We start from the raw sequence: 93,637 nt of genomic DNA, 5'->3' as shown, positions 1-93,637 counted from the left end.
ACCACCAAGACGCCAGATACATCAGCCAACACCAACGCATGTCACCACACGCAGCGCCAACCACGCATCCCCGCCCAGATAGCAATCATAACCATCTGCACAACAGATTTAATTGTGAAACAACTTGGCCGGACTTGCGCCCGGCCAACCGAACCACTTAGGTTTCCCTGTGTGGTGGGCGGGCTTCCTACCGGGTCACCCCGGAGCCGTCAAGCGGCTTCTTTCTCAGCCCGCCGCCGGGGTCGCCCCCGTTCGTCGTGGGGCGGGTTCTATGGGGACCGGCCGGACCTGTAAACCCCCACCGCATGTGACAGAGACATGGCAGCCATGAAAGGCCGGACCCATCGCGAAACGGGCCCGGTTTTCCGCCGTTTCAGGCCGTTTCGGGCTCCAGGGTCTTCACCTCGAGCCCATCCAGCCCCTCGGTCACCTCCAGGGAATCCCCAGCCTTCACAGCGCCTTCCAGCAGCATCCCGGCCAGGCGGTCCTGCAGGTTCCGCTGGATCACCCGCTTGAGCGGCCGCGCCCCATAGACCGGGTCATAGCCCGCCTCGGCCAGCCAATCCCGCGCCGCCTCGTCCAGCGTGAGCGTGATCTTCCGGTCCTCCAGCAGTTCCCGCAGGCGGCCGAGCTGGATCTCGACGATCCGGCCCATGTCTTCCCGGGCCAGGCGCCGGAACAGCACCACCTCGTCCAGCCGGTTCAGGAATTCCGGGCGAAACCGCTCGCGCACCGCCCGCATCACGGCCGGCCGCGCCTGTTCCACCTCCGCCCCGTCCGGCAGTTCCGAAATGGCCTGGGAGCCGAGGTTGCTGGTCAGCACGATCATGCAGTTGCGGAAATCCACGGTCCGGCCCTGCCCGTCCGTCAGGCGGCCATCGTCCAGCACCTGCAGCAGGATGTTGAACACATCCTCATGCGCCTTCTCGACCTCGTCGAAGAGGATGACCTGGTAGGGCCGGCGCCGCACCGCCTCGGTCAGCGTGCCGCCCTCCTCGTACCCGACATAGCCCGGAGGGGCGCCGATCAGCCGCGCTACGGCGTGCTTCTCCATGAACTCGCTCATGTCGATTCGCGTCATGGCGCGGTCATCGTCGAAGAGGAAGGACGCGGTCGCCTTCACCAACTCCGTCTTGCCCACGCCGGTCGGTCCCAGGAACAGGAAGCTGCCAATCGGCCGATTCGGGTCCTGCAACCCGGCCCGCGCCCGGCGCACCGCCTTGGCGACGGCCTCCAGCGCCTCCTCCTGCCCCACGACCCGGCGGCGCAGCTCGTCTTCCATGCGCAGCAGCTTGGCGCGCTCGCCCTCCAGCATCTTCTCGACCGGGATGCCGGTCCAGCGGCTGACGACCTGCGCGATGCCCTCCTCGGTCACCGCCTCATTCACCAGCCGCGCGCCGCCGCCGCCGGCTTCGGCGATCTGCTTCTCCAGCGTCGGGATGGTCCCGTAGCGCAGCTCGGCGGCCTTGTTCAGGTCGCCGCGGCGTTCGGCCAGCTCCTGCTCGGTGCGGGCCTGGTCCAGCTGCTCCTTGAGCTTCTGGCTCTCGACCACGGCGCCCTTCTCGGCCTCCCAGGTCGCGGTCATGGCGGCACTCTTCTCGGCCAGCTCCGAGAGCTCCGCCTCGAGCTTCACCAGCCGCTCCTTCGAGGCGGCGTCCTCCTCGCGCTTCAGCGCCTCGCGCTCGATCTTGAGCTGCAGCAGGCGGCGGTCGAGCTCGTCCAGCTCCTCCGGCTTGCTGTCCACCTGCATGCGCAGGCGCGACGCCGCCTCATCCACCAGGTCGATCGCCTTGTCGGGCAGGAAGCGGTCGGTGATGTAGCGGTTGCTCAGCGTGGCCGCCGCCACCAGCGCGCCATCGGTGATGCGCACGCCGTGATGCAGCTCATACTTCTCGCGGATGCCGCGCAGGATGCTGACCGTATCGGCCACGCTCGGTTCGCCCACCATCACAGGCTGGAAGCGCCGTGCGAGCGCCGCGTCCTTCTCGATGTGCTTGCGGTATTCGTCGAGCGTCGTGGCGCCGATGCAGTGCAGCTCGCCGCGCGCCAGCGCCGGCTTCAGCAGATTGGACGCATCCATCGCGCCATCCGCCTTGCCCGCGCCGATCAGCGTGTGCAGCTCGTCGATGAAGAGGATGACCTGGCCGGCCGCTTCCTCCACTTCCTTCAGCAGGCCCTTCAGCCGCTCCTCGAACTCGCCGCGATACTTGGCGCCGGCGACCATGGCGCCGAGGTCCACGGACATCACGCGCTTGTCCTTCAGCGCCTCGGGCACGTCGCCCTTGGCGATGCGCAGCGCGAGACCCTCGACGATCGCGGTCTTGCCCACGCCGGGCTCGCCGATCAGCACCGGGTTGTTCTTGGTGCGACGCGCCAGCACCTGGATGGCGCGGCGGATCTCCTCGTCGCGCCCGATCACGGGGTCGAGCTTGCCAGTGCGCGCGGCCTCGGTCAGGTCGCGGGCGTATTTCTTCAGCGCGTCGAAACTGTCCTCGGCGGCCGGCGCATCCACCTTGCGGCCCTTGCGCAGGCGCGTGATGGCTTCCTCCAGCGCATCGGGCGTGATGCGCCCGGCCTTGAGCGCGCGGGAGGCCGCGCTGTCGGCCATGGCGAGGCCGAGCAGCATGCGGTCCTGCGCCACATAGGCGTCACCCGCCTTGCTCGCCGCCTGCTGCGCAGCGTCGAGCGCGCGCACCAGCTCGGCCGTCAGCTGCGGCGCCTGGCCGGCGCCCGCGCCCTGCACGGCTGGGATTTTCCGCAGCTCGGCCTCGATGGCGCCGCGCACGGCGTTGGCGTCGCCGCCGGCGGCGGCGATCAGGCCGGTGGCAGCCCCCTGCTCGTCATCGAGCAACGCCTTGAGCAGATGCCCGGGCGTGAGCTGCTGGTGGTATTCGCGAATCGCGATGGTCTGGGCGGCCTGGATGAATCCCCGGGCGCGCTCGGTGAACTTTTCGATATCCATATGGTCCCTCCTTGAGGCGACAGATGCAGCGGCGCCCCCGATCGGGCAGCACCGCCTTGCCCATATTGTGGGAACGCGCGAGCCTGGGATTCAAGGCCAATCGGGAGCTGAGCCATGCGCGTCGAACACATCTACCGCTACCCGGTGAAGGGCTTCTCCGCCGAGGCGCTGGAGGAGGTGACCCTCACCCCCGGCGAATGCCTGCCGCATGATCGGCGCTTCGCCTTGGCCCAAGCCGATTCCGGCTTCGACACGGCCGCCCCCGTCTGGATGCGCAAGACCAATTTCGCCTGCCTCATGGCCAATGCGCGCTTGGCAAAACTCCACACGGCCTATGACCCGCATACCGGCGAGTGGGTGATCCGCCCCACTGGGGGCGAGCCCTTCATCGCCAATATCCACACCGAGGCCGGCCGCGCCGCCGCCGAGGCGTGGATGACGCGCTTCATGGCCGAGGAGGCGCGCGGGCCGCTGCGCTTCGTCGAGGCGCCGGGCTACAACTTCACCGACATTCCGCAGAAATCGGTCTCCATCATCTCGCTGGCCAGCCTGCATGCGCTGGAACGCGCGGCGGGCATGCGGCTCGACCCGATCCGCTTCCGGGCGAACATCTATGTCTCGGGCGGGAAGGAATGGGGCGATTTCGACCTGATGGGCCAGGAGATCCAGCTCGGCCAGGCGAAGCTGCGCGTCTGGAAGCGCATCGTCCGCTGCCCGGCGACGGAGGTGAACCCCGACACGGCCGAGCGGGACGCGAAGCCACCGCGCGTGCTGCGCGAGAATTTCGGCCATGCCGATCTGGGCGTGCAGGCGGAAGTGCTGGAGGGCGGGCGCGTCGCCGTGGGAGACTCGCTGGAGGCGTTCGCGCCCACCTGAATCTTGAGGAAGGAGAACGAAGAATGAGAACCTCATCCCTGGCCGTGATCGGCCTGTCCCTTGCCCTGCTGGCCGGCTGCGCGGCCGAGCCGCCGGGCGCCAGCCTGCCCGCCGGCTCGCCTGGTTCACCGCTCGATGCGGCGGGCCGCGCCATGGGGCCCTTCCGCGGCCCCGCCTTCGAGGTCCGGCCGGATGTCTCCATCACGAGCTGCCTCGTCGTCTATCACACGGGCGCGGATTTCCCCTTCTCGCTGCAGACGCCTGGCGCGCTGGTGGCGATGGGGGGCCAGTGCCCCTCCACCTTCTGGCAGGCGACGGCGGCGAGCGCCGAGGATCTCGGCCTGCGCGGTCGTGTGCAGATCGCGGGCATCGGCACCTGCCTGCTGCCGCAGGGCCCCTCGCGCATGGGTGCCGCGCCGGGCTGCTACTGAGCCGGGCCTGATCGTCCTGGGCGGCATCGCCCGGGACGGGCATCAGGCGCGGAACAAGCCGGCCGGGCCGGGGCGCCTCAGCTCTCCGGCCCGTCCAGGATCCATTGCAGGGGCGCCACGGCGAGTGCCGCGACCAGGCGCAGCGTGGGCAGTTGCGCCGCCGAATAATGGCCCGCGCCATGCAGCAGGTTGAGCGCGCCCAGCGTGTGCCCGTTCCACCGGATGGGCACGTTCACGCAGGATTCGCAGCCGAGCGAGAGGATCAGCTCATGGTCGGCGAAGGCGCGAATGATGTCCTCCCTGTCGTGACAGAACCGCACCTCGCCCGCCTCCACCACGCGGCGGTAATAATCGCTGCCGCGCTGCACCGGCTTGTAGCCGCCCACCGGGTATTCCACCGGCCGGCTGGAATGATAGCGCCGGTTCTGGGTGCGCGATTCGTCCAGCACCAGCACGGTGAAGAGGCGGTGGCCCACCAGGCTCGCCAGCGCCGCCTCCATGGCGGCGAGGCCGACGCCGGGCTGGCCGGGGGCCGCGAGGGCCTGGGCAAGATCCTCCAGCGTCATGGCGCCGACCGATCGCGATGCATGCCGAACCTCCCTCGCCCGTTGCCGGGAGCATGGGCTCAGCCTGCCGAAAAGGAAACCGGGCAAAAGAAACGGGCCGGTTGGTTGTCCAACCGGCCCGTGGCCCGCGAGGGACCAGTCTGGCTTCGGCTTGCCGGGAAATAGCCTCCACCTGATGCCGCTAGCGAAGGCCCTCGCGGGTCGCATGGCGGCAAGGGGAGAGTGCGCCCGATTTTCCTGCCGAGAGGTGGTAGGATGATGAACTCCACGCAATTGCGAGTTGAGAACTCGGAAACGTGGACACTCTGAATGTCATTTTTATCTGACAGTTGATGTCGCCGAAATCGCAACGAATCCGCGCTTTGGCAGGCGTAGCCTGGAATGCGGAAACCGGCCCGGCGATGCGGAGGCGTGCCGCGCGGAGCGGGTGCCGCGCAGAATCTGACATGCTCCGGAAAAAAATATTTTAGTGCGTGACGCGCTTCCAGGTCAGGACCAGGACGTCCCGGCTGGAGGGGAGCCCGGGGTCCATCGGCTCGACGGGCGTCACGCCATGCATCACCCGCCGGTCGTCCAGCACGGCGAGGTCGAGCAGCCCCTCGAGGGTGAAGCGCGCATGCTCGGCACCGGCGTCATCGGTCACCAGCGTCTCGCCACCCTGCAGGTTGGTACGCGCCAGCATCGCGATGAGAACCACATCCACGCCGTCATGATGCACCCCCTCCGGCGTCGGCAGCCCTGGGGCGCCGGCAACCGCCTCGACCCGGAACTGGTGCATCTCGACGAACCAGGGCGTACCCGGGTGGAGGCCGTCCGCCACGGAGCGGCCCAGACCGAGCAGCCCGGTGCAGACCGGGTTCAGGGCCACCGCATCCTCGACCGGCGCGAACCAGCGATCCACGCCCCCGTTGAGCTTGTTGTGGACAGAGGCCTGGAAATGCGGCCGGTGCAGGCCCCGGCGATGTCCCGCCTCGCCCGGCAGGGCCAGGAAATTGGCCAGGCGCCGGCGCCGATAGCGCCCGCCATCGGCCATGAAGCCGTCCATCTCGAGCCGCTGCCAACTCTCCGTGAAACTGTGCAGTGCCGGCCCGGGCGCGCCCAGCAGGGCCTGCGTCGCCTCCGGCCGCAGCCGGGCGAAACCGCGGGCCTGGACCTCGGCGAGCACGTTCACGACGCGTCCCCGATGGGTGGGGCGTCGGCCACCCCGGCCAGCACCTCAGCCACGTGGCGCACCCGGATGGTGCTGCCTTCGCGCTTCAGGCGCCCGGCCATGTTGAGCAGGCATCCGAGATCGCCCGCGAGCAGCGTATCCGCGCCGGTCGCGGTGATGTTGGCCACCTTGTCGCTCACCATGCGGGTCGAGATCTCGGGGTACTTGACGCAGAAGGTGCCGCCGAAGCCGCAGCAGATCTCGGAATCCGCCATCTCCGTGAGGCCCAAGCCCTGCACGCTCTCGAGCAGGCGGCGCGGCTGTGCCTTGACCCCCAGCTCACGGAGCCCTGAGCAGGAATCGTGATAGGTCACTGTGCCGTCATAGGTGGCCTCGACATGCCGCACCTTCAGCACATCGGTCAGGAAGGAGGTGAGCTCGTGCGTCTTGGCGGCCAGCGCCTCGGCCTGGCCACGCGCCTCCGGGTCATGCTCGGCGAAGAGGCCCGGATAATGATGGCTGATCATGCCGGCGCAGGAGCCGGAGGGCGCGACGACATAATCATAGGGCAGGAAGGCGGCGATCACCTGGCGGGCGATCTCCTGCGCGCTGGCCCGGTCACCCGAATTGAAGGCGGGCTGGCCGCAGCAGGTCTGGGCCAGCGGCACCACAACCTCGCAGCCCGCATCCTCCAGCAGCTTGATGGCGGCAAAGCCGACGGAGGGCCGGTAGAGATCCACCAGGCAGGTGACGAAGAGGGCGATGCGGGGCTTGGACATGCGAAGGAGCCTAGCGGCCTTCGCCGCGCCCGGAAATCACCCGGGCGCGGCGCAGCCATGCAGTCAGGGGATCAGCCGCTGCGCGTGGCGGTCAGCTTCCAGGTCGGGTCCTTGGCGGTCAGGTCGCGCTGGAAGGTCCAGATATCAATCACTTCCGTGATGGCGTCCGAACCGGCCACGATCTCGCCGCCGCGGGCCGTTGTCATATTCACCTGATCGGAGACGAACCGGACCGTCACATCGGCGACCGTGCCGCGCAGTTCCGCACCCTCCAGCGCCATTTCATGCATCGAGCGGATTTCGGTGCGCTGGGTCTCCCCCGCGGCCTCGCGGCCGGCGACAGCCTGCTCGAAGCCGGAATAGGTCTCGTCGGAAAGGAGGGCGCGCAGCGTCTGCCGGTCGCCCTGGGCGAAGGCGGTGACGATCATGCGGAAGGCGCCCTCGGCCCCATCGAGGAAACCATTGGGCGAAAAGCTCGGGTCCATCGCCACGATCTGCGTCAGAACGGTTCCGGCCGGGCTTTGCGGGCTGGGCAGGTTGCGCCGCGCACCGCTGCCGCGGGCGGGCATCACCTGATCGGCCATGCCCTCGATCCGCGCGGCCCGCGCATCGGGGATGCCCTCGGGCTGGGGCGGCCGCTCGAAGCCTTGCCGCTTGCCCAGCACGCTGCGCAGGCGCAGGACCAGGAAGGCCGCGACCATGGCGAAGAGAATCAGATCAATCGGGAAACCGCCCTGCATTGGGACCTCCAGTGGCCCTTCTACTTAGTGATGGCATGGACCAGCCGCAACGGTGCCGTCACGGATTCCAGGCCGGAACATGCCGCTTGCCGCCGTCCGGGCCGCCCGCTACCCAGCATCACATGATCTTCCTGCGCCATGGTCAATCCGAGTTCAACCTGCATTTCACGGCCACCCGCCGGGACCCGGGCATCATCGACCCGAAGCTGACGCCGCTCGGCCATCAGCAGGCGGCCCGCGCGGCAGCGGCGCTGGCGGCGCGCGACATCCGGCGGATCATCGTCTCGCCCTATACCCGCGCGCTGGAAACCGCCGCCCCGGTGGCCCAGGCGCTCGGCCTGCCGCTCACCGTCACGCCCACGGTGCGGGAGCGCTACGCCTTCACCTGCGATGTGGGCTCGCCCATCAGCCAGCTCCGCGCCGCCTGGCCGGAGGTGGGCTTCCATGCCATCGAGGAGATCTGGTGGCCCGCCATCGAGGAGCCGGCGGAGCAGGTGGAGGCCCGCGCCCGTCTCTTCCGCGCCGAGATGGCGGCGCTGGACGACTGGGCCCATACGCTGGTCGTCTCGCATTGGGGCTTCATCCTCGCCTTCACGGGCAAATCCGTGATGAATGGCGACATGATCGAGGCCAACCCGACAGAGGCCCACCCGGAACAGGTGGTCTGGAAGCATCATTAGTTCATGCCCTCAGCGCCGGGCCATGCACTTTGGTGGGCGGCGCCGGCCGCCTTGCGGCCGGATGAACCGTAGGGTCTCGCCTCCCTCCTGAGCCCTTCCCTTCGGTCGCGAATGCGGCGAGGCTTCGGGCAATCATAAAGGAGGACCGCCCATGACCATCACCCGCCGCACCAGCCTCGCCCTGCCCGGCGCGCTCCTGGCCGCTCCGGCCGTCGTGTCGTCCGCCGGGGCCCAGGCCGATTGGCGGCCCGGCCAGCAGATGCGGATTGTCGTCCCAGCAGCCCCGGCCGGCACCACGGACATCATGGCCCGCATGCTCTCGCCCCATCTCCAGGCGCGCTTCGGAACGCCCGTCGTGGTGGAGAACCGCTCGGGCGGCGGCGGCACCATCGGCACGCTGGAGGTGCTGCGCGCCCCGGCCGATGGGCTCACCCTGCTCTCCGGCAATATCGGACCGCAATCCATCGCCTATTCGCTGTTCCGCAACCTGCAATACCGGCCGGAGCAGCTGCAGCCCGTCGGCAACATGATCCGCGGCCCCAACGTGCTGCTGCTGCACCCGAGCATCCCGGCGACCACCGTTCCGGAGTTCGTGGCGCATCTGAAGCGCAACCCGGGCCGCCTCGCCTATGGCTCCTCCGGCGTCGGCCAGTCGCCGCATCTCTCGGGCGTCTGGTTCAACCAGCTCACCGGCACGGAGGCGACGCATGTGCCCTTCCGCGGCGCCGGCCCGCTGATGATCGACCTGATCGCCGGCAATGTGCAGTTCAGCTTCGACAACCTCACCACCTCGGTGCAGCAGATCCGCGCGGGCCAGGTGCGCGCGCTCGCCGTCACCAGCGCCGACCGCAGCGCCCAGATGCCGGAACTGCCCGCCCTGCGGGAGACGATGCCGGAGCTGGCGAATTACGACGTCAGCACCTGGTTCGGCATGTTCGCCGCCGCCGGCATCCCGCCCGCCGCGCTGCGCACGCTGAACGCCGAGATCAACGCGCTGCTGAACACCGAGGAGACGCGCGCGCGCTTCGCCCAGATGGGCGGCGTGGCCATGCCAGGCAGCCCGGAGGATTTCGCGCGCTTCGTCCAGGCCGAGATCGTGAAGTGGCGCGGCGTCATCCAGCGTGAGGGGTTGCAGATCGATGTCTCCTGAATTCCGGCATGACTGAGCTGATCGTCACTGGCGGCACCGTCATCACGCTCGATGACGCGCGCCGCGTCATTCCCGACGGCGCGGTGGCGCTGCGGGGCGGGCGGATCATGGGCGTGGGCACGGCGGCCGAGATCGCGGCCCGCTTCCCCAAGCCCGCCCGCGTCCTGGACGCCAAGGGCAAGGCGGTGCTGCCGGGCCTGATCGACACCCACGCCCATGCCGGCCACGGCCTGGTGAAGACCATGGGCAATGGCGGGCCGGAATGGAGCGAGGCCTGCCGCGTCATCTACAGCAGCGCCTCGCCCGCCGCCTTCTGGTACGCCGAGGCACGCCTCGCGGGGCTGGAGCGCCTGAAGGCGGGTGTGACCACCGGCGTCTCCGTGCTGGGCGGCGGTGACTGCATCATGCGCCTCGACACGCCCGCCGCCGGCGAGGCCCGGGCGCGCGCCATCGCCGAGATCGGCATCCGTGACATCATGGCCGTCGGCCCCCGCCGCCCGCCCTTCCCGCATGACTTCGTGATGGAGGATGGCAGCACCCGCGCCATCCGCTTCGAGGACATGCTGGAGACCATGGGCCTGCTCTTCGAGCGCGTGCATGACCGCGGCCGCATGCGCCTGTGCACCTTCATGCCCGTCTACCGGGAGGCCACGCATGACGCGGCGAAGGTCGCGGAGATCAAGGCCCAGGGGCGTGCCGTGCGGGAGCTCGGCGCCCGCTTCAAGGCGCGCTTCCACCAGGATGGCCACCGCACCAACAGCATCGTGATGGCCGATGAGATGTTCGGCCTGCTGGGGCCGGACGCCTTCCTCTCCCACTGCACCGACCTGAGTGACGAGGACATCGCGACACTCGTGAAGACGGGCGCGCATGTGATCCACAACCCGACGGCCATCGCCGCCGTGCGCGGCTTCTGCCCCGTCGTGAAGCTGCTCGATGCGGGCGTGAACGTGGCGGTGGCGAGCGACGGCACCGCACCCGACCGCAGCGGCGACATGTTCCGCCACGCCTTCGAGGCGATGCGCTACGCCCAGCGCGCCGCGCGCGACGACAGCCTGATCCCGCCCGGCCGCGCGCTGGAGATGATCACGGTGGATGCCGCCGCGGCACTCGGCATGGAACGCGAGATCGGCAGCCTGGAAGAGGGCAAGCGCGCCGATCTCATCACCGTGGACCTCACCGCGCCGCACATGGTGCCGGCCAACATGCCGGTCTGGCGCGTCGTCTGCTACGCGACCGCCGCCGATGTACGCGATGTGGTGGTGGGCGGCGAGTTGCTGATGGAAGGCCGGCGCGTGGCGCATCTGGACGAGGCGGAAATCGTGGCGGCGGCCGAGGCCGAGACGGCGCAGATGCTGCGGCGCTCCGGCCTTTCGCATCTCGTGGCCGAGGACCCGGGCTGGCGGCGCACGCGGCGTTAGCTAAGCTGCCTCGCCGGACGAGGATCACCGCTTGCCGCTCTGGGTCGCCATCACCGTCACCGCCGCGCTGTTCCAGACCTGGCGCACCGCCCTGCAGCAGCGCCTGCGCGGCCAATTGTCGCTGAACGGCGCGGCCGTCGTGCGCTACCTCTATGGCGTGCCCTTCGGGCTTGTGATTCTCGGCGCCTATTGGCTGATCTTCGGCGGCGGCTTCGGCACGCCGACACCCTATTTCCTGCTGCTCTGCGCCCTGGCCGGCATCACGCAGATCTTCGGCACCAACCTGCTCATCGCCTCCTTCGGGCCGCGCGGATTCGCCGTCGGCACCGCCTATTCGAAGACCGAGGCAGTGCAGGCCTCCATCATCGCCGTCATCATCCTGGGCGAGGTGCTGCCCGTGCTCTCCTGGCTCGGCATCGCCGTCAGCGTCACGGGGGTGATGTATCTCTCGCTCGCGGGGCGCGGCATGCGGCCGGGCGATCTCTGGCGGGCGACGCTGCAGCCGGCGGCGCTCTGCGGCATCGGCGCGGGCTTCTGCTTCGCCTTCACCTCCATCTGCGTGCGCAAGGCGAACATGGAGCTGCCGGGCACGGACCCGCTGCTCAAGGCGCTGTTCTCCGTCGTCGTCACGAACATGATGCAGACCGTGATGCAGGGCGGCTGGCTGCTGCTGCGCGAACCCGCCCAGGTGATGGCCGTGTTCCGCAGCTGGCGGGACAGCGCCAAGGTCGGCGCGCTTTCGGCGGCCGGCTCCTGCTGCTGGTTCATGGGCTTCGCCCTGGCGCCCGTCGCGCTGGTGCGTGCGGTGGGCCAGGTGGAGATCCTCTTCACCCTGCTCTTCAGCCGCTTCTTCCTGGGCGAGCGGCTGAAGACGAAGGATGTGACCGGCGCGCTCATGGTGGTCGCCGGCGTGGTGCTGGTGCTGGCGGGCAGCGTATCGCTCAGCTGAAGAGCTTGAGCACCGCGGCCTTGTCCACGGCTTCCAGCGTGGCCGGCGTCCAGGCGGGCTTGCCGTCCTTGTCCACCAGCACGCTGCGCACGCCCTCGCGGAAATCCGGATGGTCATGCACCACGGTGCGGGTCAGCTTCAGCTCCTCATCCAGGCACTGGCGGAGATTCATCCCCGCGCCGCGCTTCAGCAATTCGAGCGAGACGCTGAGGCTGGTGGGCGACATGCGGCGGAGGATCTTCACCTGCGCCTCGGCCCATTCGCCGCCCGCCTTCTCCAGCACGGCGATGATGCCGAGCACGCTGTCCTGCGCGAAGGCCTCGTCAATCAGCGCGCGATGCGGCGCGAAGCTCGCCGCCGGCAGGGGGGCGGCGAAGCGCTCGATCACGCCGGCATCGCCGGTCTCGACCAGCGCGGCGCGCAGCGCGGGGAAGTTCTCACGCAGGACATAGTGGGTGGCGAGGCCCGCATGCACGCAATCGGCCCCCGAAAGCCGCGCGCCGGTCAGCGCCAGCCAGGTGCCGAGCTTGCCCGGCAGCCGGGGCAGGATGTGGCTGGTGCCCACATCGGGGAAGAGCGCGATGGCCGTCTCGGGCATGGCCAGCAGCGCATGCTCGCTCACCACGCGCGGGCCGTTGTGGATGGCGAGGCCGATGCCACCGCCCATGCAGACGCCATCAATGAGCGAGACCCAGGGCTTGGGGAACAGCGCGATGCCCTCGTTCACCGCATATTCCTCGGTGAAGAAGGCCTCGACCGGCGCGCGGTCGCCCGCGATCGCGGCCTCGCGCACGGCGCGGACATCGCCACCCGCGCAGAAGGCGCGCCCGCCCGCGCCCTCGAGCAGGACGAGCTTGACGGCGGCGTCATCCTTCCATTGCGCGATGGCGGCGGCGAAATCCCGGATCATGCCGATGTCCAGCGCGTTCAGCGCCTTGGGGCGGTTCATCAGGATGGTGCCGGCATGGCCCTCGCGGTTCAGGATCAGGCTCGCTTCGCTCATGGTGCTTCCTCAATCTGCTTCCTGCGGCGGTAGCGCGCGGGGTGGCACCTGTCCACCCTCGAAAACCTTGCGGAATGGCCGCCATGCCATCAGGTTGGGCGGGCTTCACCCCAAGGAGGAAAACCCCATGGCCTTCATCCATCGCCGCGGCCTGCTGCTCGGCGCCGCCGCGCTTGGCGCCTTCGCGATCACCGGCCGCGCCCAGGCCCAGGCGCCCGCGGCGGCACCGGCGCCCGCGCCGACCGGCCCCTTCACCCTGGCCCCCCTGCCCTATGCCTTCGATGCGAACGAGGCCGCGATCGACGCCCGCACCATGGAATTGCACTGGCGCTTCCACCATGGCGCGCAGGTGGCGAACCTGAACCGTGCGCTGGTGGGGCAGGACGCCTTCGCCGCCATGCAGCTCGATGAGCTGCTGATGAACCTCTCGCGGGTGCCGGAAGCGGTGCGCGGCGCCATCCGCAACAATGGCGGCGGCCATGCCAACCACACCATGTTCTGGGAGATCATGGGTGGCCGCGGCGGCGAGCCGACGGGCGACCTGCTCGCCGCGATCAACCGTGACCTGGGCGGCATGACGGAGTTCCGCAACCGCTTCAACGCCGCCAGCATGGGCGTCTTCGGCTCGGGCTGGGCCTTCGTGACGGTGACGCCCTCGGGCACGCTCGCCATCGCCACCCGGCCGAACCAGGACAACCCGCTGATGGATGGCCAGCGCGTGCTGATGGGCAATGACGTGTGGGAGCACGCCTATTATCTGCGCTACCAGAACCGCCGCAACGAGTATGTCTCGAACTGGTGGAACATCCTGAACTGGGACAAGATCGCGGCGCGCTATGGGGCCGCGATGGCCGGCACGCTCCGGGTCTGAGAATCACAAGGGGGGCCGCGGCCCCCCTTGCTGCAAGCGCGGCGGGAAGGGCCGTTCAGCCCCTCTTCGCCTTGAAGGCCGTGAAGTGCGGCGCTTCCTTCACGATGCGGTTTTCCATCTTGATCAGCATGCCGCCCTCGGCCGCCGCCTTCAGATAGGCGCCCCAGGCCGGGTCGGCGGCCATCGCCGCGCGGCGCTGCTCGCGGTCGCCCTGGTCCTTGTAGCCCCAGAGATGGACGACGGTGTTCAGCTCGCCTTCCACGGTGGTGTACCAGCCCAGGCAGTTCTCCAGGTATTTGAGCTGGAGCGGCCAGGCCTTCTCCTCATAGAGCTTCACGAAATCCGCCATGCGGTTCGGCAGGCAGGTGTAGATGCGCAGGTCAACGATCATCGGGATTTCCTCCAGAACAACCCCGACATGATCCGCGAAATCCACAAGGGGGCATAGCACCCCCGAAGCAAGAAGGGCGGACCGCCCCCGCGATCCGCCCCCCGTGGCCCTCCGGTGGCTTCGCCACCGGAGGATGAACCCCACTCACAGGCTCAGCGCCAATCCGGCCCCCCCGGAAAAACGCGCAGCGTTTCTTTGGGGATCATTGAATATCCACCGGCACGAGGTCCTGGAACCAGGATTGCGCGCTGGTGAAGCCCCGCACCCGGCGATGCATGGCGCGCGGATTCAGGTCATGCACGATGTAGAGCCAGGGCGGATTGTCCACGAGGCGCGCATGCGCCCGGGCATAGGCCGCGTTGAACTCGCTCTCATTCGTCGCGCGCTCGAGCGCGGCGAAGGCCGTCTCGAACTCCGGGTCATTGAACTGCGGCCAGTTGAAGCCGTTGGGCGGCGTGAAGGCCTGCAGGAAGTAGCGCGCGGCCACGCTCGGGTCGCTGGATGGCGAGGAGGGATTGAGCGCCAGCGAACCGGCCAGCACCGGCGCGCCCGGCGGGCTGCGCGTGGCCTGCAGCAGCGTGTTCCACTCCGTCACCTCGAAGGTGACGTTCACGCCGCAGGCCTGGCGGAGGTTCTGCTGCAGGAACTCGTTCATCGGCAGCGGCAGCATCTGGCCCGAGCCCGAGGTGCTGATCATCACCTTGAAGCTCAGCGGGCGCTGCGCGTTGAAGCCGGCTTCGGCCAGCAGCGCGCGGCCGCGGGCGGGGTCGAAGGTGTAGCGGTTCTGCGGCGTGCCGAAATTCGGGTCATTGGGCTTGAGCCAGCCCACGCTCGGCTCCGCCGTGCCGTTCAAGAGCTGCACCAGCCCCGCCCGGTCCACGCAGTAGTTCAGGCCCTGGCGCACGCGCACATCGCGGAAGGGCGTCTCGCCACCCATCTGGAAGAACCAGGGCCAGACATGCGGGTAGCTGCCCGTGGTGATGTTGAAGCCCGCCTGCCGCAGCGAGGGGATGGCATCGGGCGGCGGCACCTCGATCCAGTCCACCTGCCCGGAGCGCAGCGCGGCGAGGCGCGTCGTCGCCTCCGGCATGGGCAGCAGCAGCACGCGGTCCAGCCGCGGGATGCGCGTGCGGTCCCAGTATTGCTCGTTCTTGGACAGCTCGGCCGAGGTGCGCGGTACGAAGCGGCTGAGGCGGAAGGGCCCGGTGCCGGCCGGCGGCAGGGCCGCAACCCGCGCCCAGTCGCGCCCGCCATCCTCGAAGCTCTTCGGCGAGGTGAAGAGGATATAGACCGCCATATAGGGGAAGTAGGAGGCGACGCGGTTGGTGCGGAAGGCGATCGTCCGCTCATCCACCTTGCGGTAGCTCTCCATGATCGGGATGCGGGCACGGGTGATGGCGGAGCCCTGCGCCTCGAATTGCGGCGACTGGTTGTTGAAGTAGCGCTCGAGGTTCCAGATCACCGCATCCGCATTGAACGGCGTGCCGTCATGGAAGCGGACGCCCTCGCGCAGGGTGAAGAGCCAGGTCTGCGGGTCGTTCGGGTCCTGGCGCCAGGATTCCGCAAGGCCAGGGCGCAGCCCGGCGGGGCGGTCGGCGCTGGAGAGATCCCAGAGCACCAGGCCTTCGAAGACCGGATAGCCGAGGAAGCGCATCCCCTCGAAGCCGTTGTTCGGCATGCCGGTGGTGGTCGGCACATCGGCCGCCGTCATGGCGATGCGCAGCGTCCTCTGCGGCGTCTGCTGGGCGATGGCGGGAAGCGCCATGAGGGTCGCGGCCATGCCGAGCCCCATCACCTTCCAAGTTGCGGCCTTGAGCGTGAACCTCATGATGCCCCTCCGGGATTTTTGGTCGCGGCATACGACCAGCGGCGATTGCCCACAGCAAGGGCTTCGGACAGCCGTTTCGCTCCCGGGAGGCGGGCATCTGAGTAGAAAAGCGGCAAATTGCCCGGGATCGCGAAAATGCGGCCCTGCCCAGGCCATGGCAGCCGGGCGCTTTCCCCTGGCACCCGTCTTGCATCGCGAGCGCGCCACCGCAGGAGCACGCCATGCCGAAGCATCTGACCCCGGCCCAGGTCGAGCAGTTCCGCAGCCAGGGCTATGCCTTCCCCTTCACCGCGATCGAGCCCTCGCAGGCTTTCGAATATCGCCGCCGCATCGAGGCCTATGAGGCGAGCGTCGGGCACGACGCCAACCGCACGCTCAAGATCAAGGGCCACCTGCCCTTTCCCTGGCTCGTGGATCTCGGCCGCAACCCGCGCATCCTGGACGCGGTGGAGGATGTGATCGGCCCCAATATCCTGCTCTTCGGCGCCAGCATCTTCGCCAAGGATGGCGGCGATCCGCGCTATGTCTCCTGGCATCAGGATTCCGCCTATTTCGGCCTCTCCCCGCATGAGGAGGTGACGGCCTGGGTCGCGCTGACCGAGGCGAGCGAGGCGCATGGCTGCCTGCGCGTGGTGCCCGGCAGCCACCTCCAACCCGACCTCAAGCATGTCGAGACCTTCGCGGCCGACAACATGCTGGCCAAGGGGCAGGAAATTCAGGGCATCGACGAAAGCCTCGCCGTCTCCATGCCGCTCGCGGCCGGGCAGTTCTCGCTGCATCACGAGCGCACGGCGCATTCCTCCCTGCCCAACCGCGCGGGGGATCGCCGCATCGGCTTCGCCTTCTTCTACATCCCGACGCATGTGCGCTCGACCATCGGCCGCCGCCCCGCGACGCTGGTGCGGGGCGTGGACACCTACGGCCATTGGGACACCGACAACCTGCCGGCGCGCGACCTCGATCCTGCCAGCATGGCGCAGCTCGCCGCGGCCTGGGGCGAGTACAAGGATGGCGACATCCTCCAGGCCGCCGACATGGAGCCCGTGGAATGATGCAGACCCCCCGCCGCACCCTGCTGGCCGCCATGGGCGGCAGCCTCGCCGCCCCCGCCGTGCTGGCGCAGACGCTGACGCCGATCCGCCTGACCCTGCCCTGGCTGGCGCAGGGTGCCACCGCCTATGCCTATGTGGCGCGCGAGATGGGCAGCTTCCGCAACCGCGGCATCGAGGCGAGCGTGACCCGCGGCTTCGGCTCCAACGCCGCCGCCCAGGCCATCGCGCAGAACCAGTTCGAATTCGGCCTGGTGGGGGCGAGCTCCGTCATCCTGAACGCGGCGCGCGGCCTGCCCCTGGTGGGGCTGGCCACCGTGAACTACGACATGACCATGGGCATCCTGCTGCGGCAGGATTCGCCGATCCGCTCGCCGAAGGACCTGGAAGGCCGGCGCCTCGCCATCGTGCCGGCCGGCGTGGATGCGCCCTTCATCCCGGCCTATCTGCGCCTCGCCGGCGTGGATGCCTCGCGCATCACCATGCAGCAGGTGGACAACCGCGTCTTCGAGCGCACCATCATCGACCGCCAGGTGGATGCGGGCTCGGGCATCGGCTCCTCCTCCATCCCGGTCATGATGGCGCAGAACGCGCCGCACCGGCTGATGCTCTTCTCCGCCGTCGGGCTGCAATTCTACGCGAACGTGATCACCACGCGCCCCGAGATCCTCCAGCGCAGCCCCGATCTCTGCGAGCGCGTGGTGGATGCCCTGCTGGAGGCCGCCGCCTTCCAGCTGCGCGAGCCCGACCGCGCGCTGGACATGCTGATCCGCCAGGTGCCCGAGATCGGCATCACGGCCGGCGGGCGCGACAATGCGCGGCTCAGCCAGGGCATCATGCAATCCACGATGCTGCAGCCCGAGGCGATGGAGAACGGCCTGGGCTGGACCGACTTCGCCCGCTGGTCCCGCATGACCGACCTCGTGATGGAGTTCGGCGGCGCCGAGGGCGGGCGGCGGCCGGAGACGGAGACGCTCATCAGCAACCGCTTCGCCGGCAAGGTGAAGCTGAGCGCCGCCGAATGGGCGGAGGTGCGGAGCAAGATCGCCCCCTTCGCCGCGCTGCTGGGCTGAGGCCTCACCCCTCCAGCGCGTAATCCTTGAACTGGCGCTTCAGCTCCGCCTTCCAGAGCTTGCCGGTGGCGGTCATCGGCAGCGTGTCCACGAATTCCACACGGTCCGGCATCCACCACTTGGCGATCTTGCCCTCCAGCACGGCCAGGATGCTCTCGGCCGTCGGGTTGGTCCCGGGCTTCCGCACCACCAGGAGCAGCGGCCGCTCATCCCATTTCGGATGGCGCACGCCGATGGCCGCCGCCAGCGCGACATCGGGGTGTGCCAGCGCCATGTTCTCCAGCGTGATGGAGCTGATCCATTCGCCGCCGGATTTGATGACGTCCTTCGCGCGGTCCACGATCTCGATGGCGCCGAGCGCATCCTCCGTCACCACATCGCCGGTCGAGAACCAGCCGTCGTCGCTGAAGGCCGGGTCATCCGGATGGTTGAAGTAGCTGGCGGCGACCCAGTGGCCCTGCACCTCCAGCTCGCCGAAGGCCACCTCGTCCCGCGCGATGGGCTTCCCCGCGCTGTCGAGGATGCGGAAATCCACGCCGAAGGGCGGGCGGCCCTGCTTGCGGCTATAGGCCAGCCAGCGATCCTCGTCCCATTCCGCCGTCTCGGCCTTGCGGGAGTTCAGCGCACCGAGCGGGCTCAGCTCCGTCATGCCCCAGGCATGCAGGATGGGAACGCCATATTCGCGCAGGAAACCTGTGGTGATGGGGACCGGCAGCGCCGTCCCGCCCACCACCAGCCGCGGCGGGGCGGTGAATCTGCGCGAAGGGTCAGCCCGCAGCCAGGCCAGCAGCATGGTCCAGATGGTGGGCACGCCGGCCGAGAAGGTGACCCGCTCCTCCTCGAAGAGCTTGAACAGGCTGGCCGGGTCGAGCTTGGGCCCCGGCAGCACCAGCGAGGCGCCCACCATGGCCGAGGCATAGGGGATGGACCAGGCGTTGACGTGGAACATCGGCACCACCGGCATCGCCACATCCCGCGCGCCGAGCGCGAAGACATCGGGCTGGATGGCGGACATGGCGTGCAGCACGGTGGAGCGGTGCGAATAGAGCACGCCCTTGGGCATGCCGGTCGTGCCCGAGGTGTAGCAGAGCGAGGAGGCAGCGCGTTCCTCCAGCTCCGGCCAGGCATGGTCGCCATCCTCGGCGGCGATCAGCGCGGCCTGGTCCAGCACCGGCACGGGCAGGTCAGGCTTGGGCGCCGGGCCCATCAGCACCACGGCGCGCAGCGAGGGCGGCAGGCGATCGGCCACCGCGGTCAGCGCGGGCAGGACGGAGGGGTCCACGAAGACCACCACATCCCCGGCATCGGCCAGGATATAGGCGATCTGGTCGGCGAAGAGGCGCGGGTTCACCGTGTGCAGCACGGCCCCCATGCCGGAGACGGCGTAATACACCTCCAGATGCGCGCGGGAATTCCAGCTCATGGTCGCGACCCGGTCGCCCGGCTTCACGCCGAGCCGGGTGAGCGCCTGGGCCAGGCGCTTCGCCCCGTGCTCCACCTCCGGCCATGTCCCGCGCGTCACCGCGCCCTCCGGATCCACCGAGACGATCTTCGCCCCCGCATGGTGCCGCGCCGCATGGCGCAGGATCGAGGAGACGAGGAGCGGGTGCTCCTGCATCAGGCCGAGCATGGTGGTCCTCCCTGGTCGTTCTTTGGAAGGCATCCTGGCGCAGGCAGGGCCGCGCCGTCCATGCCCGCAGGGCGCGCTACCAGCCCAGGCGGCGCGGATCGCCGGCCGGCGGCGGCGCGAAGGGGCGCGGGTTGTTCGAGGGCGGCAGGTCGAAGCGGCGCGGATCGTTCGGCGTCAGCTCGCGATCGAGGACGATCTGCCCGCTCGTGGTCTGATAACCGCGCTGGAAACTCGGCGGGCCGAAGGGCATGTCCGGCACGCCGGAGGAACCGGGCGAGGTGTCCACATTGGCGCAGGCGCCCAGCAGGAGCATCAGGCCGATCGGGAGAAGGCGCATCGTCGTCACTCCGGTCGAATATTGGCGCCGCGGATGAGGTCGCCCCACATGGTCGTCTCCCGCGCCAGGAGATCGCGCACCGATGCCGCATCGCCGGTCACGATGTCCACCCCCTGCTCCGCCATGCGGGAGCGAAGCGCGGGATCATCCGTCGCGGCGCGCAAGGCCGCCCCCAGCCGCTCCAGCACCGGCGCCGGCGTGCCGGCGGGCGCGAAGAGCGCCTGCCAGAACACCGCCTCGAAGCCCGGCACGGCATCGGCCACGGGCGGCAGGTCCGGCACCAGCGCATTGCGCTCGCGCGACGAAATGGCAAGGCCGCGCGTGCTGCCCTCACGCATCGTGGGCAGCGCCTCCAGCAGGGCCTGGAACATCGCCTGGATCCGGCCGGCGCGCAGCTCGATCAGCGCGGGCGCGCCACCGCGGAAGGGCACATGCACCACATCAATGCCGGTGCGCGCCACCAGCAGCGCCTGCGCCAGATGGTTCACCGCGCCCGTGCCGCTCGAACCGAAATTCACGCGGCCAGGATTGGCGCGGCAATAGGCGATGAACTCCTCCGTCGTGCGTGCGGGCACGGCGGGGTTCACATGCAGCGCGAAGGCGGTGCGGAACACCATGCCCACGGGCACCAGCTCGCGCATCGGTTCGCGGGGCGTGAGGTTGGGCTGCAGCGCCGGATTGATGGCGAGCGTGGAGGTGCCCATCAGCAGCGTGTAACCATCGGGCCGCGCCTGCGCGACATGCGTGTTGGCCACCGCCGTCGCCGCCCCCACGCGGTTCTCGATCACCACCGGTACGCCGAGCTCGCGCGCCATGCGCTCGGCGACCGCGCGGCTGGTCACATCCGTCACGCCGCCCGGCGCATAGCCCGAGGCGACGGCCAGGGCGCGGCTGGGGAAGGCCTCCTGCGCCTGGGCCGGCAGGGCCAGAAGGGCGGGCGTGGCCAGCAGGGCGCGGCGTGATGACATGGTGTCCTCCGTTTTCTTCTCGTTCAGTCCGGCGTCACATTCGCTTCGCCGAAGCGTCATGTGGCCGCAACATACACCCACTATGCCGCGCCCCGGCAGATGGGATGCGGGCATGCTTGAGATCGAGGGTCTGACACGGCGCTTCGGCAGTGTGAAGGCGGTGGATGGCGTGAGCCTGACCGTCCCAGCGGGCCAGATGGTCGGCGTGATCGGCCGCTCGGGCGCCGGCAAATCCACGCTGCTGCGCCTGATCAACCGCCTGGCCGAGCCCTCCGAGGGCCGCATCCGCTTCGACGGGCGCGACGTGACGGCGCTGAGCGGCCGTGCGCTGCGCGACTGGCGCACCGAATGCGCCATGATCTTCCAGCAATTCAATCTGGTGCAGCGCCTCGATGTGCTGACCAATGTGCTGATCGGCCGCCTCAACCATCGCCATGGCGTGCTGGCGCGGCTGGGTTCCCTCTTCTGCCAGTTCTCGCCCGCCGAGCGCGCCATGGCGCTGGCCGCGCTCGAGCGCTTCGACCTGCTCTCCACCGCGCTGCAACGCGCCGACACGCTCTCGGGCGGGCAGCAGCAGCGCGTCGCCATCTGTCGCGCCCTGATGCAGGAGCCGCGGCTGATCCTGGCCGATGAGCCGATCGCGAGCCTCGACCCGCGCAACGCCCGCACCGTGATGGATGCCCTGGCCGAAGTGAACCGGCGCGATGGGCTGACCGTCATGGTGAATCTGCATCACCTCGACACCGCCCGCGAATACTGCACCCGCGTCATCGCCATGCAGCAGGGCCGCGTCGTCTTCGATGGCGCGCCCGCGGAACTGAATGCCGCGCGCATCACTCAGATCTACGGCATCACCGAGGCCGAGTTCCAGGCCGAGGCGGCTGCCGCCGTGAATGCCACGCCTGCCCACGGCTTCGGGCCGCAGGTGGCGCTGGCCTGACCCCCTCCGAAGGAGTGACGAGACCGATGATCAACCGCCGCTACCTCGGCGCCCTGGCGCTCGGCGCTGGCCTGGCGCCGCAACTCGCCCCCGCACAGCGCGCCGCACCGGCCACCATGGCGCCGGAAGCCGCGGCCGGCCAGCGCATGCGCCGCACGCTGGATGCCGATGTCACCATGCCCGAGCCCGGCCGCCGCGCCTGGGCCGCGCAGGTGCCGCAGATCCGCATCGGCCTGCTGGGCGGCGAGAACGAGGCCGACCGCATGGGCCGCTTCGGCGCCTACCAGGCCCTGCTGCAGGAGACGTTCCAGCTCCCCGTCCGGCTCTTCGCCGCCAGTGACTATGCCGGCGTCCTGCAGGCCTTCTCGGCGGGCCAGATCGAGTTCGCGAGCATGGGCCCCTCCGTCTATGCCGGCACCTGGATCGACACCAATGGCGGTGTCGAGCCCGTGCTCGTGGCCGAGGAGCGCGACGGTTCCATCAGCTACATCGCCGTGATGGTGACGCGCGCCGATAGCGGCATCACCAATCTCGAGCAGATGCGCGGGCGCACGCTGGCCTGGGCGGATGCCAATTCCACCTCGGGCTATCTGGTGCCGCGCTTCGCGCTGCGCCGGCAGGGCATCGGCGTCGAGAGCGGGCAGTATTTCTCCCGCACCGGCTTCGGCGGCGGGCATGAGCAGGCGGTCGTCGCCGTGCTGCAGCGGCAGTTCGACGCCGCGGTCACCTGGGCCTCGGGCCAGGGCGATGTGAACGAGGGCTTCAGCCGCGGCAATCTGCGCGCGATGGTGGACAAGGGCATGCTGAACATGCGCGATCTGCGCATCATCTGGCAGAGCGAGCCCATCATCAACGGCCCGATCACCATGCGCACCAACCTGCCGCGCGCCTTCCGCGACGACATCGTGAACTTCCACCTGGCGCTGCCGAAGACGCACCCGACGATCTACCAGCAGATCGAGCGCGGCGGCGGCACCGGCTATCGCGAAGTGACGCATGCGCAGTTCCAGTTCCTGGTGGATATGCGCCGGGAAGAGGCGGCGGAGCGCCGGCGGAGGAGCTGAATTCCGCCCTCAAGCGCCGGGCGCGCGCTCCGCGCGCTCGGCTTCGCGCCGCCGGGCGGTGCGCTTGCGATGCGGCCCGTCGGGGCGCGCCGGCCGCTGTGCGGCCGGATTCTCGAAAGGAGAGCATGATGGTCACTGTGGCTCTGGCGCGTCGCGGCCTGCTTGCCGGTGGGGCGCTGCTCCCCCTCGCCGCGCAGGCGGAGCCCGCTGGCGAATGGCGCCCGCGCCGCACCGCCGATGGCGGCCACACCATGCCGGAGCCCGGCCGCCGCGCCTGGGCCGAGCAGGTGCCCGCCATCCGCGTCGGCCTGATGGGCGGCGAGAACGAGGCCGATCGCCTTGGCCGCTTCGACGGCCTGCGCCGGCTGCTGGAGGAGACCTTCCGAATCCCCGTCCGTCTCATGCCGGCCAGCGACTACGCGGGTGTGATGCAGGCGCTCTCGGCGAAGCAGATCGAGTTCGCCGCGCTCGGCCCTTCCATCTACGCCGCCGCCTGGATCGACACGCAGGGCGGCGTCGAGCCCATCCTCACCATCGAGCAGATCGACGGCTCCACCAGCTATGTCTCCGTCATGCTGGTCCGCGCCGATAGCGGCATCACGAATCTCGAACAGATGCGCGGGCGCAGCCTGGCCTGGGCCGATCCTAATTCCGCCTCGGGCTACCTGATTCCGCGCTTCGAGCTGCGCCGCGCGGGCGTGGGCGTGGAACCCGGCCAGTTCTTCGGCCGCACCGGCTTCGGCGGCGGGCATGAGCAGGCGGTGGTCGCCATGCTGCAGCGGCAATATGACGCGGCGATGACCTGGGCCTCCGGCGTCGGCGACATCCGCGAAGGCTTCAGCCGCGGCAATACGCGCGCCATGGTCGAGAAGGGCATGCTGCGCATGTCCGATGTGCGGATCATCTGGCAGTCCCGCCCCATCCAGAACGGGCCGATCACCATGCGCACCGACGTGCCGGCGGAATTCCGCGAGGACATCATCCGCTTCTACCTCGCTCTGCCCCAGGCCCATCCCGCCATCTTCGAGCAGATCGGCCGCGGCACCGGTGCGGGCTTCCGCGAAGCGCGCCACGCCGATTACGAGGTCTTCGTCGAAATGCGGCGCGAGGAAGCCGCCGCCCGGCGGAGGCGCTCCTGATGAGTTCGCCCGCCATCGCGGCGCAGGAGGCCGCGTTCCTGGATCTGCGCCGCCAGCGCCGCCGCACCACGCTGCTGGGCCTGCTGGTTCTGGCCGCCTGCCTGCTGCTCGCCGCCTGGACCAGCGAATTCCATCCCGCCACGCTCGCCGCCGGCCTGCCGCGCATCGGCGAGTATTTCGCGCGCATCGCGCCCGCCCTCGAATGGAACAAGCTCTTCGCCGATGTGGAGACCGAGGGCAGCCTCGCCTTCTGGTTCTACCGGCTCGACGCCTGGGCCATCCTGCTCTTCGAGACGGCGCAGATGGCGGCACTCGCCACGCTCGCCGGCGCCGTTGTGGCGCTGCTGCTGGCCTTCCCGGCGGCGAAGAACACCGGCGCACCTGCCTGGGCCTACCAGGCCTCCCGCCGCTTCCTGGAGGCGACGCGCACCGTGCCCGAAATCGTCTTCGCGCTGATCTTCGTCTGGGCCTTCGGCGTCGGCGCTCTGGCCGGCATCCTCGCCATCGCGCTGCACACGGCGGGCGCGCTCGGCAAGCTCTTCGCCGATGCGATGGAGAATGTGGAGATGCGCCCCTGGGATGGCGTCCGCGCCTCAGGCGGCACCTGGAGCGAGGCCTGCCGCTTCGCCGTGCTGCCCGCGGCCCTGCCTGACCTGCTCAGCTACGCGATGCTGCGCTTCGAAATCAACCTGCGCTCCGCCAGCGTCATCGGCTTCGTCGGCGCGGGCGGCATCGGCGAGGAGCTCTACAAGGTGATCTCCTTCAACTACTATGAGGAGATCAGCGCCATCCTGCTCCTCATCATCCTTTCCGTGATGGTGATCGACATGCTCTCCGAACGCCTCCGCCGCCGCGTCATCGAGGCCGTGGCATGAGCGCGCTTCGCATGGCGCCCGCCGAGATCGCCGCCTGGCAGGCCCGCGTGCCGCGCGCCTTCGGCCCCTCGTCGCGCGGGCGCGCGCTGCGCGTCCTGGGCGGCGTCGCCTTCCTCGCCTGGCTCATCGGCACCCTCTGGTGGTTCGACGTCTCGCCGCGCCGGATGTGGAACGGGCTGGAGGGCCTCCTCGTCATCACCCGGCTGATGATCCCGCCCTCCCCCGGCGAGCAATGGGTGGAAATCCTGCAAGGCCTGGCCGAAAGCCTCGCCATGGCCTTCCTCGGCACCTTCATCGCGGCGCTCATCGCCGTTCCGCTCGGCTTCCTCGGCGCCAACAACGTGGTGACGAACACATTGTTCCGCTTCTCGCTGCGCCGGGTCTTCGACGGCTTCCGTGGCGTGGACCAGCTGATCTGGGCGCTGGCCTATGTGCGCGCGGTGGGGCTCGGCCCGCTCGCCGGCGTGCTGGCGATCGCGACGGCGGATATCGCGGTGCTGGCCAAGCTTTACGCCGAGGCGATCGAGAATGCGGAGAAGAAGCAAGCCGAGGGCATCGCGGCCGCCGGTGGCTCGCCCACGCTCATCATGCGCTTCGGCATCCTGCCGCAGGTGGCGCCCATCATGCTGGGCCACGCGCTCTATTTCTTCGAGAGCAACACGCGTTCGGCCACCATCCTCGGCGTGGTGGGCGCGGGCGGCATCGGGTTGCAGATCGCGGAGCGCATCCGGGTCCGGCACTGGGACGAGGTGGCCTTCATCATCATCCTGATGGTGCTGATGGTGGCCGCGATCGACTGGCTCTCGGGCAAGCTGCGCCGGCGGCTGATCGGCGCGCGCTGAGCCCGGCTGGAGTGGCGCTGCATCGCGTGGCATAAACGCGCCGCGCGGGCGTGCCGGAATGGTAGACGGAAGGGTCTTAAAAACCCTCGGCCGCAAGGCCGTGCGGGTTCGAGCCCCGCCGCCCGCAAACCCCTACTCCAGGACCCAGCCCGGCCGTAGCGTGATCTCGGCGCGGGTGCAGATGTTGATGTTCCGCGCCTCCTCCGCATTGCCGTTGTCGAAGACGATGCGCAGATCCGCCTCACAGGCGCTGTCGGTGGCGATCTCCCGCCGCTCGCCGCGCGCGAGCGGCCGGTCACCCAGCTGGTTCTCGCCCCAGTCGCTCTCCTGCACCGAGGAGAGATAGACCTCGCGCACCGGCCGGCCATGGGCGTGCACCAGCGCCACCTGGCGGCCCGGCGCGAAGGCGATGGTCTGGCCGTTGCAGATGTCCACATCGCTGCGCTCCTCCGCCTGGTTGTCGGCGAAGACGGCGCGCAGCCTCACGCGGCAGGCCGGATTGCGGATGCGCAGGAGGAAGCTCTGCCCCGGATTGAGCACGGTGGCGCCCAGGCGATCCCCGCCCCAGCTATCCCCCGTCGTCGCATAAAGCTCACGCAGGACGCGGCGGGTGCGGTTGGCGATGGTCACCTCGCGCAGCGGAATGGAAGGATCGCCGAAGACGATGCGCGGCGTGGCGCAGAGGTCCACCTGCTGCCGCGTCTCGGCCTGGGCACCGCGGAAGACGGCGCGCGCCTCGAAGCGGCATTCCGTCTCGCCACGCAGGCGCAGGTTGAAGCTGTCGCTGCCCGGCACGGTCGCCGCCCCCAGCCGGTCGGGCCCCACCACGCCGGGGCGCGCGAGGAAGAGCTGCATCAGCTCCACATCCGTATTGTTCACCACCTCGACGGCGCGGGTGTTGCGGTCATCCACCACCAGTTCGCGCGTGGCACAGACCTCGACGCCGCTGCGCGCCTCGGCGCTGCCATCCTCGAAGACGGCGCGCATCTCCACCTGGCAGGGGCCACGGCCCAGCCGGAGCGCGAAGGTGGCGCCCGGCCGCACCACATCGGCGCCCAGCCGATCCGGCCCCGTCTCACGCGAGGGACCGTTCCAGAGATAGAGCTCGCGCAGCACGCTCTCCGAGTTGTTGCGCAGCAGGATGTTCCTGTCCTGCGCCGCCGGCGCCTGCGGCGTGGTCGGCTTGCCGGACGGCTGTGCCAGGGCGGGAGAGCAGGCCAGCACGAAGACCAGCAGCATGCGCGGCATCGGGATCCTCATCGTGCAATGACCCGGGCGGTCAGGGGGGGGCCGGGTTCGAGTACAAGTTCGCCGGCGCCGCAGATCTGGACGAGCCGGATTCTCTGCTCGCTGCCATCGGCGAAGACGGCGCGCAGCGAGAGGCCGCACTGCCCCATGCCCAGCGCCAGTTCACGCGCGCCGCCGGCGGGCAGCGCCGCGCCGCCGAGCCGTTCCTCGCCTTCCGCCGCGAAGCCCTGGTTCCAGAGGAAAAACTGCCGGATCGGCAGTCCTGTCGCGTTCCGCAACGTGACCGTGCCGAGATCCTGGAAGGGGGGCGTGAGCGGCGCCGGGGCGGTGGGTTGCGCGGCGGCCGGAAGGGCCAGGAGCGGAAAGATGAGAACGGCCGGGAGCTTCATGGACAGGGCCTTCATGGCGGCGGCAGCAGGATGACGCGCGCGCCGGCGCGCCGATCCACGCCCTGGCGCTCGCGCTCGGTCGTGAAGCCGCGGGTGCGCGCCTCGGCACGGACGCGATCGCGCTCCACGCCCAGTTGCGCCAGCTCCAGCGCCACGGCCCGGGCGCGCCGGGCGGCCAGGCGGCTTGCCGTCTGCGCGCCCCCCTCGGGCGAGGCGGCGAAGCCCAGAACGCAGATGTTGCGGTCCAGCATCTGCTTCGCCTCCTCCGCCAGCGGCGTGAGGCGGCTGATGGCCTCGGGCGTCACGCGGTCCGCGCCACGGGCGAATTCGATGGAAACGGCGCCGTCCTGCAGCTGTTCGGCCCCGACGCAGGAGAAGTCGCGCAGCTGCGCCAGGGCGGGCGAGGCGGAGAGCAGCAGGAGGACCGCGAGGGCATGGATCATGTGGCGGCCAGCAGCCCGGCTTCGCGCAGGCGCGCCAGCAGTGCGGCAGCATCCGCCGCCGGGTGCGCGCGTTTCAGCTCGGCCTCGGTGATATCGGGCCGCGCCAGCAGCCACTGCGCAGCCTCGGCCTCGGCGGGATTGAGCGGCACCGTGCCAGTCGCGGTCTTCAGCACCCATTCGGCGCCGCGCCGCACCGGCTTCGCGCCGCCGGGGATGACCCGGAAGGCACCGCCCTCGGCCGCTTCCTCGCCCTCGGCCGCGGCCGGTGCCGCCATGCCGCGCCAGGCGAGGAGGTCATTGCCGCCGCGCTGGAAGCGGTAATCGGCGACATACTGCTCCAGCACAGCCATCACCTTGGGGTCCTTGGCGAGTTCGGCCACGCGCGCGCCCAATTGCCCCGCGCGCTGCGTCAACGCGAACTTCGCCGCGGCACTGCCATCCTGGCGCGGCAAGGGCTGGCGGAAGACGGTCTCGTAGAGCACGCGCTCGAGCAGGATGTTCATCACATCCATCCCGTTCGGCGCATGCGCGCCATAGGCGACGTGCACACTGGCCGGCGCTTCGGCCAGCGCATCGTGATACCAGCCGCGCGGGAGATAGAGCAGGTCGCCCGGCTTCATCAGGATCTTGGCGCGCAGCTTGCCCTTGTGCTGCTCGTGATGCGCCTGGTCCTGGCTGCGCCAGAGCGGGTGGCTGATCGGCCAATCCGCGCGGCCTTCCCAGATGTTCCAGGTCTTCTCGCCCTCGACCTGGACGGCCCAGACGTCATGCGTGTCGTAATGGGCGGGAAAGGCCTTGTGGCTCTGCCAGGAGATGTAGACATTGGCCTGCGCCTTGCCCAAGCCCGCGCTCTCGATCGCGTGGCTGACGGAAGCGAGGCCGGGCGTCAGGCTGTCCACATCGTTCATCACGATGCTCGCGCCCTTCTGCACCCATTCGCGCACGCGCGCCGTGACCGGCTGCATGAGTTGCGCATTGCTGTCGCGACCCGTGGCGCGGGTGCAATATTCCTCGGCCGCAATGGGCTTGCCGTCGAGCACGAGCTGCAGCGAGTGGCTGGACCAGGCATGCGTCATGTCCAGCAGCCGGTTGATCTGCCGCCAGGAGAAGACGGCGGCGAACTTCGCCGGGTCCCCCTTCAGGTGAAGGGGTAACCTGTCATGATATTCGGCGAAGAACCGCTCGACCGGCATGGGCGCGAGCAATTGGGCGAGCGTCATTGTCATGGGGCGAATCCTAGCCCAGCCGGCCCTCGCATGCCACGCCCCCGGATGCGGCGCCTGCACGCCATGCTTGCGCGGGGGGGGCGGAAAGCCGGAAGCTGGCCCCAAAGGAAGGACGCCATGCCAGAAGCCCCGATGAGCGAGATGCCCGACCCCGTGCGGGAGGAGGTGCTGCGCGCCGCCCGCGAGGGGCTTTCCCCCGCCGCCGCCGCCCTGCTGCCCGCGCTGCACGCCGCCATGCCCACGGCCGAGCTCGCCGCCCGCCCGCCCGAGGCCCTGCGCGACGCCGCGGCCTCGCTGGCGGCCCTGGCGGCGCAGCGCGCGCCGGGCGAGGTGAAGCTGCGGCTCACACCGCCCGCCTCCGGCCGCGGCGCGCATGGCGTGGCCGAGATCATCGTGGGCGACATGCCCTTCCTGGTGGATTCCGTCCTGGCGGCATTGACGCGCGAGGGCCGGGTGGTGCGGGAATTCCTGCATCCGGTGATGGCGGTGACGCGGGATGCGACGGGCGGCCTCGTCACCCTCGGCGCGGGGGAGGCGCGCGAGAGCATGATGCGCGTCACCATCGGCGCCAGCGCCGGGCATCTTCTGCCGGGCACCGCGCCGCATGGCTGGCCGGCGGTGGAGGCGGCGCTGGCCCGCGCGCTGCATGATGTGGGCGTGGCGGTCCGGGATTTCCCGGCAATGCTCGCGCTGCTGCAGCAGGCCGATGCCGAGATGGGCGCGGAGGAGGAAGCGCGCGAATTCCTCGGCTGGCTGCGTGAGGACAATTTCGTCCTGCTCGGCCATCGCCACCTGGTGGTGGCGCATGGCGAGGTGCGCGTGCTGGAGGCCGAGAATCTCGGCCTGCTGGCGGATCCCTCGGTGCCTGTCTTCGACGCCCTGGCCGCACTGCCCGCCCTGCCGGAGACGCTCCGTGTCGCCTTCGCCGCGCCGCCGCCGGTCACCGTCGCCAAGGCGAACATGCGCAGCACGGTGCACCGGCCTCAGCATGCGGATGTGATCGCCACGCGCATCCTGGACGCGACAGGCCAGGTGGTGGGGGTACGCCTCTTCCTCGGCCTCTTCGCCGCCGCCGCCTACAACCGCAACCCGCGTTCCATCCCGCTGCTGCGCGGCAAGGTGGAGCGGATCCTCGCTGCCGCCGGCGTCTCGCCCTACAGCCATGACGGGCGCGCTTTGCGCAACATCCTCGACACCTGGCCGCGCGACGAGCTGTTCCAGGCGAGCGAGGCGGATATCCTGGCCGGCGCGCGCATCGCGCTCGACCTCTCGATCCGCCCGCGCTCGGCGCTGTTCTTCCGTCCCGATCCCTTCGGCCGCTTCGTCTCCGTCATCGCCTGGCTGCCGCGCGAGGGCTTCGACACAAGGCTGCGCTCGCGCGTGGGCGAGATGCTCGCCCGCGCGCATGGCGGGCGGCTCTCCGCCTTCTACATCGCGCTCGGCGACGCACCGCTCGCCCGCGTGCACTACATCATCGGCACCGATCCCGGCACGGCGCTGAGCCCGGATCACGCGGCGCTGGAAGCCGCCGTGGCCCAGGCCGCGCGCAGCTTCGGCGAACGCCTGGCCGAGGCGCTGACCGCCGAGCGCGGCGAGCTTGAAGCGGGAGAGGTGCTGGCCCTTTGGCGCGACGCCTTCCCACCCGCCTACCGCGAGACGGAGACCGTCGCGCAAGGCATCGCGGACATCCAGCTCGCGGGCGATGTCGCCATCACGGGCCGGGCGCGCGCCACGGTCTCGCGCCCGCGCGGCGCAGGACCGCGCGAAGTCGTGATCCGACTGGCCAGTCCTGATGCACCGCTGCCCCTTGCCGAGGCGCTGCCACTGTTCGAGGCCCTCGATATGCGCGCGATCGAGGAGGTTCCCCATCGCCTCGCTCCCGCTCAGGGCCGGCAGGTGGTGCTGCATGTCTATCGCCTGGAGGCACGCGCCGACGTCCCGGAGGAGCGGCTCGACATCCTCACCGGCGCGCTGCACGCACTGCTCTCGGGCGCCGTGGAGGCGGATGGCTTCAACCGCCTCGTCCTGCGCGCGGATATCGAATGGAAGGAATGCTGGCTGCTGCGCGCCATGTATCGCTGGCTCAAGCAGGTCGGTTTTCCCTTCGCGCAGGCCAGCGTGGAGGATGCGCTGGCGGCGAACCCCGAGGCCGCGCGCCTGCTCATCGCGCTGTTCAACGCCCGCTTCGACCCCGAGGCGCAGAATCGCGACGAGGCGGCCCTCGACGCCGCCTGGCGTGCCATGCTGGACGCGGTGGAGAACCCCGACGAGGACCGCATCCTGGCCCGGCTGCGCGTGGTGCTGGACGCGATGCTGCGGACGAATTTCTTCCAGGCCAAGGACTATGTCGCCTTCAAGCTCGACAGCGCCGCGGCGGGGGAGATGCCTTTGCCGCGCCCCTGGCGGGAGATCTTCGTCCACAGCGCAAGCATGGAAGGCTGCCACCTGCGCGCCGGCCCGGTCGCGCGGGGCGGCATCCGCTGGTCCGACCGGCGGGAGGATTTCCGCACCGAGATCCTGGGGTTGATGAAGGCGCAGCGCCTGAAGAACGTCGTCATCGTGCCGACCGGCGCCAAGGGCGGCTTCGTGCTGAAGGGCCATGTGCCGAGCGACCGTGAAGGCTTCCAGGCCACCGGCATCGCCGCCTATCGCACGCTGGTGCGCGGCATGCTGGACCTGACCGACAACCTGCACGGCATCGAGGTTGTGACACCCCCCGGCATCCACCGCCGCGACGGTGACGACCCCTATATCGTGGCCGCCGCCGACAAGGGCACCGCCACCTTCAGCGACATCGCCAACGGGCTTTCCGCCGAATACGGCTTCTGGCTGGGCGATGCCTTCGCCTCGGGCGGCTCGGCCGGCTATGATCACAAGGCGATGGGCATCACCGCGCGCGGCGCCTGGGTGATGATCGAACGGCACTTCGTGGAGACGCTCGGCCGCTCCATCCACGACGCGCCCTTCACCGTGGCCGGTGTCGGCGACATGTCGGGCGACGTGTTCGGCAATGGCCTGCTCATCTCGAAGCAGGCGAAGCTGGTGGCGGCCTTCGATCATCGGCACATCTTCCTCGACCCTGACCCCGATCCGGCGCGCAGCCATGCGGAGCGCGCGCGCCTGTTCGCGCTGCCGCGTTCCTCCTGGGCGGATTACGATGCCACGCTGATCTCGGCGGGCGGTGGGGTCTTCGCGCGCAACCTGAAGACGATCGCGCTGAGTGCCGAGGTGCGCGCGCTGCTCGGGATCAGCGCCGAACGCGCCGAACCGGCCGCGGTGCTCCAGGCCATCCTGAAGCTCGACACCGACCTGCTCTACTTTGGCGGGATCGGCACCTATGTGAAGGCCAGCACCGAGAGTCAGGCCGAGGCGGGCGACCGCGCGAATGACGCCATCCGCGTGGATGGCCGCGACATCCGCGCCCGGGTGGTGGGCGAGGGCGCCAATCTCGGCGTGACCCAGGCGGGCCGCATCGAGATCGCGCGCGCCGGCGCCCGCATCAACACCGATGCGCTCGACAATTCCGCGGGCGTCAGCACCTCCGACCATGAGGTGAACATCAAGATCCTGCTGGCCGATGCGGAAGGCGCGGGCGTCATGACGCGCCGCCAGCGCGACGAGTTGCTGGAGAGCATGACGGATGAGGTCGCGGCCCTCGTGCTGCGCGACAACCACCTGCAATCCGTCGCCGTCACGCTGGAGACGCGCACAGGGGTGGCAGCGCTTCCCGCCCAGGCGGCCCTGATGACGCGGCTCGAGGCGGAGGGCCTGCTGGATCGCGCCCAGGCCGGCCTGCCCGATGCCGCGACCATGGCGGCCCGCGCCAAGTCCGGCGACGCGCTGACGCGGCCCGAGATCGTGGCGCTGCTGCCCTTCGCCAAGCTCTGGCTGGGCGAGGTGATCCACGCCTCGTCCCTGCCGGATGAGGCGGTCTTCGCGCCGCTGCTCACCGCCTATTTCCCGAGCGCGCTGCGGGCCCCGGGCTTCGCCGCCTTCATGGGGCGGCACCGCCTGCGGCGGGATCTGGTGGCCACCGCGCTCGCCAATATGGTGGTGAACCGGCTGGGCTGCGCGGGCCTCGCGCGCCTCGTCGCCGCCGCCGAGCCGGCCGATGTGGTGGCGGCCACCTGGCTCGCCTCCGAGCTCTTTGGGCTGGAGGCGCGCTTCGAGGCTGCCGAGGAAGCGCCCCCCAACCCGCGCCTCGCCGCGCAATCCGTGCTGCGCGAATTGCTGGAGGCGGCGGCGGTGGAGTTGCTGCCCGCCATCCGCGCCGGGCTCGAGCCTGCGACCGCCAGCCTCGCCATCGGCATCACCGCGCTGAGCGAAGCCGCGATGGCCGAGGCAACGGAGGATGGCGCGCTGCCCGGCACGCTCGGCCGCTTCATCGCCGCGGCGCCGCGTCTCGCCGCAGCGCCGGCCATCGTGCGGCTGGCGGCTGAAAGCGGTGCCGATCCCGCCGCCGCCGCCCGCGCCTGGAGCGAGGTCGGCGCCGCCTGCCAGCTCGATGCGCTGGCCGAAGCCGCGCGGCGCATGACCGCCCCCGGCGCCTATGGCGACCGTGCGCGGGCCGCGCTGCTGGCCGATCTGCGCGACACGCAGTTCCGCCTCGCCGCTCAACGGCTCGGCGGGGCCAGCGCCGAACTGCCCGAGGCGCTGCGCCCTCTGCTGGCCGAAGCCGCGCGGCAGGGTGACCTGGCCGCCGTCACCGTCGCGGTGCGGGCCCTGGCGGGCGCGGCGTGACGCGCCGCGAATGGGCCTGGGCGAGCTATGACTGGGCCAACAGCGCCTTCCCGACGGTGGTCTCCACCTTCGTCATCGCGGCCTATTTCACCCGGGGCATCGCGCCCGACCCGGTGACCGGCCAGGTCATGTGGGGCTGGATGCAGGCGCTGGTCGGCCTCGCCATCGGCCTGCTCTCGCCGCTGCTCGGCGCCATCGCCGATGCCGGCGGGCGGCGGCGGCTGATGCTGCTGCTTTGTACGCTGCTGACGGCCTTCTTCACCGCCGGCATCTGGTTCGCGAAGCCCGAGCCGGGCTACGCCGCCTGGGCGCTGCTCTGCGTGGCGCTGGGCACGCTCTGCTTCGAACTCGGCACCGTTTTCTACAACGCCATGCTGCCCGATGCGACGACGCGCGAGCGGCTGGGCCGCGTCTCGGGCATTGGCTGGGCGCTGGGCTATGCGGGCGGCCTCGCCTGCCTCGTGCTCTGCCTCGCCTTGCTCGTGCAGCCCAACCCCTCGCCCTTCGGGCTGGACCGCGAGGCGGCGGAGCATGTGCGCGCGACCGCGCTGCTGGTCGCGGCCTGGCTGCTGCTCTTCGCCTGGCCGGTGCTCGTCTTCCTGCCTTCGACGCGGGGCCCGCGCACGCCGCTGCGCCAGGCGGCGACGGAAGGGATCGCGGACCTTCTGCGCCTGCTGCGCGGACTGCCGCGGCAAAAACTGATCGGCCGCTTCCTGCTGGCGCGCCTCTTCTACACGGATGGGCTGAACGTGCTCTTCGCCTTTGGCGCCATCTACGCGGCGGGCGTCTTCGGCATGGGGTTCGAGGAGATCCTGCTCTTCGGCATCGCGCTGAATGTGACGGGCGGCATCGGCGCCGCTCTGGGCGGCTGGGTGGAGGAACGCCTCGGCGCGCGCGCCACCATCCTCACGGCGCTGATGGCGCTGATGGCGATCGGCGGTGCGATGCTGCTGGTGGAGAGCAAGGCGGCCTTCTGGGTGCTGGGCGTGCTGCTGGGCCTTTTCTTCGGCCCGGCCCAGGCGGCGAGCCGCAGCCTGATGGCGCAGGTGGCGCCCCCGGGCGAGATCGCGGCCTATTTCGGCCTGTTTGCCCTCTCCGGCCGCGCGACAGGATTTCTCGGGCCCGCCGCGCTGGCGCTGGTGACGGATGTCACGAACAGCCAGCGCGCGGGGATGGGCGTCGTGCTGCTGCTGCTGGGCACGGGCGCCGCCATCCTCGCCACACTGCCGCGGGCGCGCTGACCCTCAGAGATGCTTCTTGAAGAAGGCCAGCGTCCGCTCCTGCGCCAGTTCCGCATCCTTGGGCACGTAGCTGCCCCGCTCCTCGCAGCCGAAGCCATGGCCGGCGCCTTGATAGACGAAGACCTCCACCTCCGGCCGCGCCGCCTGGATGGCGGAAACATCCGCGAGCGGGATGGAGCCATCCACCTCGCCGAAATGCAGCTGCACCGGGCAGCGCGGCGTCTCATCCTTGGCCGCCGCGATGCCGCCGCCATACCAGCCGACCGCGGCCTTGAAGGCCGAGCTGCGCACCGCGCCATGCCAGGAGACGGTTCCGCCCCAGCAATAGCCGACGATGCCGCGCGGCAGCCCGGCCGGCAGCGCGCCGGCGGCGGCCAGGATGTCCAGCAGCGTCAGGTGCTCGTCGATCTTGCCGCGCAGGGTGCGGCCGCGCGTCACGTCCTCGGCCGTATAGCCCAGCTCCACGCCGCGTTCCGTGCGGTCGAACAGCGCGGGGCAGATCACGGCATAGCCGGCGGCGGCGAAGCTGTCGGCCACGCGGCGCATGTGGCGGTTCACGCCGAAGATCTCCTGGACGATGACGAGGCCGGCCTTCGCATCGGCGGGCCCGGCGCGATAGGCGGCCAGGCTGTGGCCATCGGCGGCGGTGAGCGTGATCTGCATGGACGAATCTCCTCGGCCCGGTGTTAGCTTCCCAGCATGGGCGAGGTCGTGAATCTTCGGAAGTGGCGCAAGGCGCGGGAGAAGGCGGAGGCGGAAGCCCAGGCCGCCGCCAACCGCGCCGCCTTCGGCCGCAGCAAGGCCGAGAAGAAGCGCGACGCGGCCGAAGCCGCCCAGCGCGACGCCCTGCTCGAGGGCAGCCGGATGGACAGTCCCGACAAGCCCTGACCCATGGGAGGCTGATTCACGCCTTTGGTGACCCCACCAAAGGCGATCAGACTCGAGAGCCATTTCACCGCAAGCAAAGACGGTGAAACGGCTCCAGCACGTTGTTTTCACGCATTTTCCGAGTCGCCAAGCAAAGCTGCTTGGCTTGAAAATGCTCTAGCCCGGCGGGTGCAGCTCCGCCCGCGCGCGGGAAAAGCTGCGCCGGCCGCGCTTGAAGCCCATCAGCACCGGCGAAATGCCGCGCAGCGCCGCCACCGGGTCGGGCGCGTCCACCACCACCAGATCCGCCGGGTTGCCGACGGCGATGCCGTATTGCTTCAGCCGCAGCACCTTCGCGGAATTGGCGGTGAACATGTCCCAGGTCTTGCGCAGTTCATCCGCGTCGCCGCGCTGCACGACATTGGCGTAGAGATTGGCCATGCGGATCAGCTGCGCATCGCCGAAGGGCGTGAAGGGGTTCTGCACATTGTTGGTGGAGAGGTTGCACAGCGCGCCCTGCGCCATCAGCCGATGCGCATCCACCACGCCGCGGCGGATATTGTGGTCCTGGTCACGCCCCATCAGGAACAGGTCCGTCGCCGGCAGCACGGCCAGCGCCACGCCCGAATCCGCCATCATTTTCCCGATGCGGTCCTGGTGCTCGGGCGTGGCGCTCGCGATCTTCGTGCCATGGCCGAAGGCGACGCGCCCGCCCCAGCCGATGCGGTCCGTGATCTCGCAGACCAGGCGCAGATCGAGGTCGTTCGGGTCGAACCCGCTGTCCAGATGCATGTCCACATCCACGTCGAACTCCTGCGCGAGCTCGAAGACGCGGCGGATCTGACCGGCGCGGTCGCGGTCGTAATTGGGGGCCGCGCCGATCACGGTGGCGCCGGATTTCAGCGCCTCGACCATCAATTCCTCGGTGCCGGGGCTGTCCAGCAACCCCTCCTGCGGCATGACGCAGATTTCGAGGTCGATGGCCCATTTATACGCATCCACCAGCGCCTTCACGCCCTGGAAGCCGCGCAGCCCCACCAGCGGGTCCACCTCGGCATGGGTGCGCATGGTCATGGTGCCGTGGCTGATCGCCTTTTCGATGGTGGCGCGCGCGCGGGCGTTCACATCCTCGACGGTGAAGGTGTGCTTGACGGCCGAGACGCGCTCCATCGCGCGGTGCGGGTTGCGGCCGGGGGCGCAGCCGCAGCGGTCGATGATGCCGCTCTTGTCCAGGTGGATATGCGTCTCGATGAAGCCGGGGGCGACCAGGCAGCCGCCCGCATCCACCACCTCGCCCGCCGCATTCCCGAGATCGGGCGCGATGGCGGCGATGACGCCGCCTGTCACGCCGATATCGGTGAGCGCCTCGGCATCGGCCAGGCGGGCGCGGCGCAGCAGCAGGTCGAATTCCATGGGCAACTCCTTGGGCTCGCGTGACGTTCGCTGAATTCGCGGCATATGACCATCCGGGAGAGACGGCTTCGGTCCTGGGCCGATCCGCGCTAGGATGCGCCTGTGGATACCCCCGGCCCCGCCCGCGCCTTGCCCACGCCCGCTGCCGCGGAGGCGCGCTGATGTCCCGCCGCCAGATGGAAATCACGCCGGAGCTGATGCTGCGGGCCTATCGCATCGGCCTGTTTCCCATGGCCGAGAGCCGGGACGCGCGCACCCTCTACTGGCTCGACCCCGAAATGCGCGGCGTCATCCCGTTGCGCGGTTTCCACCTGCCGCGCCGCCTCGCGCGGCGCCTGCGCCAGGCGCCCTATCGCATCAGCGCGAATGAGGCCTTCACGCGGGTCATCGCGGAATGCGCAGCGCCGCGCGCGAGTTCGCCGGACAGCTGGATCAATGCCGAGATCCAGGCGCTCTTCACCGCGCTCCACCGCCAGGGCCACGCCCATTCCATCGAGGCCTGGGACGGCGAGGCGCTGGTGGGCGGGCTTTATGGCGTCTCGCTCGGCGGCGCCTTCTTCGGCGAGAGCATGTTCAGCCGGGCCGATGACGCCTCCAAGATCGCGCTGGTGCATCTGGTGGCGCGCCTGCGCCTGGGCGGCTTCACGCTTCTCGACGCGCAGTTCCAGACCTCGCACCTCGCGCAGTTCGGCACGGAGGAGGTGCCGCGCGCCCTGTACAAGCAGCGGCTCGCCGAGGCGGTGGAAGTGCCGGCTCATTTCCCGGCCGACCCGGAGCCGGAGGCCTTGGCGCGCGAGATCGCCGCGCTGCGCGACGAGGCTTGAGCCGGGGCCGGGTTTCTCTAAACCACCTTCCATGACCGATGCCGCCCCGGAATTCAGCATGATCGCCCGGCATTTCCGCCCGCTGGCCGGCCCGGGCGCGCTCAACCTGCTGGATGACGCGGCGCTGCTGACGCCGCCCCCCGGCCAGCAACTGGTCCTGGCCGCCGATGCCATGGTGGCGGGCGTCCACTTCCTGCCGGAGGACCCGCCGGAGACCATCGGCCGCAAGCTGCTGCGGGTGAACCTCAGCGACCTCGCCGCCATGGGCGCCGAACCGCTCGGCTACCTCATGACCATCGCGCTGGCGCCGGGCATGGACGAGGCCTGGCTCGCCGGCTTCACGGCCGGGCTGGCCGAGGACCAGCGCGCCTTCGGCCTGCACGTCCTGGGCGGCGACACCGTCTCCACCCCCGGCCCGCTCAGCCTCTCCCTCACCATCCTCGGCCATGCGCCGCCCGGCGCGGCCCTGACGCGGGCGGGGGCGCGGCCGGGGGATGACCTCTGGGTGAGCGGGCGCATCGGCGATGGCTGGCTCGGCCTGCGCGCCGCCCGCGGCGAGATCGCCGACCCCGATGGCGCGCTGGCCCGCCGCTACCGCCTGCCCGAGCCGCGCCTGGCCTTGGGCCTCGCGCTGCGCGGGCTGGCGCGGGCCTGCATGGATGTCTCGGACGGGCTTTTGCAGGATGCCGGGCACCTCGCCCGCGCCGGAGGCTGCGCGGTGGCCGTCGAGGCGGCGCGCATCCCCGTCTCCGACGCCACGGCGCCCATCGCCGCTCTCGCCAGCGGCGGCGATGATTACGAGCTGCTTTTCGCCAGCGCGCCGGAGGATCGGGCGGCGGTGGAAGCCGCGGGCCTCGCCGCGCGCACCCCTGTCACGCGCCTCGGGCGGTTCACGGGGGGCGCGCCGCGTGTGACGTTGCGGGACTCCCAAGGCCAGGACATCACGCCGGCGAGACTCGGCTGGAGCCATCTGTGACGCACGACGCCCAAGAAAAGCACATGAAGGCGACCATCTGGCGCCTCTTCTTCTGCCAGGCCCTGATGAACGCGACGATGGTGGGCCAGGCCGCCATGGGTGCCATCATCGGCCACTCCCTCTCGGCCGACCCGGCGCTGGCCACCCTGCCCATGGCGGTGCAGATGACGGCGGTGATGGCGGCCTCCATCCCGGCCTCCATCATCTTCGGCCGCTATGGCCGACGGGCCGGCTTCATGCTCGGCGCCATCGTCTCGCTGGCCGGTTCGCTCACCTTTGCCCTGGGCGTGTGGAAGCAGGATTTCTTCATCTACTGCCTGGGTTCGGTGCTGGCAGGCGCGGGCTTCGGCATCGCGCAGCATTACCGCTTCGCCGCCGCCGAGGCCGCGACGCCGGCCTATCGCCCGCGCGCCATCGCCCTCGTCATGGCGGGGCCCGTGCTGGCCGCGGCCTTCGGGCCGGAGATCGTCAAGCACACGCACCAGGTCTTCATGCCGTACATCTTCCTGGGCACCTACCTGGTGCTGGCCCTGCTGCCGGTGATCTGCCTGGTGCTGCTGACCGGCTTGACCCTGCCGCCACCGCCCGCGCGCGCCGCCGTCAGCACGCCGGTGGGCGAGATCATGCGCCGCCCCGCCTTCGTCACCGCCGTCGTCGCCGGCATGGTGGCCTATGGCACGATGAATCTGGCGATGACGGCGACGCCGCTCGAAATGCTGTTCTGCGGCTTCTCGGTCGGCGCCTCCGCCACCGTCATCCAGGCGCATGCGATCGCCATGTACGCGCCGGGCTTCGCCACAGGCCACCTCATCACGCGCTTCGGCGTGCGGCCGGTCATCGTGGCGGGTGCCGGGCTGACGGCCGCTTCCGTCGCCGTGGCCCTGATGGGCGAGACTTTCTGGCACTTCGCCATCGGCCTCGCCATCCTCGGCGTCGGCTGGAACTTCATGTTCGTGGGCGCGACCTCGCTGCTCGCCACCGCCTATGCGCCGCATGAGCGGGTGCGGGCGCAGGCGGCAAACGACTTCATCGTCTTCGGCACCGTCGCCTGCACGGCCTTCCTGTCAGGCTATGTGCATGCCCGCTTCGGCTGGAGCCTGCTGAACCTCACACTCCTGCCGCCGCTGGTGGCGGCGCTGGCGCTGCTGGCCTGGCAGAAGTCCCGGGGCGTGAATGCGAGCCCGGCGGTGGCGCGGTAACCGCGCCACCTGAGGGATCAGAACCGGTTCCAGACCGGCGAGACCGAGCCCGGCATCATGGGCAGGGTCGGGTCGCCGCGATTGTCCGGGCGGCTGACATCGGGCTCGCCCGTCGCCTGCGGGCGCCAGGGATCCATGGCGTTCAGGCGATCATTGCGCTGGTCCGCCTGCATGCCGCGCTGCAATTGCCGCTCCGCGATGGATTCCGGCGTGGGCGGCGGCTGGCCCGGCAGCAGGCGCGGGGCGATCGGGATCTGCGTGGTGATCGGCGTGGGCAGCGGCTGGGCCGGCGGCGCGGGCGGCGGCGGCGCGGCGCAGGCCGCGGCCAGCAGGGCGATCAGGAGGCTCGGATGACGCATGGATGGATTCCAGGAGAGAAGGGCGGGGTTCAGCCTAGCCATTCGCATGGGCCTTGTGCAGCCACCCGCATGGGAAGCCTGGCTTGACGCCGCCCGCGCCGCTTGACCACAAGCCCGCGCACCCGCAAGGCAGCCCGATGACCACCTCCACCGATTTCCTCCCCCCGCGCCCGGCGGCGCCGGCGCGCTTCCCGCGCGGCATGCGGGCGCTCTATGCCTCGGCGACGGACCTGCTGAGCCTCTTCCCCGAGACCGCCTTCCGCCACCGGATGATGCCCTTCAGCGCCATCTCCCAGCGCGTGCTCATCGTGAACGAGCCGGAGATGGTGCGCCGCGTCTTCATCACCGGCCGCGCCGAATTCGAGGCGAAGAGCCGGCATTTCCGGCAGGCGCTGGAGCCGGTGATCGGTGACAGCATGTTCCTCAACAGCGGCGAGGTCTGGCTCACGCGCCGCACGCTGATGGCGAAGCTGCTGCACCCCTCCCGCACGCCGGGCTTCCACCCGCTCTTCGTGCAGGGCGCGGAGGAGGTGGCATCGAGCTGGAAGGGCCGCGTGGATGTGGCCGCCGGCTTCGCGGGCGCCACCGCGCTGGCCGTGATGCGCGCGCTGTTCGGCCAGGCGGCGCGGCCGGAGGATGCGGCGAAGCTCGCGCGCAGCTTCACCGCCTATGAGGGCGCGGTGCTGGCGGTGGATTTCGGCCATGTCTTCGGCCTGCCGGAGAAGCTGACGGGTTGGCAGTTCCACACGGCCCGCAAGCATGCCCGCGCCATCCGCCGCCTCTGCTCGGCCTGCATCGCGAGCGCCGGGCCCGATGTGGGCGGGCTGTTCGGCGAGCTGCGCGCGGCGCTGGGCGAGGATGGGCGCCCGCTGCTCGATCCCAACCAGCTCATCAACGAGGTGGCGATGCTGCTGCTGGCCGGCAGCGAGACCTCGGCCAATGTGCTGACCTGGACGCTCTACCTGCTGGCGCTGCATGAGCCGACGCGCGCACGCGTGCTGGAGGAGCTGCACAGCGTGCTGGGCGGCCGCGCGCCGGAGGCCTCGGAGCTGAACGCCCTGCCCTTCACCAAGGCGGTGATCCAGGAGGCGATGCGCCTCTATCCGCCCGTGCCCTACCTGTCCCGCGAAGCCGCGCGCGCGGAGCGCATCGCGGGCATCCAGGTGAAGCCGGGCGAGACCGTGATGGCCTTGCCCTGGCTCCTGCACCGGAACGAGCATCTCTGGGAGGCGCCGCACGCCTTCCGGCCCGAGCGCTTCCTGCCCGACGCGCCGCAGAAGCCGCCGCAATTCGGCTACCTGCCCTTCAGCATCGGCCCGCGCGTCTGCGCCGGCGCCAGCTTCGCGATGGCGGAGATGCTGGTCTTCATGGCGGTGCTGCTGCCGCGGCTCGATTTCGCCATTCCGCCCGGCGCGGCGCCGGTGCCACGCGCGCGCCTCACCTTGCGGCCGCGCGGCGGCATGCCGCTGATCGTGACGCCGCGGTGATCCTCGCCGGGCTGCTGCTGGCCGGAGGTGGCGCGGCCTGGCTCGGCGCCGAGCAGGGCTGGCGCATGGCCGCGCTCTGGGGCCTCGGCGCCGGGCTCGGCCTGGTGCTGTTCCAGTCGAGCTTCAGCTTCGCGGGCGGCTTCCGGCGGCTGCTGGTGGAGCGCCGGAGCGCGCCCTTCCGCGCCGTGCTGCTGCTGCTGGGCCTCGCCTGCCTGCTCAGCCTGCCGGCCATCGCGGCGGGGAGCGTGCTTGGCCAGCCGGTGCGCGGCTTCGTCTTTCCCATCGGCTGGGGGCTGCTGCTGGGGGCCTTCCTGTTTGGCGTGGGCATGCAGCTGGGCGGCGGCTGCGCCTCGGGCACGCTCTACACGGCGGCCGGCGGCCAGGGCCTGCGCATGTGGATCACGCTGGCCGCCTTCATCGCGGGCGCGACCTTCGCGGCTTACGATTCCGAACGCTGGTCCGGCTGGGCCGCGCTGCCGCCCGTTTCCCTGACGGCCAATCTCGGCCTGGGCGGAGCGCTGGTGGCGAGCCTCTTCGGCTTGGCCTTGGCCTGGGCCGTCGCCGCGGGCCTCGAGCAACGGCGCCACGGCGAGGTGCAACCGCTGGCGTGGCGCGGCGCGCTGTTCCGCCATCCCTGGCCCGCCGCCTGGGGCGCGCTGGGCCTCGCCCTGCTCGGCTTCGCCACGCTGGTCCTGGCCGGGCGGCCCTGGGCCATCACCGCCGCCTTTCCGCTCTGGGGCTCCAAGGCCATCGAGGCGCTGGGCTGGGACGACCCCGCCTTCTGGCCCTATTGGGAAGACCCCACGCGCACCGAGGCGCTGCTGCGCCCCCTGCTCGCGGACCGGATGACGGTGATGGATCTCGGCCTCATGGCCGGGGCCTTCCTGGCCGCGGCGCTGGCCGGGCGGCGGGCGGATTGGCGCATCCCACGCCCGGGGCCGGTGCTCGCCTCGCTCATCGGGGGGCTGCTGCTGGGCTATGGGGCCATCATCGCCTTCGGCTGCAATATCTCCGCCTTTCTCGGGGGAATTCTCTCGGGCAGCCTGCATGGCTGGGTCTGGATCATCCCCGCCTTGGCCGGCAACGCGCTGGGGGCCAGGTTGCGGCCCCTGTTCCGGCTGGATGCGCCCGCCCCGCGGTAATGCCGCAGTGCAATGTAAAACGAACAATTGACGCTCACCTGTCGTGCATTATGTTCCCTGCAACATTGCGCGCCAGAGGAACCTTCATGCGGCCCCTTCCCCTCCTGCTCGCCAGCCTGATGCTGGCCACGCCCGCCGCCGCCCAGGCGCCGCTCGCCGCGCAGGGCTGCGTCGGCTGCCATGGGCCGAATGGCGCGGGCATGGGCAGCGTGCCGGGGCTCGCCGGGCGGGACCGGGCGGAGATGATCGCGCAGATGAACGCCTTCCGCGCCAATGAACGCCCGGCGACCATCATGGGCCGCATCGCGCGCGGCTATACCGAAGCGGAGATCATCGCCTCGGCCGAATATTTCGCCCGCCAGCCGCGCTGAGGAGCCCGCCATGACCCAGACCCTCCTCCCGCGCCGCGCGCTGCTCGCCGCCGCCCCGCTGGTCGCCGCGCCCTCCGTGCTGAAGGCGCAGACGCAGGCCCGCCTGCTCGTCATCGGCGGCGGCTTCGGCGGTGCCACGGCCGCCAACTTCGCCCGCCGCACCTATCCCTGGCTCGACGTCACGCTGGTCGAGCCCAAGCGCAGCTTCGTCACCTGCCCCTATGGCAATCTGGTGCTGGCCGGCACGCGGCAGATCGGCCAGATCACCCACTCCTATGACGGGCTGCGCGCCCGCGGCGTCCGGGTGATCCATGACTGGGCGACGGGCATTGATGCCGCCCAGCGCCGTGTGCGCCTCGCGAATGGCGAGACGCTGACCTATGACCGGCTGATCCTCTCGCCCGGCATCGCGCTCCGCTGGGGCGCCATCGAGGGCTATGACGAGGCCGCTTCCGAGACCATGCCGCACGCCTGGGTCCCCGGCGATGGCGCGCAGACGCTGCTGCTGCGCCGCCAGCTCGAGGAAATGCCCGATGGCGGCGTCGTCGGCCTCGCCATCCCGGCCAATCCCTTCCGCTGCCCGCCCGGCCCCTATGAGCGGATCAGCATGATCGCGAGCTACCTGAAGCGCCACAAGCCGCGCTCCAAGATCCTCGCCCTCGATGCCAAGGAAGCCTTCAGCAAGCAGGGCCTGTTCCAGGATGCCTGGGCGCAGCTCTATCCCGGCATGATCGAATGGGTGCCGGGCAATCGCGACGGCAAGGTGACCAAGGTGGATGCGCGCGAGCGCGTGCTGGAGACGGAATTCGGCACGCAGCACAAGGTCGCCGTCGCCAATGTCATCCCGCCGCAATCGGCCGCGCGCATCGCCGCTGACGCCGGCCTCACCGACGCCTCAGGCTGGGTGCCGGTGAACCCGCGCACGTTTGAATCGCGCGTCGCACCCGGCATCCATGTGGTGGGCGATGCCAATATCCCCGGTCCCATGCCGAAATCGGGCTATGTGGCGAACAGCACGGCCAAGCAGGCGGTCGCTTCCGCCGCCGCCCTGCTGCGCGGCGAAACCCCGCCCGAGGCGGTTTACTTCAACACCTGCTACTCCCATGTGGGCGACGAATACGGCATCTCGATCGTCGGCGTGTTCCGCCCCAATGCGGAGGGCACGGCCATCGCCGAGGTCCAAGGCTCGGGCGGGGTCTCGCCGCGCGGCAACCATCCGGAGCAGCGCCGGCTGGAAGCGCTCTACGCCGATGCCTGGTATGAGAGCATCACGAAGGACATGTTCGCCTGATGAACCTCACCCGCCGCGCCACGCTCGCCCTCACGCTCCTGCCCTTCGCGGCGGCGGCGAGCGATGACGCGCTGAACGCCGCCATCCGCGCCGAGATCGGCGAGGCGACGCCGACCGAGGGCGGCATCACGCTGCGCGTCCCGCCCGTGGCGGAGAATGGCGGCCAGGTGCCGGTGACGGTGCTGGTGGACAGCCCGCAAAGCGCCGAGCGCCACGTCACCGCCATCCATCTGTTTGCCACGCGCAACCCGACGCCGGGCATCGCTTCCTTCAAGCTGGGCCCGGCGCTGGCGCGGGCCGAAATCCAGACGCGCATCCGGATGGCTGAGAATCAGACCCTGGTCGTCCTCGCGCGGATGAATGACGGCAGCGTGCAGCGGGCCACCGCCGAAATCCGCGTCGCCACCGGGGGGTGCCTGACATGAGCACGAACCTCGCGACCCCACGCATCCGCGCGCCCCGCAGCGCCCGCGCGGGCGAGGTGGTGGAAATCCGCACGCTGATGGAGCACCCGATGGAAACCGGGCTGCGCCAGGAGGGCGGCCGCACCATCCCGCGCGACATGCTGACGCGCATGCGCGTGCGGCTGAACGGCGAGGCGCTGCTGGAAGCCGAGTTCCGCAACGGCACCGCCGCCAACCCATTCCACGTCTTCTTCGTGCGCATCGAGCGCGCGAGCGAGCTGGAATTCACCTGGACGGACGAGGCGGGCCGCACGGCACGCGCGACCCACCGCATCGCCCTGGCCTGACGCCTGATCGTCCTTGGTGGAACCACCAAGGACGTGAATCAGCCGTCCAGCACCGCCTAGAGCATGCTGCGTTCACATGCGTTCACTTCGCTCGCTCTAGGCTTTGCTGAGAGGATGATTCAGCGTTTCGGCGATTCCGCCTCAACGCATCATGCTCTAGCCGGCGGCGAGGCTGTCCAGCGCCGCCTGCACGCCGCCCTTGGCATGCGGCACGCCGGCGAGGCCGAGGGCCATCTCGATGGAGCCCAGCGTGCCGATGATCATCGGCTCGTTCAGATCGCCCAGATGGCCGATGCGGAACACCTTGCCGGCGAGCTTGTTCAGCCCGCCGCCGGTCGAGACATTGAAGCGCTCCAGCGCGATCTTGCGCACCGGCTCGGCGTCATAGCCCTCCGGCATCAGCACGGCCGTCACGCTGTCCGACCAGCGCTCGGGATTCTGGCAATAGAGTTGCGGGCCGTTGTTGCCGGACCAATGCTGCACGCAGGCGCGCACGGCCTTCGCCAGGCGCGCATGGCGGGCGAAGACATTGTCCAGCCCCTCCTCCACCAGCATCAGCCGCAGCGATTCCTGCAACCCATAGAACAGCGTGGTCGGCACCGTGCCGACGAAGCTCTTCTGGCGGCGGGCCAGCATCTCGGTCCAGTCGAAGTAATGGCGCGGGTGGGTGCTCTTGCGATGCGCCTCCATCGCCTTCTCGGAGGCGCCGGTGAAGCTGAAGCCGGTGGGCAGCATCAGCCCCTTCTGGCTGCCGCCGACGCAGACATCCACGCCCCACTCATCCATGCGGAAATCGTAGCAGCCGAGCGAGGAAATCGTGTCGCTCATCAGCAGCGCCGGGTGCTTCACGCGGTCCATCGCGGCGCGCACCTGGTCGAGCGGCAAGCGCGTGCCGGCCGCCGTCTCGTTATGGACGCAGCAGACGGCCTTGATCTTGTGGTCCTTGTCGGCGGCCAGCGCCGCCTCGATCGCGGAGATCTCCACGCCGCGGCGCCAATCGGCGGGGACTTGCTGAACCTCAAACCCGAGCGTGCCGCACATCTTGGCCCAGCTGTCGGAGAAATGCCCCGTCTCCGGGATCAGCACGAGGTCACCCGGCGAGAGGGTGTTGACCAGCGAAGCCTCCCAGGCGCCATGGCCCGAGGCGGTGTACATGAAGAGGTGGTGCTTGGTTTTCAGCACCTTCTTCAGCCCCTCGAAGCAGGCGTCATAGACGGCGAGGAAGGCCGGGTCGTTGAAGTCGATGCTGGCCCGCGCCGTGGCGGCGAGCACCGAATCCGGGATGTTCGTCGGCCCCGGATTGGCGAAGAAGAGGCGCCCGCGCGCCATCGGGCGAGCGGGCTTGGGGCTGATCGAACCGTCCATCGTCTCTGGCTTTCCTAAGCGTCGTTCAGGCCAGTATTGGCCGTAAATGCGCTGGCATCAACGCTCCAGGCGTACCCCCGTGCGCGCCACGACCTGGCGGTATTTCTCGACCTCGCTGGTCAGAAAGGCGCGCGTGGTCTCGGGCGTGTTCTCGGTGGCCCAGGGCAGAACGCCGGCCTGGAGCAGGCGCTCGCGCAGGGTCGCATCGGCGACCGTCGCCACCAGGGCACGGTTGAGCTGCTGGACCAACGCGGGCGGCATGTTGGGCGGGCCGATGATCATGTTCCAGGTGGTCAGCTCGAAGCCCGGCATCGCGCCCTCGTTCAGCGTCGGCAGGTCGGGGAAGGAGGGGAAGCGCTCGCGGCTCGTCACCGCGAGGCCGCGGACCAGCCCGCCGCGGATCTGCGCGGCGGCGGAGGCCAGCACCGCGATGCCGAACTGCCCCTCGCCCTGATGGATCGCCGTCAGCATCAGCCCGCCGCTGCGATAGGGCACATGGGTAAAGCGCGCGCCAAGCTGCAGCGCCAGCATCTCCACGCCCAGATGCGGGATGGAGCCGACGCCCGAGGTCGCATAGGCATATTGCTCGGGGCGCGAGGCGCGCAGCACCGCAATCGCCTGCTGCGCCGTGGTCGCCGGGAAGCTGGGCGAGGCGATCAGCACCATGGGGGCCGTGCCGATCATCGCGATCTGCGTCGAATCCTGCACCGGGTTGAAGGGCGTGCCGCCCTCCAGCGCCGCGGGCGCGATGGCGTGGGAGCTGACCTCGATCAGCATGAGCGTGTGGCCATCCGGTGACTGGCGGCGCAGCCAGTCGCCCGCCACCACGCCGGAGGCGCCGGGCCGGTTTTCCACCACCACCCGCGCCTCGGGGCCGAGATTGGCCGCGAAGCGCTCGGAGATGAGGCGCGAGGCGATATCCGTGCTGCCGCCCGGCGCGAAGCCCACGCTGAGCGTGACGGGGCGCTGCGGGAAGCTCTGGGCGCTCACGGCGAGCGGGGCGAGCATTCCCAGCGCGGCGAGCGCGAGACGGCGAATCATGGCGAACCTCCGGTCATTTTTCTGCCGGCGGTTAAGCCCCAGCCGCGCGCGGCATGCAAGTCAGATGGCGGTGCCGCCCACGGTAAGGCCCGTCATCTTCAGCGTCGGCTGGCCCACGCCCACGGGCACGCCCTGGCCGTTCTTGCCGCAGGTGCCGATGCCCGGGTCCATCGCGCTGTCATTCCCGATCATGCTCACCTTGGTCAGCGCGTCCGGCCCGTTGCCGATGAGCGTGGCCCCCTTCACCGGCGCGCCGATGCGACCGTTCTCGATGATGTAGGCCTCGCTCATGGAAAACACGAACTTGCCGGAGGTGATGTCCACCTGGCCGCCGCCGAAATTCACGGCGTAGATCCCCTTCTTCACGCTGCCGATGATCTCGGACGGCGCGTGCTGGCCACCCAGCATGATGGTGTTGGTCATGCGCGGCATGGGGATATGCGCGAAGCTCTGCCGCCGGCCATTCCCGGTTGGGGCCACGCCCATGAGGCGCGCATTCTGCCGGTCCTGGATGAAGCCGCGCAGATAGCCATCCTCGATCATCACCGTGCGGCCCGAGGGCGTGCCCTCGTCATCCACGGTGAGGCTGCCGCGCCGGTCGGGGATGGTGCCGTCATCCACCACGGTCACGCCCGGGGCCGCGATGCGGCTTCCCACCAGCCCCGCGAAGGCGCTGGTCTTCTTGCGGTTGAAATCGCCTTCGAGCCCGTGGCCGATGGCCTCATGCAGCAGGATGCCGGGCCAGCCCGGGCCGAGGACCACCTCGGTCTCACCGGCGGGCGCAGGGATGCTCTGCAGGTTCACCAGCGCCTGCCGAAGGGCTTCGGCCACGCCCGCCTGCCAGCCGCCATCCCCGATGACGCGGGCATAGGCGAAGCGCCCACCCGTGCCGAAGCTGCCCGTCTCGCGCCGGCCATTCTCCTCCACCACGACCGAGACGTTGAAGCGCACCAGCGGGCGGAGGTCGGCCACGCGCAGCCCGTCGGGCCGCAGGATCTGCACCGCCTGCCATTCGCCCGTCAGCGAGGCCATCACCTGCGTCACGCGCGGATCAAGACCGCGCGCATAAGCGTCGATCTCCATCAGCAGTTCGGTCTTCTCGGCGAAGCCCATCGCGGTCAGCGGATTGGCCGCTTCGTAAAGCTGCGTGTTGGTGGCGCGCGGCCCGACATCAAGGCTGCCGCTGCGCCCCTGCCGCACGGCGCCCACGGTCGCCACCGCACGCGCCAGCGCGGCATCGCTGATCTCGCCGGAATGGGCATAGCCCGCCGCCTCGCCCTGGATGGCGCGCAGGCCGAAGCCGCGCTGCGTGTCGTAGCTGGCTGAGCGGATGCGGCCATCCTCCAGGCTGATCGCCTCGCTCTCGCGGTATTCGAAGAAGAGCTCACCATCCTCGGCGCCGTCGGTCGCCTCGCGCAGGCGGCGCGCGGCCACCTCGGGGTCGAGCCCGGCATAGAAGAGCCGGTCCGTGACGGCGAGGGGCGTGTCGAGCGGCATGCGGGAATTGTCCTTCAGAAGATCAGGCTGGAGGCCGGGAAGGTGATGCGGGCGGTGGTGCCGACACCCGGCGTACTTTCGAGGATGAGCACGCCGCCCTGCGCCTGGGTCAGCGAGCGGCAGAGATGCAGGCCGAGGCCGGAGCCCGGGAAGCGGCGGGATAGCGCGCTGTCGAGCTGGGTGAAGGGCTCGAAGACCCGCTCCAGATCCTTCGCCTCGATCCCGATGCCGGTGTCCTGCACCTCCATCGTCAGCCCGGCCTCGGTGTGGAAGGCGCGCAGCGTGACGGTGCCACCCACCTCGGTGAACTTGGTGGCGTTGCTGAGCAGGTTCAACAGCACCTGGCGCAGACGGCGCGTATCGCCCCGCAGGCGCGGGAGCCCGTCCTGGATCTCCCGCACCAGCTGCAGGCCGCCTGCCGCGATGGCGGGACCGATCATTCGGGCCGCTCCATCGATCACCTCGCGGAGCACCACCTCCTCCAGCGCGATGGGCGGGTTGCTGGTCTCGGTGCGGGTGATGTCGAGGATGTCGTCGATCAGCGAGAGCAGATGCTGCCCCGCCTCTCGGATCGCCTGGGCGAATTCCTCGGTCTGCGCCGGGGCGGCGCCGCTGCACAGCACGTCGGCGAAACCGATCACGGCGTTGAGCGGCGTGCGCAGCTCATGGCTCATGGTGGCAAGGAATCGGGACTTGGCGCGGCTCGCCGCCTCGGCCGCCTCGCGCGCCGCTTCCAGCTCGCCGCGGATCTGCCGGTCCTCTGTGACGTCGGTATAGGTGACGACCCATCCGCCATCGGGCGTGGGGTCCGAGACGACCTCGAGGACGGTGCCGTCCGGCCGCGGGCGGAGGGAGCGGATGGGTGCGAAGCGCGGCCGGTTCTTGATCGCCTCGGCGACGCGTTCCCCGGCCTCGGCCTCGCCGTACTCGCCCTGGGCGCGCAGCGCATCCACCATCTCATGCATGTGGGCACCGGGCGCCAGCGCTGCTTCCGGCAGCCCCAGCATCTGCTGCAGCTTGGCGTTCGAGGCGACGAGGCGGCCATCCTTGTCGAAGAGCACGATGCCATGGCGGATATTGCCCAACATCACGCCCAGGATCTCGGCGCGGCGCTTCGCCTCCGCCTCGGCGCGGGCGAGTGGCGTCACATCGGTGAGCGAGACGACGAAGCCGCCATCGGGCGTCGGGTCGGAGGCGAAGTTCAGCACCCGGCCATCCTGCGTCACACGTTGCCCGCGGGAGGGCTGGCTGCGATCCAGCGCGATCAGGCGGCGGCGCTCGCGCTCGGCATCGGCCGGGTTGCCGAGGTTGCCGGTGCGGCTCTGCCGCGCCAGCAGGTCCTCGATGCGCATACCGAGGCATTCCGACAGATCGGGCATGGCGGTCAGCGTGACGGCAAGGCTGTTGAAGCCACGCAGCCGGCGCTCGCTGTCATAGAGCAGCACGCCGGAGGTGTTGTTCTCCAGCATGGTGCGCAACAGGCCCGCGCGCTGCTCCGCCGCCGCCTCGGCGCGGACCAGCGGCGTGATGTCGGACACCGAGATGACGAAGCCGCCATCGGGCGTCGGGTCCGAGGCCACATCGTAGCGGCGGCCATCCGGCAGGCTCCGCTGCATGCGGTGCGGCTTGCTGCGGTCGATCTCGAGGAAGAAGCGCTCCTGCGCGGCGCCGCCATCCTCGCCACCGTAGAGGCCGCGGGCGCGCTGCGCTGCCAGGATCTCGGCCTGGTTGGTGCCGGGCCGGGACAGCAGGTCGGGGACGCCCATCATCTCGCCGGCCAACGCATTGGCGGCGACGAGGCGGTGCTGCGCGTCATACAGCACGATGCCCTGGCGGCTGTTCTCCAGCATGGCCTGCAGGATGCCGGCGCGGCGCTGCGCCTCCTCCTGCGCATCCACCAGCGGCGTCACGTCCGAGACGGAGACGACGAAGCCACCCTCCGGCGTCGGGTCGGAGGCGACGTCGAAGACCTCTCCGGTCGTGCGGCGGCGCTGGTAGCGGATCGGCTTGGTGCGATCGAGCGCCAGCGCCTGACGCAGGAAGGCAGCCTCGGCCTCCGGATCGGCCAACTGTTCCAGCGGCGCCTGGTTCCGCATCACCTCCGCGAAGCTCTGACCCACCATCGCCTCGGGCGAGGCATAGCCCGCGATCGCGGTGCTGATGCGGTTGGTGGCGATGACACGGTGATCCGGCCCATAGAGCGTGATGCCGTGGCGCGAGGCGTCGAGCGTGGCGGAGAGCGCGGCAGCCTGGGCCTGGGCCTGCTCGTTCGCGCGTACCAGATCCGTCACATCCGAGATGCAGACGACGTAGCCGCCCTCGGGCATCGGGTCCGAGCTGATGTCGAAGATCCGCCCGTCCGGCCGCTGCCGCTGGTAGCAGTGGGGCTTCGTGCGGTCCGTCGCGGCGAAGCGGCGCGCCAATTCGGCCTGCTGCTCGGGTGTGGCGCCCTCATGGACGCGCTGGGCGGCGACGATATCGGCATGGCGGCGGCCGATCAGCGCGGCGGCATCGGGAAGCCCCGCGAACTGCGCGCCGATGTCATTGGCGGCGAGGACGACGCCGTCGGCATCGAACAGCGTGATGCCCTGCCGCGCCGCGTTCAGCGTGGCGGAGAGCAGGGCCGCGCGGGCCTGCGCCTGCTCCCGCGCATGGACCAGATCCGTCACATCCGAGATGCAGACGACGTAGCCGCCCTCGGGCATCGGGTCGGAGCTGATGTCGAGCACCAGGCCGTCCCGGCGGTGGCGCTGGTAGCGGTGGTGCGCGCGGCGGTCCACCGCCGCCACCTGCCGCATCACCTGCTCCACCTCCGCCTCGCTCGCGCCCTCGGTGCGGTGCTGGCTGCCGACGATGTCGGCATGGCCGCGACCGATGAGCGAGGCGGGCCCGGCCCGCGTGGTAAGCTGCGCCGCGATGTCGTTCGCCGCCACCACGCGTCCCTCGGCGTCGAACAGCATGATGCCCTGGCGCGCTGCGTTCAGCGTGGCGGAGAGCACCTCGGCCCGGCGTTCGGCCTCGCGCTCGGCCACCACGCGGGCGGTGATATCGGTCAGCGTCAGCACGAAGCCGCCCTGCGGCACCGGGCTCGCCGTTACGTCCAGCTCTTCGCCGGTGGGGCGGCGGCGGCGAACGGTATTGGGCACGCTCTTGTCGCGCGTGAGGAGGGCGGCCACGTGGTCGGCTGCCGCCCCGCTCTCACCGAACTCGCCGGTTTCGAGCTGCCGGGCCAGCACCTCGCTGTAGTCGAGCCCCGGGCGCAGCCAGCCCTCGAGGCCCATCAGCGTGGCGCAGAGCCGGTTGAAGGTCAGCAGCCGGTCCTGCGCGTCGAACAGCGCGATGCCGTGGCGCATGTTGTCCAGCATCGCCTGGACCATGGCGGCGCGCTGCGTGGCGGCCGCCTGCGCCTCGGTCAGCGCGGTGATGTCGGTGAAGGAGCGCACGCAGCCGCCGCCCGGGATCAGGTCGGTGCGGACCTCGATGATGGTGCCGTCCGGGCGCTTGCGGGTGAAGGTGCCCTCGCCTTTCCATGGCTCGCGCGCGCGATTCTGGCGCCAGCGCACGCCGATCTCGCCCTCGCCATGCTCCCCCAGCTCAGCCTGCATGTCGCGCAGGGCGTCGAAATGCACGCCGGGCTTGAGCATCTCGGGCGGCAGGCCCGCAAGGCGGGCGCCCAGCGCGTTGCCGGTGCGGACGTAACCCTCGCCATCATACAGGATGACGCCATGCCGCATGTTGTCGAGCACGGCCTGCAGCGAGGCGGCGCGGCTCGTTGCCTCCGCCTCGGCCTGGACCTGCGCGGTGACGTCGGTGAAGGAGCGCACATAGCCGCCCTCGGGCAGCTTGTCGGTGATGATCTCGATCACCGTGCCGTCGGGGTTGGTGCGGCGGTATCGGTCGGGTCCGCGCAGCGGCTCGTTCATCCGCTCCGCCAGGAAACGGTCGGTCGAGAGCTTGTCGCCATGCACGCCCAGCTGGATCTGCAGCGCGCGCAATTCGCGGATGTTCACGCCACGGCGAAAGGCCTCGGGCGGCAGGCCGCAGAAATGCGCGGCGAGGCGGTTGGCGGCGATGACGGTGCCCTCGGCGTCGAACATCGCCATGCCGTGGCGCGTGCTCTCCAGCATGTGGGCCAGCACCTCGGCGCGTTCCCGCGCCTCGGCCTGGGCGGCGTGCAGGGCGGTGACGTCGGCCACCACCATGGCATGTCCGCCATCGGGCAGCGGCACGCTGCGGTGGCTGGTGGCGATGCCCTCCGGCGTGCGGCGCTCGAAGCCATGCGAGGTGGCGGTGGAGGCGAGGCGCCGGGGCACCTCCACCTCCGGGTCGCAGGGGCCGAATTCGCCAGCGATGGCGCGGCGCATCAGGATGTCGCGCAGGTTCTCGCCCAGGCGCACCGGGCTGTGCGCCATGATGCGGTTATAGGCCGGGTTCACCTGCGTCAGCACGCGGTCTGGGCCATAGACGGCGACACCCACGGGCAGCGCCTCCATCAGCGCGTCCTGCAGGGCCACGCGCCGGCGGACATCCTGCTCGGCCTGGTGCGCGTCGGTGATGTCCATGATCTCGACCAGCCAGCCGCCATCGGGCATGGGCTGGTTGTCGAAGCGGACGGTGCGGCCATCAGGGCGGGTGCGCTCATGCCGCCAGGGCTGCACGATGGAGCGGGCGGCGAGGTGCGCCGCGACGGCGGCGGCCTCGGCGGCGTCGAACTCGCCCGCCTCCTGCTGGTGGGCGACGATCTCGCCCAACGCCATGCCAGGGCGCAGGACGTGGGGCTGCAGGCCCAACAGGCGCGCATAGGCGGGGTTGCTGCGCGCCAGCCGGCGTTCGGCGTCATACTGCGCGACGCCGTTGTTCAGCCGCGCCAGCATGCCCGAGAGCGCGGCCGCCTCTCGCTCCGCCGCCTCTCGCGCCGACTGGAACTCGCTGACATCGGCCAGCGTCAACAGGTGGCCGCCATCGGGCAGCGGCAGGATGCGCCATTCGAGGCCACGCCCCTCCACGTCGCGCAGCAGGCGGCGATGCGCGAGGCCGAGGTCGAGCGCCAGGACCTCGCGCAGGCGCTGGCCGGGATCGCCGGGGCCGAGCACGCCGCGATAGGCCAGCAGGCGCAGCACATCAGCCAGGGCCGCGCCGGGCTGGAGCGCGGCATGGTCCACCTTGAGCAGGGCATGCATGGCAGGGTTGGCGAAGACCAGTCCGCCTGCGCCCGAGAAGGCCATGAGCGCCAGCGGCAGGGCCGTGAGAAGCTCAGGAGGGCGGGGGGCGGCGGCGTCCATGCTCAGGGTGCCGCGGCGGGTGGTGCCCGCAGCCCGTGCCAGGCGCAGAGCCCGGCGGCAAGGACGCCGACCGCCATCGCCTGGTGCAGCGTGCCGAGGGAGACCGGCACGACATGCAGCAAGGTCACGATGCCCAGCGCATATTGCGCGCCGATCACGGCCGCCATGGCCCAGACCGCGCGGCGGGCGAAGCCGTCCGGCAGGCGGCGTGCGGCAATGGCCGCGCCGAGAGCGGCCAGCAGCGTGAGCGAGGCGAGGAGGCGGTGGTTGAACTGCACGGCGGCGATATTGGCCGTGAGATTCTTCCAGACCGGATCAAGGTCGAGATAGCCGGCGGGGATGAGCTGGCCGTCCATCAGCGGGAAGGTGTTGTAGCTGAAGCCGGCGCGGATGCCGGCCACGAAGCCGCCGGCCAGCATGGTCAGCGCGGCCAGCCAGAAGGCCGCCACCACCTGCCGGCGGATCTTGCCCTGCTGCGGGATGACCTCCACCGGTGCGGGCCGCAGCAGGCCGAGCGCGGTCCAGAGGATCAGACCGAACAGGATGAAGGCCATGGAGAGGTGCAGCACGAGGCGATAGGGCGAAACGGCGGTGCGGTCCGCCTCGAAGCCCGAGGCGACCATGAACCAGCCGATCGCGCCCTGCATCCCGCCCAGGACAAACAGCAGCGCGAGCCGCGGCCCGAGCCCGCGCGGAATGGCGCCGCGCGCCCAGAACCAGAGCAGGGGGACCAGGTAGGCGAGGCCGATCAGCCGGCCCCAGAAGCGATGCCCCCATTCCAGCCAGAAGATGCGCTGGAAACCCTCCATCCCGAAGCCGGCATTCTGAAGCTGGTATTGCGGGATGGTGCGGTACAGGTCGTAGAGGCGCTGCCACTCGGCCTGGCTGAGCGGCGGCAGGGTGCCGGCGAGCGGCGCCCATTCCATGATGGACAGGCCCGAGCCGGTGAGGCGCGTGGCGCCGCCCAGCGCCACCATGGCCCAGATCAGGCCGGCGACGGTGAGCAGCCATATGGCGATGGCGCGGGGATTGGCGCGGTCGCCGCGCGGCGCCGCGGCGGCGTGGGCAGGAAAGCTGTGGGCATCGAAGGGCATGACCGCGACATAGTAACCGAGAACCACGCCGCCAGCCCATGGGCTCAACGCGAAGTCGCAAGAATTGCCACCATCGCGGGCTTGTGGCCCGGGATGCGCGCTGGTAACGCCCCCGCATGTCCGCCGCACCGCTGGTTTCGGTCGTCATTCCCGTGCGGAACGAGGCCCCGAACATCGCCCCCCTGGTCGCCGAGATCGAGGCGGCCCTGGCCGCGATCCCGCACGAGATCATCTACGTGGATGACGGCTCGACCGACGCGACGCCCGAGATCCTGGCCGGGCTGGCGGTGCGCCGGCTGCGCCACAAGGCGAGCTGCGGACAATCGGCCGCCATCATGACGGGCGTGGCGGCGGCGGCCGGCACCTGGATCGCCACGCTGGATGGTGACGGCCAGAACGACCCTGCCGACATCCCCCGCATGCTGGCTCGCGCCGAGGCTGAAACTGCGGCGACCGGCGGCTGGGTGATGGTGGCCGGGCACCGTGTGAACCGGAAGGACAGCTGGGTGAAGCGGCGCTCCTCGCGCCTCGCCAACGCCATCCGCTCCTCGCTCCTGAAGGACGCGACGCCGGATACCGGCTGCGGGCTGAAGCTGTTTCCGCGCGCCCTCTTTCAGACCATGCCGCACTTCGATCACATGCACCGCTTCCTGCCCGCGCTGGCGCTGCGCGCCGGCGCCGTGGTGCTGAGCGAGCCGGTGAACCACCGCCCCCGGCTGCGCGGCGCCTCCAACTACGGCACGCTGGACCGGCTGGCGGTGAGCATCTTCGACCTCTTCGGCGTGGCCTGGCTGCAGCGGCGCGGCAAGCGCCCCGAGATCGAGGCGCCGTGACGGACGGGGCGGGTCAGACGAGGCCGGCCCGGTCCTCCCGCTCGCTGGGCCTTGGCAAGCTGCTGCTCATGGTGGCGGGGCTCGCGTTCGGCGGCGTGCTGCTGCGGGCGCTGGGTGCCGCGCCGGGCACGGAATGGGTGGACCTCTATATCCGCGACCAGGGCCTCCTCGGGGAGAGCCTCTTCCTGCTGGCGGGCGGGCTGGCCACCGCGGTCGGCGTGCCGCGCCAGGTGGTGGCCTTCCTGGCGGGCTATGCCTTCGGCACGGTGATCGGCGTGGGCGTCGCGCTGGGCGCGCAGATGCTGGGCTGCGTGCTGGCCTACGCTTGGGCGCGCGCCATCGCGCGGGACTGGGCGGAGCGGCGACTCGCCGGGCGCTTCGGCCCGCGGCTGCGACCGGTGGTGGAAACGCTGCGGGAGAACCCCTTCGGCGCGGCGCTGGCGCTCCGGCTGTTTCCGGTGGGCAACAACCTCGCGCTCAATTTCCTGGCCGGCATGTCGGCGCTCCCGGCAGGCGCCTTCTTCCTGGCCTCGGCACTCGGTTACCTGCCGCAGACGGTGGTCTTCGCGCTGCTCGGCAAGGGCGTGCGCGTGGACGGCTTCTGGCAGCTTGGCCTCTCCGTCATTCTGCTGGCCTTCAGTGTCGGACTGGGGGTCTGGCTGATGGGGAGGCATCGCGCGGGACGCGCGTTGGAGAAGTGACCGCGGGACGCGCGTTGGAGAAATGACCGCGGGACGCGCGTTGGAGAAGTGACCACGGGACGCGCGTTGGAGACGGAGCCGCGCTCAATTCAGCCGGTTGCGCAGCTCTTCCACCAGGCCGCGGATGCGCGCCGCCGCCTCGCCGCGCGGCTCGATCTCCAGAGCGCGATCCAGGCTGGCCAAGGCCGCGCTGATGCGCTCCAGCCGGTGCTCGATCAGCCCCATCTCGCGCCAAAGCCCCGCATGGTCGGGTGCCAGGCGCAACATGTCCCGCGTCGCGGCCAGGCCACCTTCCAGGTCATTGGCCTGGAGGCGGCGGAGCTTGATGTTGTTCTGCAGGCGCAGCAGCACGTCGCGCTTGGTCATCGTCGCCAGCATGCCGGGCTTCAGCTCGGCGTTCTCGCCGGCCACCCGCTTGATCAGGGCGCGCAATTCCGGCGCCAGCAGCTGGTCCCCGCCGGCGAAGACGTCGAGCACGATCTGCCCCCGCGCATGCGGGAGTGCCAGCAGGAAATGGCCCGGGGCGTTCAGCCCATGCGCGCTCCAGCCCGCCGCCTCGGCCGCGTGCAGCCAGAGCAGGCCGAGCGCCACGGGCAGGCCGCGCCGCCGTTCCAGGACCTGGATGAGGTTGGCATTCGCCATGTCGTCATAGGTCTCGGCATCGCCCGCGAAGCCGAACTCGCCATGGATGAGACCTGCCAACAGGGCGCGGCGGCGCTCGGGCTCCCCTCCATCGGCCGCGGGATCGGCAGCCGCCAGCTCCACCGCGCGACGGGCGATCCGGCTCAGCAACTCGGCCGCCGCGCGCCAATCGGCCGTGGGGGCGTCAATGCGCGCGAATTGCAGCGCGACGGATGCGAGGTCGAGCTCGGCATCGGGCAATTGGCCGGCGGCGTCGAGGGCGGCGCGGGCCTCTTCCTGGGGGGAGGCGGACATGCCCCGCTTGTAGCGCAGGCACGGGCCTGGCGACACCGGGCGTTACAGCAATTCCAGCTGCCGCGATGCGGCGCGGTGATTGAACTGCGTGCAATCGAGGCGGCTCGTGCCCCCCTCGCGCCGGTCGAGGCCCAGGCGGCGCAGTGCCACGTCGAAGCGTCGGGCCAGCAACTCGGCATAAGCGCCCTCGCCGGTCTGGCGCTGGCCGAAGCGGGCGTCATAGAGCTTGCCGCCGCGCGTCTGGCGCACCAGGGCCAGCACACGGGCCGCGCGCTCGGGGTAATGGGCGTTCAGCCATTCCTCGAAGATCTGGCGAAGCTCGAGCGGCAGCCGCAGCAGCACATAGCCGGCGCTGGTGGCGCCGGCGCGCGCACTGGCCTCCAGGATGCGTTCCAGTTCGGCGTCGTTGATGCCAGGAATCATGGGGGCGGCCAGGACGGCCACCGGAATGCCCTGCGCCGCCAGCGCGCGCACCGCCTCCAGCCGGCGCATCGGGCTCGCGGCGCGCGGCTCCATGGCGCGGGCCAGCTTGGCGTCGAGCGTGGTGATGGAGATGCAGACGCGCACCAGATTGCGTTGGGCCATCCGCGCCAGGATATCGGCATCGCGCAGCACGCCGGCTGATTTGGTGACGATCGTCACCGGATGGCCGAAACGCTCCAGCACCTCCAGCACGCGGCGCGTCAGGCCCTGTTCGCGCTCCACCGGCTGGTAGGGATCGGTGTTGGCGCCCAGCGCCACCGGGCGCGGCACATAGCCGGGGCGGGAGAGTTCGCGCTCCAGGATCTCGGGCAGCTCGGGCTTGAAGAGCAGCCGGGTTTCGAAATCCAGGCCGGGCGAAAGGCCGAGATAGGCGTGGCTGGGCCTCGCGTAACAATAGACGCAGCCATGCTCGCAGCCGCGATAGGGGTTGATCGAGCGGTCGAAACCGAGGTCGGGGCTGTCGTTATAGGTGAGGGCCGACCTAGCCGCCTCGCGGGTGAGGGTGGTCCTGAGGCTCGGCATGTCCTCGGTCAGGCTGCCCCAGCCATCATCGAAGGCTTCCGCCACCTGGCGCTCGAAGCGCGGGGTGTGGTTGGACAGCGCCGCCCGGCCGCGCTGGGGGACGAGGTCTTTCTGAATCCAGGAATGTCCGCCACCATCGGGCATGGCCAAGTTCCCTTAATGTTCACGTCGGAAGGTGCGAAAATGCCGGACGCGAGTCAAGAACAAAAAGGGAAAATGGAACGGATTTCCGCCGTCATCCCGGTGCTGAACGCCGCCCACCTCCTGCCGCCCCTGCTGGAACAGCTGTCTGGGCTCGGCGAGGTCATCCTGGCCGATGGCGGCAGCAAGGACAGCGTGGCGGATCTGGCCGGGGTGCGCCTCGTCACGGCGCCGCGCGGGCGGGGCACGCAGCTCGCCGCCGGGGCCGCCGCCGCGCGGGGCGAATGGCTGCTCTTCCTGCATGCCGATACGCGGCTGGACGCCGGCTGGGAGACGGCGGTGGAGGCCGCCCTCGCCCGGGCGGACCAGGCGCATTTCTTCCGCTTCGCCCTGGATGACGAATCTCCCCAGGCGCGGCGGCTGGAAGCGGCCGTGGCCTGGCGCTGCCGCCGGCTCGCTTTGCCCTATGGCGACCAGGGCCTGCTGATCTCCCGCGCCCTCTACGATGCAGTGGGCGGCTTCCACCCGATCCCGCTCATGGAGGATGTGGATCTCGTCCGGCGCCTCGGCCGCGCCCGGCTGGCGGAGATGCCGGCCTGCGCCATCACCTCCGCCGCTCGCTGGCGGCGGGATGGCTGGTGGCGGCGCTCCGCGCGCAACCTGATGACGCTGGGCCTCTATTTCGCCGGCGTCCCGCCGGAGCGGCTGGCGCGCTTCTACCGCTGAGCCGTCAGCCGTGCCCGGCGACACCCGAGAGCAGCAGCGGATCCACCTTCAGCTTGGCGAGCGCCCGGCGCCAGCGCGTCTCATCCGGGCCGCCGAAGATCAGGTCTTCGTCCGGGTCCACATGCAGCCAGTCATTGCGGGCGATCTCCTGCTCGAGCTGCCCGGCGCCCCAGCCGGCATAGCCCAGCGCCAGCAGACCCTGGCGCGGCCCGCCGCCGCTGGCGATGGCCTGCAGCACGTCCAGGCTTGCGGTCAGCGACACCTCGCCCGTCACGTCCATCGAACCCTGGGCACGCCAGTCGGCGCTGTGCAGCACGAAGCCGCGCCCCTCCTCGACCGGGCCGCCATTGACCAGGCGGATGCTGCGCGCGGGGGGCAGCGGCTCCACGCCGATCTGGCGGAGCAGCCCCTCGAAGCTGAGCTTCGGGATGGGCTGGTTGAGGATGAGGCCCATCGCGCCATCCGGCGAATGGGCGCAGAGCAGGACCAGGCTCCCGGCGAAGTTCGGATCCTGCATGTGGGGCATGGCGATCAGCAGCTGCCCGGCGAGGGGGCTGGCCTTGGGCGCGCCAGCTGGCGGGCGATCCGGCCGCCCCGATGTGGTTTCACGTGGGGACATGCCCAGGATGTGGGGCGATGCCCCGGCCATGGCAAGCGTGACACCCCCGACGGAACCGCCTAAACCTTCCCTCCGCAAAACCCCTTCGGAGGCAACCCTCATGACGATCAAGGTTGGTGACAAGATTCCCTCGGCCAAGCTGATGCAGGCCACGGCCGATGGCCCGCAGGAGGTCACCACGGAGGAGTTCTTCGGCGGCAAGACCGTGGTCCTCTTCGGCGTGCCCGGCGCCTTCACGCCGACCTGCTCGGCCAAGCATCTGCCGGGCTTCGTGAACCACGCCGCCGAGTTCAAGGCGAAGGGCGTGGACGCCATCGCCTGCATGTCGGTGAACGACGTCTTCGTGATGGGCGCCTGGGGCAAGGACCAGAACGCGATCGGCACCGTCGCCATGCTGGCCGATGGCAGCGCCGCCTTCACCAAGGCGCTGGGCCTGGAGTTCGACCTGACCGCCCGCGGCCTCGGCATCCGCTGCCAGCGCTTCGTGCTGGTCGCGAAGAACGGCGTGGTGACACATGTCGGCGTCGAAGAGCCCGGCGCCTTCGAGGTGAGCAAGGCCGAGACGGTTCTCGCCGCGCTCTGAGCCGCCCGCCAGGCGACATGCGCCTGGCTTCGCGGGGCGGTGGGCGGCGCTATCCTGGCGCAGATTCCAGGATGCCGCCCATGCCCCGTTTCGAGATCACCCCTGAGGAAGAAACCATGCTGCGCGCATTGCGGGCCGAGCGCCCGGCGCGCAGCCTTGCTCCGCCGCCGCTGGGCGTCGGACAGCGCGTGGCCGACTGGGTGGCGCGCAATGTCGGCTCCTGGCGCTTCATCCTGATCCAGTCGGCGCTGCTGCTGGTCTGGATCGGACTCAACATCACCGCCTTCATCGAGCGGTGGGACCCCTACCCCTTCATCCTGCTCAACCTCGTGCTGTCCTTCCAGGCGGCCTACACCGCGCCCATCATCATGATGAGCCAGAACCGCGCCTCCGAGCTCGACCGGCGGCACGCGGAATTCGACTATCGGATCAATGTGAAGGCGGAGCTGGAGATCGAGGCGCTGCACGCGAAGATTGACGCGCTGCGCGAGCAGGAGATCCTGAAGATGCTTCAGATCATCGAGAAGCTGGCGGCGGACCGCGCCAGCTGAAAACGGGTGTCAGCGCCCGGCGGACTGGCTGCGCAGTTCGCGCGCACGGGCCAGGACGCGGTCTTCCATCTCGGAATTCGTGGCCGTGGAGGCCGGGGCATCCACCCACTGATTGCCGCGCTGCACCTGGCGGAAGACCTGCACGCGAACGCCGTCGGAGCGGAGCTGGCGGCCGATCACGTAGGCGGTGGCCTTGAAGCGCTCGCCCTCGGCCTGGGGCGGCGAATACCAGTCGGTGATGATCACGCCGCCGAAGGGATCGGCGCTGGCAAGCGGCATGAAGGACAGCGTGTCGAGCGTGGCGCGCCAGAGGAAGGCGTTCACCGTCATGCCAGCGCCGGCGCCCGCGGCGGCTTCGCGCGCCTGGCGCGAACGGTCCACACCGAAGACGACCAGCCCCGAATCGGTCGCCGCGCCGGTCTGGCGCAGCGCGAGTTCGCGGCGGTTATCCGTGCCGTATTCCTCATTGCCGACCTGACGCCCGCCGGAACATCCGGCCAGTAGCGCGAGGCCGAGGCAGAGCGGGAGAATCGGGCGAGCGATCTGGGTCATGGCCGGATCAATTACTGGAGCGCAGCCCAAAAGAAAAGGGGCGACGGGATGTCCCGTCGCCCCCTCCCAGGTCACGTTCTGTGACGCGGTGAGTCTGGCTCAGAAGGCCAGGCGCACGCCCGTCAGGAAGACGTTGCTGAACGCGCGGCTCTGGATGCCCTGGCGGTTCGGGTCCAGGTCACGGCCCTGCTCACGCACCGAGTAGTAGACGTACTCGGCGATCAGGTCCATGCCAGGGGCCAGGCGGTAGTTCGCACCGGCGCCCAGACCCCAGCGACGCATGGTCGCGGCGTTGGTGCTGGTGTTCACGTTCGCCGGGAAGGCGTTGGTGCCGGGGATGAAGGCCGTGCCCGTGGAGTTCTCGGTCAGCGTGCCGCGCGTGCCACCCTCGAAGAGGCCGGTCACGAAGTTGGCACCGACGGTGACGGGGCCGACGACGTACTGGCCACCGACGACCAGCTGCTCCGCAGGACGGTCACCACGCAGGGTGTTGCCCCAGAAGAAGTTGTAGTCGCCGTAGGTGTAGTTCGCACCCACCGTGAAGCCGGCATAGCTGGCCTGAACGCCCGCCTGCCAGATGTTCATGTTGTTGAACACGCGAGCCTGCTGGCCCATCGTGGTCATGTCACGGGCCGCGCCGGCGCCGATGTAGCCGACGGTGCCGGCGATGCCGACGCCACCCACGTTACCGCGCCAACGGGCGGCGACCTGCCACTCATTGCGGCGGGCAGCCTGCTCGGGGCCGGCGGCGTAGATGCCGAAGTTGCGGGCGCCGGTGAAGGCATAGGCGCGGTCGCAGTAGCCGGAGTTGGCGTTGTTGGGGCAGCCGACGTCCTCACCGATGTTCGCGTTCGGGGCGTAGGACACACCGAAGTCGAAACCGGCCCACTGCGGCGTCATGTAGATGATCTTGGAGTTGTCACCCAGACCACCCGGGGCGGTCGTCGTGCGGCCGCCGGCCTGGCGGGTCACGAAGGACTCCCACGAACCGTGCACGCCACCCGTGCCGAAGCCCTGCACCCAGCCCGAGTTCATCAGGCCGCCCATGACGCCGTCTTCGTCACCGAAGCGAACCTGACCGAAGCGCGGGTGGGCGATGAAGGCGTACATCTCGTCGACCTGGACGGTCGTCTTGCCGGCGGACGAACGGCCACCGAGCACCTGACGACCCTCGATGCCGCTGCTGTTCAGCGAGATCTGCGCGCCGTAGGTCAGGCCGTTGGCCAGCTTGCCGTTCACGATGACGTCGATGCCGGCGTCGGTCGAGATGTCGTTCTTGCCGATGCGGGCGTTGTTCACGCCATCGGGCGGAACGTTCTGCGTGCCGGAGCCGACGTTGGTCGGCAGGCCCGAGGACGAGCCGTTGTTCAGCTGACCCGTGGTGGACTGGGACTGCTGGCTGGTCTGGTTCACATAGCCATAATAGGCCCGGAAGAAGCCACCGAGACGAACGGTCGGCGCTTCCTGAGCGGAGGCCTGGGGTGCCATAACGGCAGCGCCCACGACCGCCGAGACGACTGCCGTCGTGCCCAGCAAAATCTTGCGCATGTTATACTCTCCTCACGTGCCGGCCGGAGCCGGCTGGTTCCCCTGACCCTCCCCCTCCATCTCTGGAAGAGGCCGTAACCCTCCGGGTTGCAAAGGAACCGGCCGTAGCCGGCGATACCCTCACAACCCAATGATCACTGGGTCCGGCTCGGACTATGCGTTGGCGGATTGCGGCCCGGCAACCGCCATTCACAGCCAAACGCGACTTCCCTGAGACACTGTGTCCCGGAGGACACAATCCTTCCACACCCCGATTCCGGCCCAGCCTGCCGCCAGACCGCGTGGCAGCCGCCGCATCGCGCCAGCCGACATGCCGCCCAGCGCCACCGCATGGCACCCGACCGCTGCCCGGGCCGCGCGCGCCAGCGCCGCCCAGCGCAAAGGCCCGAGTGCCGGCGCGCCCGGGTGGCTCGCCGTTGGAAACACCGGCGAAACGAGAACGACATCGGCGTCCAGCCGCCCCGCGCGGGCGACACCGGCCCGCCCATGGACCGCCGCCGAAAGCAGGGCGCCACGGCGGTTCAGCAGGAAGGGCAGCAGCCCCCGCGTCGCCGCGCGGTCCGGAACATGCAGCCCCGCGCCGATTCGCAACGCCAGCCGGCCATCGCCGGAAACCAGGACCGGAAATCCCCGCTCCCGGCAAAGCCGGGCGACCCGCACCGCCACCTCCGGCGCCGCGCTCCGCAGCAGCACCGCAGTCCCGCGCGGCAACCCGCCCAGCAGGGGCGACGGGTCCGGCAGGCGAATCGGGTCGCTCAGCAGCCAGCGGCGCGGCAGGATGGCGCCGCGGCGGCCTCTCCCTATTCTATGGCGCATGCTCGAAGACATCGCCGCCAACCTGACCCGAATCCGCGCCCGAATCGAGGCCGCCACCGCCGCGGCCGGCCGCCCGCCCGGCGCGGCCCGGCTCGTCGCCGTCTCCAAGACCAATCCGGTCGAGGCCGTCGAGGCCGCCCTCGCCGCCGGGCAGCGCGTCTTCGGCGAGAATCGCGTGCAGGAGGCCGCCGCGAAGTTCCCGCAGCTCCGCGCCGCCCATCCCGATCTGCGCCTGCACATCATCGGCCCGCTGCAGACGAACAAGGCGCGCGACGCCGTGCGCCTCGCTGACGTGATCGAGACCCTGGACCGGCCGAAGCTCGCCCTCGCCCTCATGGACGCCATGCAGAAGGAAGGCCGCCGGCCCGACCTGCTGATCCAGGTGAACACCGGGGCCGAACCGCAGAAGGCCGGCATCCTGCCCGATGAGACCGACGCCTTCATCACCCTCTGCCGCACCACCCACGGCCTGCCGGTCATCGGCCTCATGTGCATCCCGCCCGCCGAGGCCGACCCCGCGCCGCATTTCGACCTCCTCGCCCGGATCGCCGCCCGCCACGGCCTCACCACCCTCTCCATGGGTATGAGCGGTGATTTCGAAACCGCCATCCGGCACGGTGCCACCCATGTCCGCGTCGGCTCCGCCATCTTCGGCGCACGCGGGTAGGGGAGCCGCCTTGGGGAGGACGCTGTCCTCCCCAAACCCCACCTGCCAAGGGCCGAGAGGCCCTTGGAACCCAGGAATGGGCCTTTGGCAGGAGGGGGCGGCACGCCCCTGGCGGTGAGGGTCCGGGAGAGGCAGCGCCTCTCCCGGGTGCACCACCCTACCCCGTGGCGCGCGCGGCGGCGGTTGCGGCGGCGAGCTGGGTGGGGTTCGCAAGGCTGGACCATCGCTGATAGGCCTGGGCGACGTCCGCGGGATTGACCGGCTGGCGGGCCAGCGTGAGCGGGTCGGGCTCGTTGTTCAGCGCGGCACGGATGCGCGCGAGGGGTTGCGTCATCTCGATGGCGGACATCACGCCGGCCAGCGCCATGCCGAGCGCCCCGCCGGTGAGGCCGGCGCCCAGGGCGCGCATGGTGGGATGGATCTCGGTGCCGGTGGCCGCCCGGTAGATCATGCCCACCCCCGGCAGGTGGTGCAGGGGGTTCAGGCCTTCGAGGAACTCGTCGAAGGTCATCTCGCCCGGGATGGGGATGGCCTCCTCCGGGCCGAGTTCGGGCCCGCGGTCCGGCGGCGGCGGGACGCTGAGGCTGCCGGTGGGGCGGAAGGCCAGGCGGATCGGGTCTTGCATCGCGGGCTCCGGGGGGCGGGTCTGCCACCCGGAGGAGGCAAGGCTCATGCCAGGGCGCGCGCTTGCATGGGGTTCGAAACAGGACCACATAGGTCCTGTCAAAAATTTCCGCCCAGGAACACGCCATGTTCATCGAGACCGAAAGCACCCCGAACCCCGCCACGCTGAAATTCCTGCCCGGCCGCGACGTGATGGGCACGGCCGGCACCGCCGATTTCGTGGTGGGCGATGATGCCTCGCGCTCGCCGCTGGCCACGCGCCTGCTGGCGCTCGAGGGTGTGGCGCGCGTGTTCTTCGGCGCCGATTTCATCACGGTCACGAAGTTCGACACGACCGAGTGGCAGGCGCTGCGCCCGCAGGTGCTGGGCGCGGTGATGGAGCATTTCCTGGCCGAGCTGCCGGTGATCGAGGGCGTGGGCGAGGATGCGGCCGAGGATTTCGACCCGGCCGATGCCGAGGCCGTGGCCCAGATCAAGGAGCTGCTGGACCAGCGCGTGCGCCCGGCGGTGGCGGGCGATGGCGGGGACATCGTCTTTCGCGGCTTCCGCGACGGCATCGTGAAGCTGAAGATGCAGGGCGCCTGCTCCGGCTGCCCTTCCTCCCGCGCCACGCTGAAGCATGGCGTGGAGAACATGCTGCGCCATTACGTGCCCGAGGTGATGGGCGTCGAGCAGGTCGAGGCGTAAATGACCGCATCCCTTGATGCCGCCGCGCTGGACCAGCTGTTCCGCAACGCGCGCACGCAGAACAAGTGGCAGGACAGGCCGGTGGCAGAGGAGACTCTGCGCGCCCTGTATGACCTGCTGAAATGGGGCCCGACGAGTGCCAATTCCTCGCCCGCGCGCTTCGCCTTCCTGACGTCCGACGCCGCCAAGGCGAAGCTGAAGGAGGCGCTCTCGCCCGGCAATGTCGAGAAGACGATGACGGCGCCGGTGACGGTCATCGTGGCGCATGACCCGAAATTCTACGATCAGCTCCCCAAGCTCTTCCCGCATGCCGATGCGCGGAGCTGGTTCGCCGGCAACTGGTCGCTCGCGGACACGACGGCGATGCGCAACGGCACGCTGCAGGGCGCCTATCTGATGCTGGCGGCGCGGTCGCTGGGCCTCGATGTCGGGCCGATGAGCGGTTTCGACAACATGAAGGTGGATGACCTGTTCTTCGCCGATACGGGGTGGAAGTCCAACTTCCTGGTGAACCTCGGCCATGGCGACCCGGCCGGGGTCTTCGAGCGCGGCCCGCGGCTGGAGTTCGAAGAGGCCTGCCGGCTTCTCTGAGCCGGCGCCCCGCGCGGCGCCCGCCGGGGAGATGTGCCGGTCTGGACTGGCCCGATGCGCCCTCTGCCGCCGCGCTCCTCAGCGCGGCGCCTGGCTCACCCAGCCCTCGACCAGCGGCTTCTTCGGCCCGCGGCCATGCAGTTCAGCAGCGAGCCGCGCCTCACGCCGGAGCAGCGCCATGCGCTTCTGCTCGACGGCGCGGCGCTTGCGGTCCTGCAGGACGAAGACCAGAGGCACGCAGGCCAGGGCCAGCATGAAGAGACCGAGGAGGTGCGGCGAGATATGCGTGAAAGTGCTGAGCATCATGACCGACTCCGAAACCCTCTTGTCCGTCCTGGGGACAACCCTGAAAACACTTGGAAATCCTGACCTCGAGTGGCGCGCCGCATCGGGTCGGCAACCCAAGGTAGAGTGATGTGTAAGCCACCCATCCTGAACCTGTCCTGATGCCATGATTCAGCCTTCATTCAGGCAGCTCCTTCCAAGGGTGGGCATGCGCTTTTGCTCCCTCCTGCTTCTCTTCGCGCTGGCCATGGCCGCGCCCGCGCAGGCAACGGCGCAGGAGCGGCGGGATCACGAGCGCGCCCGCGCCGCGCTCGAAGCCGGCCAGATTCGCCCCCTCTCCGACCTGCTGGCCGAGGTGGAGCGCCGCTTCCGCGGCCGGGTCATCGAGGCGGATCTGGAGCGCGACGACACGCAATGGCTGTATGAACTGAAGATCCTGCCCCCAAATGGCCGCATCTTCATCGTCGAGCTCGACGCCGCGACGGGCGCCCTGGTGCGGTCGCGCGGGCCGGTGCAGGAGCGCGCGCAGGGCGAGGCGCAGCCCCGCGCGCCGATGCGCTGAGCCGCTTCACCGCCGGAACAAGGCTGGACGCCGGCGGCCGCGCCGCGCATCTTCCGCGCCATGCGCCTCCTGATCGTCGAAGACAGCCCCGAACTGCACCAGCAGCTCCGCACCGGCCTGACCGAGGCGGGCTTCGCGGTGGATGGCGCGATGGATGGCGAGGAGGCCTTCTATCTCGGCGAGACCGAGCCCTATGACGCCGTGGTGCTGGATCTCGGCCTGCCGCGGGTGGATGGGCTGACGGTGCTGCGCCGCTGGCGCGCGGCCGAGCGTGCCATGCCCGTCCTCATCCTCACCGCCCGCGATTCCTGGACCGAGAAGGTGGAGGGTCTGAACGCCGGCGCCGACGACTACCTCGCCAAGCCCTTCGCCATGGCCGAGCTGGTGGCACGGCTGAATGCCCTGATCCGCCGCTCCAATGGTGTGGCCAAGACCGAGCTGGTGTTCGGCGAGGTGCGGCTCGACACCGCCGCCCGCGCCGTCTCGCGCAATGGGCAGGCGGTGCGGCTGACGGCGCTGGAATACGGGATGCTGGCCTATCTGGCGCTGCATGCCGGCCGGCCGATCTCCAAGACCGAGCTGACCGAGCATCTCTACGCCCAGGATTTCGACCGCGATTCCAACACGCTGGAGGTCATCGTGGCGCGCCTTCGGCGCAAGCTCGGGGATCAGCTGATCGAGACGGTGCGCGGCCAGGGCTACCGGCTGATCCCGGCCTCGCCCGCCGCCGCCGCGCCCGGTTGAAGTCCCTCACCCGAAGGCTGTTGCTGCTGACCACCCTCTGGGTGGCGCTGGGGCTTGGCCTGATGGGCTGGTTCGTCGTGCAGACAGACCAGCGGCAGATCGAGACGGCGGCGGATGCGCGCCTGGGCAGCCTGCTCGATGCGGTGGTGGCCGCCGCCGCCTTCGACCCCTCGGCCGGCCCGATCCTGACCCGCCCGCTGGCCGATCCCGCCTTCGAGCGCCCGCTCTCGGGCCATTACTGGCAGATCACCGGCCCGGGCGGCAGCCAGGCCACCTCGCGCTCGCTCTGGGATTCGCGCCTCTTGCCGCCACTGCGTGAGCCCGAGGGCGTGCGCGCCCGGGACGTGGAGGGCCCGCGTTCCGAACGGCTGCGCCTGCTGGAGCGCGACGTGCAGCTGGAGAGCCGCTTCGGCCTCGTGCCCATCACCGTGCAGGTGGCCGTGGTGCGCGAGGGCACGGATGAGGAGATCGCCTCGCTCCGGCAGAACGTGATCCTCGCCTTCGCGCTGCTGGGCACGGGCCTCGTCGCCGTGGTGGCGCTTCTGGTGCTCTGGGGCCTGCGCCCGCTCCGCCGCACCCAGGAGGAGCTGGCCGAGGTGCGCGAAGGGCGCCGGCAGCACATGGATGTGGTGGCGCCGGCCGAAATCGCGCCGCTCGTGGCCGAGATCGAGGCGCTGATCGAGCAGAACCGCGCGACGGTGGACCGCGCGCGCAACCATGTGGGCAACCTGGCCCATGCGCTGAAGACGCCGATCGCCGTGCTGCGGAACGCGTTGGAAACCGGGGATCTGCCCGGGGCCCGGGCGCAGTCGGCCACGCTGGAGCGCCTGGTGCAGCACCACCTCCGCCGCGCGCGCGCGGGTGCGCTGGCAGGCAGCGCGGGGGCGGAATGCATGCCCCTGGCATTGGCCGAGGCGCTGGCCACCGCATTGCGCCGCCTGACCGCCGCGCGCGGCATCACCATCCGCGTGAGCGGCGAGGCCGATGCCCGCATCCGGGCCGACAGCCAGGATGTGACGGAAATGCTGGGGAACCTGATGGAGAATGCCTGCAAGTATGGGCAGCGCCAGGTCGCGGTGCGGGTGACCCATTCGGCACCGGGGCGCATCACGATCGAGGTGGCGGATGACGGCCCAGGCCTGCCGGAGGGCGAGGATGGGGCCGCCTTGATGCGTGGCGTGCGGCTGGATGAGGCCAAGCCCGGATCGGGCCTCGGCCTTGCCATCGTCTCGGATCTGGCCGCGCTATATGCCGGGCATCTGAGCCTGGAGCGCTCCACCCGGCTGGGCGGCCTCTCCGCGCGGCTCGACCTGCCAGGGCGGCTGGCGTCCGAATCCTATCGCGGGCCCGATTGACGCCAGGGCGCCCCCCCACCCCCCCCTGGCCTCAGCTGCCCAGCCTGTAGCCGCCCTCATCGGTCAGCAGCAGGCGCGCCTGCTGGGGGTCGGGCTCGATCTTGCGGCGCAGGCGATAGACATGGGTTTCGAGCGTGTGGGTGGTGACGGCGCTGGAATAGCCCCAGACCTCGCCCAGCAATTCGGCCCGCGGCACGGCACGCCCGCCAGCGCGGTGCAGGTAGAGCAGGATGGCGGCCTCCTTCTCCGTCAGCCGGATGCGGGTGCCTCCCTTGCCCTGCAGCAGCTTGGCCGCCGGGTGGAAGGCATAGCCGGCGAGCGGGATGGCGGCCTCGGGCGAGGCTTCGAAAACGGCGAGGGCCGCATGCAGCCGGGCCAGCAGCTCGGGCGCGCGGACCGGCTTGGCGACCCGCTCGGTGATGCCCTCGGGCAGCGGGCCCTCGGCCTCACCGCCGAGCAGGAGGACGGGGCGGCCGCCCCCGGCCTCGCGCAGCAGAGGGGCCCAATGGGACGGGCCTGGGCTGGCCGCGGCATCCAGCAGGGTGGCGTCGATGCGGCCAGCTGCCTCGGCCAGCTGCGCCAGGCCCGGCTCCGGCGCGGCCGCCTCGACCTCGAAACGGCGGCCATTGGCCGATTCCTGCTCGAGCCGCTGCGGCAGCAGGGCGGCCAGCGTGGCGTCCTCGGTCAGCAGAAGGATCCGGCGGTTGCCAGGCATGGCGGGGCCATCACTTGAACGGTTCCTGAACAAACTAGCACCTCCGCCGGGCGGGGGGAAACGCAACCCATCATGCCAGGCATGGCGGGCGGGTTAAGAAAGTTTCGTGGCGACCCCCTGCCAGCCGGCATCCAATCGCCACATTCCACCGTAGATTGGACAGCGTAGACTTTGCGCGTTGCAGGATAACCGCTGAATGCGAAACACCGCCCTCCTTCCTTCCGGCCTCGCCGCCCCGCGGCCGCCCTCGGCTGAGATCCTTGCGCTGCGTGCCGTGCACCGCGCTGTCTCCGAGTTGCGGCGCGGCACGCCCGTCCTGCTGGAAGGGGAAGGTGCCGGGCTGCTGGTGGCCGCGGCCGAGACCGTCGGCGCCCAGGGCCTGGCGGAGATGGCCGCGCTCTCGGGCGCCGCGCCGGTCCTTCTGCTCTCGCCGGTGCGGGCTTCGGCGGTGCTGCAGCGGCCCGTGCCGCTGAACGCCCCGGATGAGGGCGCGGTGGCGCTGCGCCTGCCGGCCGGCCTGACCGCGCCCGAGCGCCTGCGCGCCTTCGCCGACCCCACCGCCGAATTGCTGCTGGGCGATGGCCAGGCGCTGGAGCGCGCCAACCTGCCGCCGCTGGCCGCGCCGGCACTGGCGCTGGCCAAGCTCGGCCGGCTGCTGCCTGCCCTGGTGGCCTGCCCCATGCCCGCGGCCGCCGACGCCCCAGGGCTGCTCCGCGTCACGGCCACCGAGGTGCAGGCCTATCCGGAGTCCGCCGCCACCTCGCTGCGCCGCGTGGGCGAGGCGCGGGTGCCGCTCGAGGATGCGCCCGAGACGCGCATCGTCGCCTTCCGCGCCGCCGATGGCGGGATCGAGCATCTCGCCATGCTGGTGGGCGAGCCGGAAAAGGTGCTGGCCGCGGGTGGCGCGCCGCTGGCGCGGCTGCATTCGGAGTGCTTCACGGGTGACCTGCTGGGCTCGCTGCGCTGCGATTGCGGGCCGCAACTCAAGGGCGCGCTGCGCCGCATGGCGGAGGATGGCGCGGGCATCCTGCTCTACCTCGCGCAGGAGGGGCGCGGCATCGGCCTCGTCAACAAGCTGCGCGCCTATACGCTGCAGGATCAGGGACTGGACACGCTCGATGCGAACCGGGCGCTGGGCTATGGCGCGGATGAGCGCAACTTCCTGGTCGCCGCCACCATGCTGCGCCTGCTGGAGGCACCGCGCGTCAGGCTGCTGACGAACAACCCGGACAAGCTCGCCGGCCTCGCCGCCTGCGGGATCGAGGTGGTGACGCGCGAGCAGCACGCCTTCGCCGGCAATGGCGTGAATGACCGCTATCTCGCCACCAAGGCCGAGCGCTTCGGGCATATGCTGGAGGAGTAGCTCAGGCGGAGCCTTCCAGCTCCTCCCGCAGCATTTCGAGGCGCAACCATTCCTCCTCGGCCGCCGCCAGCGCGGCCTCGCGCTCGGCGAGCGCTTCGGTGCGCTGGGTGAAGCCCTTGGGGTCGCGCGCGTAAAGCTCCGGGTCGGCCAGCCAGTTGCGCAGCACGCCGATCTCCTTCTGCAGCTTCTCCATGGTGGCCGGCAGGGTGGCCAGCGCGTGCTGGTCCTTGAAGCTCATCTTTTTCGCGGGCGCGGCGGGCGCGCTGGCAGCCGGGCGCGCGGCCGGAGCCTCGCGCGCGGGCTTCGCCACGGCGCGCGCGGCCACGCCCTCGCCGCGCTGGGCCAGCATGTCGCTGTAGCCGCCGGCGTAATCCTGCCAGCGCCCCTCGCCCTCGGCCATGATGATGCCGGTGCAGACGCGGTCGAGGAAATCGCGGTCATGGCTGACCAGCAGCACCGTGCCGCCGTAATCGCCCAGCATCTCCTCCAGCAGGTCCAGCGTCTCGAGGTCGAGGTCGTTGGTCGGCTCGTCCAGCACCAGCAGGTTGGAGGGCGCGGCCAACGCACGCGCCAGCAGCAGGCGGCCGCGTTCCCCGCCGGACAGCTTTCCGACCGGCGTGCGCGCCTGGTCCGGGATGAACAGGAAATCCTGCATGTAGCCGATGACGTGGCGCGGCTTGCCACCGACCCAGACCTGGTCGCCGCGCCCCTCCGTCAGCGTGTCCGCAAGCGTCCGGTTGGGGTCGAGCGCGCCGCGCATCTGGTCGAGCGTCGCCATGGCGATGTTGCTGCCGAGCTTCACCGTGCCGGCATCGGGTGCCAACTGGCCGGTGAGGATGTTCAGCAGCGTCGTCTTGCCCGCGCCATTGGCGCCGACAATGCCGATGCGATCCCCCTTGATGATGCGGGTTGCGAAATCCCGCACCACGCGGCGCTCGCCCCAGGCCTTGGCCACGCCCTCGGCGGCGATGACGAGCTGGCCGGAGGCGCTGGCCTCGGCCGCCTGCATCTGCACCGTGCCGGTCGGCTTGATGCGGTCCCGCCGCGCCTGGCGCAGCGCGTGCAGCTCGCCCACGCGGCGCATGTTGCGCTTGCGCCGGGCCGAGACGCCGTGGCGCAGCCAATGCTCCTCCCGCGCGATCTGCCGGCCGAGCTTGTGCGCGGCCTGTTCCTCGAGCTCGAGCTGCTCCTCGCGCCAGGCCTCGAAATCGCCGAAGCCGCGATCGAGGCGCCGGGTCATGCCGCGATCGAGCCAGAGCGTCGCGCGCGAGAGGCGCGAGAGGAAACGCCGGTCATGGCTGATCAGCACCAGCGCGCCGCGCAGGCTGGCCAGCTCCGCCTCCAGCCATTCGATGGCGGGCAGGTCGAGATGGTTGGTGGGCTCGTCCAGCAGCAGGATGTCGGGCTGCGGGGCGAGCGCGCGGGCCAGCGCCGCGCGCCGCGCCTCGCCGCCCGAAAGCCGCGCCGTGCCCTCACTGCCGGTCAGGCCCAGACCCTCCAGCAAGGCGCGGGCGCGATGCGGGTCATCGGCGGGGCCAAGGCCGGCCAGCACGTAATCCTCCACCGTGGCATGGCCGGAGAGGTCGGGCTCCTGCGGCAAATAGCGCAGGGTGGCGCCGGGCTGGAGGAAGCGCGTGCCGTCCTCGGGCTCCAGCTCGCCGGCGGCGATGCGCAGCAGGGTGGATTTCCCGCTGCCATTGCGGCCGACCAGGGCAAGGCGTTCGCCGGGCGAGACGGAGAGGGCGGCGCCGGTCAGCAGCGGCACATTGCCGAGCGTGAATCGGATGCCATCGAGCAGGAGAAGCGGGGGGGCGGCCATGCGGGGGCGATGGCCCGGCCGTGGCGCGCGGTCAAGGCTGGACAAAGCCCGCGGATCACGCCTTGCTGCGCCCCAACGCGCATAGGGAAACGCGATGTCCGACAGCAATGGCGATGACGGCTCCTCCTTCGGGAATGACAGCTTCACCGAGACCACGAGCCAATCCTGGTTCCAGCGCCTGGGCGGCGCCATCACCGGCATTCTGGTCGGGCTGATCCTGCTGCCGGTGGGTGGCTTCCTGCTCTTCTGGAACGAGGGCCGCGCGGTGCAGACGGCGCGCTCCCTGACCGAGGGCGCGGGGCTCATTCAATCCGCCTCGTCCGAGCGGCCGGACCCGGCGCTGGAAGGCCGCCTCGTGCATGTCGCGGGCGCGGTCAGTGCCGCCGGCGTGCCGCGCGATCCGGACCTCAACGTGACGCCGCCCGCGGGCACGCTGCGCCTCACCCGCCGCGTCGAGATGTACCAGTGGCAGGAGCAGACGAGCAGCGAGACGCGCACCCGCATGGGCGGCGGGCAGGAGACGGTGACGACCTACAGCTATCGCCGCGTCTGGGCCGAGGGGCGCATCGATTCCAGCCGCTTCCGCCAGCCGGACGGCCACCAGAATCCCGAGCCGCGCTACCAGACGCGCAGCTTCAATGCGGATCGCGTGATGCTGGGCGGCTATCGCATCTCGGATGCGCAAGTGAACCAGATCCCGGCGGGCACCTCGCTCGCCATCCCCGGCGGCAATGCGGATGGCGGGCGCTATATCGGGCAGGACCCGCAAAACCCCCGCGTGGGAGATCTGCGCATCACCTGGCAGGTGGCCGCACCCGATGCGCTTTCCGTCATCGGCGCGCAGGTGGGGGATGGCTTCGGCCCCTATGCAACGCGCGCGGGCGACCGGCTCTTCATGATCGAGGCGGGACGCGTGCCGGCGGCGGCGATGTTCCAGCAGGCGCAGGCGGACAATGTCACGCTCACCTGGATCCTGCGCCTGGTCGGCACGATCGTGATGTTCGTGGGCTTCCTCATCATCTTCAACCCGCTGAAGGTGCTGGCCGACGTCATCCCCTTCATCGGCAGCATCGTGGGCTTCGGCACCGGGCTGCTGGCCGCCGTGCTGACCATGATCTTCGCGCCGGCCACCATCGCCATCGCCTGGCTCTTCTATCGCCCGCTGGTGGGCATCGCGATCCTGGCGCTGGGCATCGCGCTCGCCTTCGGCCTCACCCGTCTCCGCCGGAACCGTCCGGCCGCTGTTCAAGGAAAACCCGCATGAGCTTCGACTTTACCGGCAAGCGCGTCATCGTCTGTGGCGGCAGCAAGGGCATCGGCCGCAGCGTGGCGCTGGGCTTCGCGCAGGCGGGCGCCGCCGTCTCCATCTGCGCGCGCGGCGCCGAGGCGCTGGCCGCCACCAAGGCGGAGCTCGGCCCCAAGGCGCATGCCGCGACCTGCGACCTCGGCGATGGCGCAGCCGTGAAGCGCTACATCGGCGAAGCCGTGGCCGCGCTCGGCGGGTGCGACGTGCTGGTGAACAATGCGTCCGGCTTCGGCATGACGGATACCGAGGAAGGCTGGGCGGCTGCGCTGAACGTGGACGTGCTGGCCACCTTCCGCGCCACCGCCGCCGCCCTGCCTGCGCTGAAGGAAAGCCGCGGCAACATCATCAACCTCTCCTCCATCTCGGGCTTCGGGCCTTCCGTGCGCGGCCCGGCCTATGCCGCGGTGAAGGCGCTGCTGATCAACTACACGCAGTCCCAGGCCGCGACCTATGCGCCGGATGGCATCCGCGTGAATGGCGTGGCCCCCGGCTCCATCGAATTCCCGGGCGGCAGCTGGGAGAAGCGCAAGACCGAGAACCCCGCGCTGTACAACAAGACGCTGGCCTCCATCCTCTTCGGCCGCATGGGCAAGCCGGAGGAAGTGGCCAATGTGGTGCTCTTCCTCGCTTCGCCGCTCGCCGGCTGGGTCACCGGCCACACCATCGTGGTGGATGGCGGGCAGATGCTGAGCTGAGCGCGCATGCGCATCCTCCTCATCGAGGATGACGAGAGCACCGCGGCCTATATCGCCAAGGGCCTGCGCGAGGAGGGGCATGTGGTGGACCACGCGGCCAATGGCCGCGATGGCCTCTTCCTCGCGATGGGCGAGCCCTTCGACATCATCGTGACGGACCGCATGCTGCCCGGGCCGGATGGGCTCTCCATCATCCGCGCGCTGCGCATGGCGGAGATCACGACGCCCATCCTGGTGCTGACGGCGCTGGGCGAGGTGGAAAAGCGCGTGGAGGGGCTGGAGGCGGGGGCTGATGACTACCTGGCCAAGCCCTTCGCCTTCGCGGAACTGCGCGCGCGGATTCGGGCGCTGGCCCGCCGCCCGGCCGGGCCGCCGGCCGAGCAATCCGTGCTCACGCTGGGCGATCTGCGGATGGATCTGCTGACGCGGGTGGCCACGCGCGGCGCGCGCAAGCTCGACCTGATGCCCACCGAATGGCGCCTCCTGGAATATCTGCTGCGCCATGCCGGCCAGGTGGTGACCCGCACCATGCTGCTGGAGAAGGTCTGGGATTTCAGCTTCGATCCCACCACCAATGTGGTGGATGTGCATGTGAGCCGGTTGCGCCGCAAGCTCGACCTGCCGGGCGAGGCGCCGATGATCCGCACCGTGCGCGGCGCGGGCTACGCGCTGCAGGCACCCGACACGTGATGCGGGGCAGCAGCTTCGCCCTGCGCGCGGCCACCGCCTCGGCTGTGGTGATGCTGGTGCTCTCGCTGCTGGGGTCGGGCTGGGGCTGGTTGCGGGCGGAGGCGGCGCTGCGCCAGCAGCTCGACCTCGCCATCGCGGCCGAGGCGGATGGATTTCTCCGCGAATATGAGGAATTCGGCCTGCGCGGGCTCGCTCTGGCGGTCGAGGCCTATACGCGTCGCCGGGGCCCGCTTTTCGTGGCGCTGCTGGGGCCCGATGGCCGCCCCATCGCGGGCCGCATCCCCGAGGCGCTGCCCGCGCTGCGCGGCTTCGCCAACCTCCCCGGCACGGGCGAGCGGCCGAGCCTGCGCGTGCTGGGCGGCAACCTGCCCGGGGGCGCCACGCTGCTGGTGGCCGCCGACCTGACGCCGGTGGATCGCGCGGCTTCGGCGCTGGCCTGGACCCCACCGATCGCGGGCGGCGTCGCGGCGGTCCTGGCGCTGCTGCTGGGTTTTATCGCGGCGGGGCGGATGGAGCAGCGCCTCGCGAGCGCGCGCACGGCGGCGCTCGGCGTGATGGAGGGCGACCTGACGCGCCGCCTGCCGCTCTCCGGCCGGGGCGACGAGTTCGACCGGCTGACCACCACCTTCAACGCGCTGCTCGGCCGCATCGAGGCGCTGATGCAGGCGCAGCGCCAGGTGACGGACGACATCGCGCATGATTTGCGCAGCCCGCTCTCGCGCCTGCGCCAATTGCTGGAGGGTGCGCTGGCTTCACCGCGGGACGCAGCGCGCGACGCCGAGGTGATGGAGCGCGCGCTGGCGGAGCTCGATTCCGTGCTGGCGAGCTTCGCCGCGCTGCTGCGCATCGCCCGCGCCGAAAGCGGCGTGCTGCGCGAGGGGTTTTCCCCCGTGGATCTCTCCACGCTGCTCACCGAATGCGCGGAGGTGATGGAGGCGGTGGCCGAGGAAGCGGGCCACAGCCTGACGCGCGAGATCGCGCCGGGGGTCAGCATGGCCGGCGATGCGGGGCTGCTGCGCCAGGCGGTGGTGAACCTGATCGAGAACGCCATCACCCATGGCGGCCCGCGCATCACGCTGCGCCTCAGGCCCGGCCCGGTGATCGAGCTGGAGGATGACGGGCCGGGCATTCCGGAAGCCGAGCGCGAAGCCGTGACGCGCCGCTTCCACCGCCTGGATCGCAGCCGCTCCACGCCGGGCACGGGCCTCGGCCTCGCGCTGGTCGCCGCCGCCGCCAAGGCACATGGCGGCACGCTGCGGCTGGAGACGGGCGCGGGCGGAAAAGGGCTGCGCGCCGTGCTGGACCTGCGGCCCGGCAACTAGCGCCCCCCAACCAGAACCGGCACGAACGACGGAGAATCCGGCCGCAAAGCGGCCGGCGGCCACGCGACGCCCTCATCACCCGCGCGCCATGTCTGAGGGCCGCAAGCCAAGCCGCCGGAGGCGGCGCCCGGCGCCTGAGGGCGGAGAACTCTGACAACTTTGTCATGGTCTTTCCCGAATGCCTCCAGCGTTGGCCGGGCAGTTTCCCTCCGTCAGCGGGGCCTCCGCCCCGCGCCTGAAATGGAGATGACCATGAAGACCACTTCCCGCCGCCTGCGTGCCGGCCTCGCCGGCGCCCTCATGGCCGGCACCGCGCTGAGCGGCATGATCCTGTGGCAGGGCCACCCGGCGAATGCCCAGAACGGCGCGATCAGCGTCCCCGCCATCAGCCAGCCCGCCGTGGCGCTGCCCGGCTTCGCCGACCTCGCCGCCCGCGTCCGCCCCGCCGTCGTCACCATCACGACGACCGAGCGCGTGACCCAGGCCAGCACCAACTCCCCCTTCCCGCCCGGCAGCGAGCAGGATCAGCTCTTCCGCCGCCATTTCGGCGAGCAGCCCGGCATGCGCGGCCCGCAGCAGCAGCGCCCCGCGAACGCGCTGGGCTCGGGCTTCATCGTGAGCCAGGACGGCACGGTCATCACCAACAACCACGTCGTGCGCAACGCCAGCGCCGTGAAGGTGAAGCTGGATGACGGCCGCGAGCTGAACGCCCGCGTGGTGGGCCGTGACGAGCGCACCGACATCGCGGTCCTGAAGATCGACGCCGGCCAGCCGCTGCCCTTCCTGGCGCTGGGCGACAGCAACGCCGCCCGCCCGGGTGACTGGGTGGTGGCCGTGGGCAACCCCTTCGGCCTGGGCGGCACGGTGACGGCGGGCATCGTCTCGGCGCGCGGCCGTGACATCGGCGTCGGTCCCTATGACGACTTCATCCAGATCGACGCGCCGATCAACAGCGGCAATTCCGGCGGCCCGCTCTTTGGCCTCGATGGCAGCGTCATCGGCGTGAACACGGCGATCTTCTCGCCCAGCGGCGGTTCGGTGGGCATCGGCTTCGCCATCCCGTCCAACATGGTCCGCCAGGTGGTGGCGCAGATTCAGGCCAATGGCCGGGTGGAGCGCGGCTTCCTGGGTGCCTCGACGCAGCCGGTGACGCCGGCGCTGGCCCGCTCGCTGCGGCTGGCCAAGCCGGAAGGTGCCCTGGTCGGCCAGGTGGAGGCGGACAGCCCCGCGGCCCAGGGCGGCCTGCGCCCGGGCGACGTGGTGACCCAGGTGGGCGACCGCGCCGTGACCAACCCGCGGGATCTGGCGCGCGCCATCGGTGATGCCCGCCCGGGCAGCGAGGTGAAGCTCTCGGTGCAGCGCGACGGCACGATGCAGGAGGTGCGGGTGACGCTGGCCGAGCTGCGGGACGGCCAGGCCGCCTCGGGCAAGCCGGCCGCCGCCGCCGAGAATCGTGGTGGTCCGGTGGGCGTGGCCCTCGCCCCCATCACGCCCCAGGCGCGCCAGCAGCTGAACCTGCCGGCGAATGCGGCGGGCGCGGTGGTGGCGGGCATCCGCCCCGACAGCCCGGCGGCCGAAGCGGGGCTGCGCGAGGGCGACGTGATCGTCGGCGTCGCCGGCCGGGATGTGGGTGATGTCCAGGCCGCGGTGGGCGCGATCCGCGAGGCGGCGCGCAACCCGGGGGCGGCGATCGCGCTGCGCATCCTGCGCGAGGGCCGCAGCGCCTTCGTGGCGGTGGAGATGCCGGCCCAGGGGTAACCCGGCCGGGCTGACCATCGCATGACCATGGGCTGGCCGCCGGGGCCAGCCCGGCCAGGCCTGGGAACAAGGCCGGCCGGTCCGGGATGAATGCCGCTCCCCCCCCCTCTAACCGCGGCCATCCCTCTTGAGCAGGCTCCCCCCCCGGGAGCCTGCTTTTTTCGTTTCGAAAAAAGCGTGTTTGCCGCCCTCAGGCGCCGGGCGCGCGCTCTGCGCGCTTGGCTTCGCCGCGCCACGGGTGCGCCGGGTCATGCGTACGGTTGGGCGGCGCCGGCCGCCTTGCGGCCGGATTCTCGAGGCCAGGGCTCCGTTCTTGGGGACGGCCCGGCCCCTGCTATACGCCCCGCATGTGCACCGTGATCCTTCTCCGCCGCCCCGGCGCCGATTGGCCCTTGCTGCTGGCCGCCAACCGGGATGAGCGGCTGGACCGGGCCTGGGAGGCGCCCGCCGAACATTGGCCGGGCCTGATCGGCGGGCGGGATACCCTGGCCGGCGGCACCTGGATGGCGATGAACCGCCACGGCGTGGTCTGCGCCGTGCTGAACCGCGTCGGCAGCCTGGGGCCGGACCCGGCAAAGCGCTCGCGCGGCGCCCTCCCGCTGATCGCGCTGGAGGAAGCCTCCGCCGGGGCCGCGGCCGCGCGCATCGCGGCGCTGGATGCGGGGCAATGGCGGCCCTTCAACCTGGTGCTGGCCGATGCGAAGACCGCATGGTTCCTGCCCGGCCTCGGTGCCGGCCAGGCCGTGCCGGAGCCGCTGCCGGAGGGCGTGTCCATGGTCACCGCGCATCCACCGAACGACGTCACCAGCCCCCGCACCGCGCGCCATTTGCCCCGCTTCCGGGCGGCCACCCAGCCCTCCCCGCCCGATTGGGGCGGCTGGCCGGCGCTGCTGGCCGATTCCGACGGGGCCACGGCCGAGGCGCTGAACGTCCCGCCGATCGGCGGCTTCGGGACCGTCTGCTCCTCACTGCTGGCCCTCGGCTCGACCGGCGCGCGGATCTGGCTCTTCGCCCCCGGCCCGCCCGACCGGACGGATTTCGCGCCCGTCCCGCTGTAACCCGCGCCCCCATCCCGCGTCGGGCGCAAGGAGGCCCGGCGCCCGCACGGGTGCCAGCTTGGGGGCGTTGCTGCTATAGGTTGCCGGATTCCAGAAGGACCACCCCCCATGGCTCGCCGCCGCCAGATCTACGAAGGCAAGGCCAAGATCCTGTTCGAAGGCCCGGAGCCCGGCACGCTCGTCCAGTATTTCAAGGACGACGCCTCCGCCTTTCATGCCCAGAAAAAGGGCACCATCACCGGCAAGGGGGTGCTGAACAACCGCATCAGCGAATACCTGATGTCGCGCCTCGGCGAGATCGGCGTGCCCACCCATTTCATCCGCCGGCTGAACATGCGCGAACAGCTGGTGCGCGAGGTGGAGATCATTCCGCTCGAGATCGTGGTGCGCAACGTGGCGGCGGGCTCGCTCGCTTCGCGCCTCGGCATCCCGGAAGGCACGCGCCTGCCGCGCTCCATCATCGAGTATTATTACAAGAACGACGCGCTGCAGAACCCGATGGTGAGCGAGGAGCACATCACCGCCTTCGGCTGGGCCGCGACGCATGACCTGGACGACATGGTGCAGCTGACGCTGCGCGTGAACGACTTCCTGACCGGGCTTTTCCTCGGCGTCGGCATCACGCTGGTGGATTTCAAGCTGGAATTCGGCCGCCTCTACGACAATGACGAGATGCGCATCGTCGTCGCCGACGAGATCAGCCCCGACAATTGCCGCCTCTGGGACAGCAAGACGGGCGAGAAGATGGACAAGGACCGCTTCCGGCGGGACCTCGGCAAGGTCGAGGAAGGCTACCAGGAGGTGGCGCGCCGCCTTGGCATCCTGCCCGAGGCGGGCGTGCGCGACATGAAGGGGCCGGAGACGGTACAGTAGTTCCCCAGAAAAACGCCGAAGAGGCGTTTTCCCGGGGGCCCCGGCTTGGTGCTGATCCGGGGAAGTGGGTTCATCCTGGCGAAGCGAAGCTTCGCCAGGGCCACGGGGGGCGGAAGTTCCTGGTGGGGTTTGGGCCGTTGGGCCGGAGGGATTGAATGACGCGATTGAAGGTGACGGTGTTTCCGAAGGCCGGCGTGCTGGACCCGCAGGGCAAGGCGATCGAGCGCGCGCTGGCGGGCCTCGATTTCGCCGGCGTGGGCGAGGTGCGGGTCGGCAAGGTCATGATCGTCGAACTGGCCGAGACGGACGCCGCGAAGGCCAAGGCCGCGGGCGAGGAGATGGCGCGCAAGCTGCTCGCCAACACCGTGATCGAGAGCTTCACCGTGGAGGTGATGTGAGCGCAGGTGAGGCGACCATCCGCGCGGCCTCGCTGCGCTGGTTCGTGTTCTTCTCCCTCGGCTTCGCGGGCTGGCGGGTGCTGACCACAGCCGCCTACCTGCTCTTCGGCCCGCCCATCGTCTCGAATTACTGGCTGACCGAGGTCTTCTTCCTGCTCTCCAAGGGCTTCCTGGGCGGCCTCTTCTGGCCGATCAGCCTGCTGCTGGAGGGCTGGCGCAACCCCATCGGCTGGATCTTCTACCCATGGTGAAGGCCTCGCTGATCATCATGGCGGTGCTGACGGTGCTGGTCGCCATGGGGCTGCGCTGGCGCGAGGAGAGGCTGCCGCTGACCCGCGGCAAGCCCCAGCCCCGCCAGGGCTGGATCGCGGCGCAAAAGGCCAAGGCCAATCGCTGGGTAACGGCCGCCGCCATCGCCGCCATCGGCACCACCGTCATCCTCGGCGGGCTGCATTGGCTGAGGCTGCTGCAGGGATGAACGGCAGCAGCCTCCTGCTGTTCTTTCCCGTCATCCCGGCCGCCGTGCTCTCCGCCATGCTCTGCGGCATGGCCATCGCCGCCCTGCCGCTGATGTGGATCGCCTATTGGCTGCTGCCGCCCGGCTGGATGCGAGACCTCAGCCCCGGCACCGTGTTTCCCGCCTGCATGCTCGTCGCCCCCATCCTGCTGCTCTCGGGCGTGATGGGCGTGGCGCTGACCGGGCCCGAGCGCGAGATTCCGGAGATGGAAAAGCCCACGCTGGAACAGGTGCGCGAGCGCCAGGCGCTGTTCCGGCACCTGCTGCCGAACCGCGCCGCCGGCTTCGGTGAGGCGCCAGATTGAGCACCATGGTCCCCGGCCCGCGCCTGGCCTATAGCGGGGGCGATTGATGAGACCGCGTCTGGAGATTTCGGCATGAAGGCAGCCATCGTGGTGTTCCCCGGCACCAATCGCGAGCGGGACATGGCCATCGCGCTCCAGCGCGTCAGCGGCGTGAAGCCCGCCATGCTCTGGCACCGCGACACGGAACTGCCCGCCGGGACGGACCTCGTCGTCCTGCCCGGCGGCTTCTCCTATGGCGACTATCTGCGCTGCGGCGCCATGGCCGCGCAATCGCCGATCATGCCCGCCATCCGCGCCCATGCGGAGCGCGGCGGCCATGTGCTGGGCGTCTGCAACGGCTTCCAGATGCTCTGCGAGTCGGGCCTGCTGCCCGGCGCGCTGCTGCGCAATGCCTCGCTGCGCTTCCTCGCCATGGATTGCGTCATGCGCGTGGAGCGGACGGACACGCCCTACACCCGGCATTTCCAGCGCGGCGCCACCTTCCGCGCCACCATGGCGCATGGCGACGGCAACTACTTCTGTGACGCCGAGACGCTGGCGAAGCTGGAGGGCGAGGGGCGCGTCGTGCTGCGCTATGAGGGCGAGAATCGCAACGGCAGCATCAACGCCATCGCCGGCATCTGCTCGCCCAATGCGCGCGTGATGGGGCTGATGCCACACCCGGAGAATTGCGTGGACCCGCTGGTCGGCGGCACGGACGGGCTGCCGATGTTCACCTCGATCGCCGAGGCGCTGGCGCCGGCCTGACCCTGCAAAGCCTGCGAGGTTTCGACCTGCGGCCCGAAGGGCCGAGGCCGCGACTGCGGCCCGCGGCTTGTGCCGCGAAGCCAAGGGCCGCGGAGGCGGGCCGCCCGGCGTCTGAGGGCATGAAAAGCTAATCGATCTTCCGCTGCTCGGCCTCGATGACGCGCTCCAGCGTCTCGAGCAGCTGGTCACGCGGAACATCCGTGAGCGGCGGCAGGATGTTGATGGCCAGCACGCCTGGCCGCTTGATGTAGTGATGCCGCGCCCAGAATTTTCCGGAATTGGTCGCGACCGGGATGACCGGCAGCTTGGTGGCCGAGGCCAGCGCGACGATCCCCGGATGCCAGGCATTGCGCTCGCCGATGGTTGTGCGCGTGCCCTCCGGGAAGATCACGATCTGCCGTCCCTCGGCCACCGAGACCTGCGCCTCGCGCATCATCTGGCGCATCGCCTTGGCGCCGCCCTCGCGGTCCACGCCGATCATCCCCGCCCGCCGCGCGAAGGCGCCGTAGAGCGGGATGCGGAACAGCTCCTGCTTCATCACATAGGTGACGTCCGGCACCAGCGCGAACCAGACCAGCGTGTCGAAGGCCGACTGGTGCTTGCTCGCGATCAGTGCCGCGCCCTCGGCCGGCAGATGCTCCCGGCCCGAAACGCGCACCTCGATGCCGCAGGTCTTCTCCATGATCCAGACCAGAAACCGCGCGAGCCAGCCCATGGCGCGGCGCTGGAAGCGCTTCGGTCCCAGCAGCAGGGGCGTGCCGAGCACGGCGAAGCTTCCGGCCACGCCGAAGAATAGGATGTTGAACAGCGTGGAGCGGAGGATGAGCAACATCAGATGGCGACGCGGACGCCCAGCTCCACCACGCGGTCGGACGGGATCTTGAAGAACTCGGTCGCGGGGACGGAGTTGCGGCTGAGCAGGGTGAAGAGCCATTGCTGCCAGCGTGCCATCTTGGGCACGGCGGCCGCCACGATGGTCTCGCGGCCCAGGAAATAGCTGGTCTGCATCGGCTCGAAGCCGATCACGCCCTGCTGCGCCAGGCGCTCCAGCTCGCGCGGGATGTTGGGACTTTCCTGAAAGCCGTAACGCAGGATGACGCGGTGGATGTCGGGGCCGAGTTCCGTGACTTCGGCGCGCCGGTCGGGGCCGACGGTCGGGATATCGTCGTTCAGCACCGTCACGAAGAGCACGCGCTCATGCAGCACCTTGTTGTGCTTGAGGTTGTGCAGCAACGCGCCGGGCAGGTAGTCCGCCTGGCCGGTCATGAAGACGGCCATGCCGGGCACGCGCGTGGTGCGCGATTGCGGCAGGCGGGCGAGGAAGGATTTCAGCGGCAGGCTGTCCTGCCGGAAGCGGGCGAAGAGCAGTTCGCGGCCGCGATACCAGGTGAACATCAGCGTGAAGGCGACGCCGCCGATGATGACGGGCACGTAGCCGCCCTCGGGGATCTTCAGCGCGGTGGCGAAGAAATAGGCCATGTCGAGCAAGAGCAGTGGCAGGAAGACCGCGCCCACCAGGATCGGGTTCCAGCCGAATTGCCGGCGGAAGACCAGAAGTGCCAGGCAGGTGGTGCAGAGGAAGGTGCCGGTGACGGCGAGGCCATAGGCGGCGGCCAGGCTGTCGCTGTTCTTGAACTCCAGCACCAGGATCAGCACGCCGATGAGCAGGATGAAGTTCACCTGCGGCATGTAGATCTGGCCTTCCTCGGTGGCGCTGGTGTGCCGGACGTCGAGGCGCGGGGCGAAGCCCAGCTGCACGCATTGCCGCGCGATGGAATAGGCGCCCGAGATCATCGCCTGGGAGGCGATGATGGTCGCCGCCGTCGCCAGCATCACGAGGAAGGGGCGGAACCAGTCCGGCGCCAGCAGGTAGAAGGGGTTCTCGATGGCCGAGGCATCACGCAGCAGCAGCGCGCCCTGGCCGAAGTAGTTCAGCGCCAGCGCCGGCAGCACGAAGAAGATCCAGGCCACCTGGATGGGCCGGCGGCCGAAATGGCCCATATCGGCATAGAGCGCCTCGGCCCCCGTCACGGCCAGCACCACGGCGCCCATGGCGATAAAGGCGGCTAGGTGGTAATGGGCGGCGAAGTGCAGCGCATACCAGGGGTTGATGGCCGCGAAGACCTCGGGGTTGTGGAGCGCCTCGATCAGCCCGAGCAGGCCCAGCACGCCGAACCACACCGCGCAGACCGGGCCGAAGAAGGCGCCGATGCTGCCCGTGCCGCGATACTGCACGAGAAAGAGCGCGATCAGCACCACCAGGGTGATGGGCAACACCACCTCCTCGAAGGCGGGGTTGATGACCTTCAGCCCCTCCACCGCCGAGAGGACGGAAATCGCCGGCGTGATCATGCCGTCGCCGAAGAAGAGAGCCGCGCCCGTGATGCCGATCATGGCGATGATCAGCCGCCCGCGCGCCGTCTCGGCCGAGCGCTGGGCCAGCGCCATCAGCGACATGATCCCGCCCTCGCCCCGGTTGTCGGCGCGCAGGATGATCAGCACGTATTTCAGCGTGACCGTGAGCATCAGCGCCCAGAAGATGAGCGAGAGGATGCCGAGGATCTCCCACCGCTCGATGCCGCCTTCGTCGAAATGCAGGAGGGCGGCGCGCATGGCGTAGAGCGGCGAGGTGCCGATGTCGCCATAGACGATGCCGAGGACGCCGAGCAGCGCGGCGGCGGTGAGTTTGTTGCTGGGGGCGCTCACGGGGAATGCCTTGTGATGAAACGGCGCGAAGCGTTAGGCCCGCGCCCGTTCCACAACAAACATGGGCGCCGCATGGCTGCCTTGCGGCGCATCAATATCGGGGGAAAGGAGGGGCTCTGCCCCTCGATCCCGGCAGGGTGAAAACCTGCTTGGTTTTCACCAGTTTCCTGCACCGTCGACTCAGTGACCGCGGAGAATCTGGCTGAGGAAGGTCTGCAACCGCTCGGTCTGCGGGTTGTTGAACAGCGATTGCGGCTCGCCCGATTCCACGATCTCGCCGCGATCCATGAAGATCACGCGGTCAGCCACGGTGCGGGCAAAGCCCATCTCGTGCGTCACGCAGATCATGGTCATGCCCGTCTCGGCCAGCATGATCATGGTGTCGAGCACCTCCTTGATCATCTCGGGGTCGAGCGCACTGGTCGGCTCGTCGAAGAGCATGATCTTGGGCTTCATGCAGAGCGCGCGGGCGATGGCCACGCGCTGCTGCTGGCCGCCCGAGAGCTGGCCCGGATACTTGTTCGCCTGCTCCGGGATGCGCACCCGGGTCAGGTATTCCATCGCCAGCTCCTCGGCCTCCTTCTTCGGCATCTTGCGGACCCAGATGGGGGCGAGCGTGCAGTTCTCGAGGATGGTGAGGTGCGGGAACAGGTTGAAGCTCTGGAACACCATGCCGACCTCGCGGCGGATGGCGTCCAGGCTGCGCAGATCGTTGGACAGCTCGATGCCGTCCACGATGATCTGGCCCTCCTGGTGTTCCTCCAGGCGGTTGATGCAGCGGATCAGGGTGGACTTGCCCGAGCCCGAGGGGCCACAGACCACCACGCGCTCGCCCATCGCGACGTCCAGGTTCACGTCGCGCAGCACATGCAGCGCGCCGAACCATTTGTTCACGCCCTTGAGCGAAATGGCCGGCGGCGCATCGGCGCGGACGGAGGAAGCGAGGGTTTCAGCAGCACTCATGCATGGTCTCCCGAATCTAGCGATACCTGATGTTTGGGCCGCGAACGCGGCCCCGCCGCCCAACCGACTTTCCCCCTTCCGCGCACCAGTGGCGCGGCGAAGCCAAGCGCGCGGAGCGCGCGCCCGGCGTCTGAGGGCATTATCTACGTCTTCCTTTGTTCAGTTCCGTTTCGAGGCCGGCACTATACTTGGACATGGCGTAGCAGAAGATGAAGTAGATAAGCCCGAGCGCGATGTAAACCTCCACGCCGAAACCCTGCCAGGACGGCTCGATGATGGCGGTCTTGCCGGCCGTCAGCAGGTCGAAGATGCCGATGATCAGCACCAGGGACGTGTCCTTGAAGAAGCCGATGAAGGTGTTCACCAAGGGCGGGATCACCAGGCGCAGCGCCTGGGGCAGGATGATCAGCCCGGTCTTCTTCCAGTAGCTCAGCCCCAGCGCGTCCGCCGCCTCGTACTGGCCCTTGGGCAGGGCCTGGAGCCCGGCGCGCACCACTTCCGCCAGGTAGGCGCCGGCGAAGAGGATGATGGCGATCTGCGCGCGCAAGAGCTTGTCGATGTTCATGCCCTCGGGGAGGAAGAGCGGGAACATCACGCTCGCCATGAAGAGCAGCGAGATCAGCGGCACGCCGCGGATCAGCTCGACATAGAGGACGCAGAGCGCCTTGATCGCGGGCAGGCTCGAACGCCGGCCCAGCGCCACCAGGATCGCCAGCGGGAAGGCGAAAGCGAGCCCGAAGGTGGCGAGGATCAGCGTGATGGGCAGGCCGCCCCAGCGCTCCTGCGGCACATAGGTCAGGCCGAAGACGCCGCCCCACATCAGCACGCCGATGGCGGTCAGCACCGCCACCCAGATCAGCGCCAGCTCCCAGCGCCAGAAGCGCCGCATGGCCGAGACGATGTAGAGGCCGACGAAGAGGAAGCAGACCAGCAGCGGCCGCCAATGCTCGTCATAGGGATAGGTGCCGAAGAGGATGAAGCGGTGCTTCTCCGTGATCACGGCCCAGCAGGCGCCCACCCCCTTGGCCTCGCGGCAGGCCTCGGTGTTGGCCACGCCCTGCGGGCTGACCGGCACCGACCAGATGGCGTTGATGAAGGCCCAGTCCACGAAGCTGACCGCGAAGCGGATGAAGAGGTAGCCCAGCGCCAGGGTGATCGCCGTGGACCACCAGTTGGCGAAGAGATTGGCCCGCGCCCAGGCCATGGGGCCCACGAGGTTGACCGGCGCGCTGCGCGCGGCGGAGGAGCTGTGCAGGGTGGTGCCCGCCGTGATGTCGCTCATTGTTCTTGGCCCTCAAGCGCCGGGCGGCCGCGTCCGCGGCCTTGGCTTCGCCGCGGCGCGCATGCGCCGGGACAATAAGTCGGTTGGGCGGCGCCGGCCGCGTTGCGGCCGGATCCTTGGAGGGTGTGGGTGGTCTTCATCATCCGGCCCTACCGCTCCACCAGCGCGATGCGCTTGTTGTACCAGTTCATGAAGAGGCTGATGCTCAGGCTGATCGTCAGATAGACCAGCATGATGATGGCGATGCCCTCGATCGCCTGGCCGGTCTGGTTCAGCGTCGTGTTCGCGATGCTGACGATGTCCTGGTAGCCGATGGCGACCGCCAGCGAGGAGTTCTTCGTGATGTTCAGGAACTGGCTCGTCATCGGCGGGATGATCACGCGCATGGCCTGGGGCAGGACGATCAGGCTCATCACCCGGCCGCGCGGCAGGCCCAGCGCCTCGGCCGCCTCCCACTGGCCCTGGTTCACCGCCTGGATGCCCGCGCGCACGATCTCGGCGATGAAACCCGCCGTGTAGAGCGTCAGGCCCAGCAGCAGGGCAAAGAATTCGGGGCTGACGTCAATGCCGCCGCGGAAGTTGAAGCCGCGCAGCGCCGGAACATCCGGCGTGAAGGGCGCACCCATCGCCGCCCAGACCGCGATCGGCGCGCCGATGATGAAGGCCAGCGCCGCCGGCCAGACCGCCCGCGCCTGGCCGTCCCGCGCCTGCGCCGCCCGCGCCCAGCGGCGATACAGCACCGTCGCCACCACGCCGGCCACCGCCGTCAGCAGCGCCCAGGAATGGGCGCTCTCCCAGACGAAGAAGGGCAGCTTCAGGCCGCGGTTGGAGAGGAAGACGCCGTCGATCGGGTTCAGCGCCTGACGCGGCCCGGGCAGCCCCTGGAGCAGCGCGTACCAGAAGAGCAACTGCAGCAGCAGCGGCAGGTCGCGCACGATCTCGACATAGGCGGCGGCGAACTTGTTCAGCATCCAGTTCTTGGAGAGCCTGGCGATGCCGAGCAGCGTGCCCAGGATGGTCGCCAGCACAATGCCGATCAGCGCCACCTTCAGCGTGTTCAGCACGCCCACTTGCAGCGCGCGGAAATAGGACATGGAGGGATCGTATTCGATCAGGCTTTCGCCGATCGGCAGGCCGGCCTCGCGCCAGAGGAAGTCCCAGCCCGTCGCGATGCGGCGGACTTCCAGGTTGTAGGTGGTGTTGGACCAGAGCCAGTAGATGATGCCGACCACACCGCCCACCACCAGCACCTGCCAGACGATATTGCGGAATCGTTCATCCGCCCAGGAGAGGCGCAGCGGCCTCGGCGGCGCCTTGCGAAGCAGGCGTGGATCGGTAGCGCCGGACATGTTTGCCTGACCCCTCAAGAATGGAACCCGTGGCGGTCTTCCGCCTTGCGGGTGGGAGGCGCCCCGGCCGAGGCCGGAGCGCTGTTGCGCAGTGTCTCAGAACATGCGCCGCTTGAAACATGAAGGAATCTCCACCCAAGGGCGGGTGGGGCCGAACCTGCCTGTCCCGGAGGCAATGCCGCCGCCGGGACAGGCGTTTTCAGCTCAGCGGAAGGGGGGCGCGTATTGCAGGCCGCCCGGCGTGGTCCAGAGCGCGTTGCGGCCGCGCTGCAGGCCGATCGGCGTCAGGTTGCGCTCGAAGATCTCGCCATAATTGCCGACGCCGCGGATCACGTTCAGCATCCAGGCATTGTCCACGCCCAGCATGCGGCCCAGCTCGCCCGTGCGGCCCAGGATGCGCTGCACCTCGGGGCGCGGGTCGCTCGCCAGCATCTGCTGGGCGTTGGCCGCCGTGATGCCGAATTCCTCGGCGCCGATCAGGCCGAAATGCAGCCAGCGCACCAGGTCGCCGAAGCGCTGGTCGCCATGGCGGTACAACGGGCCCAGCGGCTCCTTGCTGATCACGTCGGGCAGGATGACGTGGTCATTGGGGTTCTGCTGCGTGGCGCGGATGGCGGCGAGGCCCGAGACATCCGTCGTATAGGCGTCGCAGCGGCCGGCATTGTAGGCGGCCACATTGTCCTCCAGCCGCTCGATGACGACCGGGCGGATGTTCACCCGCGCGCCGCGCGCCCAGTCGGCCAGGTTCTGCTCGGTGGTCGTGCCGGGCTGCACGCAGACGGTGGCGCCGTCGAGCTGGCGGGCGTTCTGCACGTTCAGGCTGCGCTTCACCATGAAGCCCTGGCCGTCGAAGAAGTTGATCCCGGCGAAATCGAAGCCGAGCGAGGTGTCGCGGCTCAGCGTCCAGGTCGTGTTGCGGCTCAGGATGTCCACCTCGCCCGATTGCAGGGCGGTGAAGCGCACCTGGGCGGTGGTGGGCACGAAGCGCACCTTGGTCGGATCATTGAAGATCGCGATGGCGAGCGCGCGGCAATAATCCACGTCGAAGCCGCGCCAATTGCCCTGGCTGTCCGGCAGGGCGAAGCCGGCGAGGCCGGTGCTCACGCCGCAGACCAGCGTGCCGCGGGCGCGGATCGCGTCCAGCGTGCTGGCCGCGGGGGCAGCGGCGGGGGCGGCGGCCGGCGCCTGGGCCTGGGCCGGCAGGGCCGCCGCGAAAAGGGTGGTCGCCACACCGACCAGGGTGGCAAGGCTGCGCCGCATCGGCATCATTCTGAAACTCCCAGACCTCATGCCGCCCCTGTCTGGGGCGGCTCGTTGAAGCGGCGATGCTGCGCTAGGAAGCGTCCGGGATCAATCACGCATTCGACGGGAGCCATGCGGTGCTGCATCTTGACAAGGCCGAAATCGCCGCTCGGTTGCCCTGGCCGGCGCTGATCGAGGCCATCCGCGACATCTTCCGCACCGGCTGCCAGGCACCGCTGCGCCACGCCCACCCCCTGCCCGAGGCGGGCACGCTGCTGCTGATGCCCGCCACCAATGCCACGCATTCCGGCGTGAAGATCGTGCATGTCTCGCCCGGCAACGGAGCTCGGGGACTGCCGGCGGTGCACGCCGCCTACCTCCTCTCCGACGCCATCACCGGCCAGCCGGTGGCGCTGCTGGACGGCGGCGAGCTGACCGACCGCCGCACCGCCGCGACCTCGGTCCTGGCCGCGCGCTACCTGGCGCGCCCGGACTCGCACCGGCTGCTGCTGCTGGGCTCGGGCCGCGTCGCCACCACCCTGGCCGAGGCCTATGCGGCGAGCTTTCCGCTGACGGAGATCGCGATCTGGTCGCCGCGTGCGGCGAATGCCGAAGCGCTGGCGCGCCGTCTCGCGGCGCATGGCCTGCCCGCCCATGCGGTGGCGCGGCCGGAGCCCGCGGGCTTCGACATCATCTCCGCCGCCACGCTCTCCGCGGCCCCCCTGGTGCGGGGCGCCGATCTCTCGCCGGGCACGCATCTCGACCTGGTAGGCGCCTACCGGGCCGATCTGCGCGAGGTGGATGGCCCAGCCGTGGCGCGCGCGGTGGTGGTGGTGGACACCTATGCGGGCGGGCTGGCCGAGGCGGGGGATGTGGTGCAGGCGATCGCCGAGGGGCACATCACGCGCGCGCATGTGGTGGCGGAACTGGCGGAGCTGTGCCGCGGCGCGCATCCAGGGCGGACCGATGCCGCGCAGATCACCCTCTTCAAGTCGGTGGGCTGGGCGGGCGAGGATCTGGCGGCCGCCATCCTCGCCACGCGGGGCGGCTGAGGCTCAGTTCGCGGCCAGGAATTCCAGCACCGCCGCGTTGAAATCCTCCGGATTGTCGTGGTTCAGCCCGTGCGTGGCGCGGGCGAGGGTGACGCGCCGCGTGTTGGGCATCGCGGTCTGCAGCGCATCCATGATCACCCCGAAATGCGGCTGGCTGTCGGCGCCGCCCAGCAGCAGTGTGGGGGCCACGATGGATTCCGCCGCGGCGCGGGAATAGGGCGCGCGGCGTTCGTGCAACTGGCCCAGCAGGGTGCGGGCATTGTCGCGGCCGAGATATTTCCGCACCTCGGGCCGGCGCTCCCAGGCGCCGGGGCCGCCGGTCTGCTCGGCGACCATGCGCAACCCGCCCTCCTCGTCGCCGGCCGCGACCAGCGCGGCGGCGGCGGCGAATCCGCCGGCCTGCCTGCCGCTGGCCGGCTTGCCGCCGAGGCTCTCATCCAGCTCGCCGCCCGGTTCGGCGAGCACGAGCGAGCGAACCAATTGCGGATGGCGCTCGGCGACGCGGAAGCAGATATGCCCGCCGCGCGAGTGGCCGAGCAGCCGCACCGGGCCGCGCCCGAGCTTTGCGATGAAGCCCGCGACATCGGCCACATGGCGATCGATGGTGAAGTCGCCGCCCTCCTCCCACTTGCCGGGCCAGGCGTGGCGCATGCTGAGCGACATCACATGATAGGCCGCACCCAGCGCCTCCATCTGGGGGGCGAAGCTGCGCTGGTCGCCCAGCGTGCCATGCACCAGCAGAAGCGGCGGGGCGGCGGGGTCGCCGGCCTCGGCGTAGGATATGGGATAGCCGTCGATCTCGAGGCTGGGCATGGATGTCTCTCCCTGAAGCGGAGGCATCCTGCGGCGGGTGTCGCGGCCTGCCTAGGCTCCAGACTCATTCATGTCCATCCGAGGAGGATGGCGGCGATGGCGACGGCTGATGCGAAGTTGGCGGCGAGCTTGTCGTATCGGGTGTGGATGCGGCGCCAGTCCTTCAGCCGTCCGATGG

At 70.2% G+C, this 93,637-nt stretch carries 91 protein-coding genes, 1 tRNA gene and 1 pseudogene; 52 read left to right on the top strand and 41 right to left on the bottom strand.

The window, feature by feature from the left end:
• Positions 1-373: 373 nt before the first annotated feature.
• Positions 374-2,962, bottom strand: a complete 2,589-nt coding sequence (gene clpB, locus KTR66_RS19320; RefSeq protein WP_213615460.1) for an ATP-dependent chaperone ClpB — start codon at positions 2,960-2,962, stop codon at positions 374-376.
• Positions 2,963-3,076: 114 nt separating this feature from the next.
• Here clpB and KTR66_RS19315 point away from each other — a divergent pair, with 114 nt between their 5' ends.
• Both KTR66_RS19315 and KTR66_RS19310 read left to right on the top strand, forming a co-directional pair.
• Complete coding sequence (locus KTR66_RS19315; protein WP_213615458.1) at positions 3,077-3,838, top strand: MOSC domain-containing protein; 762 nt, start codon at positions 3,077-3,079, stop codon at positions 3,836-3,838.
• Positions 3,839-3,861: 23 nt separating this feature from the next.
• A complete protein-coding gene (locus KTR66_RS19310) occupies positions 3,862-4,269 on the top strand; it encodes a hypothetical protein (RefSeq protein WP_213615456.1) in 408 nt (135 codons plus the stop codon).
• A 77-nt stretch (positions 4,270-4,346) separates the two neighbouring features.
• Here KTR66_RS19310 and KTR66_RS19305 read toward each other — a convergent pair whose 3' ends face one another.
• From KTR66_RS19305 to KTR66_RS19290, 4 genes are all read right to left on the bottom strand, one after another.
• Complete coding sequence (locus KTR66_RS19305; protein WP_213615454.1) at positions 4,347-4,835, bottom strand: GAF domain-containing protein; 489 nt, start codon at positions 4,833-4,835, stop codon at positions 4,347-4,349.
• Positions 4,836-5,301: 466 nt separating this feature from the next.
• Positions 5,302-6,006, bottom strand: a complete 705-nt coding sequence (locus tag KTR66_RS19300; RefSeq protein WP_213615452.1) for a 2OG-Fe dioxygenase family protein — start codon at positions 6,004-6,006, stop codon at positions 5,302-5,304.
• Complete coding sequence (locus KTR66_RS19295; protein WP_213615450.1) at positions 6,003-6,764, bottom strand: (Fe-S)-binding protein; 762 nt, start codon at positions 6,762-6,764, stop codon at positions 6,003-6,005. Before KTR66_RS19295 ends, KTR66_RS19300 begins: the two co-directional genes overlap by 4 nt.
• Before the next feature lie 71 nt (positions 6,765-6,835).
• Positions 6,836-7,504 (bottom strand): Tim44/TimA family putative adaptor protein, encoded by a 669-nt coding sequence (locus tag KTR66_RS19290; RefSeq protein WP_213615448.1) that lies wholly within the window; start codon positions 7,502-7,504, stop codon positions 6,836-6,838.
• A 122-nt stretch (positions 7,505-7,626) separates the two neighbouring features.
• Between KTR66_RS19290 and KTR66_RS19285 the strand changes: the two genes are divergently transcribed.
• The 4 genes from KTR66_RS19285 (at position 7,627) to KTR66_RS19270 (ending at position 11,704) form a co-directional block, all read left to right on the top strand.
• Positions 7,627-8,184, top strand: a complete 558-nt coding sequence (locus KTR66_RS19285) for a histidine phosphatase family protein (RefSeq protein WP_213615446.1) — start codon at positions 7,627-7,629, stop codon at positions 8,182-8,184.
• Positions 8,185-8,335: 151 nt separating this feature from the next.
• The gene (locus KTR66_RS19280) at positions 8,336-9,334 is read left to right on the top strand and encodes a tripartite tricarboxylate transporter substrate binding protein (RefSeq protein ID WP_213615444.1); all 999 of its coding nucleotides are present in this window, start codon (positions 8,336-8,338) and stop codon (positions 9,332-9,334) included.
• 8 nt (positions 9,335-9,342) lie between these two features.
• Positions 9,343-10,755, top strand: a complete 1,413-nt coding sequence (locus KTR66_RS19275) for an amidohydrolase family protein (RefSeq protein WP_213615442.1) — start codon at positions 9,343-9,345, stop codon at positions 10,753-10,755.
• A 31-nt stretch (positions 10,756-10,786) separates the two neighbouring features.
• Positions 10,787-11,704, top strand: coding sequence for a DMT family transporter (locus tag KTR66_RS19270; protein ID WP_213615440.1), 918 nt, complete (start codon positions 10,787-10,789; stop codon positions 11,702-11,704).
• Here KTR66_RS19270 and KTR66_RS19265 read toward each other — a convergent pair.
• Positions 11,697-12,707 (bottom strand): enoyl-CoA hydratase/isomerase family protein, encoded by a 1,011-nt coding sequence (locus tag KTR66_RS19265; protein WP_213615438.1) that lies wholly within the window; start codon positions 12,705-12,707, stop codon positions 11,697-11,699. The genes KTR66_RS19270 and KTR66_RS19265 overlap by 8 nt on opposite strands.
• Before the next feature lie 127 nt (positions 12,708-12,834).
• Between KTR66_RS19265 and KTR66_RS19260 the strand changes: the two genes are divergently transcribed.
• Positions 12,835-13,578, top strand: a complete 744-nt coding sequence (locus KTR66_RS19260) for a superoxide dismutase (RefSeq protein WP_213615436.1) — start codon at positions 12,835-12,837, stop codon at positions 13,576-13,578.
• Between the two features lie 55 nt (positions 13,579-13,633).
• Here KTR66_RS19260 and KTR66_RS19255 read toward each other — a convergent pair whose 3' ends face one another.
• Together KTR66_RS19255 and KTR66_RS19250 are read right to left on the bottom strand one after the other, a co-directional pair.
• The gene (locus KTR66_RS19255) at positions 13,634-13,969 is read right to left on the bottom strand and encodes an NIPSNAP family protein (RefSeq protein ID WP_213615434.1); all 336 of its coding nucleotides are present in this window, start codon (positions 13,967-13,969) and stop codon (positions 13,634-13,636) included.
• Positions 13,970-14,171: 202 nt separating this feature from the next.
• A complete protein-coding gene (locus KTR66_RS19250) occupies positions 14,172-15,797 on the bottom strand; it encodes an ABC transporter substrate-binding protein (RefSeq protein WP_213615432.1) in 1,626 nt (541 codons plus the stop codon).
• A 221-nt stretch (positions 15,798-16,018) separates the two neighbouring features.
• On the opposite strand from KTR66_RS19250, the gene KTR66_RS19245 reads away from it, so the two are divergent.
• Together KTR66_RS19245 and KTR66_RS19240 are read left to right on the top strand one after the other, a co-directional pair.
• Positions 16,019-16,849, top strand: a complete 831-nt coding sequence (locus KTR66_RS19245) for a phytanoyl-CoA dioxygenase family protein (protein WP_213615430.1) — start codon at positions 16,019-16,021, stop codon at positions 16,847-16,849.
• Positions 16,846-17,919: an ABC transporter substrate-binding protein gene (locus KTR66_RS19240; RefSeq protein ID WP_213615428.1), complete on the top strand. Its 1,074-nt coding sequence runs from the start codon at positions 16,846-16,848 to the stop codon at positions 17,917-17,919. Before KTR66_RS19245 ends, KTR66_RS19240 begins: the two co-directional genes overlap by 4 nt.
• 4 nt (positions 17,920-17,923) lie before the next feature.
• Here the strand turns inward: KTR66_RS19240 and KTR66_RS19235 are convergent, their stop codons facing one another.
• From KTR66_RS19235 to KTR66_RS19225, 3 genes are all read right to left on the bottom strand, one after another.
• Positions 17,924-19,549 (bottom strand): long-chain-fatty-acid--CoA ligase, encoded by a 1,626-nt coding sequence (locus KTR66_RS19235; RefSeq protein WP_213615426.1) that lies wholly within the window; start codon positions 19,547-19,549, stop codon positions 17,924-17,926.
• 76 nt (positions 19,550-19,625) lie between these two features.
• Positions 19,626-19,886 carry a hypothetical protein gene (locus KTR66_RS19230; protein ID WP_213615424.1) on the bottom strand — a complete coding sequence of 87 codons (261 nt, stop codon included), beginning with the start codon at positions 19,884-19,886 and terminating at the stop codon, positions 19,626-19,628.
• Between the two features lie 5 nt (positions 19,887-19,891).
• Positions 19,892-20,854, bottom strand: a complete 963-nt coding sequence (locus KTR66_RS19225) for a tripartite tricarboxylate transporter substrate binding protein (protein ID WP_213615422.1) — start codon at positions 20,852-20,854, stop codon at positions 19,892-19,894.
• A 112-nt stretch (positions 20,855-20,966) separates the two neighbouring features.
• On the opposite strand from KTR66_RS19225, the gene phnC reads away from it, so the two are divergent.
• The 6 genes from phnC (at position 20,967) to KTR66_RS19195 (ending at position 25,841) form a co-directional block, all read left to right on the top strand.
• The gene (phnC, locus tag KTR66_RS19220; RefSeq protein WP_213615420.1) at positions 20,967-21,794 is read left to right on the top strand and encodes a phosphonate ABC transporter ATP-binding protein; all 828 of its coding nucleotides are present in this window, start codon (positions 20,967-20,969) and stop codon (positions 21,792-21,794) included.
• Between the two features lie 26 nt (positions 21,795-21,820).
• Complete coding sequence (phnD, locus tag KTR66_RS19215; RefSeq protein ID WP_213615418.1) at positions 21,821-22,858, top strand: phosphate/phosphite/phosphonate ABC transporter substrate-binding protein; 1,038 nt, start codon at positions 21,821-21,823, stop codon at positions 22,856-22,858.
• A 128-nt stretch (positions 22,859-22,986) separates the two neighbouring features.
• Positions 22,987-23,997 (top strand): phosphate/phosphite/phosphonate ABC transporter substrate-binding protein, encoded by a 1,011-nt coding sequence (gene phnD / locus KTR66_RS19210; RefSeq protein ID WP_213615416.1) that lies wholly within the window; start codon positions 22,987-22,989, stop codon positions 23,995-23,997.
• Positions 23,997-24,872 (top strand): phosphonate ABC transporter, permease protein PhnE, encoded by an 876-nt coding sequence (phnE, locus tag KTR66_RS19205; protein ID WP_213615414.1) that lies wholly within the window; start codon positions 23,997-23,999, stop codon positions 24,870-24,872. Before phnD (KTR66_RS19210) ends, phnE (KTR66_RS19205) begins: the two co-directional genes overlap by 1 nt.
• Positions 24,869-25,714: a phosphonate ABC transporter, permease protein PhnE gene (gene phnE / locus KTR66_RS19200; protein ID WP_213615412.1), complete on the top strand. Its 846-nt coding sequence runs from the start codon at positions 24,869-24,871 to the stop codon at positions 25,712-25,714. The genes phnE (KTR66_RS19205) and phnE (KTR66_RS19200) overlap by 4 nt, the downstream gene beginning before the upstream one ends.
• Positions 25,715-25,758: 44 nt before the next feature.
• A tRNA-Leu gene (locus KTR66_RS19195) sits at positions 25,759-25,841 on the top strand.
• A gap of 5 nt (positions 25,842-25,846) precedes the next feature.
• Here KTR66_RS19195 and KTR66_RS19190 read toward each other — a convergent pair.
• Genes KTR66_RS19190 through KTR66_RS19175 form a run of 4 tightly spaced genes read right to left on the bottom strand, consistent with a single transcriptional unit; the run spans position 25,847 to position 29,020 of the window.
• A complete protein-coding gene (locus tag KTR66_RS19190; RefSeq protein WP_213615410.1) occupies positions 25,847-26,962 on the bottom strand; it encodes a hypothetical protein in 1,116 nt (371 codons plus the stop codon).
• Positions 26,963-26,970: 8 nt separating this feature from the next.
• Entirely contained in the window at positions 26,971-27,351 is a 381-nt protein-coding gene (locus tag KTR66_RS19185; RefSeq protein WP_213615408.1) for a hypothetical protein, read from the bottom strand.
• 11 nt (positions 27,352-27,362) lie between these two features.
• A complete protein-coding gene (locus KTR66_RS19180; protein ID WP_213615406.1) occupies positions 27,363-27,794 on the bottom strand; it encodes an OmpA family protein in 432 nt (143 codons plus the stop codon).
• Positions 27,791-29,020 carry a cupin domain-containing protein gene (locus tag KTR66_RS19175; protein ID WP_213615404.1) on the bottom strand — a complete coding sequence of 410 codons (1,230 nt, stop codon included), beginning with the start codon at positions 29,018-29,020 and terminating at the stop codon, positions 27,791-27,793. Before KTR66_RS19175 ends, KTR66_RS19180 begins: the two co-directional genes overlap by 4 nt.
• Positions 29,021-29,137: 117 nt before the next feature.
• Here KTR66_RS19175 and KTR66_RS19170 point away from each other — a divergent pair, with 117 nt between their 5' ends.
• Both KTR66_RS19170 and KTR66_RS19165 read left to right on the top strand, forming a co-directional pair.
• Positions 29,138-33,760, top strand: coding sequence for an NAD-glutamate dehydrogenase domain-containing protein (locus KTR66_RS19170; RefSeq protein ID WP_249732272.1), 4,623 nt, complete (start codon positions 29,138-29,140; stop codon positions 33,758-33,760).
• The gene (locus KTR66_RS19165; RefSeq protein WP_213615402.1) at positions 33,757-35,001 is read left to right on the top strand and encodes an MFS transporter; all 1,245 of its coding nucleotides are present in this window, start codon (positions 33,757-33,759) and stop codon (positions 34,999-35,001) included. The genes KTR66_RS19170 and KTR66_RS19165 overlap by 4 nt, the downstream gene beginning before the upstream one ends.
• A gap of 3 nt (positions 35,002-35,004) precedes the next feature.
• Here KTR66_RS19165 and KTR66_RS19160 read toward each other — a convergent pair whose 3' ends face one another.
• Positions 35,005-35,664, bottom strand: a complete 660-nt coding sequence (locus KTR66_RS19160; RefSeq protein ID WP_213615400.1) for a dienelactone hydrolase family protein — start codon at positions 35,662-35,664, stop codon at positions 35,005-35,007.
• Between the two features lie 48 nt (positions 35,665-35,712).
• Between KTR66_RS19160 and KTR66_RS19155 the strand changes: the two genes are divergently transcribed.
• Complete coding sequence (locus KTR66_RS19155) at positions 35,713-35,889, top strand: DUF4169 family protein (protein ID WP_371819171.1); 177 nt, start codon at positions 35,713-35,715, stop codon at positions 35,887-35,889.
• 156 nt (positions 35,890-36,045) lie between these two features.
• Here the strand turns inward: KTR66_RS19155 and KTR66_RS19150 are convergent, their stop codons facing one another.
• Positions 36,046-37,281 (bottom strand): amidohydrolase family protein, encoded by a 1,236-nt coding sequence (locus tag KTR66_RS19150; RefSeq protein ID WP_213615396.1) that lies wholly within the window; start codon positions 37,279-37,281, stop codon positions 36,046-36,048.
• Between the two features lie 161 nt (positions 37,282-37,442).
• Between KTR66_RS19150 and aat the strand changes: the two genes are divergently transcribed.
• The 3 genes from aat to KTR66_RS19135 are packed head-to-tail and all read left to right on the top strand — an operon-like array spanning position 37,443 to position 40,280.
• Positions 37,443-38,105 carry a leucyl/phenylalanyl-tRNA--protein transferase gene (gene aat / locus KTR66_RS19145; protein ID WP_213615394.1) on the top strand — a complete coding sequence of 221 codons (663 nt, stop codon included), beginning with the start codon at positions 37,443-37,445 and terminating at the stop codon, positions 38,103-38,105.
• Between the two features lie 31 nt (positions 38,106-38,136).
• On the top strand, positions 38,137-39,081 hold the full coding sequence (gene thiL / locus KTR66_RS19140) for a thiamine-phosphate kinase (protein WP_213615392.1): 945 nt from the start codon (positions 38,137-38,139) through the stop codon (positions 39,079-39,081).
• A 23-nt stretch (positions 39,082-39,104) separates the two neighbouring features.
• Complete coding sequence (locus tag KTR66_RS19135) at positions 39,105-40,280, top strand: MFS transporter (protein ID WP_213615390.1); 1,176 nt, start codon at positions 39,105-39,107, stop codon at positions 40,278-40,280.
• Between the two features lie 17 nt (positions 40,281-40,297).
• Here KTR66_RS19135 and KTR66_RS19130 read toward each other — a convergent pair whose 3' ends face one another.
• Positions 40,298-40,639: a hypothetical protein gene (locus tag KTR66_RS19130; protein WP_213615388.1), complete on the bottom strand. Its 342-nt coding sequence runs from the start codon at positions 40,637-40,639 to the stop codon at positions 40,298-40,300.
• A 137-nt stretch (positions 40,640-40,776) separates the two neighbouring features.
• Between KTR66_RS19130 and KTR66_RS19125 the strand changes: the two genes are divergently transcribed.
• From KTR66_RS19125 to soxZ, 6 genes are all read left to right on the top strand, one after another.
• Positions 40,777-42,126 carry a cytochrome P450 gene (locus KTR66_RS19125; protein ID WP_213615386.1) on the top strand — a complete coding sequence of 450 codons (1,350 nt, stop codon included), beginning with the start codon at positions 40,777-40,779 and terminating at the stop codon, positions 42,124-42,126.
• The gene (locus KTR66_RS19120) at positions 42,123-43,268 is read left to right on the top strand and encodes a YeeE/YedE family protein (protein WP_213615384.1); all 1,146 of its coding nucleotides are present in this window, start codon (positions 42,123-42,125) and stop codon (positions 43,266-43,268) included. The genes KTR66_RS19125 and KTR66_RS19120 overlap by 4 nt, the downstream gene beginning before the upstream one ends.
• Before the next feature lie 86 nt (positions 43,269-43,354).
• Positions 43,355-43,639: a c-type cytochrome gene (locus tag KTR66_RS19115; protein ID WP_213615382.1), complete on the top strand. Its 285-nt coding sequence runs from the start codon at positions 43,355-43,357 to the stop codon at positions 43,637-43,639.
• A gap of 10 nt (positions 43,640-43,649) precedes the next feature.
• Complete coding sequence (locus KTR66_RS19110) at positions 43,650-44,930, top strand: NAD(P)/FAD-dependent oxidoreductase (protein WP_213615380.1); 1,281 nt, start codon at positions 43,650-43,652, stop codon at positions 44,928-44,930.
• Positions 44,930-45,355: a thiosulfate oxidation carrier protein SoxY gene (locus tag KTR66_RS19105; protein ID WP_213615378.1), complete on the top strand. Its 426-nt coding sequence runs from the start codon at positions 44,930-44,932 to the stop codon at positions 45,353-45,355. The genes KTR66_RS19110 and KTR66_RS19105 overlap by 1 nt, the downstream gene beginning before the upstream one ends.
• Entirely contained in the window at positions 45,352-45,681 is a 330-nt protein-coding gene (gene soxZ / locus KTR66_RS19100) for a thiosulfate oxidation carrier complex protein SoxZ (protein WP_213615376.1), read from the top strand. Before KTR66_RS19105 ends, soxZ begins: the two co-directional genes overlap by 4 nt.
• Before the next feature lie 156 nt (positions 45,682-45,837).
• Here soxZ and KTR66_RS19095 read toward each other — a convergent pair whose 3' ends face one another.
• From KTR66_RS19095 to KTR66_RS19075, 5 genes are read right to left on the bottom strand one after another with little or no spacing between them, the layout of a single operon-like run.
• Positions 45,838-47,046 carry an alanine--glyoxylate aminotransferase family protein gene (locus KTR66_RS19095; protein WP_213615374.1) on the bottom strand — a complete coding sequence of 403 codons (1,209 nt, stop codon included), beginning with the start codon at positions 47,044-47,046 and terminating at the stop codon, positions 45,838-45,840.
• Between the two features lie 57 nt (positions 47,047-47,103).
• A complete protein-coding gene (locus tag KTR66_RS19090; protein ID WP_213615372.1) occupies positions 47,104-48,087 on the bottom strand; it encodes a tripartite tricarboxylate transporter substrate binding protein in 984 nt (327 codons plus the stop codon).
• Positions 48,088-48,147: 60 nt separating this feature from the next.
• Positions 48,148-49,584 carry a metalloprotease TldD gene (gene tldD, locus KTR66_RS19085; protein ID WP_213615370.1) on the bottom strand — a complete coding sequence of 479 codons (1,437 nt, stop codon included), beginning with the start codon at positions 49,582-49,584 and terminating at the stop codon, positions 48,148-48,150.
• Between the two features lie 14 nt (positions 49,585-49,598).
• Positions 49,599-54,866 (bottom strand): PAS-domain containing protein, encoded by a 5,268-nt coding sequence (locus tag KTR66_RS19080; protein WP_213615368.1) that lies wholly within the window; start codon positions 54,864-54,866, stop codon positions 49,599-49,601.
• A 2-nt stretch (positions 54,867-54,868) separates the two neighbouring features.
• Positions 54,869-55,960 (bottom strand): COX15/CtaA family protein, encoded by a 1,092-nt coding sequence (locus tag KTR66_RS19075; protein WP_213615466.1) that lies wholly within the window; start codon positions 55,958-55,960, stop codon positions 54,869-54,871.
• Between the two features lie 116 nt (positions 55,961-56,076).
• Between KTR66_RS19075 and KTR66_RS19070 the strand changes: the two genes are divergently transcribed.
• A complete protein-coding gene (locus KTR66_RS19070; RefSeq protein WP_213615366.1) occupies positions 56,077-56,793 on the top strand; it encodes a glycosyltransferase family 2 protein in 717 nt (238 codons plus the stop codon).
• A complete protein-coding gene (locus tag KTR66_RS19065; RefSeq protein ID WP_371819170.1) occupies positions 56,790-57,494 on the top strand; it encodes a TVP38/TMEM64 family protein in 705 nt (234 codons plus the stop codon). Before KTR66_RS19070 ends, KTR66_RS19065 begins: the two co-directional genes overlap by 4 nt.
• Positions 57,495-57,578: 84 nt before the next feature.
• Here KTR66_RS19065 and KTR66_RS19060 read toward each other — a convergent pair whose 3' ends face one another.
• Together KTR66_RS19060 and KTR66_RS19055 are read right to left on the bottom strand one after the other, a co-directional pair.
• A complete protein-coding gene (locus KTR66_RS19060) occupies positions 57,579-58,430 on the bottom strand; it encodes a SirB1 family protein (RefSeq protein WP_213615364.1) in 852 nt (283 codons plus the stop codon).
• Between the two features lie 42 nt (positions 58,431-58,472).
• The gene (locus KTR66_RS19055; protein ID WP_213615362.1) at positions 58,473-59,579 is read right to left on the bottom strand and encodes a PA0069 family radical SAM protein; all 1,107 of its coding nucleotides are present in this window, start codon (positions 59,577-59,579) and stop codon (positions 58,473-58,475) included.
• Positions 59,580-59,651: 72 nt separating this feature from the next.
• On the opposite strand from KTR66_RS19055, the gene KTR66_RS19050 reads away from it, so the two are divergent.
• The gene (locus tag KTR66_RS19050; RefSeq protein WP_213615360.1) at positions 59,652-60,302 is read left to right on the top strand and encodes a TIGR04283 family arsenosugar biosynthesis glycosyltransferase; all 651 of its coding nucleotides are present in this window, start codon (positions 59,652-59,654) and stop codon (positions 60,300-60,302) included.
• Between the two features lie 4 nt (positions 60,303-60,306).
• Here the strand turns inward: KTR66_RS19050 and KTR66_RS19045 are convergent, their stop codons facing one another.
• Entirely contained in the window at positions 60,307-60,921 is a 615-nt protein-coding gene (locus KTR66_RS19045; protein ID WP_249732271.1) for a YqgE/AlgH family protein, read from the bottom strand.
• A 100-nt stretch (positions 60,922-61,021) separates the two neighbouring features.
• On the opposite strand from KTR66_RS19045, the gene KTR66_RS19040 reads away from it, so the two are divergent.
• Both KTR66_RS19040 and KTR66_RS19035 read left to right on the top strand, forming a co-directional pair.
• The gene (locus KTR66_RS19040) at positions 61,022-61,504 is read left to right on the top strand and encodes a peroxiredoxin (RefSeq protein ID WP_213615356.1); all 483 of its coding nucleotides are present in this window, start codon (positions 61,022-61,024) and stop codon (positions 61,502-61,504) included.
• Between the two features lie 80 nt (positions 61,505-61,584).
• Positions 61,585-62,055, top strand: coding sequence for a DUF1003 domain-containing protein (locus tag KTR66_RS19035; protein ID WP_213615354.1), 471 nt, complete (start codon positions 61,585-61,587; stop codon positions 62,053-62,055).
• A 9-nt stretch (positions 62,056-62,064) separates the two neighbouring features.
• Here KTR66_RS19035 and KTR66_RS19030 read toward each other — a convergent pair whose 3' ends face one another.
• From KTR66_RS19030 to KTR66_RS19020, 3 genes are all read right to left on the bottom strand, one after another.
• Positions 62,065-62,607 carry a DUF3576 domain-containing protein gene (locus KTR66_RS19030; RefSeq protein ID WP_213615352.1) on the bottom strand — a complete coding sequence of 181 codons (543 nt, stop codon included), beginning with the start codon at positions 62,605-62,607 and terminating at the stop codon, positions 62,065-62,067.
• Positions 62,608-62,706: 99 nt separating this feature from the next.
• Positions 62,707-64,155 (bottom strand): porin, encoded by a 1,449-nt coding sequence (locus KTR66_RS19025; RefSeq protein ID WP_213615350.1) that lies wholly within the window; start codon positions 64,153-64,155, stop codon positions 62,707-62,709.
• Positions 64,156-64,344: 189 nt separating this feature from the next.
• Positions 64,345-64,971, bottom strand: a complete 627-nt coding sequence (locus tag KTR66_RS19020; protein ID WP_213615348.1) for a thiamine phosphate synthase — start codon at positions 64,969-64,971, stop codon at positions 64,345-64,347.
• On the opposite strand from KTR66_RS19020, the gene KTR66_RS19015 reads away from it, so the two are divergent.
• Positions 64,970-65,638, top strand: a complete 669-nt coding sequence (locus KTR66_RS19015; RefSeq protein ID WP_213615346.1) for a YggS family pyridoxal phosphate-dependent enzyme — start codon at positions 64,970-64,972, stop codon at positions 65,636-65,638. The two genes, KTR66_RS19020 and KTR66_RS19015, sit on opposite strands and share 2 nt — an antisense overlap.
• A 157-nt stretch (positions 65,639-65,795) precedes the next feature.
• Here the strand turns inward: KTR66_RS19015 and KTR66_RS19010 are convergent, their stop codons facing one another.
• Positions 65,796-66,263 carry a hypothetical protein gene (locus KTR66_RS19010; protein ID WP_213615344.1) on the bottom strand — a complete coding sequence of 156 codons (468 nt, stop codon included), beginning with the start codon at positions 66,261-66,263 and terminating at the stop codon, positions 65,796-65,798.
• Positions 66,264-66,388: 125 nt separating this feature from the next.
• On the opposite strand from KTR66_RS19010, the gene KTR66_RS19005 reads away from it, so the two are divergent.
• Together KTR66_RS19005 and KTR66_RS19000 are read left to right on the top strand one after the other, a co-directional pair.
• On the top strand, positions 66,389-66,949 hold the full coding sequence (locus tag KTR66_RS19005; RefSeq protein ID WP_213615342.1) for a NifU family protein: 561 nt from the start codon (positions 66,389-66,391) through the stop codon (positions 66,947-66,949).
• Positions 66,950-67,540 carry a malonic semialdehyde reductase gene (locus tag KTR66_RS19000; RefSeq protein ID WP_213615340.1) on the top strand — a complete coding sequence of 197 codons (591 nt, stop codon included), beginning with the start codon at positions 66,950-66,952 and terminating at the stop codon, positions 67,538-67,540. It abuts the gene before it with no gap.
• Between the two features lie 78 nt (positions 67,541-67,618).
• Here KTR66_RS19000 and KTR66_RS18995 read toward each other — a convergent pair whose 3' ends face one another.
• Complete coding sequence (locus KTR66_RS18995; RefSeq protein WP_213615338.1) at positions 67,619-67,846, bottom strand: hypothetical protein; 228 nt, start codon at positions 67,844-67,846, stop codon at positions 67,619-67,621.
• Positions 67,847-68,033: 187 nt separating this feature from the next.
• On the opposite strand from KTR66_RS18995, the gene KTR66_RS18990 reads away from it, so the two are divergent.
• The 3 genes from KTR66_RS18990 to KTR66_RS18980 are packed head-to-tail and all read left to right on the top strand — an operon-like array spanning position 68,034 to position 70,486.
• A complete protein-coding gene (locus tag KTR66_RS18990) occupies positions 68,034-68,387 on the top strand; it encodes a PepSY domain-containing protein (RefSeq protein ID WP_213615336.1) in 354 nt (117 codons plus the stop codon).
• A gap of 60 nt (positions 68,388-68,447) precedes the next feature.
• Positions 68,448-69,131 carry a response regulator transcription factor gene (locus tag KTR66_RS18985; RefSeq protein ID WP_213615334.1) on the top strand — a complete coding sequence of 228 codons (684 nt, stop codon included), beginning with the start codon at positions 68,448-68,450 and terminating at the stop codon, positions 69,129-69,131.
• Between the two features lie 20 nt (positions 69,132-69,151).
• Positions 69,152-70,486, top strand: coding sequence for a HAMP domain-containing sensor histidine kinase (locus tag KTR66_RS18980; RefSeq protein ID WP_213615332.1), 1,335 nt, complete (start codon positions 69,152-69,154; stop codon positions 70,484-70,486).
• A gap of 31 nt (positions 70,487-70,517) precedes the next feature.
• Here KTR66_RS18980 and KTR66_RS18975 read toward each other — a convergent pair whose 3' ends face one another.
• The gene (locus tag KTR66_RS18975; RefSeq protein WP_213615330.1) at positions 70,518-71,201 is read right to left on the bottom strand and encodes a response regulator transcription factor; all 684 of its coding nucleotides are present in this window, start codon (positions 71,199-71,201) and stop codon (positions 70,518-70,520) included.
• A 196-nt stretch (positions 71,202-71,397) separates the two neighbouring features.
• Here KTR66_RS18975 and ribA point away from each other — a divergent pair, with 196 nt between their 5' ends.
• Positions 71,398-72,564 carry a GTP cyclohydrolase II gene (gene ribA / locus KTR66_RS18970; RefSeq protein ID WP_213615328.1) on the top strand — a complete coding sequence of 389 codons (1,167 nt, stop codon included), beginning with the start codon at positions 71,398-71,400 and terminating at the stop codon, positions 72,562-72,564.
• A gap of 1 nt (position 72,565) precedes the next feature.
• Here ribA and KTR66_RS18965 read toward each other — a convergent pair whose 3' ends face one another.
• Positions 72,566-74,383 (bottom strand): ABC-F family ATP-binding cassette domain-containing protein, encoded by a 1,818-nt coding sequence (locus KTR66_RS18965; protein WP_213615326.1) that lies wholly within the window; start codon positions 74,381-74,383, stop codon positions 72,566-72,568.
• 94 nt (positions 74,384-74,477) lie between these two features.
• Here KTR66_RS18965 and KTR66_RS18960 point away from each other — a divergent pair, with 94 nt between their 5' ends.
• The 12 genes from KTR66_RS18960 to purQ all read left to right on the top strand — a co-directional run bounded on the left by KTR66_RS18960 (position 74,478) and on the right by purQ (position 84,052).
• The gene (locus KTR66_RS18960; RefSeq protein ID WP_213615324.1) at positions 74,478-75,647 is read left to right on the top strand and encodes a TMEM43 family protein; all 1,170 of its coding nucleotides are present in this window, start codon (positions 74,478-74,480) and stop codon (positions 75,645-75,647) included.
• A complete protein-coding gene (locus tag KTR66_RS18955) occupies positions 75,644-76,384 on the top strand; it encodes an SDR family NAD(P)-dependent oxidoreductase (RefSeq protein ID WP_213615322.1) in 741 nt (246 codons plus the stop codon). Before KTR66_RS18960 ends, KTR66_RS18955 begins: the two co-directional genes overlap by 4 nt.
• A 6-nt stretch (positions 76,385-76,390) precedes the next feature.
• The gene (locus KTR66_RS18950) at positions 76,391-77,074 is read left to right on the top strand and encodes a response regulator transcription factor (protein WP_213615320.1); all 684 of its coding nucleotides are present in this window, start codon (positions 76,391-76,393) and stop codon (positions 77,072-77,074) included.
• Positions 77,074-78,396 (top strand): ATP-binding protein, encoded by a 1,323-nt coding sequence (locus KTR66_RS18945; protein ID WP_249732275.1) that lies wholly within the window; start codon positions 77,074-77,076, stop codon positions 78,394-78,396. The genes KTR66_RS18950 and KTR66_RS18945 overlap by 1 nt, the downstream gene beginning before the upstream one ends.
• Before the next feature lie 252 nt (positions 78,397-78,648).
• Positions 78,649-80,154 carry a Do family serine endopeptidase gene (locus KTR66_RS18940; protein WP_249732270.1) on the top strand — a complete coding sequence of 502 codons (1,506 nt, stop codon included), beginning with the start codon at positions 78,649-78,651 and terminating at the stop codon, positions 80,152-80,154.
• A 347-nt stretch (positions 80,155-80,501) separates the two neighbouring features.
• Positions 80,502-81,212, top strand: coding sequence for an NRDE family protein (locus KTR66_RS18935; protein ID WP_213615314.1), 711 nt, complete (start codon positions 80,502-80,504; stop codon positions 81,210-81,212).
• Positions 81,213-81,320: 108 nt separating this feature from the next.
• Positions 81,321-82,085: a phosphoribosylaminoimidazolesuccinocarboxamide synthase gene (purC, locus tag KTR66_RS18930; RefSeq protein ID WP_213615312.1), complete on the top strand. Its 765-nt coding sequence runs from the start codon at positions 81,321-81,323 to the stop codon at positions 82,083-82,085.
• Positions 82,086-82,240: 155 nt separating this feature from the next.
• Positions 82,241-82,483 carry a phosphoribosylformylglycinamidine synthase subunit PurS gene (gene purS / locus KTR66_RS18925; protein WP_213615310.1) on the top strand — a complete coding sequence of 81 codons (243 nt, stop codon included), beginning with the start codon at positions 82,241-82,243 and terminating at the stop codon, positions 82,481-82,483.
• On the top strand, positions 82,480-82,734 hold the full coding sequence (locus KTR66_RS18920) for a hypothetical protein (protein ID WP_213615308.1): 255 nt from the start codon (positions 82,480-82,482) through the stop codon (positions 82,732-82,734). The genes purS and KTR66_RS18920 overlap by 4 nt, the downstream gene beginning before the upstream one ends.
• On the top strand, positions 82,728-82,961 hold the full coding sequence (locus KTR66_RS18915) for a hypothetical protein (RefSeq protein WP_213615306.1): 234 nt from the start codon (positions 82,728-82,730) through the stop codon (positions 82,959-82,961). Before KTR66_RS18920 ends, KTR66_RS18915 begins: the two co-directional genes overlap by 7 nt.
• Positions 82,958-83,305 (top strand): hypothetical protein, encoded by a 348-nt coding sequence (locus KTR66_RS18910; RefSeq protein WP_213615304.1) that lies wholly within the window; start codon positions 82,958-82,960, stop codon positions 83,303-83,305. Before KTR66_RS18915 ends, KTR66_RS18910 begins: the two co-directional genes overlap by 4 nt.
• A 72-nt stretch (positions 83,306-83,377) precedes the next feature.
• The gene (gene purQ / locus KTR66_RS18905; RefSeq protein WP_213615302.1) at positions 83,378-84,052 is read left to right on the top strand and encodes a phosphoribosylformylglycinamidine synthase subunit PurQ; all 675 of its coding nucleotides are present in this window, start codon (positions 83,378-83,380) and stop codon (positions 84,050-84,052) included.
• A gap of 127 nt (positions 84,053-84,179) precedes the next feature.
• Here the strand turns inward: purQ and KTR66_RS18900 are convergent, their stop codons facing one another.
• From KTR66_RS18900 to KTR66_RS18875, 6 genes are all read right to left on the bottom strand, one after another.
• The gene (locus KTR66_RS18900) at positions 84,180-84,884 is read right to left on the bottom strand and encodes a 1-acyl-sn-glycerol-3-phosphate acyltransferase (RefSeq protein WP_249732269.1); all 705 of its coding nucleotides are present in this window, start codon (positions 84,882-84,884) and stop codon (positions 84,180-84,182) included.
• Positions 84,884-86,758, bottom strand: coding sequence for a potassium transporter Kup (locus KTR66_RS18895; protein WP_213615301.1), 1,875 nt, complete (start codon positions 86,756-86,758; stop codon positions 84,884-84,886). The genes KTR66_RS18900 and KTR66_RS18895 overlap by 1 nt, the downstream gene beginning before the upstream one ends.
• Before the next feature lie 180 nt (positions 86,759-86,938).
• A complete protein-coding gene (locus KTR66_RS18890; RefSeq protein WP_213615300.1) occupies positions 86,939-87,721 on the bottom strand; it encodes an amino acid ABC transporter ATP-binding protein in 783 nt (260 codons plus the stop codon).
• A gap of 139 nt (positions 87,722-87,860) precedes the next feature.
• Complete coding sequence (locus tag KTR66_RS18885; RefSeq protein ID WP_213615298.1) at positions 87,861-89,003, bottom strand: amino acid ABC transporter permease; 1,143 nt, start codon at positions 89,001-89,003, stop codon at positions 87,861-87,863.
• A 149-nt stretch (positions 89,004-89,152) separates the two neighbouring features.
• On the bottom strand, positions 89,153-90,352 hold the full coding sequence (locus KTR66_RS18880) for an amino acid ABC transporter permease (protein ID WP_213615296.1): 1,200 nt from the start codon (positions 90,350-90,352) through the stop codon (positions 89,153-89,155).
• 204 nt (positions 90,353-90,556) lie between these two features.
• On the bottom strand, positions 90,557-91,621 hold the full coding sequence (locus tag KTR66_RS18875) for an amino acid ABC transporter substrate-binding protein (protein ID WP_213615294.1): 1,065 nt from the start codon (positions 91,619-91,621) through the stop codon (positions 90,557-90,559).
• 110 nt (positions 91,622-91,731) lie between these two features.
• Here KTR66_RS18875 and KTR66_RS18870 point away from each other — a divergent pair, with 110 nt between their 5' ends.
• On the top strand, positions 91,732-92,646 hold the full coding sequence (locus KTR66_RS18870; RefSeq protein ID WP_213615292.1) for an ornithine cyclodeaminase family protein: 915 nt from the start codon (positions 91,732-91,734) through the stop codon (positions 92,644-92,646).
• 3 nt (positions 92,647-92,649) lie between these two features.
• Here the strand turns inward: KTR66_RS18870 and KTR66_RS18865 are convergent, their stop codons facing one another.
• Together KTR66_RS18865 and KTR66_RS18860 are read right to left on the bottom strand one after the other, a co-directional pair.
• Complete coding sequence (locus KTR66_RS18865; RefSeq protein WP_213615290.1) at positions 92,650-93,459, bottom strand: alpha/beta fold hydrolase; 810 nt, start codon at positions 93,457-93,459, stop codon at positions 92,650-92,652.
• A 68-nt stretch (positions 93,460-93,527) separates the two neighbouring features.
• Positions 93,528-93,637, bottom strand: a pseudogene (locus KTR66_RS18860) (IS5/IS1182 family transposase); the annotation flags it as partial.

Source organism: Roseococcus sp. SDR (assembly GCF_019083995.1).
Classification (GTDB): domain Bacteria; phylum Pseudomonadota; class Alphaproteobacteria; order Acetobacterales; family Acetobacteraceae; genus Roseococcus.
Note: the sequence above shows the minus strand (reverse complement) of the source record. Positions and strands in the feature narration are given on the sequence as shown.

Bases quoted from the DNA above. Each gene is read 5' to 3' on its own strand.
- KTR66_RS19005 (WP_213615342.1), top strand. From the start codon at position 66,389: ATGTTCATCGAGACCGAAAGCACCCCGAACCCCGCCACGCTGAAATTC.
- KTR66_RS19230 (WP_213615424.1), bottom strand. From the start codon at position 19,886: ATGCGCCTTCTCCCGATCGGCCTGATGCTCCTGCTGGGCGCCTGCGCC.
- KTR66_RS19095 (WP_213615374.1), bottom strand. From the start codon at position 47,046: ATGGACGGTTCGATCAGCCCCAAGCCCGCTCGCCCGATGGCGCGCGGG.
- ribA (WP_213615328.1), top strand. From the start codon at position 71,398: ATGCGAAACACCGCCCTCCTTCCTTCCGGCCTCGCCGCCCCGCGGCCG.
- KTR66_RS19280 (WP_213615444.1), top strand. From the start codon at position 8,336: ATGACCATCACCCGCCGCACCAGCCTCGCCCTGCCCGGCGCGCTCCTG.
- KTR66_RS18940 (WP_249732270.1), top strand. From the start codon at position 78,649: ATGAAGACCACTTCCCGCCGCCTGCGTGCCGGCCTCGCCGGCGCCCTC.
- KTR66_RS19010 (WP_213615344.1), bottom strand. From the start codon at position 66,263: ATGCAAGACCCGATCCGCCTGGCCTTCCGCCCCACCGGCAGCCTCAGC.
- KTR66_RS18955 (WP_213615322.1), top strand. From the start codon at position 75,644: ATGAGCTTCGACTTTACCGGCAAGCGCGTCATCGTCTGTGGCGGCAGC.
- KTR66_RS19070 (WP_213615366.1), top strand. From the start codon at position 56,077: ATGTCCGCCGCACCGCTGGTTTCGGTCGTCATTCCCGTGCGGAACGAG.
- thiL (WP_213615392.1), top strand. From the start codon at position 38,137: ATGACCGATGCCGCCCCGGAATTCAGCATGATCGCCCGGCATTTCCGC.
- phnE (WP_213615414.1), top strand. From the start codon at position 23,997: ATGAGTTCGCCCGCCATCGCGGCGCAGGAGGCCGCGTTCCTGGATCTG.
- KTR66_RS19225 (WP_213615422.1), bottom strand. From the start codon at position 20,854: ATGTCATCACGCCGCGCCCTGCTGGCCACGCCCGCCCTTCTGGCCCTG.
- KTR66_RS19090 (WP_213615372.1), bottom strand. From the start codon at position 48,087: ATGATTCGCCGTCTCGCGCTCGCCGCGCTGGGAATGCTCGCCCCGCTC.
- phnC (WP_213615420.1), top strand. From the start codon at position 20,967: ATGCTTGAGATCGAGGGTCTGACACGGCGCTTCGGCAGTGTGAAGGCG.
- KTR66_RS18945 (WP_249732275.1), top strand. From the start codon at position 77,074: ATGCGGGGCAGCAGCTTCGCCCTGCGCGCGGCCACCGCCTCGGCTGTG.
- tldD (WP_213615370.1), bottom strand. From the start codon at position 49,584: ATGCCGCTCGACACGCCCCTCGCCGTCACGGACCGGCTCTTCTATGCC.
- KTR66_RS19035 (WP_213615354.1), top strand. From the start codon at position 61,585: ATGCCCCGTTTCGAGATCACCCCTGAGGAAGAAACCATGCTGCGCGCA.
- KTR66_RS19180 (WP_213615406.1), bottom strand. From the start codon at position 27,794: ATGATCCATGCCCTCGCGGTCCTCCTGCTGCTCTCCGCCTCGCCCGCC.
- KTR66_RS19135 (WP_213615390.1), top strand. From the start codon at position 39,105: ATGAAGGCGACCATCTGGCGCCTCTTCTTCTGCCAGGCCCTGATGAAC.
- KTR66_RS19075 (WP_213615466.1), bottom strand. From the start codon at position 55,960: ATGCCCTTCGATGCCCACAGCTTTCCTGCCCACGCCGCCGCGGCGCCG.
- KTR66_RS18995 (WP_213615338.1), bottom strand. From the start codon at position 67,846: ATGATGCTCAGCACTTTCACGCATATCTCGCCGCACCTCCTCGGTCTC.
- KTR66_RS19030 (WP_213615352.1), bottom strand. From the start codon at position 62,607: ATGACCCAGATCGCTCGCCCGATTCTCCCGCTCTGCCTCGGCCTCGCG.
- KTR66_RS18950 (WP_213615320.1), top strand. From the start codon at position 76,391: ATGCGCATCCTCCTCATCGAGGATGACGAGAGCACCGCGGCCTATATC.
- KTR66_RS18910 (WP_213615304.1), top strand. From the start codon at position 82,958: ATGAACGGCAGCAGCCTCCTGCTGTTCTTTCCCGTCATCCCGGCCGCC.
- clpB (WP_213615460.1), bottom strand. From the start codon at position 2,962: ATGGATATCGAAAAGTTCACCGAGCGCGCCCGGGGATTCATCCAGGCC.
- purQ (WP_213615302.1), top strand. From the start codon at position 83,378: ATGAAGGCAGCCATCGTGGTGTTCCCCGGCACCAATCGCGAGCGGGAC.
- KTR66_RS19310 (WP_213615456.1), top strand. From the start codon at position 3,862: ATGAGAACCTCATCCCTGGCCGTGATCGGCCTGTCCCTTGCCCTGCTG.
- KTR66_RS19000 (WP_213615340.1), top strand. From the start codon at position 66,950: ATGACCGCATCCCTTGATGCCGCCGCGCTGGACCAGCTGTTCCGCAAC.
- KTR66_RS18900 (WP_249732269.1), bottom strand. From the start codon at position 84,884: ATGTTGCTCATCCTCCGCTCCACGCTGTTCAACATCCTATTCTTCGGC.
- KTR66_RS18880 (WP_213615296.1), bottom strand. From the start codon at position 90,352: ATGTCCGGCGCTACCGATCCACGCCTGCTTCGCAAGGCGCCGCCGAGG.
- KTR66_RS19235 (WP_213615426.1), bottom strand. From the start codon at position 19,549: ATGCTCGGCCTGATGCAGGAGCACCCGCTCCTCGTCTCCTCGATCCTG.
- KTR66_RS19260 (WP_213615436.1), top strand. From the start codon at position 12,835: ATGGCCTTCATCCATCGCCGCGGCCTGCTGCTCGGCGCCGCCGCGCTT.
- KTR66_RS19055 (WP_213615362.1), bottom strand. From the start codon at position 59,579: ATGCCCGATGGTGGCGGACATTCCTGGATTCAGAAAGACCTCGTCCCC.
- KTR66_RS19255 (WP_213615434.1), bottom strand. From the start codon at position 13,969: ATGATCGTTGACCTGCGCATCTACACCTGCCTGCCGAACCGCATGGCG.
- KTR66_RS19285 (WP_213615446.1), top strand. From the start codon at position 7,627: ATGATCTTCCTGCGCCATGGTCAATCCGAGTTCAACCTGCATTTCACG.
- KTR66_RS19170 (WP_249732272.1), top strand. From the start codon at position 29,138: ATGCCAGAAGCCCCGATGAGCGAGATGCCCGACCCCGTGCGGGAGGAG.
- KTR66_RS19190 (WP_213615410.1), bottom strand. From the start codon at position 26,962: ATGCCGCGCATGCTGCTGGTCTTCGTGCTGGCCTGCTCTCCCGCCCTG.
- KTR66_RS19275 (WP_213615442.1), top strand. From the start codon at position 9,343: ATGACTGAGCTGATCGTCACTGGCGGCACCGTCATCACGCTCGATGAC.
- KTR66_RS19125 (WP_213615386.1), top strand. From the start codon at position 40,777: ATGACCACCTCCACCGATTTCCTCCCCCCGCGCCCGGCGGCGCCGGCG.
- purS (WP_213615310.1), top strand. From the start codon at position 82,241: ATGACGCGATTGAAGGTGACGGTGTTTCCGAAGGCCGGCGTGCTGGAC.
- KTR66_RS19265 (WP_213615438.1), bottom strand. From the start codon at position 12,707: ATGAGCGAAGCGAGCCTGATCCTGAACCGCGAGGGCCATGCCGGCACC.
- purC (WP_213615312.1), top strand. From the start codon at position 81,321: ATGGCTCGCCGCCGCCAGATCTACGAAGGCAAGGCCAAGATCCTGTTC.
- KTR66_RS18985 (WP_213615334.1), top strand. From the start codon at position 68,448: ATGCGCCTCCTGATCGTCGAAGACAGCCCCGAACTGCACCAGCAGCTC.
- KTR66_RS19160 (WP_213615400.1), bottom strand. From the start codon at position 35,664: ATGCAGATCACGCTCACCGCCGCCGATGGCCACAGCCTGGCCGCCTAT.
- KTR66_RS19080 (WP_213615368.1), bottom strand. From the start codon at position 54,866: ATGGACGCCGCCGCCCCCCGCCCTCCTGAGCTTCTCACGGCCCTGCCG.
- phnD (WP_213615416.1), top strand. From the start codon at position 22,987: ATGGTCACTGTGGCTCTGGCGCGTCGCGGCCTGCTTGCCGGTGGGGCG.
- KTR66_RS18975 (WP_213615330.1), bottom strand. From the start codon at position 71,201: ATGCCTGGCAACCGCCGGATCCTTCTGCTGACCGAGGACGCCACGCTG.
- KTR66_RS19040 (WP_213615356.1), top strand. From the start codon at position 61,022: ATGACGATCAAGGTTGGTGACAAGATTCCCTCGGCCAAGCTGATGCAG.
- KTR66_RS19150 (WP_213615396.1), bottom strand. From the start codon at position 37,281: ATGGAATTCGACCTGCTGCTGCGCCGCGCCCGCCTGGCCGATGCCGAG.
- KTR66_RS18890 (WP_213615300.1), bottom strand. From the start codon at position 87,721: ATGAGTGCTGCTGAAACCCTCGCTTCCTCCGTCCGCGCCGATGCGCCG.
- KTR66_RS19185 (WP_213615408.1), bottom strand. From the start codon at position 27,351: ATGAAGCTCCCGGCCGTTCTCATCTTTCCGCTCCTGGCCCTTCCGGCC.
- KTR66_RS19060 (WP_213615364.1), bottom strand. From the start codon at position 58,430: ATGTCCGCCTCCCCCCAGGAAGAGGCCCGCGCCGCCCTCGACGCCGCC.
- KTR66_RS19130 (WP_213615388.1), bottom strand. From the start codon at position 40,639: ATGCGTCATCCGAGCCTCCTGATCGCCCTGCTGGCCGCGGCCTGCGCC.
- KTR66_RS19305 (WP_213615454.1), bottom strand. From the start codon at position 4,835: ATGACGCTGGAGGATCTTGCCCAGGCCCTCGCGGCCCCCGGCCAGCCC.
- KTR66_RS19050 (WP_213615360.1), top strand. From the start codon at position 59,652: ATGGAACGGATTTCCGCCGTCATCCCGGTGCTGAACGCCGCCCACCTC.
- phnE (WP_213615412.1), top strand. From the start codon at position 24,869: ATGAGCGCGCTTCGCATGGCGCCCGCCGAGATCGCCGCCTGGCAGGCC.
- KTR66_RS19020 (WP_213615348.1), bottom strand. From the start codon at position 64,971: ATGCGCCATAGAATAGGGAGAGGCCGCCGCGGCGCCATCCTGCCGCGC.
- KTR66_RS19315 (WP_213615458.1), top strand. From the start codon at position 3,077: ATGCGCGTCGAACACATCTACCGCTACCCGGTGAAGGGCTTCTCCGCC.
- KTR66_RS19105 (WP_213615378.1), top strand. From the start codon at position 44,930: ATGAACCTCACCCGCCGCGCCACGCTCGCCCTCACGCTCCTGCCCTTC.
- KTR66_RS19245 (WP_213615430.1), top strand. From the start codon at position 16,019: ATGCCGAAGCATCTGACCCCGGCCCAGGTCGAGCAGTTCCGCAGCCAG.
- KTR66_RS19295 (WP_213615450.1), bottom strand. From the start codon at position 6,764: ATGTCCAAGCCCCGCATCGCCCTCTTCGTCACCTGCCTGGTGGATCTC.
- KTR66_RS19290 (WP_213615448.1), bottom strand. From the start codon at position 7,504: ATGCAGGGCGGTTTCCCGATTGATCTGATTCTCTTCGCCATGGTCGCG.
- KTR66_RS19110 (WP_213615380.1), top strand. From the start codon at position 43,650: ATGACCCAGACCCTCCTCCCGCGCCGCGCGCTGCTCGCCGCCGCCCCG.
- phnD (WP_213615418.1), top strand. From the start codon at position 21,821: ATGATCAACCGCCGCTACCTCGGCGCCCTGGCGCTCGGCGCTGGCCTG.
- aat (WP_213615394.1), top strand. From the start codon at position 37,443: ATGTCCCGCCGCCAGATGGAAATCACGCCGGAGCTGATGCTGCGGGCC.
- KTR66_RS18935 (WP_213615314.1), top strand. From the start codon at position 80,502: ATGTGCACCGTGATCCTTCTCCGCCGCCCCGGCGCCGATTGGCCCTTG.
- KTR66_RS19175 (WP_213615404.1), bottom strand. From the start codon at position 29,020: ATGACAATGACGCTCGCCCAATTGCTCGCGCCCATGCCGGTCGAGCGG.
- KTR66_RS18960 (WP_213615324.1), top strand. From the start codon at position 74,478: ATGTCCGACAGCAATGGCGATGACGGCTCCTCCTTCGGGAATGACAGC.
- KTR66_RS19250 (WP_213615432.1), bottom strand. From the start codon at position 15,797: ATGAGGTTCACGCTCAAGGCCGCAACTTGGAAGGTGATGGGGCTCGGC.
- KTR66_RS18885 (WP_213615298.1), bottom strand. From the start codon at position 89,003: ATGAGCGACATCACGGCGGGCACCACCCTGCACAGCTCCTCCGCCGCG.
- KTR66_RS19115 (WP_213615382.1), top strand. From the start codon at position 43,355: ATGCGGCCCCTTCCCCTCCTGCTCGCCAGCCTGATGCTGGCCACGCCC.
- KTR66_RS18990 (WP_213615336.1), top strand. From the start codon at position 68,034: ATGCGCTTTTGCTCCCTCCTGCTTCTCTTCGCGCTGGCCATGGCCGCG.
- KTR66_RS18875 (WP_213615294.1), bottom strand. From the start codon at position 91,621: ATGATGCCGATGCGGCGCAGCCTTGCCACCCTGGTCGGTGTGGCGACC.
- KTR66_RS19025 (WP_213615350.1), bottom strand. From the start codon at position 64,155: ATGCGCAAGATTTTGCTGGGCACGACGGCAGTCGTCTCGGCGGTCGTG.
- KTR66_RS19045 (WP_249732271.1), bottom strand. From the start codon at position 60,921: ATGTCCCCACGTGAAACCACATCGGGGCGGCCGGATCGCCCGCCAGCT.
- KTR66_RS18865 (WP_213615290.1), bottom strand. From the start codon at position 93,459: ATGCCCAGCCTCGAGATCGACGGCTATCCCATATCCTACGCCGAGGCC.
- KTR66_RS19240 (WP_213615428.1), top strand. From the start codon at position 16,846: ATGATGCAGACCCCCCGCCGCACCCTGCTGGCCGCCATGGGCGGCAGC.
- soxZ (WP_213615376.1), top strand. From the start codon at position 45,352: ATGAGCACGAACCTCGCGACCCCACGCATCCGCGCGCCCCGCAGCGCC.
- KTR66_RS18915 (WP_213615306.1), top strand. From the start codon at position 82,728: ATGGTGAAGGCCTCGCTGATCATCATGGCGGTGCTGACGGTGCTGGTC.
- KTR66_RS19015 (WP_213615346.1), top strand. From the start codon at position 64,970: ATGCTCGAAGACATCGCCGCCAACCTGACCCGAATCCGCGCCCGAATC.
- KTR66_RS18965 (WP_213615326.1), bottom strand. From the start codon at position 74,383: ATGGCCGCCCCCCCGCTTCTCCTGCTCGATGGCATCCGATTCACGCTC.